The sequence below is a fragment of the Roseovarius sp. MBR-51 genome (assembly GCF_053628575.1).
The window spans coordinates 1-111,890 of the sequence record NZ_JBRJGQ010000013.1 but is presented as its reverse complement, the minus strand read 5'-3'; the positions used below and the strand labels follow the sequence as shown (position 1 = coordinate 111,890).

112 protein-coding genes and 1 other RNA gene are annotated in these 111,890 nt (G+C 61.2%); 75 read left to right on the top strand and 38 right to left on the bottom strand.

The genetic code is table 11. The annotated features are described in order from the left end of the window. Positions 1-319 precede the first annotated feature (319 nt). From ACSSVY_RS17580 to ACSSVY_RS17570, 3 genes are all read right to left on the bottom strand, one after another. On the bottom strand, positions 320-1,930 hold the full coding sequence (locus ACSSVY_RS17580; protein ID WP_454270926.1) for a DUF6538 domain-containing protein: 1,611 nt from the start codon (positions 1,928-1,930) through the stop codon (positions 320-322). Positions 1,931-1,983: 53 nt separating this feature from the next. Next, positions 1,984-2,080: signal recognition particle sRNA small type (ffs, locus tag ACSSVY_RS17575), an RNA gene on the bottom strand. Next, positions 2,079-4,025 carry a bifunctional 2',3'-cyclic-nucleotide 2'-phosphodiesterase/3'-nucleotidase gene (locus ACSSVY_RS17570; protein ID WP_454270924.1) on the bottom strand — a complete coding sequence of 649 codons (1,947 nt, stop codon included), beginning with the start codon at positions 4,023-4,025 and terminating at the stop codon, positions 2,079-2,081. Before ACSSVY_RS17570 ends, ffs begins: the two co-directional genes overlap by 2 nt. 230 nt (positions 4,026-4,255) lie before the next feature. Here ACSSVY_RS17570 and nudC point away from each other — a divergent pair, with 230 nt between their 5' ends. Continuing rightward, complete coding sequence (nudC, locus tag ACSSVY_RS17565) at positions 4,256-5,227, top strand: NAD(+) diphosphatase (RefSeq protein WP_454270922.1); 972 nt, start codon at positions 4,256-4,258, stop codon at positions 5,225-5,227. A 55-nt stretch (positions 5,228-5,282) separates the two neighbouring features. Next, positions 5,283-5,750, top strand: a complete 468-nt coding sequence (locus ACSSVY_RS17560; RefSeq protein WP_454270921.1) for an SRPBCC family protein — start codon at positions 5,283-5,285, stop codon at positions 5,748-5,750. A gap of 6 nt (positions 5,751-5,756) precedes the next feature. Here the strand turns inward: ACSSVY_RS17560 and ACSSVY_RS17555 are convergent, their stop codons facing one another. After that, positions 5,757-6,599: a prephenate dehydratase gene (locus tag ACSSVY_RS17555; protein ID WP_009817276.1), complete on the bottom strand. Its 843-nt coding sequence runs from the start codon at positions 6,597-6,599 to the stop codon at positions 5,757-5,759. A 137-nt stretch (positions 6,600-6,736) separates the two neighbouring features. Between ACSSVY_RS17555 and ACSSVY_RS17550 the strand changes: the two genes are divergently transcribed. The 5 genes from ACSSVY_RS17550 (at position 6,737) to ACSSVY_RS17530 (ending at position 13,721) form a co-directional block, all read left to right on the top strand. Next, positions 6,737-7,810 carry a c-type cytochrome gene (locus ACSSVY_RS17550; protein WP_454270919.1) on the top strand — a complete coding sequence of 358 codons (1,074 nt, stop codon included), beginning with the start codon at positions 6,737-6,739 and terminating at the stop codon, positions 7,808-7,810. A gap of 157 nt (positions 7,811-7,967) precedes the next feature. Continuing rightward, positions 7,968-9,902 (top strand): extracellular solute-binding protein, encoded by a 1,935-nt coding sequence (locus tag ACSSVY_RS17545; protein WP_454270918.1) that lies wholly within the window; start codon positions 7,968-7,970, stop codon positions 9,900-9,902. Between the two features lie 18 nt (positions 9,903-9,920). Next, positions 9,921-11,015 carry a microcin C ABC transporter permease YejB gene (locus tag ACSSVY_RS17540; protein ID WP_454270916.1) on the top strand — a complete coding sequence of 365 codons (1,095 nt, stop codon included), beginning with the start codon at positions 9,921-9,923 and terminating at the stop codon, positions 11,013-11,015. Positions 11,016-11,022: 7 nt separating this feature from the next. Continuing rightward, a complete protein-coding gene (locus ACSSVY_RS17535; RefSeq protein WP_454270938.1) occupies positions 11,023-12,129 on the top strand; it encodes an ABC transporter permease in 1,107 nt (368 codons plus the stop codon). Further along, positions 12,126-13,721: an ABC transporter ATP-binding protein gene (locus ACSSVY_RS17530; protein ID WP_454270915.1), complete on the top strand. Its 1,596-nt coding sequence runs from the start codon at positions 12,126-12,128 to the stop codon at positions 13,719-13,721. The genes ACSSVY_RS17535 and ACSSVY_RS17530 overlap by 4 nt, the downstream gene beginning before the upstream one ends. Positions 13,722-13,725: 4 nt before the next feature. On the opposite strand, the gene hemN is transcribed toward ACSSVY_RS17530, so the two are convergent. Continuing rightward, positions 13,726-15,081, bottom strand: coding sequence for an oxygen-independent coproporphyrinogen III oxidase (gene hemN, locus ACSSVY_RS17525; RefSeq protein ID WP_454270914.1), 1,356 nt, complete (start codon positions 15,079-15,081; stop codon positions 13,726-13,728). An 84-nt stretch (positions 15,082-15,165) separates the two neighbouring features. Here hemN and fnrL point away from each other — a divergent pair, with 84 nt between their 5' ends. After that, a complete protein-coding gene (gene fnrL / locus ACSSVY_RS17520) occupies positions 15,166-15,912 on the top strand; it encodes a transcriptional regulator FnrL (protein ID WP_454270912.1) in 747 nt (248 codons plus the stop codon). 91 nt (positions 15,913-16,003) lie between these two features. On the opposite strand, the gene ACSSVY_RS17515 is transcribed toward fnrL, so the two are convergent. Next, entirely contained in the window at positions 16,004-16,843 is an 840-nt protein-coding gene (locus tag ACSSVY_RS17515) for a universal stress protein (RefSeq protein ID WP_454270910.1), read from the bottom strand. 202 nt (positions 16,844-17,045) lie between these two features. Here ACSSVY_RS17515 and ccoN point away from each other — a divergent pair, with 202 nt between their 5' ends. The 10 genes from ccoN (at position 17,046) to ccoS (ending at position 26,128) form a co-directional block, all read left to right on the top strand. Beyond that, on the top strand, positions 17,046-18,650 hold the full coding sequence (gene ccoN / locus ACSSVY_RS17510; protein WP_454270909.1) for a cytochrome-c oxidase, cbb3-type subunit I: 1,605 nt from the start codon (positions 17,046-17,048) through the stop codon (positions 18,648-18,650). 14 nt (positions 18,651-18,664) lie between these two features. Further along, positions 18,665-19,390 carry a cytochrome-c oxidase, cbb3-type subunit II gene (gene ccoO, locus ACSSVY_RS17505; RefSeq protein WP_009817282.1) on the top strand — a complete coding sequence of 242 codons (726 nt, stop codon included), beginning with the start codon at positions 18,665-18,667 and terminating at the stop codon, positions 19,388-19,390. A gap of 12 nt (positions 19,391-19,402) precedes the next feature. Next, positions 19,403-19,597 carry a cbb3-type cytochrome c oxidase subunit 3 gene (locus ACSSVY_RS17500; RefSeq protein WP_454270907.1) on the top strand — a complete coding sequence of 65 codons (195 nt, stop codon included), beginning with the start codon at positions 19,403-19,405 and terminating at the stop codon, positions 19,595-19,597. Between the two features lie 3 nt (positions 19,598-19,600). Next, on the top strand, positions 19,601-20,467 hold the full coding sequence (ccoP, locus tag ACSSVY_RS17495; RefSeq protein WP_454270906.1) for a cytochrome-c oxidase, cbb3-type subunit III: 867 nt from the start codon (positions 19,601-19,603) through the stop codon (positions 20,465-20,467). Positions 20,468-20,724: 257 nt separating this feature from the next. Beyond that, positions 20,725-20,889 (top strand): hypothetical protein, encoded by a 165-nt coding sequence (locus tag ACSSVY_RS17490; protein ID WP_454270904.1) that lies wholly within the window; start codon positions 20,725-20,727, stop codon positions 20,887-20,889. A 14-nt stretch (positions 20,890-20,903) separates the two neighbouring features. Then, positions 20,904-21,791, top strand: coding sequence for a LysR family transcriptional regulator (locus ACSSVY_RS17485; protein ID WP_454270903.1), 888 nt, complete (start codon positions 20,904-20,906; stop codon positions 21,789-21,791). 90 nt (positions 21,792-21,881) lie between these two features. Next, a complete protein-coding gene (ccoG, locus tag ACSSVY_RS17480; protein ID WP_454270901.1) occupies positions 21,882-23,324 on the top strand; it encodes a cytochrome c oxidase accessory protein CcoG in 1,443 nt (480 codons plus the stop codon). After that, positions 23,324-23,779: a FixH family protein gene (locus tag ACSSVY_RS17475; RefSeq protein ID WP_454270900.1), complete on the top strand. Its 456-nt coding sequence runs from the start codon at positions 23,324-23,326 to the stop codon at positions 23,777-23,779. The genes ccoG and ACSSVY_RS17475 overlap by 1 nt, the downstream gene beginning before the upstream one ends. Before the next feature lie 3 nt (positions 23,780-23,782). After that, positions 23,783-25,966 carry a heavy metal translocating P-type ATPase gene (locus ACSSVY_RS17470; RefSeq protein ID WP_454270898.1) on the top strand — a complete coding sequence of 728 codons (2,184 nt, stop codon included), beginning with the start codon at positions 23,783-23,785 and terminating at the stop codon, positions 25,964-25,966. Positions 25,967-25,969: 3 nt separating this feature from the next. Continuing rightward, the gene (ccoS, locus tag ACSSVY_RS17465) at positions 25,970-26,128 is read left to right on the top strand and encodes a cbb3-type cytochrome oxidase assembly protein CcoS (protein ID WP_454270896.1); all 159 of its coding nucleotides are present in this window, start codon (positions 25,970-25,972) and stop codon (positions 26,126-26,128) included. A gap of 81 nt (positions 26,129-26,209) precedes the next feature. On the opposite strand, the gene ACSSVY_RS17460 is transcribed toward ccoS, so the two are convergent. From ACSSVY_RS17460 to ACSSVY_RS17430, 7 genes are all read right to left on the bottom strand, one after another. After that, positions 26,210-27,652: a serine hydrolase gene (locus ACSSVY_RS17460; RefSeq protein WP_454270893.1), complete on the bottom strand. Its 1,443-nt coding sequence runs from the start codon at positions 27,650-27,652 to the stop codon at positions 26,210-26,212. Positions 27,653-27,906: 254 nt separating this feature from the next. Then, positions 27,907-28,899, bottom strand: coding sequence for an ABC transporter substrate-binding protein (locus tag ACSSVY_RS17455; protein ID WP_454270891.1), 993 nt, complete (start codon positions 28,897-28,899; stop codon positions 27,907-27,909). A 32-nt stretch (positions 28,900-28,931) separates the two neighbouring features. Then, complete coding sequence (locus tag ACSSVY_RS17450) at positions 28,932-29,777, bottom strand: ABC transporter permease (RefSeq protein ID WP_454270889.1); 846 nt, start codon at positions 29,775-29,777, stop codon at positions 28,932-28,934. Continuing rightward, the gene (locus tag ACSSVY_RS17445; protein WP_454270887.1) at positions 29,777-30,652 is read right to left on the bottom strand and encodes an ABC transporter permease; all 876 of its coding nucleotides are present in this window, start codon (positions 30,650-30,652) and stop codon (positions 29,777-29,779) included. Before ACSSVY_RS17445 ends, ACSSVY_RS17450 begins: the two co-directional genes overlap by 1 nt. A gap of 198 nt (positions 30,653-30,850) precedes the next feature. Further along, positions 30,851-31,636, bottom strand: coding sequence for an ABC transporter ATP-binding protein (locus ACSSVY_RS17440; protein ID WP_454270886.1), 786 nt, complete (start codon positions 31,634-31,636; stop codon positions 30,851-30,853). 96 nt (positions 31,637-31,732) lie between these two features. Beyond that, positions 31,733-33,196: a dihydropyrimidinase gene (gene hydA, locus ACSSVY_RS17435; RefSeq protein WP_454270884.1), complete on the bottom strand. Its 1,464-nt coding sequence runs from the start codon at positions 33,194-33,196 to the stop codon at positions 31,733-31,735. Between the two features lie 79 nt (positions 33,197-33,275). Beyond that, a complete protein-coding gene (locus ACSSVY_RS17430) occupies positions 33,276-34,526 on the bottom strand; it encodes a Zn-dependent hydrolase (protein WP_454270882.1) in 1,251 nt (416 codons plus the stop codon). Between the two features lie 146 nt (positions 34,527-34,672). On the opposite strand from ACSSVY_RS17430, the gene ACSSVY_RS17425 reads away from it, so the two are divergent. From ACSSVY_RS17425 to ACSSVY_RS17380, 10 genes are all read left to right on the top strand, one after another. Then, complete coding sequence (locus ACSSVY_RS17425) at positions 34,673-35,314, top strand: TetR family transcriptional regulator C-terminal domain-containing protein (RefSeq protein WP_454270880.1); 642 nt, start codon at positions 34,673-34,675, stop codon at positions 35,312-35,314. Between the two features lie 133 nt (positions 35,315-35,447). Continuing rightward, positions 35,448-36,017, top strand: a complete 570-nt coding sequence (gene rfbC / locus ACSSVY_RS17420) for a dTDP-4-dehydrorhamnose 3,5-epimerase (protein WP_454270878.1) — start codon at positions 35,448-35,450, stop codon at positions 36,015-36,017. Further along, positions 36,014-37,063, top strand: a complete 1,050-nt coding sequence (gene rfbB, locus ACSSVY_RS17415; protein WP_454270876.1) for a dTDP-glucose 4,6-dehydratase — start codon at positions 36,014-36,016, stop codon at positions 37,061-37,063. Before rfbC ends, rfbB begins: the two co-directional genes overlap by 4 nt. Positions 37,064-37,108: 45 nt before the next feature. Next, entirely contained in the window at positions 37,109-37,954 is an 846-nt protein-coding gene (gene rfbD, locus ACSSVY_RS17410) for a dTDP-4-dehydrorhamnose reductase (protein WP_454270875.1), read from the top strand. Continuing rightward, positions 37,951-38,844, top strand: coding sequence for a glucose-1-phosphate thymidylyltransferase RfbA (gene rfbA, locus ACSSVY_RS17405; protein ID WP_454270873.1), 894 nt, complete (start codon positions 37,951-37,953; stop codon positions 38,842-38,844). Before rfbD ends, rfbA begins: the two co-directional genes overlap by 4 nt. A 3-nt stretch (positions 38,845-38,847) precedes the next feature. After that, the gene (locus tag ACSSVY_RS17400; protein ID WP_454270871.1) at positions 38,848-39,786 is read left to right on the top strand and encodes a glycosyltransferase; all 939 of its coding nucleotides are present in this window, start codon (positions 38,848-38,850) and stop codon (positions 39,784-39,786) included. Positions 39,787-39,863: 77 nt separating this feature from the next. Next, positions 39,864-40,472: a cob(I)yrinic acid a,c-diamide adenosyltransferase gene (gene cobO / locus ACSSVY_RS17395; protein ID WP_009817305.1), complete on the top strand. Its 609-nt coding sequence runs from the start codon at positions 39,864-39,866 to the stop codon at positions 40,470-40,472. A 3-nt stretch (positions 40,473-40,475) separates the two neighbouring features. Further along, a complete protein-coding gene (locus tag ACSSVY_RS17390) occupies positions 40,476-40,823 on the top strand; it encodes a Lin0512 family protein (protein ID WP_454270869.1) in 348 nt (115 codons plus the stop codon). After that, positions 40,820-41,188, top strand: a complete 369-nt coding sequence (locus ACSSVY_RS17385; protein ID WP_454270867.1) for a Lin0512 family protein — start codon at positions 40,820-40,822, stop codon at positions 41,186-41,188. The genes ACSSVY_RS17390 and ACSSVY_RS17385 overlap by 4 nt, the downstream gene beginning before the upstream one ends. 200 nt (positions 41,189-41,388) lie before the next feature. Further along, positions 41,389-42,156, top strand: coding sequence for an FCD domain-containing protein (locus tag ACSSVY_RS17380; RefSeq protein ID WP_454270865.1), 768 nt, complete (start codon positions 41,389-41,391; stop codon positions 42,154-42,156). Between the two features lie 64 nt (positions 42,157-42,220). Here ACSSVY_RS17380 and ACSSVY_RS17375 read toward each other — a convergent pair whose 3' ends face one another. Further along, positions 42,221-42,715, bottom strand: coding sequence for a hypothetical protein (locus tag ACSSVY_RS17375; protein WP_454270863.1), 495 nt, complete (start codon positions 42,713-42,715; stop codon positions 42,221-42,223). Positions 42,716-42,964: 249 nt separating this feature from the next. Between ACSSVY_RS17375 and ACSSVY_RS17370 the strand changes: the two genes are divergently transcribed. The 5 genes from ACSSVY_RS17370 (at position 42,965) to ACSSVY_RS17350 (ending at position 47,992) form a co-directional block, all read left to right on the top strand. Then, a complete protein-coding gene (locus ACSSVY_RS17370; RefSeq protein WP_454270861.1) occupies positions 42,965-44,077 on the top strand; it encodes an S-(hydroxymethyl)glutathione dehydrogenase/class III alcohol dehydrogenase in 1,113 nt (370 codons plus the stop codon). 136 nt (positions 44,078-44,213) lie between these two features. After that, complete coding sequence (xoxF5, locus tag ACSSVY_RS17365; protein WP_454270859.1) at positions 44,214-46,016, top strand: lanthanide-dependent methanol dehydrogenase XoxF5; 1,803 nt, start codon at positions 44,214-44,216, stop codon at positions 46,014-46,016. Between the two features lie 83 nt (positions 46,017-46,099). Beyond that, positions 46,100-46,636, top strand: a complete 537-nt coding sequence (locus ACSSVY_RS17360; protein ID WP_454270858.1) for a c-type cytochrome, methanol metabolism-related — start codon at positions 46,100-46,102, stop codon at positions 46,634-46,636. Then, the gene (locus ACSSVY_RS17355) at positions 46,620-47,447 is read left to right on the top strand and encodes a substrate-binding domain-containing protein (protein WP_040651247.1); all 828 of its coding nucleotides are present in this window, start codon (positions 46,620-46,622) and stop codon (positions 47,445-47,447) included. The genes ACSSVY_RS17360 and ACSSVY_RS17355 overlap by 17 nt, the downstream gene beginning before the upstream one ends. Next, positions 47,444-47,992: a PQQ-dependent catabolism-associated CXXCW motif protein gene (locus ACSSVY_RS17350; RefSeq protein ID WP_454270856.1), complete on the top strand. Its 549-nt coding sequence runs from the start codon at positions 47,444-47,446 to the stop codon at positions 47,990-47,992. The genes ACSSVY_RS17355 and ACSSVY_RS17350 overlap by 4 nt, the downstream gene beginning before the upstream one ends. 239 nt (positions 47,993-48,231) lie before the next feature. Here the strand turns inward: ACSSVY_RS17350 and ACSSVY_RS17345 are convergent, their stop codons facing one another. The 7 genes from ACSSVY_RS17345 to ACSSVY_RS17315 all read right to left on the bottom strand — a co-directional run bounded on the left by ACSSVY_RS17345 (position 48,232) and on the right by ACSSVY_RS17315 (position 53,207). Then, on the bottom strand, positions 48,232-49,047 hold the full coding sequence (locus ACSSVY_RS17345) for a quinoprotein dehydrogenase-associated SoxYZ-like carrier (protein WP_454270854.1): 816 nt from the start codon (positions 49,045-49,047) through the stop codon (positions 48,232-48,234). Position 49,048: 1 nt separating this feature from the next. Continuing rightward, a complete protein-coding gene (locus ACSSVY_RS17340; RefSeq protein WP_454270853.1) occupies positions 49,049-49,567 on the bottom strand; it encodes a DUF3280 domain-containing protein in 519 nt (172 codons plus the stop codon). 64 nt (positions 49,568-49,631) lie between these two features. Further along, positions 49,632-50,816: an amino acid aminotransferase gene (locus ACSSVY_RS17335; protein WP_454270851.1), complete on the bottom strand. Its 1,185-nt coding sequence runs from the start codon at positions 50,814-50,816 to the stop codon at positions 49,632-49,634. Then, complete coding sequence (gene sseA, locus ACSSVY_RS17330; RefSeq protein ID WP_454270849.1) at positions 50,816-51,667, bottom strand: 3-mercaptopyruvate sulfurtransferase; 852 nt, start codon at positions 51,665-51,667, stop codon at positions 50,816-50,818. The genes ACSSVY_RS17335 and sseA overlap by 1 nt, the downstream gene beginning before the upstream one ends. Positions 51,668-51,747: 80 nt before the next feature. After that, complete coding sequence (locus ACSSVY_RS17325) at positions 51,748-52,008, bottom strand: SsrA-binding protein (protein ID WP_454270847.1); 261 nt, start codon at positions 52,006-52,008, stop codon at positions 51,748-51,750. Positions 52,009-52,026: 18 nt separating this feature from the next. Further along, positions 52,027-52,503 (bottom strand): SsrA-binding protein SmpB, encoded by a 477-nt coding sequence (gene smpB, locus ACSSVY_RS17320; protein ID WP_454270845.1) that lies wholly within the window; start codon positions 52,501-52,503, stop codon positions 52,027-52,029. A gap of 47 nt (positions 52,504-52,550) precedes the next feature. Beyond that, on the bottom strand, positions 52,551-53,207 hold the full coding sequence (locus ACSSVY_RS17315) for a GntR family transcriptional regulator (protein WP_454270843.1): 657 nt from the start codon (positions 53,205-53,207) through the stop codon (positions 52,551-52,553). 138 nt (positions 53,208-53,345) lie between these two features. Between ACSSVY_RS17315 and dctP the strand changes: the two genes are divergently transcribed. The 13 genes from dctP (at position 53,346) to ACSSVY_RS17250 (ending at position 67,683) form a co-directional block, all read left to right on the top strand. Continuing rightward, positions 53,346-54,332, top strand: a complete 987-nt coding sequence (dctP, locus tag ACSSVY_RS17310) for a TRAP transporter substrate-binding protein DctP (RefSeq protein ID WP_045684505.1) — start codon at positions 53,346-53,348, stop codon at positions 54,330-54,332. Between the two features lie 73 nt (positions 54,333-54,405). Continuing rightward, entirely contained in the window at positions 54,406-54,954 is a 549-nt protein-coding gene (locus ACSSVY_RS17305; protein WP_045684503.1) for a TRAP transporter small permease, read from the top strand. Next, positions 54,954-56,270, top strand: coding sequence for a TRAP transporter large permease (locus tag ACSSVY_RS17300; RefSeq protein ID WP_454270841.1), 1,317 nt, complete (start codon positions 54,954-54,956; stop codon positions 56,268-56,270). Before ACSSVY_RS17305 ends, ACSSVY_RS17300 begins: the two co-directional genes overlap by 1 nt. Next, positions 56,267-57,511, top strand: a complete 1,245-nt coding sequence (locus tag ACSSVY_RS17295) for a malonyl-CoA decarboxylase (protein WP_454270839.1) — start codon at positions 56,267-56,269, stop codon at positions 57,509-57,511. The genes ACSSVY_RS17300 and ACSSVY_RS17295 overlap by 4 nt, the downstream gene beginning before the upstream one ends. A gap of 12 nt (positions 57,512-57,523) precedes the next feature. After that, positions 57,524-59,041 (top strand): malonate--CoA ligase, encoded by a 1,518-nt coding sequence (locus tag ACSSVY_RS17290; RefSeq protein ID WP_454270837.1) that lies wholly within the window; start codon positions 57,524-57,526, stop codon positions 59,039-59,041. A 252-nt stretch (positions 59,042-59,293) separates the two neighbouring features. After that, the gene (locus ACSSVY_RS17285; RefSeq protein WP_454270836.1) at positions 59,294-60,475 is read left to right on the top strand and encodes an ABC transporter substrate-binding protein; all 1,182 of its coding nucleotides are present in this window, start codon (positions 59,294-59,296) and stop codon (positions 60,473-60,475) included. Between the two features lie 11 nt (positions 60,476-60,486). Then, positions 60,487-61,452 (top strand): YVTN family beta-propeller repeat protein, encoded by a 966-nt coding sequence (locus ACSSVY_RS17280; protein ID WP_454270834.1) that lies wholly within the window; start codon positions 60,487-60,489, stop codon positions 61,450-61,452. A 26-nt stretch (positions 61,453-61,478) separates the two neighbouring features. Continuing rightward, positions 61,479-61,919, top strand: coding sequence for a cupredoxin domain-containing protein (locus ACSSVY_RS17275; RefSeq protein WP_296663245.1), 441 nt, complete (start codon positions 61,479-61,481; stop codon positions 61,917-61,919). 48 nt (positions 61,920-61,967) lie between these two features. Next, the gene (locus tag ACSSVY_RS17270; protein ID WP_454270832.1) at positions 61,968-62,687 is read left to right on the top strand and encodes an ABC transporter ATP-binding protein; all 720 of its coding nucleotides are present in this window, start codon (positions 61,968-61,970) and stop codon (positions 62,685-62,687) included. After that, complete coding sequence (locus ACSSVY_RS17265) at positions 62,684-63,475, top strand: ABC transporter permease (RefSeq protein ID WP_454270831.1); 792 nt, start codon at positions 62,684-62,686, stop codon at positions 63,473-63,475. Before ACSSVY_RS17270 ends, ACSSVY_RS17265 begins: the two co-directional genes overlap by 4 nt. A 57-nt stretch (positions 63,476-63,532) precedes the next feature. Next, positions 63,533-64,255: a response regulator gene (locus tag ACSSVY_RS17260; RefSeq protein WP_454270830.1), complete on the top strand. Its 723-nt coding sequence runs from the start codon at positions 63,533-63,535 to the stop codon at positions 64,253-64,255. 44 nt (positions 64,256-64,299) lie between these two features. After that, entirely contained in the window at positions 64,300-65,472 is a 1,173-nt protein-coding gene (locus ACSSVY_RS17255) for an FIST N-terminal domain-containing protein (protein WP_454270828.1), read from the top strand. A gap of 3 nt (positions 65,473-65,475) precedes the next feature. Continuing rightward, complete coding sequence (locus ACSSVY_RS17250) at positions 65,476-67,683, top strand: PAS-domain containing protein (protein WP_454270826.1); 2,208 nt, start codon at positions 65,476-65,478, stop codon at positions 67,681-67,683. Positions 67,684-67,750: 67 nt separating this feature from the next. Here ACSSVY_RS17250 and ACSSVY_RS17245 read toward each other — a convergent pair whose 3' ends face one another. After that, on the bottom strand, positions 67,751-68,671 hold the full coding sequence (locus ACSSVY_RS17245; RefSeq protein ID WP_454270824.1) for a manganese-dependent inorganic pyrophosphatase: 921 nt from the start codon (positions 68,669-68,671) through the stop codon (positions 67,751-67,753). A gap of 257 nt (positions 68,672-68,928) precedes the next feature. Between ACSSVY_RS17245 and ACSSVY_RS17240 the strand changes: the two genes are divergently transcribed. The 3 genes from ACSSVY_RS17240 to ACSSVY_RS17230 all read left to right on the top strand — a co-directional run bounded on the left by ACSSVY_RS17240 (position 68,929) and on the right by ACSSVY_RS17230 (position 71,963). Beyond that, entirely contained in the window at positions 68,929-69,216 is a 288-nt protein-coding gene (locus ACSSVY_RS17240) for a co-chaperone GroES (RefSeq protein ID WP_009817336.1), read from the top strand. A gap of 55 nt (positions 69,217-69,271) precedes the next feature. Continuing rightward, positions 69,272-70,912 (top strand): chaperonin GroEL, encoded by a 1,641-nt coding sequence (gene groL, locus ACSSVY_RS17235; protein ID WP_454270823.1) that lies wholly within the window; start codon positions 69,272-69,274, stop codon positions 70,910-70,912. A gap of 172 nt (positions 70,913-71,084) precedes the next feature. Then, complete coding sequence (locus tag ACSSVY_RS17230) at positions 71,085-71,963, top strand: DMT family transporter (RefSeq protein WP_454270821.1); 879 nt, start codon at positions 71,085-71,087, stop codon at positions 71,961-71,963. Here the strand turns inward: ACSSVY_RS17230 and ACSSVY_RS17225 are convergent. Next, the gene (locus ACSSVY_RS17225) at positions 71,930-72,373 is read right to left on the bottom strand and encodes an NUDIX domain-containing protein (protein WP_454270819.1); all 444 of its coding nucleotides are present in this window, start codon (positions 72,371-72,373) and stop codon (positions 71,930-71,932) included. The genes ACSSVY_RS17230 and ACSSVY_RS17225 overlap by 34 nt on opposite strands. A gap of 123 nt (positions 72,374-72,496) precedes the next feature. Here ACSSVY_RS17225 and ACSSVY_RS17220 point away from each other — a divergent pair, with 123 nt between their 5' ends. The 4 genes from ACSSVY_RS17220 (at position 72,497) to ACSSVY_RS17205 (ending at position 78,289) form a co-directional block, all read left to right on the top strand. Then, positions 72,497-74,182: a thiamine pyrophosphate-dependent enzyme gene (locus ACSSVY_RS17220; protein ID WP_454270817.1), complete on the top strand. Its 1,686-nt coding sequence runs from the start codon at positions 72,497-72,499 to the stop codon at positions 74,180-74,182. A gap of 39 nt (positions 74,183-74,221) precedes the next feature. Then, a complete protein-coding gene (locus tag ACSSVY_RS17215; RefSeq protein WP_454270815.1) occupies positions 74,222-74,956 on the top strand; it encodes an esterase/lipase family protein in 735 nt (244 codons plus the stop codon). Then, complete coding sequence (locus tag ACSSVY_RS17210; protein WP_454270813.1) at positions 74,953-76,101, top strand: alpha-D-ribose 1-methylphosphonate 5-triphosphate diphosphatase; 1,149 nt, start codon at positions 74,953-74,955, stop codon at positions 76,099-76,101. The genes ACSSVY_RS17215 and ACSSVY_RS17210 overlap by 4 nt, the downstream gene beginning before the upstream one ends. 160 nt (positions 76,102-76,261) lie before the next feature. Further along, a complete protein-coding gene (locus tag ACSSVY_RS17205) occupies positions 76,262-78,289 on the top strand; it encodes an oxidoreductase (RefSeq protein ID WP_454270811.1) in 2,028 nt (675 codons plus the stop codon). 6 nt (positions 78,290-78,295) lie between these two features. Here ACSSVY_RS17205 and ACSSVY_RS17200 read toward each other — a convergent pair whose 3' ends face one another. Continuing rightward, entirely contained in the window at positions 78,296-78,739 is a 444-nt protein-coding gene (locus ACSSVY_RS17200; protein WP_454270810.1) for a DUF4399 domain-containing protein, read from the bottom strand. Positions 78,740-78,932: 193 nt separating this feature from the next. Here ACSSVY_RS17200 and ACSSVY_RS17195 point away from each other — a divergent pair, with 193 nt between their 5' ends. After that, positions 78,933-79,838 (top strand): LysR family transcriptional regulator, encoded by a 906-nt coding sequence (locus ACSSVY_RS17195; RefSeq protein WP_454270808.1) that lies wholly within the window; start codon positions 78,933-78,935, stop codon positions 79,836-79,838. 180 nt (positions 79,839-80,018) lie between these two features. Continuing rightward, positions 80,019-80,558, top strand: a complete 540-nt coding sequence (locus ACSSVY_RS17190; protein WP_454270807.1) for an NADPH-dependent FMN reductase — start codon at positions 80,019-80,021, stop codon at positions 80,556-80,558. Between the two features lie 50 nt (positions 80,559-80,608). Here ACSSVY_RS17190 and ACSSVY_RS17185 read toward each other — a convergent pair whose 3' ends face one another. Then, positions 80,609-82,252 (bottom strand): ABC transporter substrate-binding protein, encoded by a 1,644-nt coding sequence (locus ACSSVY_RS17185; RefSeq protein WP_454270805.1) that lies wholly within the window; start codon positions 82,250-82,252, stop codon positions 80,609-80,611. Positions 82,253-82,515: 263 nt separating this feature from the next. Between ACSSVY_RS17185 and aroC the strand changes: the two genes are divergently transcribed. Next, positions 82,516-83,619, top strand: a complete 1,104-nt coding sequence (gene aroC / locus ACSSVY_RS17180; protein WP_454270803.1) for a chorismate synthase — start codon at positions 82,516-82,518, stop codon at positions 83,617-83,619. A gap of 188 nt (positions 83,620-83,807) precedes the next feature. Continuing rightward, positions 83,808-84,443, top strand: a complete 636-nt coding sequence (locus ACSSVY_RS17175; RefSeq protein WP_454270801.1) for a LysE family translocator — start codon at positions 83,808-83,810, stop codon at positions 84,441-84,443. 20 nt (positions 84,444-84,463) lie between these two features. On the opposite strand, the gene ACSSVY_RS17170 is transcribed toward ACSSVY_RS17175, so the two are convergent. Both ACSSVY_RS17170 and ACSSVY_RS17165 read right to left on the bottom strand, forming a co-directional pair. Next, complete coding sequence (locus ACSSVY_RS17170) at positions 84,464-85,333, bottom strand: DMT family transporter (protein WP_454270799.1); 870 nt, start codon at positions 85,331-85,333, stop codon at positions 84,464-84,466. 84 nt (positions 85,334-85,417) lie between these two features. Next, positions 85,418-86,059: a ribonuclease T2 family protein gene (locus tag ACSSVY_RS17165; protein WP_454270797.1), complete on the bottom strand. Its 642-nt coding sequence runs from the start codon at positions 86,057-86,059 to the stop codon at positions 85,418-85,420. 131 nt (positions 86,060-86,190) lie between these two features. Between ACSSVY_RS17165 and ACSSVY_RS17160 the strand changes: the two genes are divergently transcribed. Then, positions 86,191-86,964 carry a DUF1013 domain-containing protein gene (locus tag ACSSVY_RS17160; RefSeq protein ID WP_454270795.1) on the top strand — a complete coding sequence of 258 codons (774 nt, stop codon included), beginning with the start codon at positions 86,191-86,193 and terminating at the stop codon, positions 86,962-86,964. Positions 86,965-87,079: 115 nt separating this feature from the next. Here the strand turns inward: ACSSVY_RS17160 and ACSSVY_RS17155 are convergent, their stop codons facing one another. The 4 genes from ACSSVY_RS17155 to ACSSVY_RS17140 form a co-directional block, all read right to left on the bottom strand. Further along, positions 87,080-87,436, bottom strand: a complete 357-nt coding sequence (locus tag ACSSVY_RS17155; protein ID WP_454270793.1) for a DUF1294 domain-containing protein — start codon at positions 87,434-87,436, stop codon at positions 87,080-87,082. 51 nt (positions 87,437-87,487) lie between these two features. Beyond that, complete coding sequence (recR, locus tag ACSSVY_RS17150) at positions 87,488-88,081, bottom strand: recombination mediator RecR (RefSeq protein WP_454270791.1); 594 nt, start codon at positions 88,079-88,081, stop codon at positions 87,488-87,490. A 73-nt stretch (positions 88,082-88,154) separates the two neighbouring features. Beyond that, on the bottom strand, positions 88,155-88,499 hold the full coding sequence (locus ACSSVY_RS17145) for a YbaB/EbfC family nucleoid-associated protein (protein WP_454270789.1): 345 nt from the start codon (positions 88,497-88,499) through the stop codon (positions 88,155-88,157). Between the two features lie 106 nt (positions 88,500-88,605). After that, positions 88,606-90,375, bottom strand: coding sequence for a DNA polymerase III subunit gamma/tau (locus tag ACSSVY_RS17140; RefSeq protein WP_454270788.1), 1,770 nt, complete (start codon positions 90,373-90,375; stop codon positions 88,606-88,608). Positions 90,376-90,568: 193 nt separating this feature from the next. Here ACSSVY_RS17140 and ACSSVY_RS17135 point away from each other — a divergent pair, with 193 nt between their 5' ends. Continuing rightward, on the top strand, positions 90,569-91,057 hold the full coding sequence (locus tag ACSSVY_RS17135) for a protein-tyrosine phosphatase family protein (protein WP_454270786.1): 489 nt from the start codon (positions 90,569-90,571) through the stop codon (positions 91,055-91,057). A gap of 313 nt (positions 91,058-91,370) precedes the next feature. Here ACSSVY_RS17135 and ACSSVY_RS17130 read toward each other — a convergent pair whose 3' ends face one another. Further along, the gene (locus ACSSVY_RS17130) at positions 91,371-91,637 is read right to left on the bottom strand and encodes a hypothetical protein (RefSeq protein WP_454270785.1); all 267 of its coding nucleotides are present in this window, start codon (positions 91,635-91,637) and stop codon (positions 91,371-91,373) included. Positions 91,638-91,749: 112 nt separating this feature from the next. Next, the gene (locus tag ACSSVY_RS17125) at positions 91,750-92,292 is read right to left on the bottom strand and encodes a VPLPA-CTERM sorting domain-containing protein (protein ID WP_454270784.1); all 543 of its coding nucleotides are present in this window, start codon (positions 92,290-92,292) and stop codon (positions 91,750-91,752) included. A 585-nt stretch (positions 92,293-92,877) separates the two neighbouring features. Here ACSSVY_RS17125 and ACSSVY_RS17120 point away from each other — a divergent pair. The 12 genes from ACSSVY_RS17120 to ACSSVY_RS17065 all read left to right on the top strand — a co-directional run bounded on the left by ACSSVY_RS17120 (position 92,878) and on the right by ACSSVY_RS17065 (position 103,364). After that, entirely contained in the window at positions 92,878-93,243 is a 366-nt protein-coding gene (locus tag ACSSVY_RS17120; RefSeq protein WP_454270783.1) for a winged helix-turn-helix domain-containing protein, read from the top strand. 73 nt (positions 93,244-93,316) lie between these two features. After that, positions 93,317-94,105, top strand: coding sequence for a molybdate ABC transporter substrate-binding protein (gene modA, locus ACSSVY_RS17115; protein WP_454270782.1), 789 nt, complete (start codon positions 93,317-93,319; stop codon positions 94,103-94,105). Continuing rightward, on the top strand, positions 94,092-94,775 hold the full coding sequence (gene modB, locus ACSSVY_RS17110; protein ID WP_454270781.1) for a molybdate ABC transporter permease subunit: 684 nt from the start codon (positions 94,092-94,094) through the stop codon (positions 94,773-94,775). The genes modA and modB overlap by 14 nt, the downstream gene beginning before the upstream one ends. Beyond that, positions 94,772-95,869 carry a molybdenum ABC transporter ATP-binding protein gene (gene modC, locus ACSSVY_RS17105; protein WP_454270780.1) on the top strand — a complete coding sequence of 366 codons (1,098 nt, stop codon included), beginning with the start codon at positions 94,772-94,774 and terminating at the stop codon, positions 95,867-95,869. Before modB ends, modC begins: the two co-directional genes overlap by 4 nt. A 47-nt stretch (positions 95,870-95,916) precedes the next feature. After that, the gene (gene crcB / locus ACSSVY_RS17100) at positions 95,917-96,294 is read left to right on the top strand and encodes a fluoride efflux transporter CrcB (RefSeq protein ID WP_454270779.1); all 378 of its coding nucleotides are present in this window, start codon (positions 95,917-95,919) and stop codon (positions 96,292-96,294) included. After that, complete coding sequence (locus ACSSVY_RS17095) at positions 96,291-97,334, top strand: RluA family pseudouridine synthase (protein ID WP_454270778.1); 1,044 nt, start codon at positions 96,291-96,293, stop codon at positions 97,332-97,334. Before crcB ends, ACSSVY_RS17095 begins: the two co-directional genes overlap by 4 nt. Next, positions 97,331-98,005 carry an HAD-IA family hydrolase gene (locus tag ACSSVY_RS17090; protein ID WP_454270777.1) on the top strand — a complete coding sequence of 225 codons (675 nt, stop codon included), beginning with the start codon at positions 97,331-97,333 and terminating at the stop codon, positions 98,003-98,005. Before ACSSVY_RS17095 ends, ACSSVY_RS17090 begins: the two co-directional genes overlap by 4 nt. A gap of 4 nt (positions 98,006-98,009) precedes the next feature. Then, on the top strand, positions 98,010-98,732 hold the full coding sequence (locus ACSSVY_RS17085) for an ATP12 family chaperone protein (protein ID WP_454270776.1): 723 nt from the start codon (positions 98,010-98,012) through the stop codon (positions 98,730-98,732). Positions 98,733-98,935: 203 nt separating this feature from the next. Next, a complete protein-coding gene (locus ACSSVY_RS17080) occupies positions 98,936-99,955 on the top strand; it encodes an amino acid ABC transporter substrate-binding protein (RefSeq protein ID WP_454270775.1) in 1,020 nt (339 codons plus the stop codon). A gap of 120 nt (positions 99,956-100,075) precedes the next feature. After that, positions 100,076-101,290: an amino acid ABC transporter permease gene (locus ACSSVY_RS17075; RefSeq protein WP_454270774.1), complete on the top strand. Its 1,215-nt coding sequence runs from the start codon at positions 100,076-100,078 to the stop codon at positions 101,288-101,290. Positions 101,291-101,292: 2 nt separating this feature from the next. After that, on the top strand, positions 101,293-102,582 hold the full coding sequence (locus ACSSVY_RS17070) for an amino acid ABC transporter permease (RefSeq protein WP_454270773.1): 1,290 nt from the start codon (positions 101,293-101,295) through the stop codon (positions 102,580-102,582). 14 nt (positions 102,583-102,596) lie between these two features. After that, positions 102,597-103,364, top strand: a complete 768-nt coding sequence (locus ACSSVY_RS17065) for an amino acid ABC transporter ATP-binding protein (protein ID WP_009817373.1) — start codon at positions 102,597-102,599, stop codon at positions 103,362-103,364. A gap of 102 nt (positions 103,365-103,466) precedes the next feature. Here the strand turns inward: ACSSVY_RS17065 and ACSSVY_RS17060 are convergent, their stop codons facing one another. From ACSSVY_RS17060 to argB, 4 genes are read right to left on the bottom strand one after another with little or no spacing between them, the layout of a single operon-like run. Next, positions 103,467-104,582 carry an acetoin utilization protein AcuC gene (locus tag ACSSVY_RS17060; protein ID WP_454270772.1) on the bottom strand — a complete coding sequence of 372 codons (1,116 nt, stop codon included), beginning with the start codon at positions 104,580-104,582 and terminating at the stop codon, positions 103,467-103,469. 7 nt (positions 104,583-104,589) lie between these two features. Then, positions 104,590-105,078 (bottom strand): SixA phosphatase family protein, encoded by a 489-nt coding sequence (locus tag ACSSVY_RS17055; protein ID WP_454270771.1) that lies wholly within the window; start codon positions 105,076-105,078, stop codon positions 104,590-104,592. Continuing rightward, positions 105,075-105,719: a ferredoxin gene (locus tag ACSSVY_RS17050; protein WP_454270770.1), complete on the bottom strand. Its 645-nt coding sequence runs from the start codon at positions 105,717-105,719 to the stop codon at positions 105,075-105,077. The genes ACSSVY_RS17055 and ACSSVY_RS17050 overlap by 4 nt, the downstream gene beginning before the upstream one ends. Positions 105,720-105,728: 9 nt before the next feature. Further along, the gene (argB, locus tag ACSSVY_RS17045) at positions 105,729-106,625 is read right to left on the bottom strand and encodes an acetylglutamate kinase (protein ID WP_454270769.1); all 897 of its coding nucleotides are present in this window, start codon (positions 106,623-106,625) and stop codon (positions 105,729-105,731) included. Positions 106,626-106,753: 128 nt separating this feature from the next. Here argB and ACSSVY_RS17040 point away from each other — a divergent pair, with 128 nt between their 5' ends. Then, a complete protein-coding gene (locus ACSSVY_RS17040) occupies positions 106,754-107,485 on the top strand; it encodes an SDR family NAD(P)-dependent oxidoreductase (RefSeq protein ID WP_454270768.1) in 732 nt (243 codons plus the stop codon). A 184-nt stretch (positions 107,486-107,669) separates the two neighbouring features. Here the strand turns inward: ACSSVY_RS17040 and ACSSVY_RS17035 are convergent, their stop codons facing one another. Further along, positions 107,670-108,149, bottom strand: a complete 480-nt coding sequence (locus ACSSVY_RS17035; protein WP_454270767.1) for a fasciclin domain-containing protein — start codon at positions 108,147-108,149, stop codon at positions 107,670-107,672. Positions 108,150-108,531: 382 nt separating this feature from the next. On the opposite strand from ACSSVY_RS17035, the gene ACSSVY_RS17030 reads away from it, so the two are divergent. From ACSSVY_RS17030 to msrQ, 3 genes are all read left to right on the top strand, one after another. Continuing rightward, complete coding sequence (locus ACSSVY_RS17030) at positions 108,532-110,025, top strand: FMN-binding glutamate synthase family protein (RefSeq protein ID WP_454270766.1); 1,494 nt, start codon at positions 108,532-108,534, stop codon at positions 110,023-110,025. Between the two features lie 75 nt (positions 110,026-110,100). Beyond that, positions 110,101-111,003, top strand: a complete 903-nt coding sequence (msrP, locus tag ACSSVY_RS17025; protein ID WP_454270765.1) for a protein-methionine-sulfoxide reductase catalytic subunit MsrP — start codon at positions 110,101-110,103, stop codon at positions 111,001-111,003. Further along, entirely contained in the window at positions 111,003-111,605 is a 603-nt protein-coding gene (gene msrQ / locus ACSSVY_RS17020; protein WP_454270936.1) for a protein-methionine-sulfoxide reductase heme-binding subunit MsrQ, read from the top strand. Before msrP ends, msrQ begins: the two co-directional genes overlap by 1 nt. Positions 111,606-111,890 lie beyond the last annotated feature (285 nt).

Here is a 111,890-nt window from a genome sequence, read left to right as displayed (position 1 = left end):
AATTTCAATTGGTATCATTTGCGCAGGAATGCTGGGACTACCTGCGCTTATACTCGCCGCTCTTTGACGCGGCTGACGGCGGAAAGAGTGGCATCATCATTGTCGCCGTGACAACAGCTCCTGATTGCGACAGCTCAGTTCGGATGTGCCGTTACGATGGTGTGTATTCTATCGTTTTCAAAGCCCACTGTGAAGTTTTTGGTCGGGCAGATCGGACAGGTCGGACAAGAAGATTACGGCATACTGCTGGATTAGGGTTGTCCGACTTGCCCGACATAAGAGCGGTCCCTGACGTGGTTCCGACGCGAATGAACTCAACTCACGGAAGTTCATATGGGGGCAGCCGATTGATTGCATTGATCTTGGTAGCCAGTGTCACATCGCCGTAATCATCTCCAGCCGTTTTGGCGGCGTGGCCTTGAATCGCATCCAGAACTCGATCTTGGATCCCGATCTCGCGACCGACTGTTTTGAACCTGTGACGCCAGCCGTGAGAGGGCTGGACGCCTTCTGGCACAAGATTTTCCTCCCTGAGCCAGTCGCCAAGACGATTTGCGAGCTTCTTGGCATAGGCTTGATATTTCATTGGGTCTTTAGCGGTGTGGAAGATAGGACCGCTTTTGATCGTGTGCAAATAGTCAAGAAAGCCGAGGTCTATGACCTGAGGATGCATCGGAACGTCGCGCCACTGACCTGTTTTCGTGCCCCCAGCTTCAGGCGTAATTCTGATCGTCACACCGTCATCGGTCTCGCGAATATCTTCGCGACGCAGCTGGGTGATCTCAGCAACGCGCGCGCCTGTGAATGCGCACAGCCAAGGCACCCACCTTTTAGCCGCCGTGACTTTTTCTCCTTCCATAACCTGCCCAAAGTGGGAAACTTTGGGTTGATAGCGGCAAACGGCGCTAAGCAGCTTATTTGCTTCCAACGACGTAAACCCACGTTCTCGATTGTGAATTGATTTTCGTGATGCCAGTCGAACACCCACCGCTGGGCTGTCTTTAATCCTGTCTTGCTCGGTGGCCCATCTGAACAAGCTACGGATCGTCGGCAGATAGACTTTGCTGATCGTAGAAGGGTGCTTTTCCTTTAGGATATTTTCGAGCCAATCCAACACGTTCCGCTTTGTAATCCTAGCCGCATCGTCATGGTGCAGAAACTTGATAAGGCTTTTGATGGCCAGTTCTTGCCTGCGTCCGCCATCTTTCATGTATCCGAGTCTTTGGCGAGCTTGCACATAGTCTGCCCAAAGGCCCTTGATGCTGACAGCCGCAGGCGTGCTTTGTGGAGGCTGTGCGTTCACGATGATCGGCGCGGTAGGGGTGCCAGTGAAATCCCCTTCGTCGCGCTCTGCGACTCTTGCCAGCGCCTCAAGCTCTGCGGTGCAAAGGGAACGGGCGATCACGCGCCACTCATCACTACCGGGCGCTGCATCAAGATTTCCAGCGGCACGGAAACGCTCGATCTGCCACCCCACTAGATCGGCCAGCTCTGCATTATCAACGTCACCGGCTATCGCCGCGCGCAGCCGCTGCACCAAAAGATCATCAATGCCCACCGCTGGCCATCGCCGATCATTGCGCAGCACGTCATCAAAGGCCAGCCGCTGCATGTAATGACTGTGGGCGATCTGGTCGGGTGCAAGGGGATAGCGCGCCGGGCCGGTCTGCGGTCGCCCTGCCCCGACCTTCTGTTCGGCAAGGCCAATCTGGTGTTGAAGCTGCGCCACCGCGCCGGGCAGTAACTTGAGTGCTTGGCGGTAGTCACCACCCAAGGGCGTGCGCAGCTCGGTCTTGCCAATGATTCCGCGTAGGTCTTTCGGCACTACCAGCCGGGCATGATAGCGCCCGTCGCGGTTCACCAAATTTCTCACCCTGCCAGCCATGACGATTGCCCGTTGTAACCAAATTTGTAACGACAAAACGGGCAAATCGCTTTGCCTGCAAGGGTTTTGTTTGTTTTCAGTGGACTAGGGGGAGTTAGGGTGAGAGGCTGGACAACGACCCAAGCGGGGCTCGTTACGGCTGCTTCCTTCCGGACCTGACCGGGTTGGCGAGGTGCCTGCCCGCGCCAACCTCTCAGGGGTGCATATAGGCCGATGGTTCGAGATGTGCAAGAGTTGGCTGCTCTGTGGATAGAGGCAGGCTGAGACGCAGAAAGCCCGCGTGGGTGAGGCCAAGATCTGTGGCACCCATAGCGGTGATGTCCTCTGGATGGCCGCGCAAACCGGGGCCGGTTTCCACCGTCACGGTGGTTCCGGGTAGCGGAGCAAAGCGCCATGTGGGACGGGCATCGGGCGTGATATGCCGCCGCATCGCGATATGATCCGCCAGGAGATCACGCACCGGGCGGTTGTCCGAGTAGATCAATCCCTGCGCCGCGAGAGGTGCGAATGGTCCACCTCCGTGGGCGCGGTAGCTGTTTGTGGCGATGATAAAGAACGCGTCGTCCCGGAGGGGGTGGCCCGCATAACGCAGATCCTGGATGCGCGTGGCGTCGGGATGACTCTGCGCGCCGCTCATGGTGTAGCGGGCGGGTTGGCTGAGGTCGATGGAATAGCTGAGTCCGTCTATCACATCGAAATCATGCCCCGGAACCGCAGGATCGAGAAGCGGCTGGTTTGACAGGCCGGGGATGATCTGGTGATAGCAGATCGCAGCGCGTTCCAGCCAGTCGCGCAGATCGGCCCCGGTCACGAGCAGACCGCAGAGCGTATTGGGGAAGCCGTAAAGATCGGCGACGTTGCGCAGGCGCAGCGGGCCTGCGGGGATATCGGTGAAATGTGCGGGGCCACCCCGGCCACCGGTCTTGAACGGGGCCGTGGCGGACAAGAGTGGCAGGTCGGCATAGGGGCCACCCGCAAGGGCAGACGCAAGCGCGTGGCGTTGTGCGTCATTCACCAGTTGCAGGGAGGGATCGTTGCGCAGCAGAGCAAGATAGCTATGGAGCGGCGCGTCAGTCTGGCCGATGGCGCGCGCGGTGAGGGTGAGGGTCCGGGCATGCGCCGTTTCAAGCAGCGTGCAGAGCGCGGGGCAGGGGGCGGCGGCGGCGCTGGGCAGGAGTAGTGTTTGATGCGAGGTCACGCGCCAAGAACCGGCGGTGTCGCGGGTCAGTGTCAGATCAAGCTGGCCCAGATGGTCGCCGCGAAATCCAGCCATGAGGCAGGGTGTATCGTGCAGGGTGCCGCGAACGGAATCCACCCGGTCAATATCGTGATGCTCCGGACCTGGAAAGCTCTTGTGGCTGTGGCCCGCAAGCAGAGCGTCAATGCCGGGCAGGCGCGCGAGCGCCCGCGCGGCGTTCTCCATCATCGGGTGGTCGGGGCCTGGGTCGATGCCGGTATGGGCCAGCACGACCACAATGTCGGCTCCGGCGGATCGCAGCGCAGGCAGCCAAGCGCGGGCGCTCTCGACCATGTCGCGCGCCTCGATCCGGGACGACAGGCGGGCGTAATCCCAGGTCATAATTTGTGGCGGCACGAGGCCAAGAATGCCGACGCGCAGAGTGTGCGCATGCCCGGTCTCGTCGCGCATCTGTCGGGAGAGCAGGAGATAGGGCGGCAAAAGTGTGGTGTCCTCGGTCGGGATGTTGCCGCGCCGGGTGAGCACATTGCAGCAGGTCAGCGGAAAGCGGGCCTCTTCCAGGGTTTCCATGAGCCAATCGAGGCCAAAGTTGAATTCGTGATTGCCGAGCGTGCCCGCGTCATAGCCGATCTGGTTCATCGCGGCGATCACCGGGTGAGGGCTCTGCGCGCCGTGGTCCTGATGTACGGTGAGATCCGTGAGCGGTGTGCCCTGGAGGAAGTCGCCATTATCGAACAGCAGACAGTTGTCCGCGCCGAGTTCGGACCGGGCGTGGCGGATCAGCGTGGCAAGGCGCGCCAGACCCCAAGGGCGGTCGGATCGGTTGGTGTAGTAGTCGAAGGGAAGGATATGGCCGTGGACATCCGTTGTCTGCAAGAGCCGCAAGCGCAGCGGTGCGTCGCGGGACGGATGGGGGGGAACTTGAGTGGTACACTCGGTCAAATTGTGAACGCTCTGCTGCCGGGTTCGTCGCCCAGCGTTTCTTGATTTTGAACTCTATCTACAGGTTACACCTACATAATATGCCATGGGCTTGGGGAGCGTTGCATGTCGGATCATAGCGATCAATACACTATTAGTTGTAAAATGTGATTTACCCGCGTTTTCTGCCGCTTGGGGCTTGTTTTGCGGTTGAGGGCATTGTGTACAAGCGGCAGACAGGGGAGATGGGCATGCGGAACGCGGAGAGCGTGACATTCGGCGGATCGGGGCTTGATCGCGCGGATGAGATGCGCGGAGACGAGGCGGCGATTGCCACGGCACTGGCCGAGGGTCGCGCACGGTCGATCGTGCTCTGGCGGGGGAAGCCGCTGTTGCGGGCAGACACGCTGGATGCGGTCATCGACCTTGCGCCGGATCATCCGGTTCTGGCGCGCTACAAGGTGCCGCCGATCCTTTTGGGGCGTGACGAGAGCGGCGACCTGATCCTTGCCCATGATATTTCCGCCTGGGTGCCGCCGGGGCTGGAACCTGATCAACTCGATACGTTTCTTGATGCCAGCGAACAGGTGCATCCCGATCTGCCGGACGGCACCGCCTTTGCCGAGTTGCGGCGGGTGATGACCCGGCTCAGCCCGCGCGATGCCGAAGTGGCGGCCACCGCCAAGGCGGTGTTCGGCTGGCATGTGACGCACCGGTTCTGCGCGCGGTGCGGCAAGGAAAGCCGGATGATCCGGGCCGGGTGGCAGCGGGCGTGCGATCATTGTGGCGGGCAGCATTTTCCGCGCACTGATCCGGTGGTGATCATGTTGATAACGCGGGGCAATTCGGTCCTTATGGGGCGGTCTCCGGGTTGGCCCGAGGGGATGTATTCGCTCTTGGCCGGGTTCATCGAGCCGGGCGAGACCATCGAAGCGGCGGTGCGTCGTGAGGTCTGGGAAGAGGCCGGGATCGAGGTGGGGCGGGTCAGTTATCTGGCAAGTCAACCTTGGCCTTTCCCAGCCTCGTTGATGTTTGGCTGTCGGGGTGAGGCCCTGAGCGACAAGATCACCATTGATCCCAAAGAGATCGAGGACGCGCTCTGGATGAGCCGTGAGGATATTCTGGCGGCCTTTGCCGGGGAACATCCGTTCCTGTTGCCCGCGCGCAAGGGGGCGATTGCGCATTTCCTGCTCGAGAACTGGCTTGCCGACTGTCTGGATTGACGCGACAATGGCGCCGGGCACAAAGCGATAACAAAGGTCAAGGGGCAGTCTGGGGATGCAGTTTAGCGGTAAGGAAGATATCGAGGCTCCGATCGAGCGGGTGTTTGAGGAAATCACCGACTTTCAGACATTCGAGCGGTCCGCATTGCGGCGGGGCGCGGATGTCAAGCGGACGGACAGTCTGCGCGCGCCGGGCGTTGGTATGAGCTGGCATGCAGCGTTCAAGCTGCGCGGCAAGCAGCGCAAGGTTGATGTGAGCGTGGCCGACTACGATCCGCCGAACGGGATCACTCTTGGGTTGATGTCGGCGTCGATCGAGGGGCAGATGATTGCGGAACTGGTGGCGCTGTCGCGCGGCCGAACGCGGATGACCGTGACGCTGGTTCTCCAGCCGCGCAGTCTGGCGGCGCGGTTGATGATGCAATCGCTCCGGTTGGCGCGGGGCAACCTGACCAAGCGGTTCAAGGTTCGTCTGGCGGAATACGCGATGGACGTCGAAGAGCGTTACAAGCGGACGGCCTGACGGCGATCACTCGGTGTCGTGCCTGCGCGGATCTGCTGGGTACACACCGAGAATTGTGATGTCCGATGTAAAGTAATCCAGTTCATCCAGAGCACGCGCAACGGATGGGTCATCGGGATGGCCTTCGATGTCGGCGTAGAATTGTGTCGCGGTGAACGACCCGCTGACCATGTAGCTCTCAAGTTTGGTCATATTGACGCCGTTTGTGGCAAAGCCGCCCATCGCCTTGTAGAGCGCGGCGGGGATGTTACGCACTTGAAAGACGAAGGTCGTCATCATCCCATCATCGCCGCGCCGTGAGAAATCGGGTTCGCGCGCCATCACAAGAAAGCGGGTGGTGTTGTTGCCCTGATCTTCGATGTGCTGAGCAATCACGTCGAGACCGTAGATTTCGCCGGCCAGTTCGCTGGCCAGCGCCGCCAATTCCGGCTGCCCGGCCTCAGCGACATGACGAGCGGAGCCTGCGGTATCGGCGCCGGTGATGCGGTGGATGCCGTGTCGTTCCAGAAAGGCGCGGCATTGGCCCAAGAGCATGGTATGGCTCATCGCGCTCTCGATTTCATCGAGTCGGACACCGGGCAGAGCCAAAAGGTTGATATGCACCCTCACAAAGGCCTCGGCCACGATATGCAGTCCCGATTCGGGCAAGAGGTGGTGAATGTCGGCGACCCGGCCAAAGGTAGAGTTTTCGACCGGCAGCATGGCCAGATCGGCCTGACCCTCGCGCACTGCTGCAATTGCGTCCTCGAAGGTGCGGCAGGGCAGCGCCTCCATGTTGGGATAGGTCTCGGCGCAGGCCTGATGCGAGTAGGCGCCGGGTTCTCCCTGAAAGGCGATGCGGTTGGTCATCTGCGTTTTTCCGTGTTTTTGGCCCGGTCGGGCGTTTGGTCGCGGAAACTACACCTTGCGCGCCGGTAGGGGAAGCGGATAGATACGCGGCCAACGACGGATTAAATGGAAACGGGCCTATGTTCGACACAATGACAATGACAAAGACCGCTGGCGCACTGTGTGGCGCGCTGTTGGTGTTCCTTTTGGGCAATTGGGCGGCAGAGTCGATCTATTCGATGGGCGGCGGTCATGGCGAAGATCACGCACAGGGTTATGTGATTGACACAGGTGAAGACGAGGCCACCGCCGAGGCTGCGGATGAAGGTCCTAGCATCGGCGAGTTGATGGCTGCGGCTGATCCGGCGAATGGCGAGGGACTGTTTCGCAACTGTGCCGCCTGTCACGCGGTTGCGGATGGCGAGAACAAGGTTGGTCCGCATCTTTACGGTGTGGTTGGTCGGGATGTTGGATCGGTTGCAAGCTACGGGTCTTATTCGGGCAGCTTGACCGAAGTGGCGCAGGTCTGGACACCGGTCGAGTTGAACGCGTTTCTTGAGAACCCCAAAAGCTATGCGCCCGGCACCACGATGGGCTATGCGGGGATGCGCAAGGCCGAGGATCGTGCTGACCTGATCGCCTATCTCGATCAGACAGATGGCACGACATTCGAGATGCCGGCGGAAGAAGCAGCGGCTGAGCCTGCGGCGGAAGAAGCAGCGGCTGAGCCTGCGGCGGAAGAAGCAGCGGCAGAGGAAGCAGCGGCTGAGCCTGCGGCAGAGGAAGCGGCGGCAGAGCCTGCGGCGGAAGAAGCGGCGGCAGAGCCTGCGGCGGAAGAAGCAGCGGCAGAGCCTGCGGCGGAGGAAGCAGCGGCTGAGCCTGCGGCGGAAGCGGGCGCATCGGATTTTGCCGCGCTGGTTGCTGCGGCGGATGTCGCCGAGGGTGAAAAACTGTTCCGCCGCTGTGGCGCCTGCCACAAGCTGGAGGATGGCAAGAACGGAGCCGGTCCGCATCTCTTTGGGATTGTTGGACGTGACATCGCCAGTGTTGATGGGTTCAGCTATTCGGACGCGCTCAAGGGGCTGGATGGAGCTTGGACAGTAGACCAGCTGAGCGCGTGGATCGAGAACCCGCGTGAGTTTGCGCCGGGCAACCGGATGGGCTTTCCGGGTCTCAAGGATGAGCAGGATCGCGCCAATCTGATCGGCTATCTGCAAAGCTCTGGAAACTGAGCCGGACCGCATTTTCAAAAGGCCGCTGCCCTGCATGGGCGGCGGCCTTTTTCGTGGGCGCAAGACAGGATCGGCGCTTGAACAACGCGCGCCCCCTCCTTAGCTTGCCACAGACGGATCAAGCACCAGATAATGGGTGCGGCAGGAGGATGATGTGATGACCAGACAGCAAACGTCGGCCAAGGCCCGGACATATTCAGGATTTTCACGGACGCGCGCGCTGCTGGCCTTTGCTGGGCTGTCTATTGCGACCTTGATGGCGCAGGCGGTGTGGGCGCAGGATGAGATCATCACATCGCATGGTTATTCGTTTTACGGTGATCTGAAGTATCCGGCGGATTATCCGCATTTTGACTATGTGAACCCTGATGCCCCGAAGGGCGGTGAAATATCGCTCTATGCGCCGGGGACATTTGATTCGATGAACCCCTATTCGCGCAAGGGACGTGCCGGGCAATTGTCCTGGATGGTCTATGAGAGCCTGTTGGGCGCATCCGAGGCGAGCGGCGAGCCGCTGCCGGGGGATAGATATAACGAGGGCTACGGTCTCTTGGCGGAGCGGCTGGAGTATGACGCGGGCAAGACTTGGGTGATTTTCCACTTGCGGCCCGAGGCGCGGTTTTCCGATGGCACGCAGGTCACGGCGCATGACGTGGTGTTTTCGCACAATCTCTTTCTGGAGCAGGGGCTGAAATCCTATGCGGATGCAGTCAAGCGCCGGGTGCTGAGCGCCGAGGCGCTGGATGACACCCGCGTCAAGTTCACCTTTGCGGAGGGTATCTCGCGCCGGTCGCTGATTGATCAGGTGGGCGGCACGCCGGTGTTCCCGCGCAAGTGGTATGAGGAAACCGGCGCGCGGCTGGATGAGCCACGGCTGGAGGCGGCGCCGGGATCGGGCCCCTATCAGGTCAAGAGCTATGACGTGAACCGCAACATCGTCTATGAACGCAACCCGGAGTATTGGGGCCGCGATCTTCCGATCAATGTGGGGCGGCATAATTTCGACCGTATCCGGATTGAGTATTTCGCCGATGACAACGCCGCCTTTGAAGCGTTCAAGGCGGGAATTTATACGTTCCGCCCGGAGGGGAATTCCAAGACATGGGCCACGGGATACGATTTCCCGGCGGCGAACGCGGGCTATGTGGTCAAGGCGGAGCTGCCCGATGGCTTGCCGCCGACGCCGTCGGGATTCGTGTTCAATCTTGGCCGCGAGACATTGCAGGACAAGCGTGTGCGGCAGGCGATAGCGCTGGGGTTCAATTTTGAATGGACCAATGCATCGCTGCAATATGATCTCTTCAAACAGCGGCATTCCTTTGTGCAGGATACGCCACTGGAGGCCAAGGGCGCGCCGGAAGGGGCGGAGCTAGAGCTATTGAAATCCTTGGGTGATCTGGTGCCTGAAGAGATGCTGACCGCACCTGCGGTGATGGCGCATAGCTCGGATGGTGAGCGTCTGAATGACCGGCGCAATCTCCGCACGGCGATGAAGCTCTTGGATGAGGCCGGTTGGGCCGTGGGCGATGATGGCAAGCGGAGAAATGCGGCGGGCAAGGTGTTGAGCATCGAGATCCCGATTTCTGCCTCTGGCTCTGCCACGATGTCGGCGGTGGTCGAGAGTTTCGTGAGCAATCTGCAACTGATGGGCATTGACGCCAAGTTCGACAAGATCGACGCCGCGCAGTATACGGCGCGCGAGCGGGATCGCGATTATGACCTGATCTTTGACAGCTACATCGCCTTTCTCGAGGCGGGCACGGGCCTGCATCAGCGCTATGGCAGCAAGGAAGCGGCGTTCAGCCTGTTCAATCCCGCCGGGCTGGCAAGCCCGATGGTCGACACAATCATCGACAAGGCTCTCGAGTCGGGCAGCAAGGAAGAGCAGGACGTGGCGTTGACCGCGCTGGACCGGGCGTTGCGCTATGAGTTCTTCATGATCCCGACATGGTATCTGGACAAGAGTTGGGTGGCCTATTGGGATATGTATGACTACCCCGAGCCGCTGCCGCCCTATGCAACGGGCGTGCTGGATTTCTGGTGGTATGACGCCGACAAGGCGCAAGCGCTCAAAGACGCGGGCGCGCTGTGATCCTGAGGACCTGCTGAGATGGGCGCCTATATCCTGCGACGGCTGTTGCTGATCGTGCCCACGCTCTTTGGCATCATGGTCATCAACTTTGCGCTGGTGCAATTCGTGCCGGGCGGTCCGGTCGAGCAGATGATTGCCAATATGCAGGGGCAGGGCAATGTGTTCGAGAGCTTTTCCGGCTCTGGGTCGGATACCGGACAAGAGATGGTGGGGGCCGCTGGTGGCAATGATCAATACCTTGGCGCACGTGGTCTGCCGCCCGAGTTGATCAAGGAATTGGAAGAGCAATTCGGTCTTGATAAGCCGCCCTTGGAGCGGTTCGTCAACATGATGTGGAATTACATGCGGTTCGATTTCGGCGAGAGTTACTTCCGCAAGATCGAGGTGCTTGATCTGGTTCTGGAGAAGATGCCGGTTTCGATCACGCTGGGCCTGTGGTCGACGGTCATTGCCTATATCGTGTCGATCCCCCTTGGTGTGGCCAAGGCGGTGCGTGATGGCACCAAGTTTGACACATGGACCAGTGGTGTCATCATCGTGGCCTATGCAATTCCGGCGTTTCTCTTTGCGATCATGCTCTTGGTGCTGTTCGCCGGGGGCAGCTATTTCCAGATATTCCCGCTGCGCGGCCTCACCTCGGATAATTTCGAGCAACTGAGCATTTTGGGCAAGATCGGCGATTACCTCTGGCATATCGCATTGCCGGTCATTGCCTCGACGATTTCGGCCTTTGCCACGCTGACGTTGCTGACCAAGAACAGTTTTCTGGACGAGATCAAGAAACACTATGTGATGACCGCGCGCGCCAAGGGGTTGTCGGAGCGCAAGGTTCTATATGGGCATGTGTTCCGCAATGCGATGCTGATCGTGATCGCGGGATTTCCGGCGGTGTTCATCGGGGTGTTCTTTGGCGGCTCTGTTCTGATCGAGACGATCTTCAGCCTCGACGGATTGGGCCGGCTGGGGTTTGAGGCCGCCGTGGGGCGCGATTATCCGGTGATGTTCGGCACGCTCTTTCTGTTTGGTCTCATTGGTCTGGTGGTCGGCATTCTGAGTGATCTGATGTATGTGCTGGTTGATCCGCGGATTGATTTCGAAAAGCGGGAGGGGTGAGACAGTGATCCGCCTCTCGCCGCTCAATCAACGCCGCTGGCGCAATTTCCGCCGCAATAACCGGGCGTATTGGTCGCTCATCCTCTTTTCAGTGATCTTTACCGTGACGCTCTTTGCCGAGTTTGTGGCCAATGACAAACCGATCCTCCTGCAATATCGCGGCGGGTACTACATGCCGATTTTCAGGTTCTATCCTGAAACGGAGTTTGGCGGCGATTTCGAGACCGAGGCGATTTACCGTGATCCTGAGGTGCGGTGTCTGATTGCGTCGGGCGGATTGGACATCTGTTTTGACGATCCCGAGGCGATCATCGCGGATGCGCAAGATGGCGTGGTCGAGGGTGAAGAAATTGCCAAGGGTTGGGCGATCTGGCCGCCCATTCCCTATAGCTACAATACCACGGTGGACCGGCCCGGTGCGGCACCGCTGCCGCCCAATGGGCAAAACCTGCTGGGCACCGATGACACCAAGCGCGATGTGCTGGCGCGGGTGATCTACGGGTTCCGGTTGTCGGTACTGTTCACGCTGATCGTGACCGCGCTGTCGTCGGTGCTTGGCATCGCAGCGGGGGCGGTGCAGGGCTATTTCGGAGGGCGCACTGATCTGATTTTCCAGCGGGTGATCGAGATATGGTCATCCACACCGCAGCTTTACGTGATCATCATCCTCTTTGCGATCCTCCCACGAAGTTTTTGGCTGTTGGTGGTGATCACGGTCCTCTTTGGCTGGATGGCTCTGGTCGGTGTGGTGCGGGCCGAATTCCTGCGCGCACGTAATCTGGAATATGTGCGCGCGGCCAAGGCGCTCGGCGTGTCGAACCTCACCATCATGTTCCGGCATATGCTGCCCAATGCGATGGTGGCGACGCTGACGATGCTGCCGTTTGTGATTACGGGCACAATTTCTCTGCTCGCGGGTCTTGATTTTCTGGGTTTTGGTCTGCCGTCTTCGGCGCCCAGCCTTGGCGAGTTGACGCTTCAGGCCAAGCAGAACCTGCAAGCGCCATGGCTCGCGTTTACCGCGTTCTTTGCCTTTGCCATCATGCTGTCGCTGCTCGTCTTCATCTTTGAGGGTGTGCGTGATGCATTTGATCCCAGAAAGACCTTTGAATGAGTGTGTTAGAGGTTAAGAACCTGCGGATCAGCTTTCGGCAAGACGGGCAGGTGATTCCGGCGGTTAAGGGCGTGTCGTTCAGCCTTGATCGTGGGGAAACCGTGGCGATTGTGGGCGAGAGTGGCTCTGGCAAATCGGTTACGGCGCTCTCGACCGTGTCGCTATTGGGGTCGTCGGCAGAGGTCACGGGATCGGTGATCTACGATGGCCAAGAAATGATTGGCGCGGATGATCGGCGGTTGCGCAAGGTGCGCGGCAACGACATCAGCTTTATCTTTCAGGAACCTATGACATCGCTCAACCCCCTGCATACGCTGGAAAAGCAGCTGCGAGAGAGCCTGGAGCTGCATCAGGGACTGACCGGTGTGGCGGCCCAGACGCGGATCGTGGAATTGCTGGAGCGGGTGGGGATTCGCGAGGCGGCAAGCCGTTTGGGCGCCTATCCGCATCAATTGTCCGGTGGACAGCGGCAGCGGGTGATGATTGCCATGGCGCTGGCCAACAAACCCGACATCCTGATTGCCGATGAGCCGACAACGGCGCTCGATGTGACCATTCAGGCGCAGATTCTGGAGCTTTTGGCGGAGTTGAAGCGCGAAGAGGGCATGGGCCTTTTGTTCATCACGCATGATTTGGGGATCGTGCAGCGCATCGCTGACCGGGTCTGTGTGATGAAGGATGGTGAGATTGTCGAGAGCGGGCCGGTGGCGGACGTCTTTGCCGCGCCGAAGCATGAGTATACCCGGAAACTGCTGAGCGCGCGGGCAGTGGGCCTTCCTGCTCCGGTGCCCGAGGGTGCGGATGTGGTGGCTGAAACGCAGGGTTTGCGGGTCTGGTTCCCGATCCAGAAGGGATTTTTGAAACGCACGGTGGGGCATGTGAAGGCAGTCAATGCCGCAACATTGAGCGTTCGCGCTGGCGAAACCTTGGGCATCGTCGGCGAGTCCGGCTCTGGCAAGACGACGCTGGCGCTGGCGATCATGCGACTGATTGCCTCTGAAGGTGAGATCCGCTTTGTCGGGCAGGATGTGAACGGCTGGTCCACGCGAGAACTGCGCAAGCACCGTGCCAAGATGCAGATCGTGTTTCAAGATCCGTTCGGCAGCCTCAGTCCGCGCATGACTGCCGCGCAGATCATCGCCGAAGGTTTGGGCGTGCATGGCAATCCGGGGGGGCGGCCGGCGCGCGATTTGGTGGCCGAGGTGATGGAAGAAGTCGGGTTGAATCCCGCCACGATGGACCGCTACCCGCATGAATTCTCTGGCGGTCAGCGTCAGCGCATCGCGATTGCCCGCGCAATGATCCTGCGGCCCAAGCTGGTCGTGCTGGACGAGCCGACGAGTGCGCTCGACATGACCGTGCAGGTGCAGATCGTCGATCTCTTACGCGATCTGCAGGTGAAATATGGGCTGGCCTATCTGTTTATCAGCCACGATCTGCATGTGGTGCGTGCCATGAGCCACCGGGTGTTGGTGATGAAGGATGGCGACGTGGTCGAGGCGGGCGAGGCCGAGGCGCTCTTTACCGCGCCACAGACTGATTATGCACGCAAGTTGCTGGCGGCAGCCCTTGAAGGGCGTGCCGAAGTCTGACGACTCAGATTGCCGAGCTGTGTCCCTTCTCGTCCATCTCATAGGCGTCGAACTGGCGCGCGATTATCCGTGTCAGGGGACGTGATTCGAGCGGGATCGAGAGGCCGGTGGCGTTGAGGGTCAGATGCCCCTCGAAGCGGTGATCCACGGCGGACAGCATCGCCTGCAACTCAGCGGCCGGGATCTCGAACTCGCGGAAAATCTCGGCGCTATCAATGCGGAAATCGCACATCAGCATTTCGATCATGCGCGAGCGCAGTTTGTCCTCGGCGGAAAAGACATGGCCGCGCGATGTGGAAAACCGTCCCTCGCGGATGGCGCCGGTATGGGCGCCGGTGGCGGGGGCGTTCTGGGCGTAGCCTTGTGGAAAGCGCGAAATCGAGGAAGCCCCCACGCCGATCAGCACTTCGGCGGTGTCATCGGTGTAGCCTTGGAAATTGCGGCGCAACTGCCCTGATTTTTGCGCCACGCTCAGCCCGTCTGACTTGGTGGCGAAATGGTCGATGCCGATTTCGTCGTAATTGTCCCAGAGAAACAGGCGGCGCGCGGTTTCAAACAGGTCCAGCCGTTCCTGCGGTGTTGGCAGGGCATCCGAGGGGATCATTTGCTGCCGCTTGGCCATCCAAGGCACATGCGCATAGCCGTAAAGCGCGACACGGTCCGGGCTGAGGGACAAGAGTTTTTGCACGCTTTCGGTGATGCGTGCGCGATTTTGATGCGGCAGCCCGTAGAGGATATCGGCATTGAGGCTCTTGACGCCGCGCGCTCGAATCTCGTCCACCGCCCAGCGGGTAATGTCATAGCCCTGCATCCGACCGATGCTCTTTTGGATCTGTTCGTCGAAATCCTGCACCCCGATCGAAGCGCGGTTCATGCCAGCGCGAGCGAGCGCATCAAGGCGCGCGCCGTCGATTTCATTCGGGTCGATCTCGACCGAAAACTCTGTTGCGTCGGTAAACGGGGCAATGTCGCGGATGGCGGCCGCCAATTCGGTCATCAGATCAGGAGAGAGCAGGGTCGGCGTGCCGCCCCCCCAATGCAGGCGCGACAGGCGCACGCCACGCGGCAGGCTGCGGCCCAGCATCGCGATCTCGGTCTTGAGTGTCTGTAGATAGGCAATAACGGGCGCGTCGGTCTGTGTGCCTTGGGTGCGGCACGCACAAAACCAGCAGAGCCGCCGACAGAACGGCACATGCACATAGAGGGAAACCTCTGCGCCCTCCGGAATCGCACTGATCCAGTTGGTGAAGTGATCCTGTCCCACGTCGCGGGTGAAGTGGGGCGCGGTCGGGTAACTGGTGTAGCGCGGCACTTTGGAGTCGAAGAGTCCAAGTTTGCCTAGTTGAGTTTTTGTGTCCATACGCATACGATGAAAATAAACGTACTGGCTTGCATTGATTTAGATCAACCGGCACCCGAAGCCTCCCGAAAAAGTGAACGCCCAATGCTGAAAGAGAAAGCCTCGATCATACCCCACGAGTGCGGAGAATGTCCGATCCGCCATCGGGCGGTCTGCGCGCGCTGCGAATCGGATGAGTTGGAGCTGCTGGATCAGATCAAGTATTATCGCAGTTACGAGTCCGGTCAGACCCTGATCTGGTCGGGCGATACGATGGATTTCGTGGGATCGGTCGTTTCGGGCATCGCGACCTTGACCCAGACCATGGAAGACGGGCGCACGCAGATGGTCGGGTTGCTACTGCCCAGCGATTTCGTGGGCCGACCAGGACGCGCCAGCGCGGCCTATGATGTGGTGGCCGTGACCGATATCGTCATGTGCTGCTTTCGCAAGAAACCGTTTGAAGAAATGATGGCGCGCACGCCCCATATCGCACAGCGTCTGCTGGAAATGACGCTGGACGAGCTGGATGCGGCGCGTGAATGGATGCTGGTTCTCGGCCGCAAGACGGCACGCGAGAAAATCGCCTCGCTGATGGTGATCATCGCGCGGCGCGATGCCACGCTTAACAAGAATGGCACGCGCGGGCCGCTGGTGTTCGATCTGCCGCTGACGCGTGAGGCGATGGCGGATTATCTGGGCCTGACGCTGGAGACGGTAAGCCGTCAGGTGTCGGCGTTGAAAAAGGACGGCGTGATCGAGCTTGAGGGCAAGCGCCGCGTCACCGTGCCGGATTTCAACCGCCTGCTGGAAGAGGCGGGCGATGACAGCGACGGCGGGATGCTGATCTGAGGGCGGATGTTCTTTCCCGCGTCTTTATCTCACGATAATTACCTTGGGGGATTGGGGGATGGCCCCCAATCCCCCAGCTATACATCGTCTTTCAATGTGCCATGAACACCGGCACGGTCGCCTGTTCCAGCATATAGCGGGTGGCACCGCCGAAGATGGCTTCGCGGAAGCGTGAGTGACCATAGGCGCCCATCACCACCATATCGGCATCCATGTCACGCACATGCCGCTGGAGCACGTCCGAGACGCGCGGCAAGGTCTTGGACAGCACGTCGATCTCGACCTTGACGCCATGACGCGAGAGATAGTGTGACAAGAGCCCGCCGGGGTCTGACCGGTTCGGCCCGTGGGTAGGGGGGTCGATCACCACCACATGCACCACGTCTGCCTGTTTGAGCAGGGGCAGGGCGGCGCGGACGGCACTGAGCGCCTCGTTGCTTTCATTCCAGCCGATCATGATTCGGTTCGGTGCGGGCGACGTTTCGCCCTCGGATGGCAGGATCAGCACCGGGGTATGTCCTTCAAAGAGCGCCGATTCGGTCACAGGCTCGAGTTCGGCCCCGCGTCCTTTGCCATAGGGCTGCGGCAGAATGACCAGATCAGAGAAGCGCGCGCGCGCGGCGACATGGCGCCCCAGATCGGCCAGTTGGCTGACGCCACTCTCGATTCCCCACCGCAGCGCTGAATTTTTGAGGACAGCGCGCGCCTTGGCCTCGATGGCGGCGGCCTCTTGCTGGGCGCGGGCAATCGTTTCTTGCAGCACGATCGCGCTCGCGCCTGAATAATAGTATCCAGATTGGCTACGGTCCACGCCCAGGCAGAGCACGTCGAGATGGGCATCATGCCGGGTGGCTATGCTGGTGGCGTGGGCCAAGGTTTCCTCAACAAGGGACTCATCGGTCAAAACGGAAAACAGGCTGTTGTAGGTCATGTCGCATTCCTTTGACTGTGTCGCACGTTATGTCAGCGTAGGATGGTATTGCCGGGGCTGCCTTGACGCGGATCAAACGATCAACGTCAGTGTTTTGACACAGATCAAGGATAGTTGAGTCCGACCCTAGCATTACGGTCACAGTCTAACGCGCCTGCGCGGGTCACGGCGACTCGGGTAGAAAAAGACGAAGGGACGCAACATGACGAATTATATCAAGCTGATCGTGCTTGGTCTGGTCACGCTTCTGGCGTTGATCGCGGCCAATTATGCGCGCGATCTGGCCTATCTGGTCAACGCACTGACAGTGGCGTTGGTAGCGGGTGGGCTTTTCCTGTGGACCTTGCGCCACACGGATGAACCGAGAAGCCAGGTGGATCTCTCGGGAGAATACATGGACGGCGTCGTGCGCGCCGGTGTGATCGCAACGTGCCTTTGGGGCGTTGTCGGTTTCCTCGCGGGCACGTTCATCGCCTTTCAACTTGCCTTTCCGGGGCTCAATTTCGATTGGGCACAGGGTTATGCGAATTTTGGTCGGTTGCGTCCGCTGCACACCTCGGCGGTTATTTTCGCCTTTGGGGGCAACGCGCTGATCGCCACGTCCTTTTACGTGGTGCAACGCACCAGTGCGGCGCGTCTCTGGGGCGGCAATCTCGCGTGGTTCGTGTTCTGGGGCTATCAGCTTGTGATCGTGCTGGCCGCCACCGGCTATTTGCTGGGGGCCACGCAGTCCAAGGAATATGCAGAGCCCGAGTGGTATGTGGACCTGTGGCTGACGGTGGTCTGGCTGGCCTATCTGGCCGTGTTCCTGGGGACCATCGTCAAGCGTAAAGAGCCGCATATCTACGTGGCGAACTGGTTTTACCTGTCGTTCATCATCACGGTGGCGATGCTGCATGTGGTGAACAACCTGAGCATTCCGGTCTCGGTCTTTGGGTCCAAGTCGGTGCAGGTCTTCTCGGGCGTGCAGGACGCGATGACACAGTGGTGGTATGGCCATAACGCTGTGGGCTTCTTCCTGACCGCAGGTTTCCTGGGCATGATGTATTACTTTGTGCCGAAACAGGCCGAACGCCCGGTTTACTCTTATAAACTGTCGATCATCCACTTTTGGGCGCTGATCTTTATCTACATCTGGGCGGGTCCGCACCACCTGCATTACACGGCGCTGCCTGACTGGGCCTCGACGTTGGGCATGGTGTTCTCGATCGTGCTGTGGATGCCGTCCTGGGGTGGCATGATCAATGGTCTGATGACGCTCTCGGGCGCATGGGACAAGCTGCGCACCGATCCGGTGATCCGGATGATGGTGATTTCCATCGGGTTCTACGGCATGTCGACCTTTGAAGGGCCGATGATGTCGATCCGCGCGGTCAACTCTCTGTCGCATTACACCGACTGGACCATTGGGCACGTGCATTCTGGTGCGCTTGGCTGGAACGGCATGATCACCTTTGGCGCGCTCTACTTCCTTGTGCCGAAGCTGTGGAACCGTGAGCGGCTCTATAGTCTGAGCCTTGTGAGCTGGCACTTCTGGTTGGCGACCATCGGCATCATCCTCTACGCCGCCGCCATGTGGGTGACGGGGATCATGGAGGGCCTGATGTGGCGCGAAGTCGATGCCAACGGTTTCCTCGTGAACTCGTTCGCCGACACCGTGGCCGCGAAGTTCCCGATGTATGTGGTGCGCGGTCTGGGCGGGGTTATGTTCCTCTCTGGTGCGTTGATCATGTGCTACAACCTCTGGATGACTGTGACACGTTCGCCGGCCGTTGCGCCTGTGAACAGCGCAGTCCCGGCTGAATAAGGAGGGCCGGAGAGATGGCAATTCTGGACAAACACGCAATCCTGGAAAAGAACGTCACGCTTTTGGCGATCTTTGCCTTCCTTGTCGTCACGGTCGGGGGGATCGTGCAGATCGCCCCGCTGTTCTGGCTTGAGAACACCATCGAGGATGTAGAGGGCATGCGCCCCTACTCACCGCTGGAGTTGACGGGCCGGGATATCTACATCCGCGAGGGCTGTTACGTCTGCCATAGTCAGATGATTCGTCCGATGCGCGATGAGGTCGAGCGCTATGGCCACTATTCGCTGGCCGCGGAGTCGAAGTATGACCACCCGTTCCAGTGGGGGTCAAAGCGCACGGGGCCGGATCTGGCCCGTGTCGGGGGGCGCTATTCGGATGACTGGCACGTGGACCACCTGCGCAATCCGCAGTCTGTGGTGCCGGAATCGGTGATGCCGAAATATGGCTTCCTCGAGAACCGGATGATCGAGCCGGCGCATATCGAGGATCTTCTCAAGACGCATCGTCTGGTGGGGGTGCCCTATAACGATGAGATGATCGAGAATGCCAAGGCCGATTTCGCGGGTCAGATTGATCCCGATGGTGATACCGACGGTCTTCTGTCGCGCTACCCCAATGCACAGGTGCGCAATTTCGACGGGCAGCCGGGAGTATCCGAAGCGGATGCGCTGATTGCCTATCTGCAAATGCTGGGGACGCTGGTTGATTTCTCGACCTTCACCCCTGACGCAAGCCGGTAGGGGAGCAGAGCGATGGAAACCTATTCCCTGTTGCGTGAATTTGCCGATAGCTGGATGTTGCTGGTGCTCTTTACGTTCTTTGTCGGCGTCGTGGTCTGGGTGTTCCGACCCGGCGCGACCAAGAGCTATGAAAACCCGTCAAACATCCCGTTCCGGCACGAAGACAAACCGGCCCGCGCCAACGGCGCCCGGCACGAGGAGGCATGAGACATGGCCAAACAACCCAATAAGAAGAACCAAGAGGTCGAAACCACCGGCCATCAATGGGACGGGATCGAGGAATACAACAATCCCCTACCGCGCTGGTGGCTGTGGACGTTCTATGCCTGTATCGTCTGGGCCCTGTGGTATGTGGTCGCCTATCCGGCATGGCCGCTGGTTCAGGGCGCCACCGCCGGTTACAAGGGCTGGTCGACGCGCGCCAATGTCGCGGTCGAGTTGGCCGAGGCCGAGGCCGCCAATGCCGCGATCAACGCCAAGCTGGAAACGGTCGAATTGACCGAGATTGCGGGCGATCCCGAATTGCAGGGCTACGCCACTTCGGCGGGCAATGCCGTGTTCAAGACGTGGTGCGCGCAGTGCCATGGTTCGGGCGCGGCAGGGGCCAAGGGCTATCCCAACCTCTTGGACAATGACTGGCTCTGGGGCGGCACGATCGAGGATATTCACACCACGATCGCCCATGGTATCCGCAACCAAGAGGACCCTGATGCGCGCTATTCGCAGATGCCCGCCTTTGGCGAGATTCTGGAACCGGCGCAGATTGATCAGGTCGCCAACTATGTGATGTCGATGTCGGGCGAACCGCAGGATGCGTCTCTGGTTGCCGAAGGTCAGACCGTGTTTGCGGAGAATTGCGCCGCCTGTCACGGCGAGACTGGAGCGGGCGATATCTATCAGGGGGCGCCCAACCTCGCCGATGCGATCTGGCTCTATGGTGGATCGTTCGACACGATCAAGGAAACCGTCACCTATTCGCGCTTTGGCGTGATGCCGCCGATGGGCGGGGCCGATCTGAGCGAGGCCGAGATTCGCGCCGTTGCGATCTATGTCCATCAGCTTGGTGGGGGCGAGTGAGCCGCCTCTGATACGGCTCTGAAGAACACCTCGGACCCTGCCGCATGACGGGGTCCGAGGCTAGGCACCGGTCTTTCCGTCCTGTTCGCGCGTTTCTGTGAAGGACCGGTGCCGATTACCTCTGAGACTGCAGATGATGTCAACCACTGGCCCTTGACGGGGCCATGTGTGCGTTGACCTCAGTCTCGTCTCCGGGCCACGAGATGCGCCTCAAGCTCTGCTCCAGAGCGTGAGTCAAATCGTTCGGCGGGGGGCCAATGAGCGCGAGCTTCATGCCGGTGCCGGATGTCACGGCGCGTTGCGGTTCGAAACGTATCTGCAAGAATATTGAACATGGTGCCATCCTCTTTTGGTTCGGTTTCTTTAATCAATATGGCGAATATGACGCATGTGCGCGACTCTGGAAAATTTCCAAATTGTAAGCTAAATTAACATTATGGAATGGCAGTCACTCCCTCCCTTGACGGCACTTCGGGCCTTTGCTGCGCTAGCGGAAACCGGCGGCACAGCGGCGGCAGGCATCAAACTCAATGTGAGCCACGCGGCGATTAGCCAACAAATCAAACACCTGGAGGCGCATCTGGGCGTTGCGCTCGTGGATCGCACGGGGCGGCAGCTTCGGTTGACGGCGGAGGGACGGGAGCTTGCCGATGCTCTGGAACTGGGGTTCGGAGCGATTGCCCGCACCGTGGAGTCATTGACCGGGGCGGATGCAAACAGGCCGCTACAGATTTCGACCACGCCAAGTTTTGCCGCGCATTGGCTTATGCCGTGTCTCAGTGATTTTCGTCAGTCGCACCCGCAGATCGACCTGATGATTGATCCGAGTCCCCATCTTATTCGCCTTGAGCCGGGCGGTATCGACGTCGCCATTCGCTACGGTGCCGGATCTTGGCCGGGGCTGAATGCGGAGTTGCTGTTTCACTCGCCCATCGTTGCTGTGGCTGCTCCGCAATTGGTCGCTGGGGTGCGGATCACGTGTCCTGAGGATCTGGCTGATCTGCCATGGCTCCAGGAGTTCGGCACCAATGAGGCAAGCGATTGGCTGCGCCGCCAGGGCGTCCTCAAGGAGCGCGCCGCGGGTCTTGTGCAGGTGCCCGGCAACCTGTTGCTCGACGGGCTGCGCAACGGACAGGGCGTTGCCGTTACCGTGCGCGATTGGGTGCGTCAGGATATCGCGGCGGGTCGGTTACGGCTTTTGTTCGAGGAAGACACGCAAAGCGGATATCATATCGTCACCCGTCCCGGCGTTTTGCGGCCACCCGCCAAGTTCTTTGTCGCATGGCTTCGGAGAATGGCTCGACAGAGGGTGCAAGTGCAATAGATCGATTCAGGAGTCAGAATTTGATGCAGGTCAAAGCTGCTGCGTCCGCATCCTGACAGAACACGATCAACAGAATGATCACATCGGAGTATGTCCGTGGCCGATTCCCACCCAACCGAACCACAATCTCTCTACGCCGCGCGCGAACCGGTGTTTCCAAAGAAGGTTTACGGCAAGTTCCGCAACCTGAAATGGGTGATCATGGTCGTCACCTTGGGCATTTACTATGTCACGCCCTGGATTCGCTGGGACCGGGGTGCTGCGCTGCCGGATCAGGCGGTTTTGCTTGATCTGGCGAACCGGCGGTTCTTTTTCTTCTGGATCGAGATTTGGCCGCATGAATTCTATTTCGTGGCGGGTCTCTTGGTCATGGCGGGTTTGGGGCTATTCCTCTTTACCTCGGCCTTGGGTCGGGTCTGGTGTGGCTATGCCTGTCCGCAGACGGTGTGGACCGATCTTTTCATTCTGGTCGAGCGCTGGATCGAAGGGGATCGCAATGCGCGGCTGCGCCTGCACCGGCAAAAGAATTTGGATCTGCGCAAGGTGCGGCTGCGGCTGACCAAGTGGATCACTTGGGCTTTGATCGCGGTGGCCACCGGGGGCGCTTGGGTGTTCTATTTCACCGATGCGCCGACGCTGCTCGTCGACCTCTTGACCCTCAACGCCCATCCCATCGCCTATACGACGATTGCTGTGCTGACCGGCACGACGTTTTTCTTTGGTGGCTTTGCCCGCGAGCAGATTTGCATCTATGCCTGCCCATGGCCGCGCATTCAGGCGGCGATGATGGATGAGGATACGCTGACCGTCGGCTACCGCGAATGGCGGGGTGAGCCGCGCAAGAACTCCGACGCGGTCAAGGCAGGTGAGCCGCAGGGTGATTGCATCGACTGCATGGCCTGCGTCAACGTCTGCCCGGTGGGGATCGACATCCGCGACGGCCAACAGCTTGAGTGCATCACCTGCGCACTTTGCATCGACGCCTGCGATGACATCATGGCCAAGATCGGCAAGCCGCGCGGGTTGATCGACTATATGGCGTTTACCGATGAAGAGTCAGAGCGTGCGGGCGGCAAACCGAAGCCAATCATCAAACATGTGCTGCGCCCACGCACAATCCTCTATACCGTGCTTTGGTCGCTGGTGGGGGTCGGGCTTGTTTTTGCGCTGTTCATCCGGTCGGATATCGACCTGACCGTGGCGCCGGTGCGCAATCCGACCTTTGTGACGCTCTCCGATGGCTCGATCCGCAATACCTATGAGGTGCGCATCCGCAACATGCAGCACGAGACGCGGGAATTCGAGGTCACAGTCAAGGGCGATCCGGCAATCAAGGTCGAATTGGAAGGTGCCACAGACGGCAAGATCAGTGTGAACGCCGATGAAGTGCATTTGCAACGCGTCTACCTGGTGGCCCCGGCAGGATCAGAGCCCGCCACAGAAGAGCGTAGCGATGTCCGCATCTGGATCGAGGATCTCACAAGCGGTGAGCGGGCCCACAAAGATACGGTCTTTAACGGAGAGGATGACTGATGGCCGAGCGCAGGATCACCGGCAAACATGTGTTGATCGGTTTCGTCACAGCCTTTTCTGTGATCATTGGTGTCAATCTGGTGCTCGCCTATGCGGCGGTCAGCACCTTTCCGGGATTGGAGGTCAAGAATTCCTATGTTGCCAGTCAGGAATTCAACGACCGCAAGGCCGCGCAAGAGGGACTGGGCTGGACCGTGGTGGCGGATCACGCGGGCGGTCTTTTGGTGCTGCACATCACCGATGAGGCGGGCAACCCTGTCGAGGTGGCAAAGTTGGAGGCGACCGTTGGTCGCGCGACCCATGTGCAAGACGACCAGACGCCTGATTTCCAGTATGATGGGCAGGCCTATGTCGCCCCGGTGGCCCTTGGCAATGGCAACTGGAATATCCGCATGAAAGCCTGGGACCGGGATGGCACCCTCTTTCAACAGCGCGTCGTTCTGCACAAGGAATAGACTATGACCGTCCCCATGCGCCCTTCCCCTTCGGCCTGTCCGGCCTGCGCCGCAGCCCCGGCGGCCGAGGCCTTGGCGGCCCGTGCCCTGCCGGGCGCGCAAATCGCCCTATCCCTTCCGACGATCCATTGTTCCGCCTGCATTTCCAAGATCGAGCGGGCGTTGAATGCGGATAGCCGGGTGAAGTCCGCACGCGTCAACCTGACCCTCAAGCGGGCCAGTATCGACGCGGCCTCCGAGGTGACCGCTGAAGACATGCGCGTGCTGGTCGAGGGACTGGGTTACGAGGCCTATGAGCTGGATCAGGGCACGCTGAATGCCACAGCCAATGACCGCGCCGGGCGGGATCTTTTGATGCGGCTGGCTGTTGCCGGATTTGCCAGCATGAATGTCATGCTTCTGTCGGTGTCGGTCTGGTCCGGGGCTGAGGATGCGACGCGCGACATGTTCCACTGGATTTCCGCCGCGATCACCCTGCCGGCAATCGCCTTTTCCGGCGTGCCGTTCTTTCGCAATGCCTGGGCCGCGTTGCGCAATGGGCGGCTCAATATGGATGTGCCGATCGTTCTGGCCATTGTGCTGGCGATCCTCACCTCGCTCTGGGAAACGATGCTGTCGGGGGAGCATGCCTATTTTGATGCGGCGCTTACGCTCACGTTCTTTTTGCTGGCGGGGCGCTATCTCGATCACCGCACGCGGGCCATTGCCCGCTCTGCCGCCGAGGAATTGACGGCGCTCGAAGTGCCGCGCGCGATCCGCTTGCGCGCCGGAGTGGAGGAGCAGGTTAATGTGGCCCTCTTGGCAGCGGGGGATCTCATTCTCGTGCGGCCCGGTGGGCGCATGCCGGTGGATGGTGTAATTGTAGAGGGCACGTCAGAGATCGACCGGTCGCTGCTCACAGGGGAGACGCTGCCGGTGTTTGCGGGTGAGGGGCAGGTGGTCAGCGCAGGCGAAGTGAACCTGACCGGGCCGCTTACCATCCGCGCGACGGCGGTGGGGGCGGAAACCTCGCTTCACCGTATGGCGGATCTGGTGGCCATCGCGGAATCTGGGCGCTCGCGCTATACCTCGCTGGCCGATAGTGCGGCCAAGCTCTATGCGCCGGGGGTGCATATTCTGGCGGGCCTCAGTTTTCTGGGGTGGTATCTCTATACATGGGACGTGCGCACGGCGGTCAATATCGCCGCTGCGGTTCTGATCATCACCTGCCCTTGCGCGCTGGGGCTGGCGGTGCCTGCGGTGACAACGGCGGCCTCGGGGCGCCTATTCCGACGGGGGATGCTGATCAAGCATGAAACCGCGCTCGAACGGCTGGCGCAGGTGGATACGGTCGTGTTCGACAAGACCGGCACGCTGACCACGGGGATGCCGCAACTCACCAATCTGGACGGTTTGCCGCGCGCGGTGGTTGAAGTGGCGTTAGCTCTTGCGCAGGGGTCTTCGCATCCGCTGGCGCAGTCGATCACCCGCGCTGCGCGTGGTGCAGGAGTTGCGGCGGCGGCGGTTACAGACATTACAGAAGTGCCGGGATATGGCACAAAGGGCCGCTGTAACGGCCAAGAGGTGCGTCTGGGACGTGCAAGCTGGACCGGGGCGCAGGCCCTCTCCGAGACTGCAACCTTTCTCAAGATCGGGGATCAGGTGCCCGTCGCCTTTACCTTTGCGGATGCGTTGCGGCCCGGTGCGGCGGAGGTGGTGCAGGGGCTGATGGATCAGGGCAAGCGGGTGATCCTGATTTCCGGCGATACCACTCCTGCGGTCGAGGCCTTGGCCGCGCGCCTTGGTATTCCGCAGTGGATGGCCGAGGCGCTGCCCGCAGACAAGGCGGCGCGCGTGGCGGCTATGACCGCCGAGGGCGCGCATGTGCTGATGGTGGGGGATGGGCTCAACGATACGGCGGCTCTTGCGGGGGCGCATGTGTCGATTTCGCCCGCGACGGCGCTTGATGCTGCTCGGGTGGCGTCAGACATCGTTCTATTGGGCAATGACCTCTCACCAATCGCGGCGGCCTGCGTGACGGCGAAATCCGCCACACGCCGCATCCGCGAGAATTTCCAGATTGCCACTGTCTATAACGTGATTGCCGTGCCGCTGGCGGTGGCGGGGCTTTGTTCGCCGCTGATTGCCGCCTTGGCCATGTCGCTGAGTTCGATCACTGTATCTCTCAACGCGCTGAGACTGAGGTAGCCAATGAATATCCTCACCTACCTGATTCCGATTTCCCTGATCCTTGGTGGTGTCGGCCTTGTGGCGTTTATCTACACCGTGCGCTCGAACCAATATGATGATCCTGAGGGCGACTCTCGGCGTATCCTGTCGGACGATTGGGACGACCACCCCAAGCCCTGAGTGGCATTCATCTGTCTGAAAATACCTCGGGCGTTTGGGGGGCTGACCCCCACTCTGCGCTTTGGACCACAGTGACAGCCTTCAGCTTGGCCCGATCATGAAACAGGTGACTTTCTTGGCCTGAAGGCGGCGGCAGGCGAGGTCCGCGCTCTCACGTGTCATACCCATGAAATTCGCGTCGAAGCCGGCGGGCCGCTGCACCACTTTGCGCAGACTGCCATCAAGTGTGGCCATTTCATTGAGGGCGGTTTGCAAGAGCACCTGCCGCGCCTTGTATTCGCTGCCATAGCGGCCGACGTTGATCCCCCAATGACGCCCGCCAGAAGTCGAGACACGTGTCACAACCTCTGGTTCGGGCTCTGGCGCGGGCGCGCTTGCGAGGACGATATCGGTCGGGCGTTGTTCGGGGCGGGTTTCAGGCGTGACCGCTACGCTGCCTTGGGCAGGGGTCGCCGTTGCAACCTGCTGAGCGGCCAGAAGTGCGCGCTCGATATCATCCCGCGCGGCGATGACCGGCATCGGGGCGGCTTGCGAAGGCCGCGATTGTGGGCGCAGGCTCTTGATCACGGCGGCGGCGGTTGTGAGGCGCACGGTCTTGGCGGCAACGCTCGGGCGATCTTCGCCTGCGGCGATCCTCACGGGCACTGTGCCGATCTTGCCCAGATATGGAGGGCGCGCCGGGCGAAGCACGGCAACCTGCGTCGGTGCCTTTTTAAAGCCGAGGTCGAGCAGTTCAGCCACCTTGGCATTGCGAGAGGCGGTGGATTGACCGCCAAAAACAGTCGCGATGATGCGCTCACCGCCCCGTTCTGCGCTCGCCACAAGGTTAAAGCCTGCGGCGCGTGTATAGCCTGTCTTGATCCCGTCAGCGCCACGATAAGCCTCTAGCAGGCGGCGGTTGGTGTGGCTGACCGAGGTCACGCCAGCATCGGTGGTGATGCGCGAGAAGAGATTGTAATACTGAGGGAAGTCATAAAAGAGGTGCCGCCCCAAGATTGACATGTCGCGCGCGGTGGACAGATGCCCGTTCTCGGTCAGGCCATGGGCATTCTTGAACGTGGTCCGGCTCATGCCGAGACCCTCTGCCGTGCGGTTCATCCGGCGCGCAAACTGCGCCTCTGATCCTTCGATCGCCTCGCCAAGTGCGGTGGCTGCATCATTGGCGGATTTGACTGCTGCGGCGCGAATGAGATAGCGCAGCGCAATGCTGCTACCGGCACGCACGCCGAGTTTGCTGGGCGGCTCAGAGGCGGCATGTTTCGAAATCAGCACCTTGTCATCAAGACCGATCTCGCCGTTCTCGATTGCCTCGAAAACCACATAGAGTGTCATCATCTTGGTCAAAGAGGCCGGATGTAGCCGCGTGTCGGCATTGTTGGAATAGAGCACTTCGCCGCTGCGCGCGTCCATCACCAATGCTGCATAAGGTGCCGCCGCCGCGCTCAATGGCACGATGATCAGCATCCAGACTGTTGCCATCGCCACCAGCCCCCAACGGACTGGCTGCTTGCCCCGTGTTTTCATAGAACTGCTCTTTTACTGCCTCGCGCCGCCGGTTTTCCGACTGGCATTGATTTATAGGAAATACCGTAGCACAGGCGTGTTCTTGTTTAAAGTGTTCATTTTTAAAGAGTTTCACGGGAGTTGGGCCAATATGTAGTGGCTTGATCTCATCCACCCCCCATATGCACGTCACGACTGATAGATGAGCCGATCGGCGGTCAAAAAAAGTGACCCGGGCGGTGCAGCCCGGGCCATGTCTTGGAAATGACTCGTGATCAGTTCAGCGCGGCATCGCTGATTACGTGGGTCCATGCGCCGTCGCCGGGATGCGCGCTGATCACCGGGTCCGATCCGCCCGAGAGCAGCGATTGCACCGTGCGCTCGTAATCCTCGGGGTCGAGTGCGCCGTTGGAGCCTGCGGTCAGCTTGGCCACTTCGGTCATCATACGGATCTGATGCTCTTCGGTCTGTGCGCCGGTGGCGTCATTGTCGAGCACGATCATGGCGGCGTCCTCGGGGTTTTCCTCGGCCCATTTCCAGCCCTTCATCGAGGCGCGCACAAAGCGGGTGAGCTTGTCGACCTCTGCGGGATCGCTCAGTTTTTCCTCCAGAACATAAAGCCCGTCTTCGAGCGTGGCGACGCCCTGATCCTCGTATTTGAAGGTGATGAGTTGATCCTCGGTGATGCCGGCGTCGATCACCTGCCAGTATTCGTTATAGGTCATGGTCGAGATGCAATCGGCCTGTTTCTGCAACAGCGGATCGACGTTAAAGCCCTGTTTGAGCACGGTCACCCCATCGGCCCCGCCCTCGGTGGAAATGCCAAGCTGGCTCATCCATGAGAGAAACGGAAACTCATTGCCAAAGAACCAGACACCCAGCGTGCGACCGGGGAAATCATCCGGCCCGGTGACGCCGGTTTCCTTGAGGCAGGTCAGCATCATGCCCGAGGATTTGAACGGCTGCGCGATATTGACGAGCGGCAGGCCCTTTTCCCGCGCCGAAAGGGCGGCGGGCATCCATTCCACTGTCACATCCGCGCCGCCGCCCGCGATCACCTGGGTGGGCGCGATATCCGGCCCGCCTGGCTTGATCGTGACGTTGAGGTCTTCTTCCTCGTAAAAACCCTTGTCGAGGGCTACGTAATAGCCTGCGAATTGCGCCTGCGTCACCCATTTGAGTTGCAGCGTCAGATCATCCGCCGCCTGCGCCATGCCCGCAAAGCCGGTCAGCGTCGCGAGGCTGAATAGTCCTGTCAGTTTTTTCATCTGTCATCTCCCTTGTTGGTGGTTTCTTTGTCTTATGCCCGGCCTCTTTGCGACGGGTGCCAGAAGGTCACTGCCTTTTCCAAGAGCGCCACGGCGCCGTAAAATCCAGAGCCCGCAATGGCCGCGACCACAATCTCGGCCCAGACGAGATCGAGCGCCAGTTGCCCGACCGAGGTCGAAATGCGGAATCCCATGCCCTTGATGGGCGAGCCAAAGAACTCTGCCACAATCGCCCCGATCAACGCCAGTGTCGTCGCGATCTTGAGGCCATTGAAGATAAAGGGCATCGCGGCGGGCAGGCGCAGCTTGAACAGGGTTTGCCAATAGCCCGCCGCATAGGTGCGCATCAGGTCGCGCTGCATGGCGTCAGTATCGGTGAGCCCCTGCACGGTGTTCACGAGCATGGGAAAGAACACCATGACCACGACCACCGCCGCCTTGGACTGCCAGTCAAAGCCGAACCACATCACCAGAATGGGGGCCATGCCGATGATCGGCAAGGCGGCGACGAAATTGCCCACCGGCAAGAGACCCCGTTGCAGGAAGGGAAAGCGGTCGATGGCAATAGCGGTGAGAAAGGCCGTGCCGCAGCCCATGATATAGCCGGTCAGCGCGCCCTTGAGCGCGGTCTGCACGAAATCGGCCCAAAGGATATGGGTGGATTTGGCGAAAGTTGCGGCAATGGCGGTGGGGGCGGGTAATAGGACGGGGGAGATCGAGAGACCCCGCACCAGACATTCCCAGATCACCACCACGGTCAGGCCAAAGATCACCGGCACCAAGAGCCGGGTGGCCCGTGTTCTAGGCTGGTGCGACAGGCGGGAATTGATCCACCAGCCAAGCGCCCATGCCACCAATCCAAGCGCCAGCCAGCCCATCACGCCATCCCCATCCGCTTGAGCGTGATCCGCTGGATAAGGCCAATCAGCCCCACCAGAACCGCCGCCAAGGTTGCCGCCATGATGAGCGCCGACCAGATCTGGATGGTCTGGCCATAATAACTGCCTGCCAGCAGGCGCGCGCCAAGCCCTGCGACGGCACCCGTGGGCAATTCGCCCACGATGGCACCGACAAGGCTGGCGGCCATGCCGACCTTGAGCGAGGTGAAGAGATAGGGCATCGACGAGGGCAGGCGCAGCCGCCAGAAGGTCTGGTTGGCGCTCGCGTTCCATGTGCGCATCTGATCAAGCTGCATGGGCGTGGGGCTGCGCAGCCCCTTGACCATGCCGACAACGACCGGAAAGAACGACAGATACATCGAGATCATCGCCTTGGGCAGCAGCCCGGAAATGCCCACGGCATTGAGGACCACGATGATCATCGGGGCAATCGCCAGGATGGGAATGGTCTGGCTCGCGATGACCCATGGCATCACGGACATGTCCATGGTGCGGTTGTAGACGATGCCGATCGCCAGCGCGATGCCAAGGGCGGTGCCAAGGACAAAGCCGAGTGCTGTGGCGCTGAAGGTGATCCAGCTATGATAAAAGAGTGAGCGTTTGGAAAATCCGCGCCCTTCCAGCACCATGGCACCGGTGGTCTGCCATATTTCGACCGCCACCTGATGCGGGGCGGGCAGCTTGGGCTTGTCCTGAGACCATGTGTCGGCGATGAGGGCGGGGAGCGTGAGCGTCACCTCCGCCCGCGCCGCCTGATCCCGCGCCCATTGCGCGTTGAGCGCCACAGCCGCAGCGTACCAAAGCGCAAGGAGGGTGGCGACGATGGTGAGAACGGGCAGGAGGTTGCGCATCATGCCCTCGCTGCCTTCACTATTCCAAAAATACTCAAATCCCGGCGCTGAAATCGAGCGCAGATTTTGAGTATTTTAAGAACGCTGAAAGGAATTCGTGGTTTTCTACCCCCACGGTACAGGCTGGAGAGCCGATGACCGTGAACGGTGAAGGTCCCTCTCCCCGTCAAACGGGAGGGGGCGCTTTTCAGGAGGATTGGGCTATGCTGCATCGCCGTGCCCCGCGCGTAGCCCTTCGCGGACGCGATGGGCGATGTCGAGGAATTCCGGCGTCTCGCGGATGTCGAGGGGGCGCTGCTTTGGCAGCGTGCTCTCGATCACATCGGTGATGCGGCCGGGGCGGGGCGACATGACCACGATCTTTGTGCTCAGATACACCGCTTCGGGGATGGAATGGGTGACGAAACAGATGGTCTTGTTGGTGCGGTCCCAGAGTTGCAGGAGTTGTTCGTTGAGATGGTCGCGCACGATTTCATCCAATGCGCCAAAGGGTTCGTCCATCAGAAGGATGTCGGCGTCAAAGGCCAAGGCACGGGCGATGCTGGCGCGCTGCTGCATGCCGCCCGAAAGCTGCCATGGGTATTTCCGCTCGAATCCCGCCAGATCGACCAATTCCAGCACGCGCTTGACGCGAGCGTCCTGATCGTCGCGCCCGTAGCCCATGATTTCGAGCGGCAGGCGGATATTGCCGCCGATGGTGCGCCATGGATAGAGCCCCGCCGCCTGAAACACATAGCCATAGGCGCGCGATTTGCGCGCCTCTTCGGCGCTGGTGCCATTCACCGTCAGGCTACCGCCGGTGGGATGCTCCAGATCCGCCATGCAGCGCAGAAGCGTGGTCTTGCCACAGCCCGAGGGGCCGATGAAGCTGACGAAATCGCCCTTTTCCACCTCAAGGCCCACATCCTTGAGCGCATGGACCGGGCCATCGCCGGTCTGAAACGTCAGCGACAGGTTGCGCGCGCTGATGACTGTGTTGCTGCTCAAACCCTATCCCCTGCTGGCTCGGCCGCTACTGCGCCCGGCTGGCTATTGGTTGTCAAGAGGCGCGCCCGGCCATGAGGACCCTGCGCGCCTGATTTTTCAAATCCCCGCCGGGATATTCAACGGATCGCGTTGGATCATCTTGGGGGCGGTCAGCGCCTTCCATTTCGAGAGCGCCTGATGGGCCGAGGGAAAGGCCGGGCGGGGGACAAAGCGGCCACGCCCCGGCTGGGGCTGTGAATTCTGGCCCCAGGCCCAGATCACCTCGCCCCGGCTGAGGGTATAGCGCGGCTGCGCCTTGACCTCGAACCCCTCGAAGACGTTGTAATCAAGGATGGAATGGTGATTTGAGGCGCTGATCGTCTTGGTGATCTTGGGGTCCCAGACAACGAGGTCGGCATCCGCGCCTTCGACAATCGCGCCCTTTTTCGGGTAGATGTTGAGGATCTTGGCCACGTTGGACGAGGTGACGGCAACAAATTCGTTGAGCGTGAGGCGGCCTGTCTCTACGCCATGCGTCCAGAGCACGGCAAGCCGTTCCTCGAGCCCGTTGGAGCCATTGGGGATGATGCGGAAATCATTACGTCCGGCGCGTTTCTGCGCGGTGGAAAAGGCGGCGTGATCGGTGGCGACCACCTGCAACGACCCGGCCTGAAGCCCGGCCCAAAGGCTGTCCTGATGATCCTTGGAGCGGAACGGGGGCGACATGACGCGGCGCGCGGCATGGTCCCAGTCCTTGTTGAAATACTCGCTCTCGTCGAGGGTGAGGAACTGGATCAGCGGCTCGCCATAGACGCGCATGCCCTTTTGCCGCGCGCGCCGGATCGCCTCGTGCGCCTGCTCACAGCTGACATGCACGGTATAGAGCGGCACGCCCGCCGCGTCGGCAATACAAATCGCGCGGTTGGCGGCCTCGCCTTCAAACTCCGGGGGGCGGGAATAGGCGTGCCCCTCTGGCCCGGTGATCCCCTGGTCAAAGTATTTCTGCTGCATCTCGGCCACCAGATCACCGTTCTCGGCATGGACCATCGGCAGCGCGCCCAGTTCGGCGCAGCGTTTGAAAGAGGCGAACATCTCGTCGTCCTCGATCATCAAGGCACCTTTGTAGGCCATGAAATGCTTGAAGGAATTGACGCCCATATCGACGGCGTCCTTCATTTCGTTGAACACGGTCTCATTCCAGCCGGTGATGGCCATGTGATAGCCGATGTCGCTGCAAATCTGGGGGGCGGATTTGCGGTGCCACTCGTTGATGGCGTTCTTGATGCTGCCATCGGCACCGGGCAGGCAGAAATCCACGATCATCGTGGTGCCGCCGCAGGCCGCCGCCCATGTGCCCGTCTCGAAGGTTTCGGCGGCGGTGGTGCCCATGAAGGGCATCTCAAGGTGGGTGTGCGGGTCGATGCCGCCGGGGATGACATAGGCGTCCGTGGCGTCAATCGTGGTGTCGCCCTTGAGGTCCGCACCGATCTGTTTGATGGTCTCACCCTCGATCAGCACATCGGCCTTCCATGTGCGGTCGGCGGTGACGACGGTGCCGTTCTTGATGACTTTGGTGGTCATTGGGGATCTCCCTGTCTTTTTGGCGGGTGGTCTTTCATCTGGCCGGAAATACCTCGGGGGTTTGGGGGCTGGCCCCCAATCACTCCACCACCTCCGCCGTTTCCAGCACGGCGTGCAAGAGCACATCGGTGCCGGCGCGCGCCCAGTCGGGGGTGATTTCCTCGGCTTCGTTATGGCTGAGACCGTCCTTGCAGGGGCACATGACCATGGTGGTGGGATAGACCTTGTTGATCCAGCAGGCATCGTGACCCGCGCCTGAAACGATGTCCATATGGCTATACCCCAGCCGGTGGGCGGCGTCGCGCACGCGGGCGACGAGGGCCTCGTCAAAGGCGGGGGGATCAAAGGCGCCGACCACTTCGGCGCTGAATTTCACGCCCACATCGGCGCAGAGGCCGGGGGCGGAGGCCATGAGGTCTTCGACCATCGCCTCGAGTGTCTCGAGGATATGAGAGCGGAAATCGACGGTGAAGATCACCTTTTCGGGGATGACGTTGCGGCTGTTGGGGTAGACGTCGATATGACCGATCGCGCCCACGGCATTGGGCTGATACTGCAGGGCAATGTCATGCACCAGTTCCGTGACCCGCGCCAACCCGCGCCCGGCGTTGCGGCGCATATACATGGGGGTCGAGCCGGTGTGCTGGCCCTTGCCCGTAACGGTGCATTCGATCCAGCGCAAACCTTGGCCGTGGGTCACAACGCCGATTTGCTTGCCTTCGGCCTCTAGGATCGGGCCTTGCTCGATGTGTAGTTCAAAGAAGGCGTGCATCTTGCGGGCGCCGACCTTTTCGGGGCCTTTCCAGCCAATCCGCTCCAATTCATCGCCAAGGCGTTTGCCCTTGGCATCGACCCGGTCATAGGCCCAATCGCGGTCCAGCACGCCCGCGAAGACGCCCGAGGCAAGCATGGCGGGGGCAAAGCGGGTGCCTTCTTCATTCGTCCAGTTGGTGACGACGATGGGATGGCGCGTCTTGATGTCCAGATCGTTGAGGGTGCGGATGATTTCGAGCCCCGCCAGCACGCCCAGCACTCCGTCGTATTTGCCGCCCGTGGGTTGTGTGTCGAGATGGCTGCCGACATAGACCGGCAGCGCCTCGGGGTCGGTGCCTTCGCGGCGGGCGAACATATTGCCCATTTCATCCACGCCCATGCTGAGCCCCGCCGCCTCGCACCAGGATTGAAAGAGGGCGCGCCCTTCGGCGTCTTCATCGGTCAAGGTCTGGCGGTTGTTGCCGCCTGCGATGCCGGGGCCGATCTTGGCCATCTCCATCAGGCTATCCCAGAGCCGGGTGCTGTTGATCTTGAGGTTTTCGCCGGGTGCCGCCATGGGATTGCTCGCTTTTTTACCATTTGGTAAACTTACGATTGCTTGGGGCATGGGCGCTGTCAAGATTCGTCTTGGGGCTGAGCCGTGATCTGGCTAAGCTGGGAGGCGGGGTGATGAAAAATGCGCCCCGCAAAGAAAGGAAGAGGATGCCGCAAGCCCCCGCCGCGCAGGCCGGTCGCAAGCCAAGCCGGATTCAATTGCGCAACCGCAAGCGGATTCTCGAGGCGGCGCTCGAGGTGTTCTCGACCCATGGCTATCGTGGCGCGACACTGGATCAGATCGCGGCGGAGGCGGGGCTGAGCAAGCCGAACATTCTTTATTATTTCGAGGGCAAGGAAGAGATCCACGTCACCTTGCTCAATCAGCTCCTGGATGCCTGGCTTGCCCCCCTGCATGCGATTGATCCCGCAGGAGATCCGCTTGACGAAATCCTGACCTATGTGCGCCGCAAGCTGGCAATGTCGCGCGACCTGCCGCGCGAGAGCCGGTTGTTTGCCAATGAAATATTGCAGGGTGCGCCCCGTATGGGGCCGCATCTGGAGAGTGTTTTGAAGCCGCTGGTGGATCAGACGTCGATGATTATCCAGGGCTGGATCGCGGCGGGCAGGTTGTCGCCGGTCGATCCGCGGCATCTGCTCTTTTCGATCTGGGCCACGACCCAGCATTACGCCGATTTCGAGGCGCAGGTGGGAGTTCTTATGGGTGACGTTGACGTGCATGCCGGGGCCTCGGCGCATTTGGAGGCGATGTTTGGGCGACTTCTGAGGCCCAACGCGGCGATGGGATAGGTGCGGCACGGTGAAGGTGCGGCAATAAAATCGGAGTTTGTCTCTGGAAAAAAATGCGGAGATTTGACACAAGTCAACGGATACCGACGACGTGGGATCCTGAGCCCGCGCAAAACAAGGCAATGCGAGCACTATGCAGATTGAACGAACTTCTCTTCCCGGCGTGGTGATCGTGACACCCGCACGCCACGGCGATACGCGTGGTTTTTTCAGCGAGAGCTGGAATCGTCAGCGACTGGCTGGGGCGGGCATCACGATAGATTTCGTGCAGGATAATCATTCGCTCTCGGAACAGGTAGGCACGGTGCGGGGGCTGCATTTTCAATCGCCGCCGCATGCGCAGGCCAAGCTGGTTCGGTGCGGGCGCGGTGCGCTCTATGACGTGGCGGTTGATATCCGGCGCGGCAGCCCGACCTATGGGCACTGGGTAGGGGTTGATCTGAGTTTCGAGAATGGGCGTCAACTTCTTGTTCCGGAAGGGTTTTTACATGGTTTTGTGACCCGAGAGCCGATGACGGAAATCATCTATAAATGTTCGGATTACTATGCGCCGGAGTGTGATGGCGCGGTGCGTTTCGATGATCCCGAGATTGGGATCGCCTGGGGGGTTGAGGGTGAGTCTGTGGTGCTGAGTGACAAGGATGCCAAGGCGCCGCTGTTGCGCGATTTCGTCAGCCCCTTTGAGTTTGTGGGGGCGACATGAGGCTCTTGGTGACGGGTGGGGCCGGGTTTATTGGGTCGGCCGTGGTGCGTCATGCCGTGGCGCGCGGATATGAGGTGGTCAATCTGGATGCGCTGACCTATGCCGCCTGTCTGGATAATGTGGCCAGTGTGGCACAGAGCCCACGATATAGTTTCGTTCATGCCGATATCCGGGATCGTGCGGCGCTTGATCGGGTGTTCGCGGACCATGCGCCCGAGGCGGTGCTGCATCTGGCCGCAGAGAGCCATGTGGACCGCTCGATTGATGGCCCCGGCACCTTTGTCGAGACCAATATCACTGGCACCTACAATCTGTTGGAGGCGGCGCGTGGGTATTGGCAAGCCCTTGGAAAGCCTGAAAGTTTCCGGTTTCAGCATATCTCGACCGATGAGGTTTACGGCTCACTGCCCGCCGACCCGTCGGTCAAATTCACCGAAAATACGCCCTATGATCCGCGTAGCCCCTATTCGGCCTCAAAGGCGGCGTCGGACCATCTGGTTCGAGCCTGGCACGAGACCTATGGCCTGCCGGTGCTGATCACCAATTGTTCCAACAATTACGGGCCTTTCCACTTTCCCGAGAAGCTCATTCCGGTGATTATTCTCAAGGCATTGGCGGGAAAGCCGCTGCCGATTTATGGCGATGGATCGAACGTGCGTGACTGGCTCTATGTCGAGGATCACGCTGAGGCGCTGTTGAAGGTTCTGGAGCAGGGTGTGCCGGGGCGATCCTATAATATCGGTGGCGAAAATGAGCGCAGCAATCTGGACTTGGTGCGTACCTTATGTACAATTTTGGACGAGTTATGTACGCGCAGCGATGGCGCGTCCTATGCCGAGCAAATCACCTTTGTGACGGATCGTCCGGGCCATGATGCGCGCTACGCGATCGACCCGTCCCGCATCCGGGACGAGTTGGGATGGCGTCCCTCTGTCACGGTCGAAGAGGGGCTGCGGCGCACTGTGGCGTGGTATCTCGAGAACGAAAGCTGGTGGCGGGCGCTTGAGGCGCGTGAAGGGGTCGGAAAGCGGCTTGGGACGGGCTAAGAAAGGTCGTCCATTTTGCAGGACGATAGGAACATGGGGTTCGGTATGAAGATACTGGTTTTTGGCAAAACCGGTCAGGTGGCGACTGAGGTACAACGACTGGCGGAGGTCGTGGCCTTGGGGCGGGATGAAGCGGATTTGACGCAACCGGACAGGTGCGCCGCCGCGATTCGGGACCATACCCCCGATCTGGTGATCAACGCTGCCGCCTATACCGCCGTCGACCGTGCCGAAGAGGAAGAGACACTGGCGACGGTGATCAATGGCGCGGCACCCGGCGCTATGGCGCGGGCCTGTACCGATTTGGGTATTCCGTTTTGTCATGTTTCGACGGATTACGTTTTTGATGGCAGCGGCACGGCGCCGCGCCAACCGTCGGACCCGGTCGCGCCGTGCAATGCCTATGGTCGATCCAAACTGGCGGGTGAAGAGGCGGTGCGCGCTGCGGCAGGGCAGAGCGCGATCCTGCGCACATCCTGGGTGTTTTCGGCGCATGGCAACAATTTTGTGAGAACCATGCTGCGCCTGTCGGAAACGCGCGACGCGCTCAACGTGGTCGAGGATCAGATTGGTGGGCCGACGCCGGCTGCGGATATCGCGGCGGCGCTCTTGACCATGGGGCGGGCGATGGTCGCGGGCCATGCCGGGGGTCTTTATCATTTCAGCGGCGCACCCGATGCAAGCTGGGCGGAGTTCGCACGGGAGATTTTCGCCCGCGCCGGACGCGCGACGACGGTCACGGGTATCCCGACCAGCGCCTATCCCACACCCGCCGCCCGACCGCTCAACTCACGCCTTGATTGCGGAACCCTGACGGCGGAGTTTGGCATCGCGCGGCCCGATTGGCGGGACGGTGTGTCCCGCGTCCTTGAGCACCTGGAGCAAAAATGACCACAACACGCAAGGGCATCGTTTTGGCGGGAGGGTCGGGCACGCGGCTCTATCCGATCACCATGGGGCTGAGCAAACAGCTCTTGCCGGTCTATGACAAGCCGATGATCTACTATCCGCTGACGGTGCTGATGCTGGCGGGCATCCGCGAGATTGCTCTCATCACCACGCCACAGGATCAGGCACAATTTCAGCGGCTCTTGGGCGATGGCAGCCAATGGGGGCTGTCGTTCAGCTATATCGTGCAGCCCTCGCCGGATGGGCTGGCGCAGGCCTATCTGCTGGCGGAAGAGTTTCTGGACGGGCAGGCGTCGGCGCTGGTTCTGGGGGATAATATTTTCTACGGCCACGGGTTGTCCGAGCAATTGGAAAGCGCGGCGCGGCAGGAAAAGGGCGGCACCGTCTTTGGTTACCGCGTGGCGGACCCGGAGCGCTATGGCGTGGTCGAGTTCGACAAAGCGGGCCGGGCCGTGTCGATCGTGGAAAAGCCCAAGGTGCCGAAATCCGACTTTGCGGTGACGGGGCTCTATTTTCTGGATGGCGAGGCGTCGACACGTGCCCGCAGTGTGCAGCCCTCGGCGCGAGGCGAGTTGGAGATCACATCGCTGTTGGAGATGTACCTTGCCGATGGGCTGCTGTCGGTCGAGATGATGGGGCGCGGCTATGCCTGGCTGGATACCGGGACGCATGCCAGCCTGCTTGATGCCGGGAACTTTGTGCGCACTCTGGAGCGGCGGCAGGGGCAGCAGGTGGGCTGCCCCGAAGAGATCGCCTATGACAAAGGTTGGATTGATGCGGCGGCGCTGGAGGAGCGGATCAGCCTGTTCACGAAAACCGACTATGGACTCTATCTGAAACGCCTGTTGCACAGCCCGCGAACTGCCGACTGAGGGATGGGGGATCGTCGAGGGCCGCATGTCGTCATCCTCTTGGCCGTCTACAACGGCGGCGATTACCTGTCCGAACAATTGCAGAGCATCGCCGCGCAGGATCATCCCGATTGGCAGGTGCTGGCCAGTGATGACGGCTCTGACGATGGCAGTCAGGAGATCTTGGGCAAGTTTGCCGAGCGGAGCCCGGCGCAGTGCGTGACGGGGCCAAAGCGGGGGGCTGCGGCAAATTTCCTGTCACTCTTGCGCCATGCCCCCGACCGGACACCGGAGGGGCATTGGCTGGCGTTCAGCGATCAGGACGATGTCTGGTTGCCGGACAAGCTGTCGCGCGGGATTGCCGCGCTGGAGGCGTTGGAGGATGCGTGCCCGGCGCTCTATTGCAGCCGAACCTGGATCACGGATACGGATTTGCACACCCGGCGTCTGTCGGCGGCGCGGCCGCGGCCGCCGTCCTTTCGCAATGCGTTGGTGCAGAATGTCGCCTCGGGCAATACGATCCTGCTCAATGCCGCAGCGGCGCGGCTGGTCGAGGCGGCGGTGCAGAAGGTCGAGCGTGTCGTGGTGCATGACTGGTGGGTCTATCAGTTGATCACCGGGGCCGGGGGGCGCGTTGTCCATGACGATGCGCCGACGCTTTTGTATCGGCAGCATGATGTGAACCAAATCGGGTCGAACGACACGCGCCTGGCGCGCGTGCGGCGTATCCGGCAATTGTTGCAGGGGCATTTCCGGGACTGGAATGAGGTGAATATCGCGGCGTTGGCGCGGCTTGACGGGTATCTCACGCCGGAAAACCGAGAGGTTCTGGCCGAGTTCGCGGCCATGCGGCGTGGCCCGCTGCCGGCGCGACTGGCGCGGCTGTGGCGTCTCGGGCTCTATCGTCAGAGTCGGATCAGCACCTTTGCACTCTGGCTGTCGCTGGTGCTGAACCGACTCTGAGCGATGCAGAAAGGGCTTGCGCGTCCGGGGTGGTCTGCGACACTCTGCCGGTCCCGAGACCCCGGCAGGAGCCAGACATGACCGACGATCCCGACCGCCACGCGATGAAGATGGCCAAGAAAAAGGCCGCGCGCGACAAGATCATGGCCACCAAGACCGATGAGAAAGGGCTGATCATCGTTCATACCGGCAAGGGTAAGGGCAAATCCTCGGCGGCGTTCGGCATGATCTTTCGCTGCATCGCGCATGGCATGCCCTGCGCCGTGGTGCAGTTCATCAAGGGCGGCATGAGCACCGGCGAGCGTGATCTGATCCTATCGAAGTTCTCGGACGCCTGTGCCTTTCACACCATGGGCGAGGGGTTTACCTGGGAGACGCAGGATCGCACTCGTGACACGGAAATGGCGCAGGCGGCCTGGGCCAAGGCCAAGGAGTTGATCCGCGACGAGACCAACAAGATGGTCCTGCTGGATGAAATTAACATCGCGCTGCGGTATGATTATCTGGATATCAACGAGGTGGTGCAGTTTCTCGCTGAGGAAAAGCCGCATATGACCCATGTCGTGCTGACCGGGCGCAATGCCAAGGACGAGTTGATCGAGATCGCCGATCTGGTCACGGAAATGGAGCTGATCAAGCATCCGTTCCGCTCTGGCATCAAGGCGCAGATCGGGGTGGAGTTCTGAGCCATGGCGCGGACAAGAGTGTTGACCGAATTCGGCATGGGCACATCGCTGCGACGACAGGATTACACCGAAGCGGCGGCGCGGGCGGTGCGTGATGCGCTGTGGCACAATTCGATCAATCTGGCCGAGTTGTTCGGGTTCGACAAAGGCGACATGCTGATTGATCTCGATATTGCCGTGCAAGCGCCGGATGAGGTGGATGCCGAGGTGCTGCGCGCGATTTTCCCCTATGGGCAGGTGCGCGTGCAGGTGGCGCCGGGCGGATTGGACATTCCGCGCGCCGTGGGCAAGCCCACGGTGATCGCCAATGCCTGTATTTCGGTGTCGTTCGACATGGAGGCCAAGGCATGAGTGCGGAGCGGTTCATCATCGAGATGGGGATGGGCAATGACCTGCACGGGATGGATTACCAAAAGGCTGCCGTGCGGGCGATCGAGGATGCAATCCGCCATTCCACGATCCCGATGTTTCTGAATACCTCGCTCGATCACCGGGATATGGAGGTCAAGGTGACGGTGGGCGTGCAAGAGCCTGAGCGCGTTGATCCCGAGGCGTTGAAGGCCGGGTTGCCGCGTGGGCGGGCGACGGTGCAGGTGGTGTTTGGCGGGCAAAACGTGACCGATCCGGGGAGTGGCGAGACGCTGGTCATCGCCACGGCGGCGGTCGAGGCATTCTTTCCGTCGCAGGTCGGGAAATGGGTGCTGAGCGAGAGGTGAAGGGCGATCTGCCCCGAGAGGTCGTTCATTGCCATCCAAGGCGGCGCGTAGCGCGCCTTTGTTCCGCGCGCGTGGCAGGCTTGACGTAATCTTTTTGTCAAACCCACCCCCTCCGACCTCAATCCCCCAAGACCAAAGCACAGGCTTGCCGTGTGTCTGTCGTGGTCATATGATCTGACCAATTCAGCAAGGGCGCGCGCATGCCATTTCAGAAAGTCACACCCGAAAAGCTTTCGACTGCCGTCACGCGGCAAATTGAAAAACTCATTCTCCAAGGCATCCTGCGTCCCGGCGAGCGCTTGCCTGCCGAGCGCGATCTGGCCGAGAAACTGGGGGTCTCGCGCCCGTCGCTGCGTGAGGCGGTGGCGGAGTTGCAGGACAAGGGCCTCTTGAGCGCGCGCGCGGGCGCTGGGATTTACGTGGCTGACGTTTTGGGCAGCGCGTTCTCGGACGCGCTGATCAGGCTCTTTGCCGACCATGAGGAGGCGGTGTTCGATTACATCGGATTTCGCCGTGATCTGGAGGGGCTGGCGGCCTGTCGTGCGGCGCGCCTCGCCTCTGACACAGATTTGCAGGTGATCCAGACGGTGATGGACAAGATGGAGGCGGCGCATAAGAAAACCAATCCGGCGGATGAAGCGCGGCTTGATGCCGAGTTTCACATGGCGATCATCGAAGCGAGCCATAATGTCATCATGCTGCACATGATGCGCTCGATGTTCCAACTGCTGCGCGAGGGTGTGTTTTACAACCGTCAGGTGATGTTCAAGCAGCGCACGACGCGCGGTGCGCTCTTGGATCAGCACCGCGCCATCAACGCCGCCATTCAGGCGCGTAATCCCGAGGCGGCACGGACGGCGGTGAACGATCACCTCAACTATGTTGAAAAGGCGCTGGCCGATCAGCACAAGGCAGACCGCAACGAAGTCATTGCGCGCCAGAGATTTGAGCACGAGCAATCGCGTTAGAATGTCGCCTTGAGTGGGCGGTGCCAAGCGCGGGTCAGATCCGGTTCCGGACCCATGTTTTAGACTATTTTGGGACCTTTGCTGCCAGAATTTGCGCAAGGGAATAGAGCCGTTTTTCAAGCAGAACCGGCGCTTCGCAGGCATAGGTAAGTGAGCGACGGCGGTCGTCGAACACGCGTGCGCGCCAGTCGAGATCCTCTTCCAACTGGTCGATGCGGTCGAAATCGGGGGTCTCGGCCTTAGTGAGCGCCGCGATTTCGCTGCGCAGCGCGTCGATTTCCTGGGCCATGCGCGCCTGATTGCGGGCGTAGCGGGTGATGCCGCCCATGACCTCGACCCGGCGCTGGTTGAGGCGGTCAAACACGTCAGAAAAGATTGCGGTGTAGTCCTCCTTGGTCAGATCAGCTGTGGCATCCACCGCTGATTCGGCCTCTTCCAAGCTGAGTCGGCGCAGGGCCAGCAATTCTGCCAGTCGGGCGGCCTCGGGGGAGAGGGCGCCGGTCTCGGCCTGATTCTCAGGCGGATGGGGCCACATGACCGCCGCAGAAAGTGTATCCACACGGCGCTGAATGCAGGGCCAGTCGGGCTCATTCAATCCTGCGGCGTAAATTGGAGATATTCCAGTAAAAACAATGGATAAGGCGGTGAAAACTGCTCTCATTTCATCCTCTACGACTAAGGTCTTACTGAGTTATGGCGCGATCTTGGCACATATTGTCACAGGATGAAACAGGCCGGTTTGAAACGTATTTTTACGCCAAATCACCTAAAGGTTGTATCCTCTGGGATGCAAGGGAGGACAGACTGAATGAGAACGCGTGCGGCGGTGGCTGTTGAGGCTGGCAAGCCGATGGAGATCATGGAGGTGAACCTCGAGGGGCCGAAGGCTGGCGAGGTTCTGGTGGAGATCAAGGCGACGGGGCTGTGTCACACGGATGATTTCACCCTGTCCGGGGCCGATCCCGAGGGGGCGTTTCCGGCGATTCTGGGCCATGAGGGCGCGGGCGTCGTGCTCGAGGTGGGCCCCGGTGTCACCAGCCTGCAACCGGGCGATCACGTTATTCCGCTCTACACGCCCGAGTGCCGCGAGTGCGACTATTGCCTCAACCCGAAAACCAACCTCTGCCAGAAAATCCGCTCGACCCAAGGCCAGGGTCTCATGCCCGATGGCACCAGCCGGTTTTCGATGCTGAACGGCACGCCGATCCTGCATTACATGGGCTGCTCGACCTTTGCCAATCATACGGTCCTGCCCGAAATTGCACTGGCCAAGGTGCGCAAGGACGCGCCGTTTGACAAGATTTGCTACATCGGCTGCGGTGTCACCACCGGCGTCGGCGCGGTCATCAACACCGCCAAGGTGGAGATTGGCAGCCGGGCGATTGTGTTCGGTCTGGGCGGCATCGGCCTCAACGTGTTGCAGGGGCTGCGGCTGGCGGGGGCGGATCAAATCGTCGGCGTCGACATCAATCCGGGCCGGATCGAGATGGCGACGCGGTTCGGCATGACCGATTTCGTCAACCCCAAGGAGGTCAAGGGCGATCTGGTGGCACATCTGGTCGAGCTGACCGGCGGCGGGGCCGATTACACGTTTGACGCCACCGGTAATGTCGGCGTGATGCGCACGGCGCTGGAGGCGGCGCACAAGGGCTGGGGCGAGAGCATCATCATCGGCGTGGCGCCGGCGGGGGCCGAGATCAGCACGCGGCCGTTCCAATTGGTGACGGGGCGGTCGTGGCGCGGGACGGCATTCGGCGGCGCGCGCGGGCGCACGGATGTGCCCAAGATTGTCGATTGGTACATGCAGGGCAAGATCGAGATCGACCCGATGATCACCCACACCATGCCGCTCGACGATATCAACAAAGGGTTTGAATTGATGCACGCGGGCGAGAGTATTCGAAGCGTGGTGGTGTATTGAGCGCGGCTCTGTAACGGGGCCGTGCCGGACGGAATGCGCTCCGGTTCCATCGCAGAGGAGGGCGGTGCGGGGCGACACGGCGGGCAGAGGAGCCCGGCAAGCGAAACGAAGAACAGTTTTATCCAGGGAGGACAAAATGAAGAAATCACTCTTGATGTCGGCGGCGTTCTTTGTCGGCGCATCCGGCATGGCCGCGGCCAACAGCGATCTACAGGCGCTGATAGATGACCCAACGCAATGGGCGATTCAAACGGGCGATTATGCGAATACCCGCTATTCCGAGTTGGACCAGATCAACAAGGACAATGTCGGCAAATTGCAGGTCGCGTGGACATTCTCGACCGGCGTTTTGCGCGGGCATGAGGGCTCGCCACTGGTGATCGGGGACATCATGTATGTCCACACGCCCTTTCCGAACATCGTTTATGCGCTCGATCTGAGCGACAACGGCAAGATCATTTGGAAATATGAGCCCAAGCAAGATCCCAACGTGATCCCGGTGATGTGCTGTGACACGGTCAACCGGGGCGTGGCCTATGCGGATGGCAAGATTTTCCTGCATCAGGCCGATACCACGATTGTCGCGCTGGATGCCAAGTCCGGCGAGGTCGTTTGGACTGCTGTGAATGGCGATCCGGCGATTGGTGAGACCAACACCGCGACGGTGCTGCCGGTCAAAGACAAGATCATCGTCGGCATTTCGGGCGGTGAGTTCGGCGTGCGTGGCCATACGACGGCCTATGACATCAAGACTGGCGAAATGGTCTGGCGGGCCTATTCGATGGGACCGGACAGCGACACGCTGATGGACCCGGAGAACACGACCCATCTGGGCAAGCCGGTAGGACCGGATTCGGGCACGAATACCTGGGAAGGCGATCAGTGGAAGATCGGTGGCGGCTCGACCTGGGGCTGGTATTCCTATGATGCAGAGCTGGACCTGTTCTATTATGGCACCGGCAACCCCTCGACCTGGAACCCGGCGCAGCGGCCCGGCGACAACCGCTGGTCGATGACCATCATGGCGCGGGACCCCGATGACGGGATGGCCAAGTGGCTCTATCAGATGACCCCGCATGACGAGTGGGACTATGACGGCGTCAACGAGATGATCCTGACGGATCAAGAGGTTGACGGGCAGATGCGCAAGCTCTTGACCCACCCGGATCGCAACGGTCTGGCCTATACGCTCGACCGGGAAACTGGCGAGTTGCTGGTGGCCGAGAAATACGACCCGGTTGTGAACTGGACCACGGGTGTGGATATGGACCCCGCCTCCGAGACCTATGGCCGTCCGGCTGTGGTGGCGGAATATTCGACCGAGCAGAATGGCGAGGATGTCAACTCGACCGGCATCTGTCCGGCGGCCTTGGGCACCAAGGACCAGCAGCCGTCGGCGTATAGCCCCAAGACGGGCCTGTTCTATATCCCCACCAACCACGTCTGCATGGATTACGAGCCGTTCCGCGTGAGCTATACCGCCGGTCAGCCCTATGTGGGTGCGACGCTGGCGATGTATCCCGCGCCCGGCAGCCATGGCGGCATGGGCAATTTCATCGCCTGGGACAATATCGAGGGTAAGATCAAGTGGTCGATCCCCGAGCAGTTCTCGGTCTGGTCGGGCGCTCTGGCGACCGCTGGCGATGTGGTGTTCTACGGCACGCTTGAGGGGTATCTGAAGGCGATTGATGCCTCGACGGGGGACGAGCTTTACAGCTTCAAGACGCCCTCGGGGATCATCGGCAACGTGATGACCTATGAGCATGGTGGCAAGCAGTATGTCGGCATCCTGTCGGGGATTGGCGGCTGGGCCGGGATTGGTCTTGCGGCGGGTCTCACCGATCCGAATGCCGGTCTGGGCGCTGTGGGCGGCTATGCAGCCCTGAGCGACTATACCGCGCTGGGTGGTCAGCTGACCGTCTTCAAACTGCCGGATTGATCGCTCTGATCTGATCCCATCACAGGCGGCGCGGCACCCTGAAGTGTCGCGCCGCCGCACCTGAATACCAAAAGGAGTTCCGAATGTTGACGATCCGACGCCTCTTGCCCGCTGGTCTGACCGCATGTCTCGCGCTCATCGCGCTACCGGTCCTCGGCGAAGAGGCCCCGTCGCCCGATGATCCCAAGTTCGCTGCCGCCTCTGAGGAGGGTGGCCGCTATTTCACCGCCGATGATATTCCCACATTCAACGTGGCCGAAGATGGCACGGTGGATTGGCGGACATTCTCCGGGTTCCGGCGCTATCATGCGGAATGTCATGTCTGTCATGGGCCGGATGGTGAGGGATCGACCTATGCGCCGGCGCTCAAGAAGTCGGCTGTGACGATGGATTACTATGATTTCTATGGCGTCGTTGCCGAAGGGCGCCAAAAGGTGAATGCCTCTGAAAATTCGGTGATGCCATCCTTTGGCACCAACCCGAATGTGATGTGCTATCTGGATGACATCTATGTCTATCTCAAGGCGCGCGGTCTGGGCGTGATCGAGCGGGGACGTCCGGCCAAGAAGGAGGCGAAATCCGATGCGATTCAAGCCGATGAAGATGCCTGCATGGGCTAAGGCGCTTGGCCTCGCTGTCGCGCTCTTGCCCGGAGTGGCTGGGGCGCAGATGGCGGAGCTGGTCTCGCAGACGGCGTTTCGGGTCTGTGCCGATCCGGCGAATGACCCGATGTCGACCGAGGCCGGGACCGGGTTTGAGAACAAGATCGCCGAGTTGCTGGCCGCAGAGTTGGACAAGCCGGTGGACTACAGCTGGTTTCCGATGGCGACCGGATTTGTTCGGCGGACATTAGGCGAAAAGCGCTGTGACGTGATCATCGGGTTCGCGCAGGGGCATGAATTGGTGCAGAATACCAATCATTACATGGTCTCGGCCTATACGATCATCCTGCCGCGCGAGAGTGAGTTGGCTGATGTCGTGACGCTGGCCGATCCGCGCCTGAAGGGCAAGGTGGTGGGGATCATAGCGGGCAGCCCGCCGGGCACGCACATGGCGCGAAACGGGCTGATGGCCAAGGCGCGGGCCTATCCGCTCTTTGTGGATCGGCGGGTGCAGTCGCCTGCGAGTGACATGCTGCGCGATCTGGAGGCCGGAGAGATTGACGCCGCCGTGCTCTGGGGGCCGATCGGTGGGCCGCTGGTCAAGCGCGAGCATCCCGGATTGAAAGTCGTGCCGCTGATGCAGGAGGCGGGCGCGCCCAAGATGTTCTACCGGATCACCATGGGTGTGCGTCTGGGCGAGGATCAGTGGAAGCGGCAATTGAATTCGCTGATCCGGCGCAATCAGGCGGGGATTGACGCGATTTTGGTCGAGGCTGGTGTGCCGCTGCTCAATGACATGGGTACAGAGGCCAAGGTGCTCTCGCAATGATCCGGGCTGGTCTGGCCGCGCTGATGCTGCTGGCCGGACCGGTGGCGGCGCAGGGGGTGGCAGAGCCGGAGGGCTATCGTGGAGAGCCCTACCGCGCGCCGGTGCCCGAGACATTGGCGGGCGCGGTTGTGGTCGATGCCATGGCTGCGCATGTGCTCTGGCAGGGGGGCGAGGTGGCTTTTGTCGATGTGCTGCCGCGCGCACCCAAACCTGCGAACCTGCCTGCGGGCACGATCTGGCGCGACAAGCCGCGGCTGTCCATTCCGGGCGCTGTGTGGTTGCCCAACACCGGATATGAGCGGATTGCGCCGGAAACTGAGGCTTATTTGAGGGACGGGTTGGCGGAGGTGACGGGCGGCGATCCGGGCCATCCGGTGCTGTTGTTCTGTCTGGAGGACTGCTGGATGTCGTGGAATGCGGCCAAGCGGGCACTGGAGATGGGTTATACAGAGGTTTATTGGTTTCCCGAGGGCACCGATGGCTGGGGTGTCGAAGGCTATCCGCTGGAGCGAGTCGAGGCGCGAGCGGGGGAGCCGGGGACGTAGGGGGTCTTCTGGTCGAGAGGGGGGCGAGAGCGGGTTGCGTCTGACCGGGTTCACATCGCCCCGGCTCCCGAGACGGGGCCTCCACGCTGCCTCGGCGAGGTCCCGGGTCAAGCCCGGGACGTGTGTGGGTTCGATGGGGCGCAACACGCCCTAACCCCAAAGCACAAGCCGCGCTGTGCCCGCCCGGTGGGGCGCTGCGCGGGGCGTTCCGCGCGGGGCACAGTCAAGACCTGCCCCCCTCAATACGCCGCAAGGCTGGTGCGGGCGCTGGTCCTTGTGCCGTCGGTGTCGCGCAGGCTGACCTCTGCTGTCGTGGTGCCCATCGGGATCGAGACGCGCAGACGGGGGTTTTCCGACAGGGAAATGCTGCCGGTCATGGTGAGGTAGGGCGCATTGTCGAGCGTGATTGCCACTTCCTCGACCACGCGCAGCGGTGTGTAGAGCAGGGTGATCTGATCCATCGCCAGACCCGAATGGCTGGGATGGCTGATGTCGACATCGAGGGCGTGAACCTTGCCTGCGAGGGTCGCAAGGCGGGTGTTCACGCTCTTGCTGGGGGCTGTGATGTCAGGCAGGAACGCCAATTCCATCTCGCCCAGACTGGCCAGAGCCGCGATGGGATCGGTGCCCGGCGGGGCGGCACAGGCCCCCTGGCCGGAGGTTTTGAGGAATGCCTCGGCCATGTGCCGCTCGCCGGTGTCGGTGAGGGCCACGAGATGCAGAGGGGTTTGACCGTTGAGGCGGGTGGTGAGGCTGAACGCGAATTCGGCCTGTGGCGCGGCAAGATGGAATTCAGCGGCAACCGGGGCGGGGTTTTCGTCGATCACCAGCGTCACGGTGGTGATCTTTTGACCCGCCGGGGCGATGACATGTCCGCCCAACACGGTGCGCGCGTCGTCGGTGGCGCGGTAGGGGGCGTCAAAGGTGACATGCGCGCTCTGGCTGATGAGGGGCGCGTCGCCATAAAGCGCGGATTGAATCTCGGGCCAGGCTGATTGCGCCAGTGCCGGACCGCAGAGCATCAAGGCCGTGAGGGCCGGGGCCAGATGTTTCATGTCATCCCTCCGCAAAAATATGGGTCTTGAAGATATAGCGCATGCCGCGCAGCCATGAGTCATCGGTGTTGGAGCGGATATCGACCGCTCGGGCGCGCACCACCTCGCCGCTGGGCACGGCGCGCAGCACGAGGTTCATTGACAGGATCAGGTTCGAGACCTTTTGCACCTCTCCGACCAGCACGTAATCGGCATCGAGCCGCGCCGCGAGGCGGGTTTCGCAGCCGTAGCAATCTGCGGGGTTGGAAATGCGGTCGAGATCCTTCGCGATGGGGCCGAGGTCGAGAAGGGCAAAGCCACTCTCGACAAAGCGGGACTGGACATAGTCCTGCACCAGCGCCAGCCGGGCGGTTTCATCGGCCCGCACCGGATTGTAGGCACCTTCGGTCGAGGTGTCGATGAAGGTGATCCCGAGAAAGGCGATGTCCGCGCCAGCCCGCAACGGAACAAGCCCCTGCGCCGTGGCGGCGGAAGCCGACAGGAACCCGGCCAGAAGCCAGAGGAAAAGCGCCCGTATCATGCGCGGATGTTATGCCGGGTCGGGGTGGCGCGCTATGCGACTTTGGATGGAGAGCGTGGGGGTCTCAGACACCCACGTCGATCATCGCCTTTGCCAGTATCGGCACGGTCTTTGCGTTGAGCCCGGCGATGTTGATGCGGCTGTCGCCGATCATGTAGATCGCATGCTCTGCGCGCAGGCGTTCGACCTGTTCGGGGGTGGCACCCAAGCGCGAGAACATGCCGCGATGCTGGGCGATAAAGCCGAAGCGGTCGGAGCCGGAAATCCGCTGCAATTCTGCGGCCAGAGACTCGCGCAGTTTGAGCATGCCAAGGCGCACCTCCTCAAGCTCTGACTGCCAGTCGGCGCGCAGGTCGGGATCGGACAGCACCATGGTCACCAGTCGCGCACCGTGATCGGGCGGGAAGGAGTAGTTTTGCCGGTTGAGATAGGCAAGATTGCCCTGGGTGACCTTTTGCAGGCTTTTGTCCTGCGCCACGGCCATCAGGATGCCGGTGCGTTCGCGGTAGATCCCGAAGTTCTTGGAGCAGCTGGCCGCGATCAGCGTCTCGGGGCAGTTTTCCGCCACGAACCGCACGGCGGCGGCATCCGCCTCGAGCCCGTCGCCAAAGCCCTGATAGGCAATGTCGATCATCGGCAGCGCGCCGCGTGCATTGAGCAGGTCCACCACCGCGCGCCATTCGGTCATGTTGAGATTGGCACCGGTGGGGTTGTGGCAGCAGCCGTGCAAGAGCACTACATCGCCCGCGCGCAATCCGTCCAGATCGGCCATCATGCCGGTGAAATCGACGCCCACGGTTTCGGGGTCGAAATAGCGATACATCACCACCTCGATGCCCATATGCGCGAGAATGCTCAGGTGGTTGGGCCATGTCGGATCAGAGACAAAGACGCGTGCGCCGGGGGTGGCCATCTTGAGCAGATCAAACGCCTGACGCACCGCACCGGTGCCGCCCGGGGTGGCAATCGCCGAGACCTGATCGCGGGTCACGGCATCACCCAAGATGAGCGAAATCATCACATCGGCAAAGGCCGGATCGCCCGCAAGGCCGGTATAGGCCTTGGTGGTTTCCATCTCCCACAACTGCTTTTCGGCGGCTTTGACCGCGCGCATGATGGGCGTGACGCCTTCGGGGGTTTTGTAGACGCCGACGCCGAGATCAATCTTGGTCTCGCTTGGGTCCTCGCGGAACGCCTGACCGAGGGCCAGAATCTTGTCAGCGGGTTTTTCTTTCAGGGCGTCAAACATCAGGCTTCTCCAGTGGCGACGGGCAGGGTGGGGAACGCGCCCCATTCGGTCCAGGACCCGTCATAAAGCGCATGGTCGGTCTTGCCGATCCGCTCCAGCGCCAGATTGATGATGGCGGCGGTCACACCAGAGCCGCAGGAGGTGATGACCGGCTTGGTCATATCCACCCCGGCGGCGGCGAAGACCGCGCGCAGGGCGTCGGGGTCTTTCATGGTCATGTCGGCGTTCAAGAGGTCCGTGTAGGGCACGTTCTTGGAGCCGGGGATGTGGCCTGCGCGCAGACCGGCGCGGGGCTCGGGGGCCTCTCCGCGAAACCGCGCGGCGGCGCGGGCATCAAGGATTTCGTAATCGCCCAGTTTGGCGGCGGCGGCGACCTGGGTCACGTCCTTGACCATTTGGTTCTGGCGGCGCACGGTCATGTGACGGTCGCGGATGATGGGCGGCATATCCTCGATGGCGCGGCCTTCGGCCTGCCATTTCGGGAAACCGCCGTCGAGCACGGCGATGTTGTCCTGACCCATAAGGCGAAACAGCCACCAGACGCGGGCCGCCGAAAACAGCCCCTTGGCGTCATAGACCACCACCTGATGCCCGTCGCCGACGCCCATGGCGCGGAGTTTCGACATAAATTTCTCGACCGGCGGGGCCATGTGTGGGAGTTCCGAGCGCGCATCGCTGATGTCGTCGATGTCAAAGAAGCGCGCGCCCGGGATATGCGCGGCGTCGTATTCCGCGCGTCCGCTGCGCCCCTCAGAGGCCATGAACATGGTGCCATCGAGAATGCGCAGGTCGGGGTCCTTGAAATGGGCCGCGAGCCAGTCGGTGGAAACAAGCGTTTTCGGATCGTCCATGGCCATTTGCCCCCCGGTTCAAACGCTTTCTGCCTACAGTCTGAGGGGCAAAAGGGCAAGACCGTGCGGCGTGCCTGCGGTTATCGCCGCAAGAGGCGGGTGGCAGCGCCAAGCGCCCAGAGGGCTGCGGCACCGCAGAGGCCCGTCGCGGTGATGAGGCGGAGGATATAGGCGGCGTCGCCGCCCGTGGCCGGGGTGAGACTGAGGAGGTGTCCGGCAACCGCCCCTCCGACCGCGCCCACGCCTGCATGCAGGAGCCAGCCCAGACGCGGCGAAAGCCAGAGGCCAGCGGCGATCATCGCCGCCGTGGCACCGGTCAGAAGAGCGATGATCAATTCCATCCGTCGCTCTCCCGTGGCCTAGCCATGATCCTTGAGCAGGCGCTGCTTTTGCCGGGCCCAATCGCGCTTGGCCTCGGTTTCGCGCTTGTCATGGTTCTTTTTGCCCTTGGCGATGCCGATCTTGAGCTTGGCGATGCCGCGATGGTTGAAATAGAGCACCAAGGGCACCAGCGTCATGCCCTTGCGTTGGGTATCGCTCCAGAGGCGGGACATTTCCTTTTTCGAGACGAGCAGCTTGCGCCGCCGCTTTTCATCGTGACCAAAGGTCTTGGCCTGCTCGTAGGGGGCGATGTAGGAGTTGACCAGCCAGAGTTCGCCATTTTCAACCATGGCGTAGCTCTCGGCGATATTGGCGCTGTTGACCCGCAGGGATTTCACCTCGGAGCCTTCAAGGATGATGCCGCATTCGAGGTCGTCCTCTATGGCAAAATCATAGCGCGCACGCCGATTTTCGGCGATCACCTTGTAGTTCGGATTTTCCTTGTCCTTGACCATTCCGCCTACCTAATGGCGTGCGCGGGCGCTGTCCAGCGGGGGCGATGTCATTCCGCAGCGCGGCGGAGGCTGGCCATCAAGAGGTGGAATTTCTCGCCTTGGATGGCGACATGGCCGCGCAGCACCTCGGCGGCACGCTCTGCCTCTCCGGCGCGCAGGGCGGCGACGACGGCCTCGTGTTCGGCCATGGATTGCGCCATGCGCCCGCGCAGGCGCAATTGCATCCGGCGAAAGGGTTTGAGTCTGCGGTGCAGACGGAGCGCCTCTTGTTCAAGAAAGGAATTGCCCGCGTGGCGATAGATCATGTGGTGGAACTGTTCATTCTCGCGGTAATAGCCGTCGGCATCATCCGCTGCGATGGCCTGTGTGCAGCGGGCATTGGCGGCGTCGAGATCGGCGAGCGCGGTCTCTGAAATCCGATGGGCTGCGAGGCGACCGCAGACGCCCTCGATCTCGGCCATGGTTTCGAACATTTCCATCAGTTCGACCAGTCCGGGTTGGCGGATGAATACGCCACGCCGGGGGATCTGTTCGGCGAGGCCAGAGGCGACAAGGCGACCGAGCGCCTCGCGGATGGGTGTGCGCGAGACGTTGAATTGCCGCGCGAGGCGGATTTCGTCCAGCCTGTCACCATCGCTGAAGTCGCCGGTGAAGACCAGTTCTTCGAGTGCATCTGCAATGATATCGGCGCGGCGTATTTCCATAAAAAAATCCTAGCGAGGGCGAGGTTTGTGCGCAAGTGGGAAACTCTTGTATACAAAAATCTTGACTCTGAATTCAAAACACCAAACACTGAGCAACACGGTCCGGGCTACCCTGCGCGGGCACAATGGGAGGAAGATATGAAGAAAATGACTTTCACGGCGGCTGCGGCGGCCGGGATCATGCTGCTGAGCGGCGTTGCCAATGCTGCCGAACTGCGTCTGTCGCATCAGTGGTCCAACAACGACGTGCGTCACAAGGTGGCGCAGATTGTGGCTGATGAGGTGGCGGCCGCCGGTGTAGATCTCGACATCAAGATCTTTGGGTCCGAGTCGCTGTTCAAGGCGCGCGAGCAGTATACGCCGCTGAGCCGGGGCCAGCTTGACATGACCGTGCTGCCGCTGAGCTATGCAGGCGGCCAGCAGCCGTCTTATAACCTCACGCTGATGCCGGGTCTGGTCAAGAACCATGACCACGCCGCGCGCATGTCCGACAGCCCCTTTATGGAGGCGATCGAGGCCAAGATGGCCGAAGATGACGTGATGGTTCTGGTGCATGGCTATCTGGCTGGTGGTTTCGCCAGCACCGACAAGTGCATCACCAAGCCTGAGGATGTCGCGGGCATGCAGACCCGTGCCGCAGGAAAGGCATTCGAGCAGATGCTGGCGGGTGCGGGCGCGTCGATTGCGTCGATGGCGTCTTCCGAGATCTACAATGCGATGCAGACCGGCGTTCTGGATGCGGTCAACACCTCGTCCTCGTCCTTCGTGTCTTACCGCATCTATGAGCAGGTGAAATGCTACACGCCCGCAGGCGACGTGGCACTGTGGTTCATGTATCAGCCGCTCTTGATGAACAAATCCACCTTTGAGGGTCTGAGCGCAGAGCAGCAGGCGGCGTTGACTGCGGCGGCGGAGAAGGCCGAAGCCTTCTATCTCGAAGAAGCCAAGAAAGAGGATGCCGCATCGGTCGAGGTGTTCCGCGATGCGGGCGTCGAGATTGCTGCGATGACCGAAGAGGATTTCCAGGCCTGGCGTACGTTGGCGACGGAGACCTCCTATAAAGAGTTCGTTGCAAGCGTGCCGGACGGGCAGGCGCTGCTTGATATGGCGTTCGCCGTCGAGTGATCCGCTTTGGCTGTCGCGCCGGTTTGTGGCGCGGCAGCCGATTTCTCGCCCCCACTCTGACATGAGGTAGACCATGGCTGGCCATGCATCGGGTGCCATTGCGCGCACCGGACAAAATCCTTTTCTGCGCGCGGTTGCGGCGCTCTCTACACTGGCGGGGTGGATCTCGGCCACAATGATCGTCGCCTCCGTGTTCATCACCTGTCAGATGATCTGGGTCCGGTTCGTGATGAACGGCACCACCATCTGGCAGACCGAAGCGGTGATTTATCTGATGATCGCGGCCACACTGCTGGGCCTGTCCTATGTGCAGCGGTTGCGCGGGCATGTGAATGTGGATCTGATCCCGCTTGCGGTGCCACGGCGCGCGCGCAAGGGGTTGGCGGTGGTGACGCTCACGCTCTCGATCGTGATTGTCGCGGTCATGCTGTGGTATGGCTATGAATTCTGGCACGTCGCCTGGGCGCGCGGATGGACCTCGGACACGGTCTGGGCGATTGATCTGTGGATTCCCTATCTCGCGCTGCCCGTCGGGCTTGGCCTGTTTCTGCTGCAGTTGATCGCCGATCTGGTCGCGCTGCTGCTTAATATCGACTCGCCCTTTGGGCTGGAGGACGTCTGATGGATCCGCTCGTACTTGGCCTGATCGTCGCGATTGCGACCATCGTGGTATTGTTTTCCGGTGTGTCGGTGGCGCTGGGGCTGCTGATCGTCTCGGGCGGGTTCCTGATCGTGTTCGACGGGATGCGGTCGCTGGAATTGCTGCCCGAAATTTTCTTTGGCAAGCTCAACAATTTCGCGCTTTTGTCGATCCCGATGTTCATCATCATGGGCGCCTCTATCGCGTCGACGCGGGCGGGCGCCGATTTATACGAGGCGCTGGAGCGGTGGCTGACGCGGGTTCCCGGCGGTCTCGTGATCTCGAATCTTGGAGCTTGTGCGCTCTTTTCGGCGATGTCGGGATCAAGCCCCGCCACCTGTGCCGCCATCGGCAAGATGGGTATCCCGGAGATGCGCAAGCGGGGTTATCCCGATGCGGTGGCCGCCGGGTCAATTGCGGCGGGCGGCACCTTGGGCATTCTCATCCCGCCCTCGGTCACGATGATCGTTTACGGCATCGCGACGGAAACCTCGATTGGGCGGCTGTTTCTGGCCGGGGTCATTCCGGGCCTGATGCTGGTCACGCTCTTCATGATCTGGTCGCTCTATTCGACGTGGCGGTCGGGGGATATGAATCTACTGACCGGACGCAGCTATACTTGGCGTGAGCGGTTCGAGATTCTGCCGCGGGTGTTGCCGTTTCTCTTTATCATCCTTGGCGTGCTCTATGCCATGTATGGCGGCATTGCCACGCCGTCCGAGACGGCGGCGGTGGGGGCGCTTTTGTGTCTCTTGATTGCGATGATCATCTATAGTCTCTGGTCGCCGCGCGCGCTCTGGGTGGTGCTGCGCGACAGCACGCGGGAGAGTGTGATGATCCTCTTCATCATCGCGGCGGCCGGGGTGTTTTCGTATATGCTCTCATCGCTCTTTATCACCCAGTCCATTGCCGAATGGATCGGCACGTTGGAGGTCAACCGCTGGGTGTTGATGGGCGCGGTCAATGTGTTCCTGCTGATTGCGGGGTTCTTTTTGCCGCCGGTGGCTGTGATCCTGATGGCGGCACCCATTCTGTTGCCGATCATCACGACGGCGGGATTCGATCCGATCTGGTTTGCGGTTATTCTGACAATCAACATGGAAATCGGTCTGATTTCGCCGCCTGTGGGTCTGAACCTCTATGTGATCAATTCCATCGCCCCGGATATCAAGCTCAAGACCATCCTCTACGGCTCTTTGCCCTATGTGGGCTGCATGGTGCTGGCGATCGTGCTTTTGTGTCTCTTTCCTGGGCTGGCGACTTGGTTGCCTGATGCGGTGATGGGAGCGGCGCGATGAGCGTGCTCGCGGATTTGCTGGCGACAGTCTTTGAGCGGCGCTATCGCGGCGCTTCGGAGCCGGACCACAAGAACCGGAGCATCGAGGATCTGTGTCGGGATCTCATGGGCAGTTCCAGTGAGGTGTCGGGGATGGCGCTGGCGCGGCTGATCCTCGACCGCTACGCCGGGATGGCGGAGGCCGAAAAACTGGGGTTCTTTCGGTTTCTCACCGAGGGGATGGGCGTTGATCCCGAGAGTGTGCGCACGGCGCTGGACGCGTTCGAGGCTGAGCCGGATCGGGACAGCTATCGTGTTTTCATGGACACGGCAGAGCCGCCACGGCAGGAGCTGGCGCGGCGGCTGAATCAGGTGCCGGGGGCGACGGCGCAACTGGTGGCGATGCGCGCCGACCTCTTGCGTCTGGCGCGGGACAACCCGGCGCTGGCTGTGCTTGATCTCGATCTCAAGCATCTTTTCGCGTCTTGGTTCAATCGCGGGTTTCTGGTGTTGCGTCCGATCAACTGGTCCTCGCCCGCCGATGTGCTGGAAAAGATCATCGCCTATGAGGCGGTGCATGCGATTGACAGTTGGGACGACCTGCGTCTGCGGCTGGCCCCCAAGGATCGGCGTTGTTTCGGGTTCTTTCACCCGGCGATGCCGGACGAGCCGCTGATTTTCGTCGAAGTGGCGCTGAGCCGGGGGATTCCGGGGGCGATCCATGACGTTCTGTCCGAAGAACGTGAGGTGATTGGCGCGCATGAGGCGGATACGGCGGTGTTCTATTCGATTTCCAATTGTCAGGCGGGGCTGGCGGGGATTTCCTTTGGCAATTCGCTGATCAAGCAAGTGGTGGCGGACCTGTCGCAGGAATTGCCGGGGCTCAAGACCTTTGTCACGCTCTCGCCGATTCCGGGGCTGACGCGCTGGCTCACGGAGAGTGGCGCGGCGTTGCCCAAGGAGGCAGAGGCGCTTCGGGCGGTCACGGCGCACTATTTGCTCAAGGCCAAACGGGGCGATGGTGGTCCTTATGATCCGGTGGCGCGGTTCCACTTGGGCAACGGGGCCTCGGTGCATGCCATTCATGCCGGTGCGGACTTGTCGCCCAACGGGCAGAAGCAATCCGGTGGGGTGATGGTGAACTACCTTTACGACCGGGCGCAGATTTCGCAGAACCACGAACGATTTGCCGGGGCGGGCGTGATTGCCGCCTCTGCCGAGGTGACAGCGCTGGCCGCCGCCGCCGCGAAAAAGACAGAGTGAAGGACAAGAGCCATGGCCAATCCCCTCTACGATAATCTGTTCGGTCGTCATGCCGGGCAAACCGCGCCGTTCCTGCATTTGGCGGAAGGTGCGGTGGTCAGCTACGATGCGTTCCTGCGTCTGACGGCGCGTTATGCGCATGCGTTGCGCGGTGCCGGACTGGCCCCCGGCGACCGTCTGGCGGCGCAGGTCGAGAAATCACCGGAGGCGCTCGCGGTTTATGCGGCCTGTGTGCAGGCGGGCATTGTGTTTTTGCCGCTCAACACCGGCTATACCGGCGACGAGTTGGGGTATTTCGTGGGCGATAGCGGGGCCAAGGTTCTGCTGTGCGACGGGGCCAAGGCCGGGGCGCTGCAAGCGGTGGCGGATCGTGCCGGGGCCAGTTTGATGACACTGAATGCCGATGGCACGGGCACTCTGCCGGAGGCGGCCAAGGGGCAGCCCGAGAGGTTCGAGACCGCTGCGCGCGGGGCGGATGATCTGGCGGCGTTTCTCTATACGTCAGGCACCACGGGGCGCTCCAAAGGGGCGATGTTGACGCAGCGCAATCTGCTGTCCAACGCCGAGGTGTTGGTGGAGTATTGGCGGTTCACGCGGGACGATGTTCTGCTGCACGCGCTGCCGATCTTTCACACGCATGGCCTGTTTGTGGCGACCAACATCGTTCTCTTGGCGGGCGGGTCGATGATATTCCTGCCGAAGTTCGAACAGGATCGCGTCATCGAGTTGCTGCCACAGGCAACCTCTATGATGGGGGTGCCGACGTTCTACACCCGTCTTTTGGACGATCCCCGGTTTACCCGCGATTTGGTGGCGCATATGCGGCTCTTTACCTCGGGTTCTGCGCCGCTTCTTGCTGAAACCCATGTGGCGTTTGAAGAGCGTACGGGCCATCGCATCCTTGAGCGCTATGGCATGACCGAGACCAATATGAACACCTCGAACCCTTATGAGGGCGCGCGGCGGGCGGGCACGGTGGGCTTTCCCTTGCCGGGGGTGGAGCTGAAGATCACCGATCCGCAGACAGGGGCCGAGGTGCCGCAAGGCGAGATTGGCATCATCGAGGTGCGGGGGCCGAATGTCTTTGCGGGCTATTGGAACATGCCCGAGAAGACCGCCGAGGAATTGCGCGAGACCGGGTTTTTCATCACCGGCGATCTGGGGCTGATTGACGATCAGGGCTATGTGCAAATCGTCGGACGCAACAAGGACCTGATCATTTCGGGGGGCTATAACATCTACCCCAAGGAGATCGAACTGTTGCTGGATGAACAGCCCGGCGTGCTCGAAAGTGCTGTGGTAGGCGTGCCGCATCCTGATTTCGGCGAGACGGTGGTGGGGTTCCTTGTGCCGCATAAGGGGGCTGCGCTTGATCTTGACGCGATTGCCGGGGCGGCAGCCAAGAGCCTTGCGCGGTTCAAGCATCCCCGCAAGCTGATCGTGCTGGACGAGTTGCCGCGCAACACGATGGGCAAGGTGCAGAAAAACATCCTGCGGGCAGAGTATGCGGGACTGTTTGTCTCGGCGTAAGGGGGCGGAATCGGAGGGATCAAGGCCCGGCTGCCGATGGTGCCGGGCTTTTTCATATTAGTTGTCGGCCTGTGCGACCAAAGTATGATATGATCTATCTATCTGATTTTAAGATGAAAAGTCTATTTTTTACCGTGGCTTTCAGCAGGTCTCAGTGAGTTTGGGAGAAAATCTCTACCTATCCCGTTCGTTTTGCTAGGATACCCGCATGGGGCGATCCTGCCACCGCCATGACCTTGACGGAGACCGCGCATGTTCCGCTCAGCCTTGCTCGTTCTTGCGGGCCTCATGACCCTCGCATCGCCCACCCAAGCGCAAGAGGTCAAGGCCGTCGTGCTGCGGGTGGACTACCCTGCGCTTTTGCCTGTGTCGCGGCTTGATCTGCGGCCTGATGATCTGGGATTTGCCGGCGCGCAACTGGCGACCGAGGATAACCAGACCACGGGGCAGTTCATGGGGCAGACCTATGTCACAGAGGTGGTGGCCGCCGCGCCCGAGACTGCCTTGACCGAGTTCGAGCGGTTGCAAGGCGAAGGGCTGCGGTTCTTTGCGGTGCAGGCGCGGGCCGAAGAGTTGCTGGCGATGTCAGAGGCGGCGGCACCGGATACGCTGATCTTCAACACTTTGGCACCGGATACCGCGCTGCGCAGCGCCGAATGCAGGGGCAATATCCTGCATATTGCGCCCTCGCGGCAGATGCAGAGCGATGCAGTGGCGCAATTCCTGATCTGGAAGAAATGGCCGCGCTGGGCGCTCATTCACGGCTCCCACCCCGAAGATATTGCACTGGCCGAGGCCTACCGCGCCTCTGCCGCCAAGTTTGGCGCGCAGATCGTGGATGAGAAGGAATTCACCGACACAGGCGGCGCGCGGCGCACGGATAGTGGGCATGTGCAGGTGCAACGGCAATTGCCGGTCTTTACCCAAGACTTGAAAGACCATGACGTGATCATCGCCGCCGATGAAACCGATGTTTTCGCGACCTATCTGCCGTTTCACACTTGGCGGCCCTCGCCCATCGTCGGATCGGCGGGGCTGCGGCCCTTGGCCTGGCATCCGGCGCTCGAGGCTTGGGGCGGCACGCAGTTTCAGCATCGGTTCGAGGAATTGACCGGCCGCTATATGCGCCCCGAGGATTATACCGCCTGGCTCGCGCTGCGAGTGTTGGGCGAGGCGGTGACGCGCACCAAGAGCGCCGATCCCGCGGAAATCCGCGCCTATGCCTTGAGTGAGAATTTTGAGCTGGCGGCGTTCAAGGGGCAAAAGCTGACATTTCGGGCGTGGAACGGCCAGATGCGGCAGCCGATCCTGCTGGCCGATGGACGGATCACGCTGAGCGTGTCGCCGCAAGAAGGGTTCCTGCACCAACGCTCGCTCTTGGATACGCTGGGGCTTGATCAGCCCGAGAGCGCCTGCACCGCCTTTGACCAATAGGAGATTACCCGATGACCCGCTTAGCCCTTGCGACCGCCATTGTGGCCTTGATGACCAGCCCGGCGCTGGCCGGAAAGGTGTTTGTCAGCAATGAACGTGGCAATACGATCACCGTTGTGGATAGCGAGACATGGGAGGTGATCACAGAATTCCCCGCCGGAAACCGCCCGCGCGGCATCACCGCGAGCCCGGATGGCAAGCATCTCTATGTCTGTGCGTCGGATGACAATGTGGTCCGGGTGTTCGATACCGCGACCTATCAGGAATTGCACACGCTGCCCTCGGGGCCGGACCCGGAATTGTTCGTGCTGCATCCCTCGGGCAATCCGCTCTTTATCGCCAATGAGGATGACAATCTGGTCACGGTGACGGATGTGAACACGCACACAATTCTCGCCGAAGTGCCCGTGGGCGTAGAGCCGGAGGGCATGGGGATTTCGCCGGATGGCAAATATGTGGTCAACACGTCCGAGACCACCAACATGGCGCATTTCATCGACACCACGAGTTATGAAATCGTGCAGAATACGCTGGTCGATCAGCGCCCGCGCTTTGCGCAGTATACGGCGGATGGCAAATATCTGTTTGTCAGTGCCGAGATTGGCGGCACGGTCAGCGTGATCAACCCCGATGGCGGCGAGATTGTCCACAAGGTGACATTCGAGGTGCCCGGCATCGCGCCGGAACTCTTGCAGCCGGTGGGCGTGCGCGTCACCTCGGATGGCAAGAAGATGTTTGTGGCGCTAGGGCCGTCGAACCGGGTGGCGCTGGTGAATGGCGAGAGTTTTGAGGTTGAGAAATACCTGCTGGTGGGGCAGCGCGTCTGGCAACTGGCCTTCGATGCAGAGGAGAAATACCTCTACACCACCAACGGCAATTCCAACGATATTTCGATCATTGATGTCGAGGCCGAAGAGGTCGTCAAATCGGTGCAGGTGGGGCAACAGCCTTGGGGCGTCGTGGTCGTATCTGATTGATCCAACAGGGAAGAGGGAAAAAACTTATGAAACATATACTGACCGCCGCTGCCTTTGCGATGCTGGCTGCCCCCGCTCATGCCGCACCGCTCTGCGACGATCTGGGCTTTGCCGGTCTCTTGGCGAAATGCAACCGGGGAGATGAGATTGCGGTCACGCTGGCCTCGGGCAAGCCATTGGGCGAGGGGCCGATCACGCTGCAATCGGGGGCCTATTACGAGATGGAGATCACCGCCGATGGCAGCGCCGAACTGGCGCTGACGGGGCCGGAATTCTTTCGCGCGATCTGGATGGATGAGATCGTGATCAACGACATCGAAATCAGGCCAATGGCGATCGACAGTCTGGAATTTGACGATGCGGGCACGGCGGAGTTTTCCTTTATCGCGATCAAGCCGGGTCGGTATAACCTCTTGATCCCCGGTACGACGGGCGACAGCCAGCGGCTCGAGTTCATCATTCAATAAGGTCGCGCCCCGGTCTATGGTAGGCCCCGGAGCAGGTAGGAACGCGGCATGACGGGGCTGAGGATCGAAGGGCTTGGATTTTCCTACGGGGCCAAGCGGGCCTTGGACGATGTAAGCTTTGAGGTGGGGCAGGGCGCGTTCTGTGCCCTGCTTGGCCCTAATGGCGCGGGGAAATCGACGCTTTTCGCGCTGTTGACGAGGCTTTTTACGACGCGTGAGGGGCGGATCAGGGTTGCGGGCCATGATATTGCAACCAATCCCCGGCAGGCGCTGGCGCGGATCGGGGTGGTGTTCCAACAACAGACGCTGGATCTCGACCTGAGCGTGCGGCGCAACCTGCGCTATTTCGCGGCGCTGCATGGGCTTGCGGGCCGCGCGGCGGAGATGCGGATCGAGGCGGCGCTGGAACGGATGGCGATGATTGAGCGCGCGGATGAGTTGGCGCGTGATCTGAACGGTGGGCACCGCAGGCGCACCGAGATTGCCCGCGCGCTGGTGCATCAACCGGCGGTTCTGCTCTTGGATGAGCCGACCGTGGGGCTGGATGCCGAGGCGCGGCGCGCGATTACCGCCCATGTGCATGATCTATGTGCCAGTGACGGGCTAACCGCGCTCTGGGCCACGCATCTGACCGATGAGGTCTGGCCCGAGGATCGGTTGGTGATCCTACACCGGGGTCGCGTGCTGGCCGATGGCACTGCGCGCGAGATTGCCGGGCATGAGGGGCTGACCGAGCGGTTCCTGAGCCTGACAGGGGCGCCCGCATGAGGGCGCTCTTGATTGCGCTGGCGGCGATTGTGACGCGTGAGGCGTTGCGATTTGCGCGGCAACGCTCGCGCTTTGTCTCGGCTCTTGTGCGGCCCTTGGTGTGGCTGGTGGTCTTTGCCGCCGGGTTTCGGGCGGCGCTTGGCCTGTCGATCATCCCGCCCTATCAGACCTATATCACCTATGAGACCTATATCGTGCCGGGGCTTTGCGGCATGATCCTGTTGTTCAACGGCATGCAATCGTCGCTCAGTCTGGTCTATGACCGGGAAATGGGGTCGATGCGGCTCTTGCTGACCAGCCCTTTGCCGCGTTGGTGGCTCTTGTTCGCCAAGATCCTCGCGGGGACAGCCGTGTCGGTGCTGCAATGCTATGCGTTTCTGGGCATTGCGGCGGCGATGGGGATCAAGATGCCGGGGATGGGCTATCTCTATGTGCTGCCCGCGCTGATCCTTGGGGGCGTGATGCTGGGGGCATTGGGCGTGGCGCTCTCGTCCTTCATCAGCCAGATGGAGAATTTCGCGGGCGTGATGAATTTCGTGATCTTTCCCACGTTTTTCATGTCTACCGCGCTCTATCCGCTGTGGCGGATGGCGGAGAGTTCGATGCTCTTGCGCGATATTTGCGCGGTTAACCCGTTCAGTCATGCGGTCGAGTTGATCCGCTTTGCGCTCTATGGGCAATTCAACGGCATGGCGCTGTTGTGGACGGCGCTGGCAAGTCTGGTCTTTCTTGGTCTGGCGCTCTGGGGCTATGATCCGGGGCGTGGGGTGATGCGGCGGCGGGGCTGAGGGTCTCAGACCTTGGTGTGAGTAGGCCGATACGCGGGCCTTTGGTAGGATGATGGAATGACATCTAAGGTGGCGCATATTCCCGGCACTCGTTCCGCGCCTGCGGGGCCGGGACGTTTCAGCACGGCGCTGATTGTGGATGATCATCCGCTGTTTTGCGACGCGCTGTCGATGACGCTCAAGTCCGTCGCGGGAATCGCGCGGATCGACACCGCCGAGAGCCTTGATCAGGCACTGGCGATGGTGGCCGAGAATGGCCCGCCAGATATCATCGTGCTCGACCTCAACCTGCCGGATGTGACCGGGCTTGACGGTTTGGCGCGGCTCAAGTCAGTGGTGGGTGAGACGCCGATCGTGGTCGTGTCCTCGATGTCCGAGAGCCGGATGGTCTGTTCCGTGATCCATGCCGGGGCGGCGGGGTTCGTCCCAAAGCACAGCCAGCGTCCGGTGTTTCGTGCCGCGTTCGAGGCGATAGCGGCGGGGGAGATATTCCTGCCTGAAGGTGTGGTTTTGACCAAGACGCCCGAACATCCGGTCAATGACCGTGACGAGGCGGTGGAGCGGTTGGCTCATCTGACCCGGCAGCAGGCGCGTATCCTGCAACTGATCTGCGAGGGTCGGTTGAACAAGCAGATCGCCTATGAATTGTCGATCGCCGAGACCACGGTCAAGACTCATGTCACCGCCATAATGCGCAAGCTGGGGGTTCAGACCCGCACGCAGGCGGTGCTGATCGCACAGATGGCCAGCTTCTCTAACGTCTTGCGCGAGACGGAGTAAGCGGACTAACCTTTCCATGGGTTCGGAGGAGCCCTACGGGAGGAATGATGGACAGCAGCCTGATTGAGCCGGGCACGCTGTGCGACGGGTCCATTGTCGCACGCGCCGAGGTTCCGCATGACGCAGAGGATGCCATAGGCACGCTGCGCCGCGCCATGGGCGATGTGCGTCTGGCGCTGGTGCTCTTCTTTGTCAGCCCGCAGGCGGATTTCGAGGGCCTGATGGCGGAGGCCGCGCGTGTGTTTGGCGATAGCCGCTGCGTGGGCTGTACGACAGCAGGCGAGATCGGGATGGCGGGCTATGCCGAGGGCAGCATCGTGGCCGTGGGGTTTGCCGCGGATCATTTTCACGCAGTGTTGCAGGTCGTCACGCCGCTGTCGGACCTGGATAGCACCGCCTGTGTGTCACAGACGGTGCGGGCGCGAACGTGGTTGAGCACGCAGGCGGGTGATGCGCTCCCGAACGAATTTGCGTTTCTTGCCGTTGACGGATTGTCGCTCAAGGAGGACGAACTGGTTGCCGCCTTGGCGGCGGGGTTGGGTCCGATGCCGCTCTTTGGTGGATCGGCAGCAGATGGCGAGCGGTTCGCGCAGACGCTGATTTCCTGCGATGGCGTGACGCTGCAGAATGCCGCCGTGGTTTGCCTGATGCGCACAGACTGTCCGGTACGGGTGTTTCGGCTCGACCATTTCCAGCCTACGGATCGCCGCATGGTGGTGACGGATGCGGACCCGGCGCGCCGAATCGTGCATCAGATCAACGCAGAAGTGGCCGCCGAGGAATATGCCCGCATCCTCGGCTGCCGGATTGATGAGCTGACACCCTCTACCTTTGCGGAAAACCCGGTGGTGGTGCGGATCGGCGGTCAGCATCACGTGCGCGCTATTCAGCGGGCTGAGGCCAATGGCGATTTGCAGTTCTTTTCCGCGATTGACGAGGGGCTGGTTCTGACCCTTGCGCAATCGCAGGATATGGTGGCGCATCTGGACCGGGAGTTGGCCGCGCTCGGGCAGGAGACACAGCCGCTAACGGTGCTGGCCTGCGATTGCATCCTGCGTCGGACCGAGGTGCAGCAGCGCCAGATCGGCCCCGAGATTTCGCGCATTTTGGCGGCGCATCGCGTGGTGGGATTTTCCACCTATGGCGAGCAGATCAACGGGTTGCATGTCAATCAGACCATGACCGGGGTGGCGATTTATCCCCCCATCGGGCACTAGACCATGTCCGAAGCACTGATTGACAGGTCTGATCCTCTGGAGCGGCAGAACGGCAAGCTGCTCAAGATCATTGAAGTTCTGATGCGCCGGGTCGAGCAGGTGACGGATGACGGGGGCGTCGCCTATGCGCATTTCGAGCGGGCGGTGATTCTGGAAGATCAGATCAGCGAACGCACCCGCGATCTGGAACATGCGCTGGACCTGCTCAACGAATCGAATGCCCAACTGGCGCAGGCGATCCGGCAGGCCGAGCGGGCGCGCTCGGATCTCGCCAATGCCATCGAGACGATTCAGGAGGGATTCGCGCTTTTTGACAGTGACGGGCGGTTGGTGCTGCATAACAGCCGCTTTGGCATGTATATGCCCGATCTGGTGGTCGAGTTGCGCCCCGGTCTGGAGTTTGCCGATTACGTGCGCCACGCGAGCCAGAGCCGGTTTCTGGAACTGCCCGACATGCAGAGTCGCGGCGATTGGGCGGCGCGGCGGATGCAGTTGCATCAGGAAAAGCATGTGATGTTCAATCTCAACCTGACCGGCGATTGCTGGGTTCAGGTCAGCGAACATCGCACCCGCGACGGGCAGACGGTGATCCTGCAAACCGATATCACCGACATCATCCGGCTGGAGCGGCGCGAGCGTGGCAAGCTCCTAGACGATCAGGCGCAGTTGATCCGGGCGACGTTGGAGCACATTGATCAGGGCGTTTGCATCTTTGACCGCGGAGGGCAGTTGCGTGGCTGGAATCAGAACGCGGGCAGCATGTTGTCGATCCCGCTGTCCCGGTTTCGGGTGGGGATCGAATTCGATGTAATTCTGCGGCGGATCGGCAGCGATTTCGAGATCGAAGGCGGTTTGACGGCGCGTGACATTGCGGCGTGGGTGGCGGCACAGGATCGGCGCGCGCCGCTGCGGTTCTACATGCGCAGCGGCGCGCACAAGACGCTGGATGTCTTTGCCCGACAGATGCCCGACCGGGGCTTTGTGATCAGCTTTTCGGATGTGACGGCGGAACGGGCAGCGGCGCGGGCGCTTGCGCATGCCAATGAGCGGCTGGAACAGCGGGTACGCGACCGCACGCTGGAGCTGGAGGATGCGTTGGCCAAGGCCGAGCGGGCCAATGCCTCGAAATCGCGGTTCGTCGCGGCGGCGAGCCATGATTTGCGCCAGCCGCTGTCAGCGGCGCGGCTCTACCTGGCGTCGCTGCATGAGGAATTGGCCAGTGACGATCACCGCGTGTTGATGGACAAGGCGCAGCGGGCGCTGACCAGTGTCGAGGATATCATAGACGCGCTGCTTGATATTTCTCGACTCGAATCCGGGCATGTCGAGGTGGATGTGACCCATGTTCCGCTGCGCAGAATCATGGACCAACTCAACGACGAGTTCGCTCCGATTGCTGCGCTCAAGGGGTTGGACCTGCGCTATGTGCCGTGTGACGCCCTGGTCGAGAGCGACGCAAGCTATCTGCGCCGCATTCTGCAGAACCTGATCGCCAATGCGATCCGCTATACCCCGTCGGGAAAGGTTCTGGTCGGCGCGCGGCGTCAGGGGCGCAATCTGCGCCTTGAGGTGCGCGATACAGGACCGGGGATTGCGCTGGCGGATCAGGACCGGATTTTCCAGGAGTTTCACAGGCTGGATGCGCATGTGAGCGCTGCCGAGGGGATGGGTCTTGGTCTGGCTATCGTGGACCGGGCCTGTGCGCTTTTGGGACATCCGCTGGAGTTGCGGTCTGATCTGGGCTGTGGCGCCTGTTTCAGTGTGACCGTGCCTTTGGTTTATTCCTTTTGGTCAGGTCAGGACGCGCGCAGTCTCAATCCGCATGGTGGAGCGCGGGCATCGCTGGAAGGGCGCATTGTTCTGCTGATTGAGAACGACCCCGATTTGCGGCAGGCGATGACCTTGCTCTTGCGCAGTTGGGGGGCGGATGTGGTGGACGCGGCCAATCTGCCCGAAGCCTTGGCGGAACTGGCCGATCTTGGGCTGAGCCCGGATGCGATGCTGGTGGATTACGAGTTGGATGGTGGCGTGCGGGGGCCGGATGTCGTGGCGCAGATCATTGCGCGGCACGGTCCGATTCCGGCACGGATCATCACCGGGCATCTGAGCGCCGATGTGCGTGTGCATTGCCAAGCGAGCGGAGTAACCGTGCTGTCCAAGCCGATTGATCCAACGCAGCTCGAGGCGTTTCTGATGGCGTTTGAGCCGTAGAGGGAGTGCAGTCGGACAAAGAAAAGGCCGCCCGGAGGCGGCCTTTTGAGATGCGTCGGAAAGGCGATCAGAGCGTGAGGCTGGGGATGATCTGTTTTTTGCGGCTCATGATGCCGGGCAGGACCACCGCGTCACCTGTGACGGTCGCACCAAAGCTCTTTTCCGCCAGGGTTTTCACCAGATCGTTGGGGACGAGCAAGGTGGCTTCTTCGTTGAGGATGTCGACCACAAACAAGAGCACCTGATCAACGCCGTCCTCGGTGGCGACGGTTTTCATGCTGTCCATCAGGCTTGCCTTGCGGTCGAGCACGATGGCGGGCGACGTGGTTTCCAGAACCGAGACGCGGAATTTGGTGCCTGCGACCTCGTATTCCTTGGAATCCATGCGCAGCAACTCTGCGTCGGAAAAGGCCGAGACATCTGATTTGGCGGCGAACATTTCGGCCGCGTAGTCGGGAATGGAAATCCCGAGATCGGCTGCCAGTTTTTCGGCTACGGCGCGGTCATGTGGGGTGGTTGTCGGCGAGCGGAATTCAAGCGTATCGCTGAGGATGCAGGTCAGTGCCGTGGCCTTGGCCCAATCGGGCATTTTGGCTGCGTCTTCGCCCATCAGGTCGAGCATGATCGTTGCGGTGCAGGCCAGCGGCCGCACGGTGATGTCGATCGGGCCCTTTGTTTCCAGCCCGCCAACCAGCTTGTGATGGTCGATGATCGCCTGAATATCGGCATTGTTCACATTGGCGGGCAGTTCCGCCGGGTTGTTGGTATCGACAATCACGCAGGGCTGACCGGCGTCGACGTCGGAAATGATGCGCGGCTTGGGCAAGTCCCATTTGCGCAAGAGAAAGGCAGCCTCGGTATTGGGTTCTCCCAAGAGCACGGCTTCGGCCGCGGTGCCCTGTACCTCGTTGAGATACCAAGCCCAGAGGATGGGCGAACCGGTGGAGTCGGTGTCGGGGGATTTATGGCCGAAAACGAGGGTGGTCATGCGGGGTTTCCTGTGGTTGAGACGGGTTTGCGCGCCTTATAGGGGGCCGCGCAGACTTTGTCACCCGGTCGATGCTGCGCTGCGGCATAAAATCCCAAGGATGCTGGTGGCCAAAGGCATGATTTTATCAATCAAAGCTGTTGACTCCCTCGGGCGCACTCCCTAGCTATGCGACGTTAGCACTCGAACCCCATGAGTGCTAATGATCTCTGTAGAGGGATCATTAGGGAGTAACTTTGAGCCAAGGAGCCTCAGAGATGGCATTTAAACCGCTGCATGACCGCGTGCTTGTCCGCCGCGTTGAAAGCGAAGCTAAAACCGCGGGCGGGTTGATCATTCCCGACAGCGCCAAAGAAAAACCGAGCCAAGGCGAAGTTGTTTCCTGCGGCGATGGCGCCCGCAAGGACAATGGCGAGCTTATCGCAATGGCCGTCAAGGCCGGCGACACCATTTTGTTCGGCAAATGGTCGGGCACAGAAGTGACGGTTGATGGCGAAGAGCTGTTGATCATGAAGGAAAGCGACATTCTGGGCGTGATCGCGTAAGGGTATTCCCCCTCACGCTGATCTGACCGGAACTCAAACACGGGAGCACCTTATAATGGCTGCAAAAGACGTACGCTTTAATACAGACGCCCGCAATCGCATGCTCAAGGGCGTGAACATCTTGGCCGACGCGGTCAAGGTGACACTGGGTCCGAAGGGCCGCAATGTGGTTATTGATAAATCCTTTGGCGCCCCGCGCATCACCAAGGACGGTGTAACGGTTGCCAAGGAAATCGAGCTGGAAGACAAGTTCGAAAACATGGGCGCGCAGATGGTCAAAGAAGTGGCCAGCCGCACCAATGACGAGGCCGGCGACGGCACCACCACCGCCACTGTTCTGGCTCAGGCCATCGTCAGAGAAGGCATGAAATCGGTTGCCGCCGGCATGAACCCGATGGATCTCAAGCGCGGTATTGATCTCGCCACCAGCAAGGTTGTTGCGGCCATCAAAGCTGCATCGCGCCCCGTGAACGACAGCGCCGAAGTGGCGCAGGTCGGCACGATCTCTGCCAATGGTGAGGCCGAAATCGGTCGTCAGATCGCAGAAGCGATGCAGAAGGTCGGCAACGAGGGTGTCATCACCGTCGAAGAGAACAAAGGCCTCGAGACCGAGACCGATGTGGTCGAGGGCATGCAGTTCGACCGTGGCTATCTCAGCCCCTATTTCGTGACCAACGCTGACAAGATGATCGCGGATCTGGATGATTGTCTCATCCTGCTGCACGAGAAGAAACTGTCGAGCCTTCAGCCGATGGTTCCGCTGCTCGAGCAGGTGATCCAGTCGCAAAAACCGCTCTTGATCATTGCCGAGGACGTCGAAGGCGAAGCCCTCGCAACCCTCGTCGTGAACAAGCTGCGTGGCGGTCTCAAGATTGCTGCTGTCAAGGCCCCAGGCTTTGGCGATCGTCGCAAGGCGATGCTGCAGGATATCGCCATTCTGACCGGCGGTCAGGTGATCAGCGAAGATCTGGGCATGAAGCTCGAGAATGTCGGCATGGACATGCTTGGCTCTGCCAAGAAAATCTCGATCACCAAGGATGCGACCACCATCGTTGACGGTGCAGGCGAGAAGGCCGAGATCGAAGCACGGGTCAGCCAGATCCGTCAGCAGATCGAGGATACTACGTCTGATTACGACCGCGAAAAGCTGCAAGAGCGCGTGGCCAAACTGGCCGGTGGTGTTGCCGTGATCCGCGTCGGCGGCATGACCGAGATCGAAGTGAAAGAGCGCAAGGACCGAGTCGATGACGCGCTCAATGCAACCCGCGCAGCCGTGCAAGAGGGTATCGTTGTCGGCGGTGGCGTCGCTCTCGTGCAGGCTGCCAAGAAGCTTGAAGGTCTGACTGGTGCAAATAGCGACCAGAACGCCGGTATCATGATCATTCGCAAAGCGCTCGAAGCGCCGCTGCGTCAGATCGCTGAAAACGCTGGTGTTGACGGTGCCGTTGTTGCGGGCAGAATCCGCGAGAGCGACGACCTGAAGTTTGGTTACAACGCGCAGACCGATGAATATGGCGACATGTTCAAATTCGGCGTTATCGATCCGGCCAAGGTTGTCCGCACCGCTCTGGAAGACGCAGCCTCGATCGCTGGTCTGTTGATCACCACCGAAGCGATGGTGGCCGACAAGCCGCAAAAAGAGAACGCCGGTGGCGGCGGTATGCCCGACATGGGCGGCATGGGCGGCATGATGTAAGCCAAGCTTGGCAATATGCTAACGGATCGGGGCTGCCTTCGGGTGGCCCCTTTTCTTTGGACGGTGGCACGCTGGTGAGGTATCGACTTTGAGTATTTGAAGAACAGTGAAAGCAATGCGCCTCACGATACTCTGACTATACGCGGCGCGCCCCAGCAGGTAGCAAGGGGGCATGCGCCTCTTTCTCTTGACCACCCTCACCATGATCGCCTTTGCCGCCAATTCGGTCCTGAACCGGATGGCCATCGCCGGTGGGACGATAGATGCGGTCAGTTTCGGGGTGATCCGGCTGATCTCTGGGGCGGTGGTGCTGGGGCTATTGTGCCTCATGCTGCGCGGCGGGCTGCGGCTCTTGGGACCGGGGCGCGCCATAGGGGTGCTGGCGCTCTTGGTCTATCTCTACGGGTTCTCCTTGGCCTACCGGGCGCTTGATGCCGGTCTGGGCGCGCTGATCCTGTTTGGCGTGGTGCAGATCACCATGTTCGCAGGCGGTCTGCTGGCGCGCGAGGCGATGCCGGTCCGTCGCTGGATCGGGGCCGGGATGGCCTTTGGCGGGCTTGCGTGGCTGCTCTGGCCCGGTGCGGGACCGCAGGTGAGCGTCCTCCATGGTCTCTTGATGGCGGCTGCGGGCGTGGGTTGGGGTGTCTATTCGTTGAATGGGCGACGGTCGGGCGACGCGTTGATGGCCACAGCGGCGAATTTCCTCTGGGCTGCCCCCGTGGGCCTATTGGTTGGCTGGTTGGTGCCCAAAGGCGCGGAGGGGATCGTGATCGGGGCACAGGGCGTTGTGCTCGCGGTGCTGTCGGGGGCGGTGACATCCGGGCTGGGCTATGCGCTCTGGTATAGTCTTTTGCCCCGGCTGGCCGCCTCGGTCGCGGCGGTGGCGCAGCTGACCGTGCCGGTCATTGCCATGGCAGGCGGCATGGTCTTTCTGGGTGAGGCGTTGAGCGCGGAATTCGTGCTGGCAAGCGCGCTGGTGCTGGGCGGCGTGGCGGTGTCGGTGATCCCAAGGCGCGCTCAGGGGCCGACGATTTCCTCGAGCGGATCGTAACCCATCCCGCGTTGAAAGGCGACGCGCGCTAAGCTGTCGGGCTTGACCCGCAAGTCCCCAATGTCAGTCTCCGTCACCCAACGCCTGCGGCTGACGATCTGTTCGGGATCGCGCCAGTCGTCCGAGAGCTTGCCTGCAACCACCGTGCAGCGAAAGAACACCTCGACCTGATGAAAGCCGGTGCTGGGCGCATGAAACTCGTTGATCAGGCAGGGGGTGCCCACGCGGATTTTGAGGCCGGTTTCTTCGTGAACCTCGCGCATCAGGTTGTCGGGCAGCGAGGTGCCCACCTCGACACCGCCACCCGGCGCACACCAGAGCGTGCTGGCGGCATCGGCATAGGCATTGACCAGCAAGAGCCGACCTTGATCCACGATCACGGCGCGGGCGGCAAGACGGGGCGAGGGCATGGGCGGACCTGACATATGGGGCGTTGCCGTCTGAGGGTATGCGGCACGAGGCCGGCTGAAAAGGGGTTGTGTTCGCACCCGGCCTTGGTCCAGCTTGCACGCAACACAGGGAAAGGATCCGGCATGGCAAAGAACACGCGCAACGGGGGGCAATTGCTGGTGGAGTGTCTGCTGGCATTGGGCGCGCGGCATTCGTTCGGCGTGCCGGGCGAGAGCTATCTTGCGGTGCTCGATGCGCTGCATGACACCGCCGGGCGGCTCGATTTCACGCTCTGCCGACAGGAGGGCGGAGCCGCCTTCATGGCCGCTGCCTATGGCAAGTTGACGGGCCGTCCCGGCATCTGTTGGGTCACGCGCGGGCCGGGGGCGACCAATGCCTCAATCGGGGTGCATACCGCGATGCAGGACAGCGCGCCGATGATCCTCTTTGTCGGTCAGGTGGGCACCGACATGAAGGGTCGCGAGGCGTTTCAGGAGCTGGATTACCGCGCCGTGTTTGGCACGATGGTGAAATGGGCGGTCGAGATTGATCAGGTGGATCGCATCCCCGAAATTGTGGCGCGGGCGTGGAAAACCGCCGTGACGGGCCGCCCCGGCCCGGTGGTGGTGGCGCTGCCTGAGGACATGCTGACCGATGTGACCGAGGTCGCGGCACTCTCCGGGCCGGGGAACTATCCAGAACCGGAGCCGGGCGCAGAGGCCGTGGCCCGCGCGCGCGCGATGCTGGCCGGGGCCAAGCGGCCTCTGATCCTCTACGGCGGGTGCAATTGGACAGAGGCGGGGCGCGCGGCCTTGCAAGAGTTTGCATGCGGGTCTGACATCCCGGTCGTCTCGGTCTTTCGCTATCAGGATCAGTTCGACAATCACGCCCCGGTCTTTTGTGGCGAGGCGGGTGTGGGCATGGTGCCCAATGTGCGCCGCCTCTTGGCTGAGGCGGATGTGATTCTGGCGATCAACAATCGGTTTGGTGAAAACTCCACGGATGGTTACACGGTCTTTGACCTGCCAGAACCCAAGCAGCGCCTCATCCATGTGCATGGCTCGGATCTGGAACTGGGCAAGGTCTATCAACCGGAACTGGGCATTCAGGCGGGGCCGAATGGCTTTGTGCGTGCGCTGCGCGCGGGCGGGCCGGTGACGGGTGATTGGGCCGCTTGGCGGGCAGAGGCGCGCGCAGGCTATGAGGCGGGGTTTGATTTGCCGGACCTGCCTTCGCCGGTCGATATGGGCAAGGTGACAGCCTATCTGCGCGAGGTGCTGCCCGAGGATGCGATCATTACCAACGGCGCTGGAAATTTCGCGATCTGGTCGGGGCGGTTCCTGAAATACGGACCCGCGATGCGCCTCTTGGCACCGCAATCGGGGGCCATGGGCTATGGCATCCCGGCGGCGATTGCCGCCAAAGTCATGTATCCTGAGCGGCGCGTGGTCTGTTTCGCGGGCGATGGTGATTTCCAGATGACCTGTCAGGAATTGGCCACAGCCGCGCAGGCGGGCGCACAGCCGGTGATTTTGATCCTCAACAATGGCATCTATGGCACCATCCGCGCCCATCAGGAGCGCAACTATCCCGAGCGCGTCTCGGGCACCGACATGGTCAACCCGGATTTTTCCGCCCTTGCGCGCGCCTATGGCTTTCACGGCGAACGGGTAGAGCGAACCGAGGATTTCGCAGACGCCTTTGCGCGCGCCTGCGCCTCGCCCACCGGTGCTGTGCTTGATCTCGTGATCTCGCCCGACGCGCTGACCCCGCGCGTGACGCTGAGCCAGATGCGCGCGGCGGGGTTGCGCAAACGGGACGGCGCGTAACCCCTGTTCAGCGCGCGCATTTGCGCCTATGGGGGCGGCATGAGCAGAGTGACCATCCTTGCGGGCCTATTCTTGGCCGTCTGGACCACGGCGGCGCGGGCCGATTGCGTGGTGCTCTTGCATGGGCTGGCGCGCTCTGATGCGTCCTTTGTGATCCTGCAAGAGGTGCTTGAGGCGCGCGGCTATGATGTTTTCAGCCCAGATTACCCGTCGACTGAAGAAGAAATCGAGCGGCTTGCGCGTGAGACTCTGCCCTTTGCCGTGCGGGTCTGTGGCGCGACGCGGGTGCATTTCGTCACGCATTCCATGGGCGGCATCCTGTTGCGGCTCTGGCTGAAGGACAACCGCCCCGACCAGATGGGCCGGGTCGTGATGCTGGCCCCGCCCAATCACGGCAGCGAATTGGTGGATGAACTGGGCGGGCTCGAGCTTTTCCGCTGGCTCAACGGGCCTGCGGGGCTGCAACTGGAAACCGGGCCGGGTGGCGTGCCGGAAAACCTGCCGCCCGTGGATTTCGAGCTGGGGGTGATCGCCGGCACCCGCTCGCTCAACCCCTATTTTTCCAGCCTGATCGACGGGCCGGACGATGGCAAGGTCTCGGTTGTCTCGACAAGGGTCGAAGGCATGGCGGATCACATCACCCTGCCGGTGACGCATACATTCCTGATGAACAACCCCCTCGTGATCGCGCAGATCGAGGAATTTTTGGAGCATGGGCAATTCGACCATGGCCTGAGTTTGGGCGATGTTCTGTTTGGGCGGCGTGGAGGATGAGCGTGCTGACTGTGACATTGCGCGGGGCGCAGGTGCTGCGGCCTGACGGGCTCGAGGATGGCGACTTGTCCCTCAGCGACGGGCTTGTCACCGATGCGCCTGAGGGCCGAGAGATTGATCTAAGCGGATACATGGTTCTGCCAGGCCTCGTCGATGTGCATGGTGACGGGTTCGAGCGGCATCTGGCCCCCCGGCGCGGTGCGATGAAGGATCTTGCTCAAGGCATGATCGCGACTGAGGCGGAATTGGCCGCCAATGGCATCACCACCGCCGTTCTGGCGCAGTTCTATAGCTGGGAAGGTGGGATGCGCGGTGCGGAGTTTGCGGACCGTGTGTTCGACGCGCTCGGAGATGTGCGGGGCAGGGTTGACACGGATCTGCTTGCGCAACTGCGGTTCGAGATGTCCTTGCTTGAGGAGTATGACGCTGTGCTCGAGATGGTGGCGCGGCATGGCATCGGCTATGTTGTGTTCAACGATCACTTGCCGCATGCGGCATTGGCGGCGGGCAAGCGACCTCAGGGTTTGACCGGGCAGGCGCTTCGGATCGGGCGCAATCCCGAAAAGCATCTGGAGTTCATTCAGGGATTGCATGACAGAATAACCGAGGTCGGGCCTGCGTTGGACCGGTTGAGTGTTGCGTTGCGCGCGCAGAGTGTGCGGTTGGGGAGCCATGACGACGGGACCGCCGAGGCGCGGCGCGTGGCGCGCGGGCGCGGCATGACGATTGCCGAATTCCCCGAGACACTGGAAGCCGCCGAAGAGGCGCGCGCGGGTGGCGATAGCGTTATCATGGGCGCCCCAAATCTGGTGCGTGGTGGGTCACACAAGGGCAATGTCAGCGCGGTCGATCTGGTGGCCATGGGCCTCGTGGATGCGCTGGCGTCGGATTATCACTATCCCTCGCTCAAGCGCGCGGCGTTTTTTCTCGCGGATGGTGGGGTGTGTGATCTGGCGACGGCATGGCGGCTTGTCTCTCGCGGTCCGGCAGAGGTGCTTGGGCTGGAGGATCGCGGTGTATTGCAGGCGGGATTGCGGGCTGATCTGGTGGTCATCGAGCCCGCGACACGGCGCGTGATGGCCACGCTTGCAGGCGGGCGCGTGAGCTATATGGCGGGCGAGGTGGCACGGCGCTTTGTCGGGTAAGGGTCCAGGGGTGTTATGGCCGTGGTCAACGCGCGCGCTGGATCGTTTCTACGGGGCCGTTGCCCAGGCGCTCTTACCTGCCCACTGCGTAACGCAGCGTTTCGGGGTGACAAGATCGTAGGCCCAAGCCATGGTGCGAGGCAGCCAAGGGAGGTCAGCCATGTCCGAATATCCGCATCTTCTGAGCCCGCTCGATCTGGGGCATGTGACGCTTAAGAACCGCGTACTGATGGGGTCGATGCACACGGGGCTGGAGGAAACCCGCGACTGGAACCGGGTGGCGGAGTTTTATGCAGCGCGCGCGCGGGGCGGTGTCGGTCTGATGGTCACGGGCGGCATGGCCCCCAATCGCGAGGGGGGCGTGTTTCCCGGTGCGGCGGGGCTCTTTACGCCCGAGGATATCGCCAATCACCGCATTGTCACGGACCGAGTGCATGACGCAGGTGGTCTCATCGCGATGCAGATCCTGCATGCCGGGCGCTATGCCTATGGCAAGGAATGTGTGAGCGCCTCGGCCATCAAGTCACCGATTTCGCCCTTTACGCCACGCGAGTTGGACGAAGAAGGGATCGAGAAACAGATCGCCGATATCGTCACCGCTGCCGCGCGTGCGCGCGAAGCAGGCTATGACGGGGTCGAGATCATGGGGTCCGAGGGATATTTCCTCAACCAGTTTCTTGTGACCCATACCAACAAGCGCGAGGATCGCTGGGGCGGCTCCTATGAAAATCGCATGCGCCTGCCGATCGAGGTGGTGCGGCGGGCGCGGGCGGCGGTGGGGTCTGACTTCATCATCATCTACCGGCTCAGCATGATTGATCTGGTGCCGGGTGGCAGCACGCATGACGAGGTGGTGCAACTGGCGCAAGAGATCGAGGGTGCGGGTGCTTCGATCCTCAACACCGGCATCGGTTGGCATGAGGCACGGATTCCCACGATTGCGACGAGCGTGCCGCGTGCGGGTTTTGCCTGGGTCACGAAAAAGCTCATGGGCAAGGTGGGGATTCCCATCATCACCTCGAACCGGATCAACACGCCCGAAGTGGGCGAGGCGGTGCTTGCAAGCGGGGCCGCCGATATGGTCAGCATGGCGCGGCCGTTTCTGGCGGATGCGGAATTCGTCAACAAGGCGGCGGCGGGGCGCAGCGCCACGATTGCGCCTTGCATCGCGTGCAATCAGGCGTGCCTCGATCACACATTCTCGGGCAAGCTGACATCCTGTCTGGTCAATCCGCGCGCCTGCCATGAGACGGAATTGGTGATTGCGCCTGCGGCGGTGCCCAAGCGGATTGCGGTGGTCGGTGCCGGGCCTGCGGGCCTATCTGCGGCGATTACGGCGGCGGGGCGGGGGCATCAGGTGACGCTCTTTGATCGTGCGGCTGAACTGGGCGGGCAATTGAATATGGCCAAGGTCATCCCCGGCAAGGAAGAGTTTCGCGGGTTGGTGGACTGGTTCGGCACCATGGTTGCCGAATCGGGCGTTGATCTGCGGCTGGGGCAGGAGGTGCGCCCCGAGCATCTGGACGGGTTCGACGCGGTGATCATTGCCACCGGCGTTGTCCCGCGCGATCCGGGTATTCCGGGGCAGGACGGGCCAAACGTGGTCAATTACATCGACGTGTTGCGGGGGGGCGCAGAGGTGGGCCGCCGTGTGGCGGTCGTGGGCGCGGGCGGCATCGGGTTCGATGTGTCCGAATTCCTTGTCCATGAGGGGGTCAGCCCGACCGAAGATATCGCGCTCTGGCGTGCCGAATGGGGTGTGGGCGATCCGGCAGAGGTGCGTGGAGGGCTGGCAGAGCAGGGACCGCAGCCAGAGCCGCCCGCGCGCAAGGTGACGCTCTTGCAGCGCAAGGCAGAAGCCCCCGGCAAGCGTTTGGGCAAAACAACGGGGTGGATTCACCGTGCCGCGCTCAAGATGAAGGGCGTCGAGATGATCGGCGGCGTCAATTACGAGCGCATTGACGCGGCGGGGCTGCATGTGAGTTTTGGCGAGGCGCGCGAACGCCCGACGCTGATCGAGGCGGATACAATCGTGCTCTGCTCCGGGCAGTTGAGCGAGCGCAGTCTGGCAGACGCGCTCGCGGCGCGGGGAATCACGGCGCATGTGATCGGCGGCGCGGATCTGGCCGCCGAACTTGATGCGAAACGCGCGATTGATCAGGGCACGCGGCTGGCTGCCGGGCTCTGACGTGGCTTATTCGACGGTGATCGTGATCACCTCGGACACCACGGGCGGATTGTGCGGCACATGGTTCAGGTCGCCCATGACCAGTTGCAGCGTATGCGTGCCCGGTTCCAGATCCAGAGTCACCTGTGTCTGACCGCCGCCGAAATGGCGGTGGTTGTCATCGGCGGGCAGCCCCACGTTCAGCTCTTCGGCACCGTCCGGCCCTTCGCTCAAGGGCGGGCGGTTGACCAGCACGTGATGATGCCCGGTCGCCTCTTTTTCGGTGCCGGCAGGGGCCACGCCCATGCCTTTGAGGCCAAAGATGACGGTGACGGGTGCCGTGACGGTGGCGCCATCCTCGAGATTGACGAAATAGACCTCGGCCCCTTCGGGTGCGGGAGTATCCCCAGCGAAGAGGGGATTCGAGAGGCTCAGAAAGGCGGCGGCAGTGAGTGCAATGATGCGCGTCATAGTAGCTCCTCTGGTGGATATGGTAACATAAGTGGTGCGCTGACGTAGCTCGTCAACAATCATAGCTTGGTGTTTCCATGTTTCCACCTGGCGAACGATGCCGACGAAATCCAGATATTGTCTGGCAAGCGCCCCAGTTGTGCCCGATTTTCCCGGCACAAAGGTCTTCAAGACGCAACTCAGAGGTACGAGTATGGATCGCCTGACCGAGATGGAAGCCTTTGCCACCGTGGTGGATCAGGGTGGATTTACTGACGCAGCCCGCAAGATGGGCATTTCCAAATCCGCCGTGTCCAAGCACGTGTCGTCGCTGGAGGCCCGTTTGGGGGCAAGGTTGCTCAACCGCACCACGCGGCGGGTGAGTCCGACCGAGATTGGGCTTGCCTATTATGATCGGGCATTGCGGGTTCTGAATGACGCGGGCGAAGCGGATGCGCTGGTGAGTTCGATGCAGTCGGACCCGTCGGGCCTGTTGCGGATTTCCGTAGCCACAGATTTCGGGGTCAATCATCTGAGTCCGGTGTTGGGAACATTCCTGGATGAATTCCCAGACATCACCGTCAACATGGTGCTGAACAATCGCTATGTCGAGCTGATCTCCGAAGGGTTTGACATGGCGGTGCGCATTGGCGAGTTGGAGGACAGCACGCTGCGCGCCCGCAAGTTGACAGAGACCACTAAGCGGATGATCGCCAGCCCGAGTTACTTTGAAAAATACGGGCGGCCGCAGAAGATTGACGATCTCAACGAACACAAGCTCTTGCATTATTCGAGTCAGGCAGGTGGTGCGGTGTGGAAACTGACCGCGCCCTCGGGGGAGAAGCGGCAAGTGCGCACGGCGGGGGGACTCAGCGTCAACGATGGTCAATCCCTTCTGAATGCTGCGATTTCGGGGCTTGGTATCGCTTATCTGCCCTCGTTCCTCTATTCGCGTGCCATGGCCGAGGGGCTGGTCGAGGATGCCATGCCTGAATTGCCGCTGGAATTGCAGGGCATTTATGCGGTCTATCCGCCGGGTCGGTTCACCCAACCCAAGGTGCGGGCCTTTATAGATTTTCTGGTCCATCAGTTCGCGGACAAGGGTCCGGTGGACTGGTAACGGCGTCCTCCTCGCACTCTCTGGCGGGTACTTCCCCGGCTGCGGTCTGATCCCCGTGCCGGGGTTTTTCTTGTGCTCTGAAAGCTTGCACAGCAGCTGTGCGGGCAGTCACGGTTGCCAAATGCCGTGTCGCGCACCAGTTTGTGCGCGGAACGTTTATAACCCTTGAGAGGATTTCAGATGGCAAACCCAAAGCTCTTGTTGATTTCAGGATCGCTGCGCAAAGGATCGTATAACCGCATGCTTTTGGCCGAGGCGGCAGAGGCCTTTGGCCCGGCGGATGTGAGCGAGGGCGATCTGGCGTTGCCGCTTTATGATGGCGATTTGGAAGAAGCGGAGGGCGTGCCGGACGCGGTGAAGCACCTCGTCCAGCAAATCAAGGACGCAGATGCGGTGGTCATCGGTGCGCCGGAGTACAATAAGGGAATAACTGGCGTGCTCAAGAATGGTCTTGACTGGATCAGTCGTGTGCCGGGGTCTGCACTCAAGGATAAACCGGTTGTGGTGGTGTCAGCCTCTGCAGGGCGCACGGGCGGCGAAACCGCGCAGTTCATGACGCTGTCGTGTCTTACCCAGTTGCAGGCGCGACTGCTTCCCGGCACCGCTGTTCTGATCGCGGCCGCGATGAACGCGTTTGACGAGGACGGCAAGCTCAAGGATGAAATGTCGCGCAAGCTCTTGGCAGAGCGGATGGCGGCGCTTCGCGCCGAAGTCGTGTAAAGGAAACGGGCCGCCCTTCAAGGGCGGCCCGATCAGTCAGGCGGACGTGATCATGCGTCCAGCCAAACCTTTTCATAGTGCATTTCGCGGAACTGGTGGGCCTGGACACCCTTGACCTTGTCAGTGTGGTGCAAAGCCTGATTACGCCAGAACGGCTGGATCACCGCACCGCTGTCTTGCAACATCGCTTGCAGCTTGGCGGAATATTCGCGGCGCTTGTCGGCGTCAAAAATGCCGAGCGCCTCGTCCAGCAGAGCGTCGAACTCTGGGTTTGAATGCCCGGATTCGTTCCATGCCTCGCCCGATTTATAGGCCAGTGCCAGCACCTGCACACCCAAGGGGCGCGGACCCCAGTTGGTGGTCGAGAACGGATACTTGGTCCAGTCGTTCCAGAAGCTCGAGCCGGGGATCACTGTCCGCTTGACGTTAAAGCCGGCCTGACGCAGTTGCGCGCCGATGGCATCGGTGGTCGTGGTGCGCCAATCGCCATCAATCGAGATGATGTCGATCTCTGTATCGCCATGGCCCGCAGCGCGCGCCATTTCGATGGCCTTGGCCGGGTCTGCCGCGATAGCGGGCAGTTCGGCATATTCCGGGTGGAACGGGGCGACGTGGTGGTTTTCCGCAGGCACACCCTCGCCATTGATAGAGATCGCCAGGAGCACGGCATTGTCGCAGGCCAATTGAATGGCGTTACGCAATTCCTTGCTGTCATAGGGTGCGGTATCGGCGCGCATGCGGGCGACGATGGTGTTGGCCGTGGGTTTGGACTGTTTGGTCAGGCCGAGTGCGTCGTAGGATTCGATGAAATCGGCCGTGGATTCGTCGTTGATGTCGATTTCGTCGCCATCGAATGCCGCAACGATCGAGGCGTTGTCCTCGCCAAAGTCGATAAAGCGGATGCCGTCGAGAAGGGCTTCGCCGCCCCACCATTTGCCATTCTCACGGCGCTTGTATTCCGCTGCAACGCCGATCTCGATCGATACAAGCTCAAACGGGCCGGTGCCGATGGGGGCTTTGGCCAGATCGCCATCTTCTCCAAAGCTCGAATGCACACAGAGCGCGGGATAGTCCGACATGCCCGCGATGATGGTGATATCAGGGCGTGGCAGATTGAGGCGAACGGTGAAGTCATCGACGCGCTCGATAGCGCCATCAATTGCCTTGTTGGTCTCGGGGTCGATCAGAGTGCCCATGCGCGAGGCCATGGAATTGCCCTCGACCGCCTTGTCGCACCAGCGGTTGAGATTGTAGATGATGTCGTCGGCGTTGAAGGCGTCACCGTTGTTCCAGACCGCATTCTGGCGCACTTTGAGCGTGTAGGTCTTGGCGTCGTCGCTGACCTCCCACGCTTCGAGCAGCATTGGCTGAAAGGTGAAATCCGAGGCCCAGCGGACCATCGGCTCGCAGAATTGACGGGCAAGGTTGCCCGGCTCGCTCCACGCATATTTGCGCGGATCGGTGATATCCATCACCCGGCTGGCGACGCGCAACACGCCGCCTGTCTTGCCCTCTTGAGCATAGGCAGGGGCGGGTGCCGCAAGGCCCAAGAGGCCGTACGCCGCCGTAGCAGAGGCGCCAAAGGTCGAGGCGAGCGCCACGAATTCGCGGCGGCTCATCTTGCCGGCGCGGGTGTCCTCGGCCATCTTGCGGACGACCGGGCGCACGTTGTCGTGCGAGGTGTCATTGGTCATTATCTTCTCCCTGTTGAATTTGTTGCCGGTGGTGCTGTCGTTTTTGGACAGTCTTGCCGGTAGTGTTAGCAGGGCCCATGCCCTGCGCCAGTGTTTTTTGAACGTGCCGCTGTCATTCGGTTTATAACGCTCCGCCGGCCCATCCCGAGCAAGAGACTATCGCGATTCGATCCCATGGATCGCCTGTTTGCGACAAATGCCCGCCAAAATGGCTTGAGGCGCGGACAAGCCGAGGCTAGATGAACGACAAAGGAGCCCCGCGCATGAGCCTCAACACATTTGGTCATCTGTTTCGTTTCACCACTTGGGGCGAAAGTCACGGTCCTGCGTTGGGGGCGACGGTGGATGGGTGCCCGCCGGGCGTGGCGCTGGATGAGGCGATGTTGCAGCACTGGCTGGACAAGCGCCGTCCGGGCCAGAACAAGAACATGACCCAGCGCAACGAGCCGGATGCCGTGCGTATCCTGTCGGGCGTCTATGAGGGGCAGAGTACGGGCACGCCGATCCAGTTGATGATCGAGAACACTGATCAACGCTCGCGCGATTATGGCGAGATTGCCAAGACATTCCGCCCCGGTCATGCCGATATCACCTATCACCTCAAGTATGGTCTGCGTGATCCGCGGGGCGGTGGACGGTCGTCGGCGCGCGAAACGGCGGCGCGGGTGGCGGCGGGCGGCGTGGCGCGTGCGGCGTTGGCAGCCCTCGTGCCGGGAATCGAGATCAAGGGTTATATGGTCGCCATGGGCGAGATGGAATTGGACCGCGCGCGGTTCGATTGGGACGCGATTGACGGCAATGATTTCTGGCTGCCCGATGCGGCGGCGGCGCCTGCATGGGAAGACTATCTGCAAGCGCTGCGCAAAAAGCACGATTCGGTCGGTGCTGTGATCGAAGTTGTTGCGCGCGGTGTGCCCGCTGGCCTCGGCGCGCCGATCTACGGCAAGCTCGATACCGATCTGGCCGCCGCGATGATGTCGATCAACGCCGTCAAAGGCGTCGAGATTGGCGAGGGCATGGCGGCGGCGCGCCTCACCGGCAGCGCCAATGCAGATGAGATTTTCATGGGTGAAAATGGCCCGGAATTCGCCTCGAACCATGCGGGCGGTATCCTTGGCGGGATTTCGACCGGGCAGGAGATTGTCGTGAGATTTGCGGTCAAGCCCACGTCCTCGATCCTGACCCCGCGCCAGTCGATCACCGTGGATGGCAATCCCATTGAGGTCGTTACCAAGGGGCGGCATGATCCTTGCGTCGGGATTCGCGCGGTGCCGGTGGGCGAGGCGATGATGGCCTGCGTGATCCTTGATCACCTGCTTTTGCACCGCGGGCAGGTTGGCGACGGGCCGCGGGGGCGCATCGGCTGACATCGCTTTTCTGGTAGGGACGGGCCGCTATCTACGCCAGAGGTCATGCTGGCAAATAGCGGATCGTGACATCGCAATGCTCGCTCGTTGATTTCGCGTATACTTCGATGCATAGCGAAGTATTGGCGCTGGACAGATGATTGGTTTTCGGCAGAAATGAGCGCACCGGAAATCAAATGGAAATCACCATGACCGACCTTGCGTTATACTTGCCCGGCATCTTGGCTGCCTATGCCATTCTTTTGGTCGCAGCGTCTTCGCCGGGGCCATCCGTGGCCATGTTGATTGGGATTGCCACCGAACATGGGCGTCGGCCAGCGCTGATGGCGACGCTGGGGGTTGCCGTCGGAAGCACGACAATCAACATTCTAACCATGTTGGGGGTCGGCCTTGTCCTGTCACAGGCGGCCTGGGCGATGAGCGCCCTGCGCGTCATTGGTGCCGCCTATCTTCTCTATCTTGCATGGGGTGCGTTTCAAAAGGCTTTGAACCCGCCTACTCTGCGCCCTTTGAACGCCGAACGTCGGTCACCGCTGCGGCATTTCATGGCTGGTTATCTGTTGCAGATTACCAATCCCAAGGCGATTGCATTCTGGATCGCGATTGCCTCTATCGGAGCAGTTGAAGGTGCCGGGGCCGGAGTGGTGACGCTCTTCTTTGCCGGGGCATTTGCTATTTCCTTCGGATGCCACGGGGTTTGGGCCGTGGCATTGTCGGCAGCGCCTGTTCGCACAGCCTATGCCGCCGGCCGGCGCTGGATAGAAGCAACCCTGGGCGTGTTCTTTTGCTTTGCGGCTTTCAAACTTGCGATGTCCGAGACCTAATGGCGTTGCCGGTGAATGGATTAAATCCGTCCTTGCCGTGACAGTTGCACCGCCAGAATCCCGCCCATGATCACCAGCACGCCGATCAGATCACCCAGGCGCAGCGCCTCATTGAGCAGCATCGCGGCGATGGCCACGCCAAAGAATGGGTTGAGGAAATGGAAGGTGGCGGCGCGGGTGGCGCCGATACGCTCGACCAAGAGAAACCAGACCAGCGTGGCGGCGAGGCCAGGGATCAGCGTGGTGTAGAGGAAGGCCACCACAAGCTGCGTGCTCCACTCGATCACGAGGGGTTCGGTGGCAAGGCCGATCGAACCGGTCAGAACCGCCCCCACCATCATCTGCAAGCCCACAACCATCAGGAAATTGCCCCCTGATGCCGCGCCGCGCACCGCCAGCGTGGCAAAGGCCAAGGCAAATACTCCGATCACGCAGAGCGCCACACCATAGAGGTCCATCCCCCCCTGAAGCCGCGCCCCCATGATGATAACCACGCCGCCAAGCCCGGCAAAGAGCCCCATGATTCCAACTTTTCCAAGCCGCTCCTTCAAAAAGATCCAGCTGAAAAAGCCCACGATGAGCGGCATGGTGGAGGCGATGATCGCGGCCAAGGAGGCCTCGATCGTCTGCATGGCTACAAAATTCAGCCCGAGATAGAGCGCGTTCTGACAGATTCCGAAAATGATCGTGGCGCGCCATTGCGCTCGCGTCAGACGCCACGTTTGTCCCAGTAACAAGGCGATGGCTATGCCGATCAGGCCCGAAATCAGGAACCGAAGGCCAAGCGCTGTGAGCGGCGGAGCGGCAGAGACGATGATCCGTGCCGAAGTGAAGGCCGAAGACCACATGAGCGCAAAGCCCAGCCCCATGAGGATTGCCCGGATATCCATGTCTATGCCTGTCCCGTCTGATGCGCGTGTTTGGCGCGACCATTGAGGAATTACCGGTGGGGTTCAAGGGGCCAAGCGGACAGATCAGCGGATCGGATCAAAGAGGGCGTTGTCCAACGTGCAATCCCGCACCACATCCGCGCCGCAGGGAACCGGAGTCAGGTCGTGTGAGAGGCAGAGACGCGCCTCCTGAATGCGTCCTGCGCGACAGGTGATCGTGAGCATGTCAGGCTCAAGCCCCGGATTGGCCTTGAGAAACGCTTCTTCGACCACCTTGGCAGGCAGCGTCACGGGTTTGGCGAGCTTGCGAAAAACTTCGGGGCGCGTGAGTCTGTCAAATGCCGCGCGCGACAGAGCGAAATAGTCGGCGGCACTCAGCCCCGAACAAGAGCCGTGTTTCTTCCACTGATACCAGGCAAGGCCCGCACTCCCCATGACATCCTCCATCGCGCGGGTCATGGCGCGGGAGGGGGGCGTATGCGGGCTCTGGCAATGCTCTGGCCAGCCGCGATGATATTGCGGCCAGAGCCCATGCAGAACCCAGCCGGTATTGGCCGCATCGGCGCATTGCGCAGCCCCGCGAGCGTCGCCTTCGAGCGCGCACCACGTCGGTGACCAACTCAGGCTGAGCACGTAATAGTCGAAGACCCCTGCCTTGCCTGATTGCGCGGTGACGAAGGCAGGGAACAGACACAGGCAGACAAACAGGGGCCCCAGAGCACGCATTCTTTGGTCTTTCATTTTATTCACAGGCCCAGTATAAGGCCGCCAAGTTCCCCTACAATGGAAACCCGTTCCGGCCCGCCGGAACCGCCTTTCAGGCGACGGGGAAGTTTTGGGTAAAGGAGACCTGAGAGATGTCTATGCCGATCATGGCCAAGGCCACAGCCGTCTGGCTGGTGGACAATACGACGATCAGTTTCAAGCAGATTGCCGATTTTTGTGGCATGCACGAATTGGAAGTCCAGGGGATTGCCGATGGCGATGTGGCCACTGGCGTCAAGGGCTTTGATCCAATTGCCAATAATCAGTTGACGCAGGAAGAGATTGACCGCGCGCAGTCCAATCCGTTGCACAAGCTCAAGCTGAAGTTCAACGCCGCCGCTCAGGGGGAAGAGACCCGGCGTGGTCCGCGTTACACGCCGCTCAGCAAGCGTCAGGATCGCCCGGCCTCGATCCTTTGGCTGGTCAAGTTCCATCCAGAATTGGCCGATAGTCAGATTTCGCGCCTTGTGGGCACAACGAAACCGACCATTCAGGCGATTCGCGAGCGTACCCATTGGAATATCGGCAATATCCAACCCATCGACCCGGTGGCGCTTGGCCTGTGCAAGCAATCCGAACTGGATGCTGCCGTGCAAAAAGCGGCCGCCAAAAAGGCCAAGGAAGGAGCCGCGCTGACCGATGATGAACGTCGCAAGTTGCTGAGCACCGAGCAGAGCCTTGGTGGCGATGCCGAGCCGCGTATCCCCACAGCCCTCGAAGGGTTGGAGAGCTTTACTCTGGGGCAGGACTACCACCCGGAAGAACGTGAAAAGAAATACGACGCTGAGAGCTTCTTTAATCTTCCAGCCTCGGATGACGATGATGATGACGACGAGGATGAAAATACCGGTTCACGCCGCCGGTAATCGTCTCAAACGCGCCCTGTTCGAAAAGGCCCAGGAGTTACTCTTGGGCCTTTTTCATTTGGTGTGAAGGGTTGTGATGCGCCTACACTGCCGTCGAGACCTGCTTGACAATGTTTCAGGCCGAAACGACCCAAGTGTAGGCGAGGCTGAGCACATATCCGGCGGTTTGCGTCAACAGCTCCATGACAGAGGCGCGAAATTCCGGCAACACGAGGGCCGCGAGAAAGCCGATATGTAGGACCGCAATGGCGTTGAGCGAGGTGCGAAATGGTTCTTTTCGCGTCTTGTGGCGGAATATGCCCTGACCTGTCTTTGCCCCGAGTGAGCCTCCAATCAGACTGAGCGTCAAGAGCGTGCTTTCAGGCACGCGCCAACGCCGCTCAATGGCGCAGCGTTTGTCCCACCAGAACAGCCCCAAGGTCAGCAAATTCAGCGCCGCGAGGTAGATAAGAGCGAGGGTAAGCGGGGCCATGAGACGAACAGTGTATCCATTGCACGAAGAGCTGGTAAAAAAGGAGGCGTGTCACAGACGCTTGCGTGCCGCGAGGGCTGCACTGATTGTGCCGTCGTCCAGATAGTCCAACTCGCCGCCAATGGGAACACCCTGCGCTAGCGAAGTGAGCGTAACTTTGCCATCCAGTTGATCCGCGATGTAATGCGCGGTGGTTTGACCATCGACTGTGGCATTGAGTGCAAGAATAACCTCGGTGATCGCCTCGGACTCGACACGCGCAACCAGGTCAGGAATGCGCAATACCTCGGGTCCGACCTGATCCAGCGCCGAAAGTGTGCCGCCCAGCACATGATATCGCCCCTTGAATGCCTGGCCGCGTTCCATCGCCCAGAGATCGGCCACATCTTCGACCACGCAGATTTGGCCATTGGCACGTTTTGCACTGGCGCAAATGTCGCAGATCTCGGTGGTGCCGATATTTCCGCAGGTGACACATTCGCGGGCCGTGTCGGCTACAATCTGCATCAGGCGCGCGAGAGGAGAGAGCAGCAGCGCGCGTTTGCGGATCATGTGCAGCACTGCCCGCCGGGCCGAGCGCGGACCGAGTCCCGGCAGGCGGGCCATCATGTCAATAAGAGCGTCGATTTCGCGGGTGCTGCTCAATCTCGGGGTCCGATCAGGGGACATGCGTTGGTGCTGATTTCGTGGGTATTTTCAGCAAGATGGAAGGTGTGGTCTAGAAGGGCAGCTTCATGTCCTTGGGCAGGCCCATGCCTTCGGTGATCTTGCCCATTTCCTCTTGGGCGCGGGCCGATGCCTTGGCTTGCGCATCCTTGATCGCGGCAAGGATCAGATCCTCGACAACCTCTTTGTCATCGGAGTTGAAGATCGACGGGTCGATGTCGAGCGCCTTGAGCTCGCCCTTGGCAGTGCAGGTCGCCTTGACCAAACCCGCGCCGGATTCGCCCGTGACCATGATCGTGTGCATTTCTTCTTGCAACGCGGCCATCTTCTTTTGCATTTCCTGCGCGGCCTTCATCATCTTGGCCATGTCGCCCATTTGGCCCAAACCTTTGAACATGCTGTGATCTCCTTTGGTTCTGACCCGTTAATTTAGAGCCATCGAATGGTTTTTCCGTCTTTAAGCATATCTGTTGTAAAAAGGCGACTGGCAAGAGGCGGTGCTTTCAGTCCTCTTCAAACGGATCCCATTCATCCTCAACCTCAGGGAGCGCCTCGGCTTCGGCATGGTTTGCGATGTCCTGCACGGTCTTGACGCGGGCGATTTTGGCCTTGGGGAAGGCGGCAAAGACGGCTTGGACAAGTGGGTGCTGTTGGGCCTCAGCCTCAAGTGCATCCTCAGCGGCATTGCGCGCCTCGAGGATTGTGGGGGCGGTGGCGGAATTGACAAGGGTTACTGCCCAGCGATTACCGGTCCAGCGTTGCAGGGCGCTGCCTAGACGCTGCGCCAGATCACCGGGGGCATCCGGTGTGGGGGTGAATTCGATTCGACCGGGGCGGTAATTGGCGAGGCGCACGCAGCCCTCGACCTCGAGCAGGAGTTTCACGTCGCGATTGGCGCGAATGAGCTCCAGCACATGCTCGAAGGTGGGATAGCGGGCGAGGGCTTCTTCGGGGACTTGCGCCAGCAGGGGCGATGCGGCGCCCTGAGACACAGGGCCAGTCGGCCCGGAATGCGTCGGCGCATAGCTTTGGCCTTGGGCATGGGTGGTTTGGTTCGGAGCGCTTTGGGGGCGTGCACCCCCGCCGCCGCCACCCGGACCGGTTGGTGGCGCGTCTTGCAGACGCCGCACCAGATCCTCGGGCGTGGGCAGGTCGGCCACATGTGTGAGGCGGATCACCGCCATTTCGGCGGCCATCATCGCATTGGGTGATTGCGCCACTTCATCCAGCGCCTTGAGCAGCATTTGCCACATGCGGGTGAGCACGCGCATCGGCAAGGCCGTGGCCATTTCCAGCCCACGCGCGCGCTCGTCTGGGCCGATGGTGGGATCATCGGCCGCGTCAGGCGTGATTTTTACAACGGAAATCCAATGGGTTATCTCGGCCAGATCGCGCAGCACGGCGAGGGGATCAGCGCCTTCGGCATATTGCGCGCTGAGTTCCGAGAGCGCGCCTGCTGCATCGCCCCGCAGGATCATGTCAAAAAGATCGAGCACCCGGCCACGGTCCGCCAGCCCCAACATTGCCCGGACCTGATCCGCTGTTGTCTCGCCCGCGCCATGTGAAATCGCCTGATCCAGCAGCGAAGTTGCATCCCGCGCTGAGCCTTCCGCCGCGCGGGTGATGAGCGCGAGCGCGTCGTCTGAAATCTGTGCGCTCTCTTTGTCTGCGATGCGGCGCAGGAGGGAGATCATCACCTCAGGCTCGATGCGGCGCAGGTCAAAGCGTTGGCAGCGCGACAGCACCGTCACCGGCACCTTGCGGATTTCGGTTGTGGCGAAGATGAATTTCACATGCGCGGGCGGCTCTTCCAGCGTCTTGAGCAATGCGTTGAACGCATTGACCGAGAGCATATGCACCTCGTCGATGATATAGATCTTGTAACGTGCTGATGCTGCGCGATAATTCACACTTTCGATGATTTCGCGGATATCGCCTACGCCGGTGCGGGAGGCGGCGTCCATTTCCATCACATCGACGTGGCGACCCTCCATAATGGCGCGGCAATGTTCGCAGACGCCACAGGGCTCGGTCGTGGGAGTGCCCATTCCGTCGGGCCCGATGCAGTTCATGCCCTTGGCAATAATGCGTGCGGTTGTGGTTTTTCCGGTGCCGCGAATGCCGGTCATGATAAAGGCTTGCGCGATGCGGTCGGCCTGAAAGGCGTTCTTGAGGGTGCGGACCATGGCGTCCTGTCCCACCAAATCGGCAAAGGTCTCGGGCCGATATTTGCGGGCGAGAACCTGATAGCCGGGGGTGGGCGTGTCGGACATGAAAGAGCCTTTGCGGGATTCGGATGATTACACAACGTAAGGCGGGGGAGGGAGGGCGTCCACCTTGCTTTTTTGATAGGATATGCCAAAGCTGAGGGAAGGATGAGGGAGGACATGACGTGGATTGTCGAAGTGAGAGCGTCGAGCGCCCGATGCTCTTGCCGGTTTGAATGGCGTTCAAGGCATTGAAATAATGAGTGATTTTATCATATACGCCCTGCGTGTCGGGGGGGGGACATTGGCCCTTTCGCCCCTTCCGGGGGCGAGTGGAGACTATCCGGGCGATCTGGCGCATATCTGCGACTGGAAGCCTGCGCTGGTGATTTCCTTGACCACCGAGGCCGAGATGGTGGCGGCTGGGGCCGGGGGGCTAGGCGCAGATGTTCAGGAGTCTGGGACGCGCTGGATCTCTTATCCAATTCCCGATTTCGGGACCCCAAGCTATGACCAAATTGAAGCATGGAATAAGGCCAGCGAGGCGGTCAGGGGGGCGCTTTCGGGGGGGGGGAGGGTGTTGGTTCATTGCCGGGGCGGCTGTGGTCGGTCGGGTATGGTGGCGCTGCGCTTGATGATCGAGAGCGGGGAAGGGGCTGATAAGGCTCTGGAGCGGTTGAGAAATATTCGACCCTGCGCGATCGAGACCGATGCGCAGCTCAATTGGGCGCGGCGGGGGCGGGCGTGATCCGGGTCTGTAAGATCCGTAAGGTTTGTAAGGTGATTTTGTAAGGTCCAAAACCTACACGCCGGAGCTTGTGCCCGCGAATTGAAACCACAGCGAATGCGATGGCGATCACGGCAAGCCGAGAAGTATGGTTGATGTCGAACGTCAGATACCTTTGACCGTCACGTCATCACCTGACCTAAATTGGTAGATCCGACCTTCGCGCAGGTTGCGGCGAAAGCCGGGAACGAGCCCATAGTTCCCAAAAATGATCTGGCGGCATCCATCACCAAGGGCGACTCGCCGCCCTCCCTGCAATCTGTTTGCAGGTCTGCTATGCTGAAGAAGCCACGACCTCGTCATTGGCTGCATCAGACCCGCGCGAGCACAATTGAGAGCGGAAGACCAATTGTGTCAAAATGCGCTCCAAGACTTCGGGCGAGCGACCACCCGACGCAATGAAAGCGAAGGCTATTGGCGCAAGTGTATTTGGAAACGCACGCCACTTGAAAATTTCCATAACCCGAAGCGAGTTGAGGCGGCGGTCCACATCCTCGATGCCGTGATGGTGGGTCAGATGATCGCAGTCCATATCAGGCATGTGCTGAGGCATAGCCAGTAGGTTTGACCAATCGGGCTGCAGGATCTGTGCCGAACACAAAAAAAGGCCGCCCCAAAGGACGGCCCGAAAGAGATCGTAAGTCTAAAGAAACCTATGTCGTGCGCTGCCGACGAACTGCGAACAGACCGCCAAGTCCTACCAGCATCAGCCAGCCCGCCGCTGGTAGCGGCACGGCAGAGACATAGGACCCCTTTAAGTCGTCGACCCGCGCATTGCCTTCGCTCGTCAAGAACGACATGAATGTGATGTCTTGGAAAAAGGCGTTGCCGCTCACATCTAAAACGTCGCCACTAAGGTTATGATCGTAGACGCTTTCAAGCAGCGTGGTCACGCCCTTGTTGGTAGTAACGATTAAATCATCGTTATTGCCCAGAAGCTTGAACCAAAACGACGAAATGGAAAACGTAAGAGGTGACTCGATCGATATCGAAGCCGCGCCATTTTTGTTTACCCCGAGACATTTCGGACCAGAAGCTGACCCGTCGCAGTTACCCGGAATAACCCCAGGCGAATCTTCCATTAGGATCAGAGGCGTCGAAACCGGACTATCAAAATCGATATCAATTGTTGCTCCTGCTGCGACGCCCGCTGACAGGCTAAGCGCGGCAACTGCGCTCAGAAAAATCGCCTTCATGTTCAATACTCCCCAGAACACATGACCCTTACACAATACGACATTTTTGTGACCTTTGTTAGCAGATAACTTGACATCCGAGGCGGGCTTGGGGTTGCAAACATTCCTTCATTATTTCAGTTGCTTGCGGCGGCACCTCCTTCACTTCTGGTGCTTGACCTGGCGGATCGCGGGCGGGATCGGTGCCCTGTTCTGTCCGTTTGGAAACCTATGCTGGAAACACTGATTCGCCCGGCCACCAAAAAAACCACCGTCAACTGGAAGGAATCACCAGTAGTGTGATCTGTCACCGGCGGGCTCTCGCCGCCGTGCGACACCTACACATGCTGGAGAAACGGTGATTTTGTGATCTGTTGGGCGGTCGTGAATCCTGCTCTGAAATGGCGGTCGTTGGCGAGATTCCTGCCAACGACCCCTTTGTCCGCCCCGCGGTCGTTTATGGACTGTGCGGCGAAGGTCCGGCGATGCGGTGTGCATGGTTTTGCCTCTCATGGCCGCATTGTGATTCACAAAGGGGGGAAAGGCCGCTAGGCTCTTGGTGCGTTTGATACATATGGCCGGACTTGAACAGGCGACACTCACCGCATGACCCATCCCGACGATCCCCCTCAATTGCGTCTGCGTGTCGTCTTTGGCGACGGGCGGATGGTGGGTCCCGGCAAGGCGGAGCTGTTGGAGCGGATCGGGCGTTGTGGTTCTATCGCGGCGGCGGGGCGCGAGATGGGGATGAGCTACAAGCGCGCCTGGATGCTGATCGAGACGATGAACGCGATGTTCGCGGCCCCCGTGGTCGAGAGCACGCGCGGCGGGCCGGGGGGCGGTGGCGCTGTGCTGACCGAAATGGGCCTCGAAATCCTGCGGCTTTACCGTGCGCTGGAGGCGGTTGCCGACGAGGCAGGGGCGGCGGAGGTCGCGGGGTTGGCGGCGCTGCTGAGGGATGTTTCCGAGTGAATATAACGCTTGTCAGAACGCACCGTGCCTGCGATATGTTTCAGTGAACATATCGTCAGTGAAAGGGGCCGCCATGTTCGGACGATTGTCAGGCCGTGCGCTGGGCTGTGCGTTTTTTGCCGCCGCTCTGGCCCTCGCGCCGCTGCGCGTCTCTGCGGATGAGGCGTTGGCCGCGATTGCCGCGAATTTTGCCGGGGCGGCGGAGAGCTTGGCGGCGCAGTTCAAACTGGAAACCGGGCATGAGGTGGTGCTGACCACGGGATCGACCGGCAAGCTCTATGCGCAGATTGCTGCGGGTGCGCCGTTTGACATAATGTTGTCAGCGGATGCGGCCACTCCGGCGCGGTTGATCGACGAGGGGTTCGGGGTCGAGGGCAGCCGTTTTGCCTATGCGTCGGGGCGGCTGGCGTTGTGGAGTGCCGATCCGGGGCGGATCGGGGACGACGGGCAAGAGGCGCTGCGTGCGTCCGGGCTGCGGCATCTGGCGATCGCCAATCCCGAGCTTGCCCCCTACGGCAAGGCCGCGCGTGAAGCGCTCGACGGGATGGGGCTTTGGGAGGTGGTGCAGCCCAAGATCGTCATGGGGCAAAATATCGGGCAGACTCATGCGATGGTGGCGAGTGGCGCGGCAGAGCTTGGTCTTATCGCCTTTTCGGCGGTGCAACAGCCGGGAGTGCCGCCGGAGGGCAGCTATTGGGAAGTGCCGCAGCATTTCTATGCCCCGATCCGGCAGGATGCTGTGCTGCTGGCCGCAGGGCGTGACAATGTCGCAGCGCGGGCCTTTCTCGACTATTTGCGCAGCGATGCGGCGGCGCAGATCATCGCCGCCTATGGATATGGGGTAGGCGATGGTGGCGCCTGATCTGGGGCCGCTCTGGCTTACGGCGCAACTGGCGGGGATGACGACGCTGCTGCTCCTTCTGCTGGGCACGCCGCTGGCGTGGTGGCTGGCGCAGACGCGGGCGCGGATCAAGCCGGTGGTCGAGGCGGTGACGGCCTTGCCTCTGGTGCTGCCGCCGACGGTTCTGGGGTTTTACATGCTGGTCCTGTTCAGCCCGACTACGGCGTTGGGCGGTCTGTGGCTGAAGGTGACGGGAACGACACTGACGTTTTCCTTTGTCGGATTGGTGGTCGCTTCGGTGCTCTATTCGCTGCCGTTCATGGTGCAGCCCTTGCAATCGGCCTTTGAGGCGGTGGGGCGCGGCCCGTTGGAGGCGGCGGCGAGCCTGCGGGCGGGGCCGCTCGATGCGTTCTTCAGCGTGGCGTCGCCGCTGGCGTTGCGCGGATATCTGACGGCGGTGGTGCTGACCTTTGCCCATACGGTGGGCGAGTTCGGCGTGGTGCTGATGGTGGGGGGCAATATTCCGGGGCAGACGCGGGTGGTCTCGATCCAGATCTATGAGCATGTCGAGACGATTGATTATGCCGCCGCGCATACGCTGGCGGCGATCTTGCTGGTGTTTTCCTTTGTGGTGCTGCTGGCGGTTTATGTGCTCAATCGACGCTTTCCCATACATGCGGGCGTGCGATGACCGCGCTCAGTGTCGATATCCGGGTCGATTTCCCCGGCTTTGCGCTGGAGGTGGTGCATGGGTTCGAGGGGCAGGGGCTAACTGCGCTGTTCGGTCCGTCGGGGTGTGGCAAGTCCACGTTGTTGCGGGCGATTGCCGGGTTCGAGACCAGCGCGCGGGGGCGGCTGGCCTATGGCGATGAGGTCTGGCTGAACGGGCGGCGGGGGCTGGCCCCGCATCGGCGTGGCGTGGGCTATGTGTTTCAGGATACGCGGCTCTTTCCGCATCTCTCGGTGCGGGGCAATCTGGACTATGCCGACAAGCGGGCGGCGGATTTGCCGGCGCGTTATGGGTTTGACGATGTGGTGAACGCGCTCGACCTCGGGCCGTTGTTGCCGCGTGGCGCGACGACCCTGTCGGGGGGCGAGCGGCAGAGGGTGGCGATCGGGCGGGCGCTCTTGTCTCGGCCGCGCCTCATGTTGATGGATGAACCGCTGGCGGCGCTGGATACGCGGCGCAAGGGGGAAATCCTGCCTTATATCGCGCGGTTGCCGGGGGTGTTCGGCGTGCCGGTGATCTATGTGACGCATGCGATTGAGGAGGTCACGCAACTGGCGGACCGCATTGTCGCGCTGGAGGCGGGGCGTGTGGTGGCGGCGGGCGGTGTGGCCGAGACGCTGGAGCGGCTGGATCTGGCTGGGGTACAGGGCCGGTTCGAGGCGGGAGCCGTTCTGGCCGGACATGTCGTGGCGCAGGATAGCGACATGCGTCTGACGCGGGTTGATCTGGGTGGTGGTCTTGCGCTTGAGGTGCCCGAAATCCGCTTGCCTGTTGGAGAGGCAGTGCGGTTGCGGGTGCGGGCGCGCGATGTGGCGCTGGCGCTGGCGCGGCCCGCCGGGGTCAGCATTCGCAATATGCTAGAGGCCGAGGTGTTGCGGGTCGAGGTGGAGGCCGAAACCGCCTATGCCGAGGTTCTGCTCGCGCTTGGGGGTCAACATTTGCGCGCAAGGGTGACGCGGGCGGCGCTGCGCGATCTGGAGGTCGTGCCGGGGCAAAAGCTGGTGGCGATGATCAAGGCGGCAGCGTTCGACCGGCAGGCCTTGCCGCGCGGTTAACTGCGCTACGCTTGACAATTGCATGGGCGCACGCGACAGACGCGGGCATGATGACAGGTTTCATTCAGGTGGCCGTAGGGGGCGCGATCGGCTCTTGTCTGCGCTATGGCGTGGGTCTGGCGGCGCTGCGCTTTGTCGGTCCCGGATTTCCGGTGGCGGTGCTGGGGGTCAATATCCTTGGCTCGTTCCTGATGGGAGTGGCTGTTGTGGTCCTGACGCAGCGTGGGCTAGGACATCTGAGCCCCTTGGTGATGAGCGGCCTTTTGGGCGGGTTCACCACGTTTTCGGCGTTCTCGCTCGAGGCCTTTTCGCTCTGGGAGCGGGGGCAGGCGATGGCGGCGCTGGGCTATGTCGGGCTGTCGGTGGTATTGTCCATCGGGGCATTGATTTTGGGCGTCTGGCTGGCGCGGGGGTTTTTCGCATGAGCGGTGTTCAGACGCGGGTTGTTGGGCCGGATGACGGGGATCAGCGGCTGGATCGGTGGATCCGGCGGCTGTTTCCGCATGTCGGCCAAGTGCAGATCGAGAAGATGTGCCGCAAGGGTGAAGTGCGCGTCGATGGCGGACGGGTGAAGCCTGCGACGCGGCTTGAGGTCGGGCAGAGCGTGCGGATACCGCCGTTGCCGGACACCGATGAGCGGCCAACGGGGGCGCTGGCGCGGATCAGCCCGGCGGATGCCAAGATGATCCAGTCTTGCGTGATCTACCGCGACGATCATGTGATCGCGCTGAACAAGCCGCCGGGCCTGCCGGTTCAGGGCGGCAGCAAGCAGACGCGGCATGTGGACGGGCTGGCGGAGGCGCTGCGCTTTGGCGCGGAGGAAAAGCCACGGTTGGTGCATCGGTTGGACAAGGACACCTCTGGGGTGTTGTTGCTGGCGCGGACGCGTGAGGCGGCCAAGGGGCTGACGGCGGCGTTCCGGCATCGCAACACGCGCAAGATCTATTGGGCGGCTGTCGCCGGTGTGCCGACGCCGCGCATGGGCACGGTGCGCTATGGTCTGGTCAAGGCACCCGGACATGGGGCCAAGGGCGAGGGCGAAAAGATGATCTGCGTGCATCCGCGCGAGGTCGAGGCGACACCGGGGGCCAAGCCCGCGACCACCGATTATGCGGTGATCGAGGCGGCGGGGGCGCGCACGTCCTGGATGGCGCTGATCCCGGTGACCGGGCGGACGCATCAGCTCAGGGCGCATATGGCCGAGATCGGGCATCCGGTTGTCGGCGATGGCAAATATGGCGGTTCGGGGCAGGAGAACCTTGGCGATGGCTGGGGGGCGCAACTGGGCGGTGATGTGAGCCGCAAGCTGCATCTGCACGCGCGCTCGCTCAAGATCGAGCATCCGGTGTCGCGGGCCATTTTGCACATTACCGCGCCGTTGCCCGAGCATATGCAGCGGACCTGGGATCTGTTTCAGTGGATTCCGTCCGAGGCGCCGGAGGACCCGCTCGAGGACATGGCATGAGCCTGCCCTTGCGTCTGGTGATTTTTGACGTCGATGGCACGCTGGTCGATAGCCAAGGCGATATTCTGGCGGCGATGCGGGCGGCGTTTGATCGCGCGGGAGAGCCTGCGCCGGAGCGGGAACTGATTCTGGGTATTGTCGGTCTCTCGCTCGATGTGGCGATTCCGCGTCTGGCGCCGACCTTGCCGGGCGACGTTCAGGGGCGCATCGTGGGCTGGTACAAGGAAGCCTATATGGGGCTGCGGGCCGAGTTCGGTGTCGAGCAGTCCTCGCCGCTCTATCCATATGCGCTGGAGACCCTGAAGGCGCTGCATGCGGTGCCGGAGACCCTGTTGGGGGTGGCGACGGGCAAATCGGCGCGAGGATTGGACAAGCTCTTGGAGGGGCATGATCTGCGGTCCTATTTCGTGACGCGGCAGGTGGCGGATCATCATCCGTCCAAGCCGCATCCCTCAATGCTGCGCGCGGCGCTGGCGGAAACCGGGGTTGCGCCGGAAAACGCGGTGATGATTGGCGATACGAGCTTTGACATGGATATGGCGCAGGCGGCAGGCATTGCCGGTATCGGGGTGGCCTGGGGCTATCATCGGCCCGAGGCGCTGAGTGCCGCGCGCGAGGTCGTGCCGGATTTCCGGGCGCTTCCCGCTGCGTTGGATCGACTCTGGGGGTAAGACGATGAGCGAATGGAAAGCCAAGCGGTTCTGGAAAGACGCGGGCGTTGTCGAGGAAGACGAGGGGTTTGGCGTGCGGTTGGATGGGCGCGTGGTGCGCACCCCGGCCAAGGCCACGCTGATCGTGCCGACGCGCGCACTGGCAGAGGCGATTGCCGCGGAATGGGATGCGCAGGAGGGCAAGATCAACCCCAATACGATGCCCTGTACCCGGTCCGCCAATGCCGCGCTCGACAAGGTCGCGCCGCAACGGGACGAGGTGGTCGAGATGCTGGCAGCCTATGGCGACAGCGATCTGATCTGTTACCGCGCTGCGAGTCCCGAGGAACTGATCAAAAAACAGGCAGAGGCCTGGGATCCGTTGTTGGATTGGACCGAATCGGTCCTGTCTGTAAAACTGCTTCCGGTTGTGGGCGTGGTGCATGTGCCGCAGGACGCGCAGGCGATTTCACTCCTGAAAGCGCATGTGGAGGCTCTTGATACATGGGCCCTGACGGCATTTCACGATCTTGTGAGTATTAGCGGGTCTCTTGTGATAGGATTTGCCGCGCTGGACAATTTTTATCCGGCCGATGTGCTCTGGGCGCTGTCTCGGGTCGATGAAACCTGGCAGGCGGAGCAATGGGGTAAGGACGAAGAGGCCGAAGAGATGGCGGCGCGGAAACAATCTGACTTTCTGCATGCCAAAAGGTTCTATGATCTTTCGCGCAAGGATCGGGCAGTCTGATCCCTGCGTGACTGACGCAAGGGCAACTGCTGGTATGGCACCGGTTTGCAATTGGGTTTCGTGAACAAAGACTTGACGTTTCGTGATGAATCCACACAAACTTGGCCTCACTGAGAGGGGTGAAAACCCTGCCAACAGTGTCAAATGGGTCGTAAGATCCGACAAACCGCTCTTGAAGGGCGGATAATCAGGAAGAGGTAAACATGAAAAAAACCGTATTTTTGGGCGCGCTGACGGTGGCCGGCCTTGCGGCTGGCGCTTCTGCGGCTGCCACGTTGGATGACGTGAAGGCACGCGGCAAGCTGAACTGTGGTGTGACCACCGGCCTCGTGGGCTTTGCTGCCCCCGATGCGAACGGTGTTTGGGAAGGTTTTGACGTGGCTGTGTGCCGTGCAGTCGCCGCCGCTGTGCTGAGCGATGCGAATGCTGTTGAATTCGTGCCGACCACCGGCAAGACCCGCTTTACTGCGCTTGCCTCGGGCGAGATTGACATGCTGGCGCGCAACACCACCTGGACGTTTTCGCGCGATACCGATCTCAAGTTCGATTTCGTCGGCGTGAACTACTACGACGGTCAGGGTTTCCTTGTGCCCAAGTCGCTGGGTGTCAGCTCTGCCAAAGAGCTGGACGGCGCGACGGTCTGCATTCAGACCGGCACCACCACTGAGCTGAACCTCGCGGATTTCTTCCGTGCCAATAACATCAGCTATGAGCCGGTGCCGATCGAGACGAATGCCGAAGGTCAGCAGCAGTATCTGGCTGGTGCGTGCGACACCTACACCACCGATGCGTCGGGTCTGGCGTCGACTCGCGCAGCGTTCGAGAGCCCCACGGATCACGTGATCCTGCCGGAAATCATCTCGAAAGAGCCGCTCGGGCCGCTGGTTCGCCATGGCGACAACGACTGGGCTGACATTGTGCGTTGGACGTTCTACGCGCTGGTTGCTGCCGAAGAAATGGGCATCACCTCGGCCAATATCGGAGAGCTGTCTGCTGCGGCGGGCGACAACCCGGAGATCAACCGTATCCTCGGCACCGAGGGTGATCTGGGTGCGATGGTCGGTCTCGACAACGAGTGGGCCAAGCGGGCGATTGCCGCTGGCGGCAACTATGGCGAGATCTTTGAGAAGAACATTGGCGAAAAGACCCCGATCGGTCTGGCCCGTGGTCTGAACGCTCAGTGGACGCAGGGCGGCATCATGTACGCTCCGCCGTTCCGGTAAAATCTTCTGACGAAGGGCGCGGGTCTCTCCCGCGCCCTTTTCACCTCTAGACCACTTAAAAATCGGCCCACGGCAGAAATGCCGATAAAAATCCGGGTCGAAACACAGGGAAACTCCCAGATGACAACGATGACCGACCCTCCCAAGGCGTCGTTTCAGCTTTCTATGCTGATTTATGACACACGGTATCGCTCTTATACGTTTCAATTCATTGCGCTCATGCTCTTGCTGTTGCTGCTTGGCTATCTCGGGGCCAATTTGGTGAGCAACCTTGCCGCACAGGGGCAGAACATCTCGTTCGGCTTTCTGAGTGATCCGGCTGGGTATGACATCAACCAACGGCCCATCGAGTATGACAGCCAATCGAGCCATATGCGCGCCTCTATCGTGGGCGTGCTCAACACGCTGATCGTGGCGGTTCTGGGCTGTGCTACGGCGACACTTTTTGGCGTGACAGCGGGTATTCTGCGGCTCTCGCCCAATTGGCTGGTGCGCAAGCTGATGGCCGTTTACGTCGAGGCGTTCCGCAATGTGCCGGTGCTGATCTGGATCCTGATCATTGCGACGATCATGACGGCGTCGATGCCGTCTCCCAATCAATTCCGCGGGGATAATGCCGACGCGTCGATGTTGCTGGACGCGTTCGCCTTTACCAACCGGGGGGTCTATGTGCCCGCGCCGGTTTGGGGGGCGGGTTCGCTGGTGGTGGTCCTGACGTTTCTCGCGTCGATTGCGGGGGTGTTTTATTACCGCCGCTATGCGACCAAGCTCCTGTATGAAACCGGGCGGCTCTTGCCGATGGGATGGCCATCGCTGGTGATCCTGTTCGTGCCGACCATTCTGATCTTCTTTGTCTTGGGTCAGCCGATCACTCTCGATTACCCGGCGTTGAAAGGGTTCAACTTTGACGGGGGGCTGCATATTCGGGGCTCGCTGATTGCGCTGTGGTTTGCGCTGGCGATCTATACCGGCGCCTTTATCGCCGAAAACGTGCGGGCGGGTATTCAGGCGGTCAGCAAGGGGCAGACGGAAGCGGCGGCGTCGCTGGGGCTGCGGCCCAAGCGGATCATGAATCTGGTGATCCTGCCGCAGGCGCTGCGGGTGATCATCCCGCCGCTGATCTCGCAATATCTCAACCTCACCAAGAATTCGTCACTGGCGATTGCCGTGGGGTACATGGATGTGACCGGCACGTTGGGGGGAATCACGCTCAATCAGACGGGGCGCGCGATCGAATGCGTGCTGATGCTGATGTTGTTCTATCTGACGATCAGTCTCGCCATTTCGGCGGTCATGAACGTCTATAACAACTCTATCAAGCTGAAGGAGCGCTGAGCATGGCCCGTGATCAACTCGCCTTTGTGCGCACGCGCATGCTGCCCGAAGCGCCGCCTCCAACGGCGCAGACGGGGGCGGTGAAATGGCTGCGCGAGAACTTGTTCTCGTCGCCCGGCAACACGCTTCTGACGCTGGTGTCGGCTTATGTGGTGTTTCAGATCGTTATCTCCACCGCGCCGTGGTTTATCAACGGTGTTTGGGAAAGCCCAAGCCTGACCGCCTGTCGTGAAATCCTAGATGGCAAGATGGGGGGCTGTTTCGCGGTGCTGACGGAGCGCTGGAATCAGCTGTTGTTCGGGTTCAAATACCCATCCGAGCTCTACTGGCGGCCCGGTCTGGCCTTTGTGCTGCTGTTCATTGCCGCCGCACCGGTGCTGTTTGGCAAGGTGTTCCCGCGCAAGATGCTGATCTTTACCGGGCTATACCCGTTCATCGCCTATTGGTTGATCTGGGGCGGGTCTGTGTTGGTGCCGGTCTTTGCCCTCTTGGGGGTGCTGTTGGGCGCGTTTACCTATAGCCGTGTGGTGACGATCAGCGCGGGTGTCGCGGTGATTGCCGCCTTCGTGGCGGCGCTCATCTTTTGGATCCTCTCGGGCTATGTGACGGGACCGATGGAGAATGTGATGGCCATTCAGGCCGTGGCCTCGCGCGATATGGGCGGGTTCATGATCAACCTGATGCTGGGTGTGGTCTGTGTGTCGCTGTCCTTGCCCTTGGGCATCCTGCTGGCACTGGGGCGGCAATCGAGCATGCCGATCATCAAGTGGATCTGCGTGGTTTTCATCGAGTTCATTCGCGGTGTGCCGCTGATCACGCTCTTGTTCGTGGCCAACGTCGTGCTGGCCTATTTCCTGCCGCCGGGGACGAATTTCGACCTGATCCTGCGGGTGATCATCATGATCACGATGTTCTCGTCGGCCTATATCGCCGAGGTGATCCGGGGGGGGCTCGCGGCGCTGCCGCGCGGACAATATGAGGCGGGGGACAGTCTGGGTCTTGATTACGCGCAATCCATGCAGCTGATCATCCTGCCGCAAGCGCTCAAGATCTCGATTCCGGGCATTGTCAACGTGGCCGTCGGTCTCTTCAAGGATACGACGCTGGTCTCGGTCATTTCGATGTTCGACATCGTCGGCATGATCCGTGGTCCGATCCTTGCCTCGTCCGAATGGAACGGGGTTTATTGGGAGCTGTTTGGCTTTGCCTGCGTCCTGTTCTTCATCACCTGCTACGGTATCTCGCAATATTCCCAGTGGCTGGAGCGTCAGCTTCGCACGGATCATCGGTAAGGAGGGTCATCATCATGGCCGCTGAAAAACAATTGAACGTCTCGGATCAGGTTGCCGTCGATATCACGAAGATGAACAAGTGGTATGGCGCGTTTCACGTGCTGCGCGACATTGATCTGACGGTTTATCAGGGCGAGCGGATCGTGATCGCCGGGCCGTCGGGATCGGGCAAATCAACGCTGATCCGCTGTATCAACGCGCTCGAGGAGCATCAGAAGGGCAAGATCACGGTCGATGGCACGCTGTTGTCGAATGACCTCAAGAATATCGACAAGATCCGGTCGGAGGTTGGCATGGTGTTTCAGCACTTCAACCTGTTTCCGCATCTGACGATTCTGGAGAATTGCACGCTTGCCCCGATCTGGGTGCGCAAGACGCCCAAGCGCGAGGCCGAGGAAGTGGCGATGCATTTCCTTGAAAAGGTCAAGATCCCGGAGCAGGCCAATAAATATCCTGGTCAGCTCTCGGGGGGGCAGCAGCAGCGGGTGGCGATTGCGCGGTCCTTGTGCATGCGACCGCGGATCATGCTGTTTGACGAGCCGACATCGGCGCTCGATCCCGAAATGATCTCGGAGGTTTTGGATACGATGATCCAACTGGCTGAAGAAGGCATGACCATGCTCTGCGTGACCCATGAGATGGGATTTGCGCGCAAGGTGGCGAATCGGGTGATCTTTATGGATCAGGGTCAGATCGTCGAGCAGAACGAGCCGGAAGAGTTCTTTAACAATCCCAAGAGTGACCGGACCAAGCTGTTCCTGAGCCAGATACTGGGGCACTGAGGCAAGGAAGGGGGCGCTGCCCCCATCCCGGAGCAAGTCCGGGACTCCCCCGGAGTATTTTGAGAACGATGAAAGGGGTGGCGCTGCGCCGCCCCTTTGCTGTCAGACCCAAGTGGTGCGGCGGTCGCGCAGGTGTTGGATCGCGGCGCGCAGGTCATCGGCGATGGGGCCGGGGCGCGGGGTGTCGCGCAGGGTGTCGATGAGCGCATCGTCAGGCAGGGTCGGGCGCCGCGTCCATGAGAGCGCGGCCAAGATGGCGCGGGCGGGTTCGGGCAGGCGGTCGGGGATTTCGTTGTTGTTGAGGGTGGCCCAGACCCCGGACCAGAGGCGGCCCACGGTCCAGGGATTATAACCGCCGCCGCCCAGAACGAGGAGGCGCGGGGCGAGCGGGCGCAAGAGTGCCACCGCTTCCCAATGGGCGTTGTTGGAGAGGCAGAGGCGCGACAACGGGTCTTCGGCCACGGCATCGGCCCCGCATTGCAGGATGAGCGCCTGAGGGGTGAAGGCTTGCACCGCCGGAAGAATGACCTCGTGCAGGGCCATGGCAAAACCGCTGTCGTTGGTGGCGCGGGGCAGGGGCAGGTTGATCGCATGGCTGCCCGCGCGGTCATGGAGCGTGCCGGTGAAGGGCCAGCGCCCGGCCTCATGGGTGGAGATCATCAGGACGCGGGGGTCGCTGTGGAAGGCGGCGGCGACCCCGTCGCAATGATGCGCGTCGATATCGACATAGGCGATGCGGCTGAGGCCTTGGGCCAGAAACGCCTTGATCGCCAGCACCGGGTCGTTGAGGTAGCAAAACCCGCCCGCGTGATCGGCCATGCCGTGATGTGTGCCGCCGCCGGGGTTATAGGCTGCGCCGCCCGTCGCCAAGAGGTCTGTGGCCAGAAGCGAGCCACCGGCGGCGGTGGCGGGGCGGCGGAACATCTCTGGATAGATCGGATTGGAAAGCGTGCCGATCTGGTGGCGGGCGCGGATTTCGGGGGAGACTTGGCCGGATGTCTCGGCCTCTTGCAGAGCGGCGATATAGTCCGGGGTGTGCCACGCGGTCAGCGCCTGCGGCTTGGCGCGGGGGCTGGTGCGGTATTGCGCCGGCGGCAGCCAGCCCAGAGCGCGGCAGAGGTCGATCACGGTGGGCACGCGGGGGATCGAGAGTGGGTGGCGCGCCCCGTAGGAAGAGCCGCGATAGATCTCTGATCCGATAAAGAGCGGCGGTTGCATGCGCCGGTTATGGCAGGTCGTGCGGGGTGAGGAACTGCACCACCGTGCCGGTGCCGGGGTGCAACGCGGACCAATCGTCAATGTCGAACCGGGCGATGAGCGTGGCGCCGGTGGGATAGTCGTCGAACCGCTCGTGATCCGGGGGGGCGGCGACCAACAGGGCCGCGAATTCCGCGATGCCGGGGTTGTGGCCCAGCATCAGCACCTGATGGCCTGTGGCGTGGCGCAGAACCGCCAGCATTTCGTCAGCCTCGGCCAGATAGAGCGCGTCATTGAGGTCTGGCGGTGTCGCGAGTTTGAGGCGGGCGCAGGTTTCCTGAGTGCGTTCCGCGGGGGAGCAGAGGATCTGATCGGGCAGAAGGTCTTGGGCGTGGAGCCAGCGGCCGAGGGCGGTGGAGGCCTTGCGCCCGCGTGCGTTGAGGGGGCGGGCGCTATCGGGGAGGCGGGGATCGCCCCAGTCAGATTTGGCGTGGCGCATGAGAATGAGCGTCTTCATCCAAAGTATCCCATGTGAAAGGCGGATTGTTCTTCGCGTCGCCCATAGGATTGGCTGAGCGGGCAGGCGCGGCGCACGGCACAGCCGCGCGCGCGGCAGTCATTTCCGGGACGGTCGAGATCGGATTTGCAGGCGGGGACGTTATAGGCCTCGGGGATCAACGCATCCACCGGGCAGGCGCTGCGGCAGGGTTGATCCGTACAGCTATCGCAGGGGCGTTGACCGGGAAGCGGAAGCGCGAAGCGGTCCGGGAAGGCGAGCGCGCCGCGATAGGAGATCATCAGCCCTGCCTCGTCATGCACCAAGAGGCCGACGGGCGACGGCCAAGCGCGGGCGCTGCGGCGCGCCCAATCGGTGAAGGGTTGCCAGGGTGGGCCGGAGAAGGGGAAGACGGGCATTGCCCCAAGTGCTGCGGCCATGGCCGTGATGACGCGGGTGGACCAGCGGTTCATCGGGTCGCGCGCGCCGTCCAGGTATTCGGGCGTTGCGGTGAAATGCGCCCAAAAGCCCGGCTCGGCGGGGCTGAGGAGCACGAGGGTCTGATGGCCGGGCACTTCACCGGGCGTGAGATGCAGCGCGCCCGACAGGGTCAGATGATGCGCGCGCGCGAGGTTTGCGAGCGCCGGGGGAAGGCCGGGCACGCGCGGCGCTCAGCGGGCGCGGGGGTGTTGCACCCGCGGGCCAGCCTCGCCCCGGATGAGCGAGCCAGCGCCATGTTCGGTGAACAGCTCGAGGAGCGTCGCGTTGGGCGCGCGCCCGTCGAGAATGACCACGGCGCGCACGCCGCCGTCGATGGCGGCAAGGGCCGTTTCTGTCTTGGGGATCATGCCGCCTGCGATCACGCCGTCGCGGGTCATCTGGCGGATTTGCTCGGCGCTGAGTTCGGTGACAACGCGCCCCTCGGCATCGCGGACCCCGTCGATATCGGTGAGAAGGAGCAGGCGGTCGGCCTTGAGGGCGGCGGCGATGGCGCCGGCGGCGGTGTCGCCGTTGATGTTGTAGGTCTCGCCCTCGCGGCCCGCGCCCAAGGGGGCGATCACGGGGATCATGTCGGCGGCAAAGAGCGTGTGCAGGATGGTGGGGTCGATCTCGGAGGGCTCGCCCACGAGACCCAGATCAGGATGCGAGGGGGTGCAGGTGATGAGGCGGGCGTCTTTGCCCGACAGGCCCACGGCGCGTCCGCCCTGACCGTTGATCGCCGCCACGATGCGTTTGTTGACCTGACCCGAGAGGACCATTTCCACCACATCCATGGTGGCGGCATCAGTCACGCGCTTGCCGTTGACGAAGTCTGATTTGATCTCGAGTTTTTCGAGCATCTGATTGATCATCGGCCCGCCGCCGTGGACAATCACCGGGTTGACGCCCACTTGCTGCATCAGAACCACGTCGCGGGCGAAGGTTTCCATCGCCTCGTCGCTGCCCATTGCGTGACCACCCAGTTTGATGACCACGATGGCCCCGGTATAGCGTTGCAGATAGGGCAGGGCCTCGGAAAGGGTGCGGGCAGTGGCGATCCAGTCGCGATTCATGTCTCTGGCCTTCATGCTGGTCTCCAACGCGGGGTTGCAGACCTCAATACAATCTGCGCGGGGTGGTGCCAAGGGCCGTTGCGGCGGTGCTGGAACGGGCTAGGCTCGCACGCAACGAAATTCATGGCTGAGAGAGGTGCACCATGTCCGAGATCAAGACATTGCTGTTGACGGGGGCGAGCCGCGGGATCGGTCATGCCACGGTGCGGCGCTTCAATGCGGCGGGGTGGCGGGTGATCACCTGTTCACGCCAGCCCTTTCCAGAGGAATGCCCTTGGGGCGGCGGGGCGGAGAACCACATTCAGATGGATTTGGCAGACCCGCATGATGTGATCGCCAAGGTCGACGTGATCCGCGAGCGGTTGGGCGGGCGTTTGGATGCCTTGGTCAATAATGCGGGGATTTCGCCCAAAGGGCCGGAGGGGGAGCGGCTGGATACGTTCACCACGGATTTGCGGACCTGGGGTCAGGTGTTTCACGTCAATTTCTTTGCCTCGGTGGTTCTGGCGCGCAGCCTGCGCGACGAGTTGGCGGCGGCCAAAGGGGCGGTGGTGAATGTCACCTCGATTGCCGGGAGCCGCGTGCATCCCTTTGCGGGCGCGGCCTATGCCACATCCAAGGCGGCGCTGGTGGCGCTGACCCGCGAGATGGCGCATGATTTCGGCCCCTTGGGTGTCCGGGTCAATTCGATCGCACCCGGAGAGATTCGCACGGCAATCCTGTCGCCGGGCACGGACAAGCTGGTCGAGAGCATCCCGATGCGACGGTTGGGCGAACCTGATGAGGTGGCCAACACGATCTTTTTCCTCTGCTCCGAAGGGTCGTCCTATATTTCCGGCACCGAGATCGAGATCAACGGCGCGCAGCACGTGTAACGAAAAACGGGGCGTCTGATCGGGTTCACATCGCCCCTGCTCCCAATCCGGGGCCTCCACGCGGCCTCGGCGAGGTCCCGGGTCAAGCCCCGGACGTGTGTGTTTTCGATGGGGCGCAACACGCCCTAACGAAAATGGGGCGGCCAGAGGGCCGCCCCATCACACTGTTCCGTGAGCGTTTCGATTACTTGGGCATGATCACGGTGTCGATCACATGGATCACGCCGTTGGTGGCCTCGATATCCGCCTGCACCACTTTGGCGCCATCGACGGTCACGCCGTCAGTTGTGCCGATGGTGACCTCGCTGCCCTGAACGGTCGCGGCTGTCATGCCGTCCGAGAGGTCGGTCGACATCACCTTGCCCGGCACCACGTGATAGGTGAGGATCGCGGTCAGCTTGTCCTTGTTCTCGGGCTTGAGCAGGTCTTCGACCGTGCCTGCGGGCAGAGCCGCGAAGGCGTCATTGGTGGGGGCAAAGACGGTGAAAGGGCCTTCGCCCTTGAGCGTATCGACAAGGTCAGCGGCCTGCACGGCGGCGACAAGCGTCGAGAAGCTCTCGTTGCCGGCGGCGATGTCGACGATGTCCTTGCCGTGATTGTCGGCAAAGGCGGGGCCGGCCATCAGGGCGGCGGCGGTCAGGGCGAGATAGGTTCTGCGAAACATGTTTGCGTCTCCGTTTAAGTGTCCGTTTCCATGACCCCGGTGTCGGGATCATGCGGGGCTTACGGCGGGGGGCGGGGATTGGTTCACAGGGGTTTTCCGCCGACGCGGTTTGACGCGCGGCTCAGGCCCGCTAAGCCGGGGCGCTTTGAAACATCCAATCACGTTTTTGTGAAGGCGCGGAAAATTTCCTGCGGTTTGGGGGTGATCCAGCCGGGTGTCCTGCCGCCTCGGCGGGGGGCGGGCAATTGGCCCGATCCTCGCCGAGACGTGCTGAAATGTGGGCTGCGAGCGTGTTTTGCCAGCTTGTTTGGCGGGTCCGAATGGCGCAGGTTGCGCGCGACGCCCTGAAACGGGCGAGGGTAGGGATCATTGGAGATTTCAGATGGGGTATGTGACGCAGATCCTCGAGGTTCTGGCGCTGTTGTTCGTCTTTGCCTTGGGCGCGGTCGTGTTCATGGTTGCGGTGTTCTACATCCTGGACAAGACGCAGCCCGGCGATGCGATCCGGCGCAATTATCCGGTGATTGGCCGGTTCCGGGGGTTGTTCACCAAGCTGGGCGAGTTTTTCCGGCAGTATTTCTTTGCCATGGACCGCGAGGAGATGCCGTTCAACCGCGCGCAGCGCGATTGGGTCAGCCACGCGACCAAGGGTGGAGGCAATACGATTGCCTTTGGCTCGACCCGTAATCTCGGGGTGCCGGGCACGCCCATCTTTGTGCCTGCGGTGTTTCCGCCGCTGGATGATCAGTTTGCTATGACGGCCCCAATGCAGATCGGGCCGACGGCGGCCATTCCCTATATGGCCAAGTCGATTTTCAACATCTCGGGCATGAGCTATGGCGCGATTTCGCGCCCGGCGGTCGAGGCGCTGAGCCGGGGCGCGGCCAAGGCGGGCATCTGGCTGAATACAGGCGAAGGGGGGCTGAGCCCGTTTCACCTGATCGGGAATTGCGATCTGGTCTATCAGATCGGCACCGCCAAATATGGCGTGCGCGATGCGCTGGGCAATCTGAGTGATGCGCGGCTGCGCGAAGTATCTGACAACCCCAGTATCAAGATGTTCGAGTTGAAGCTGGCGCAGGGCGCCAAGCCGGGCAAGGGCGGCATTCTGCCGGGTGAAAAGGTCAATGCCGAGATCGCTGCCATTCGCGGGATCGAGATCGGCAAGGACAGTATTTCGCCCAACCGTCACGCCGATATCAATGATTATGGCGAGTTGCTGGATGTGATCGGTCACATCCGAGCGGTGACGGGTCGCCCGGTCGGGTTCAAGACGGTGATCGGATCGTCCGAGGCGTGGGAGCCACTGTTTGAGATGATCATGGCGCGGGGGCCAGACAGCGCCCCGGATTTCATTGCGATTGACGGGGGCGAAGGCGGCACCGGGGCCGCCCCCATGCCGCTGATGGATCTGGTGGGGATGCCCATTCGGGACGCGCTGCCGCGTATGGTCGATCTGCGGGATCGTTATGGGCTGAAGGATCGGATCAGGATGATCGCGGCCGGCAAGCTGATCAATCCCGGTGATGTCGCCTGGGCGATTTGTGCAGGCGCGGATTTTGTCACCTCGGCGCGCGGTTTCATGTTCAGCCTTGGCTGTATTCAGGCGCTGAAGTGTAATCGCAACACCTGTCCCACCGGCATCACCACCCATGACCCCTATTTGCAGCGCGGTTTGGTGGTCGAGGATAAATACCTCAAGGTTGCCAATTTCGCCAAGTCGGTGATCAAGGAGGTCGAGACCATCGCCCATTCGGTGGGGGTCGCCGAACCGCGCCTGATGCGGCGGCGGCATGTGCGGCTGGTGCAGGCGGATGGCACGTCAGTGGCGTTCAATAAAATCCGGCCAAGTTACAATGCGGACGCGGGATTGTGACCACGCGTTGAAACCCTGCGGTGGCGAGGGCCGTGTCTGTCTCTATATAATGGATGAACCAATAGGAGAGATGACATGGCCCATCGCTGGATTAACACGCTGAGTGACACGGATGTGACGCCTGAGGCGGCGTTTTTCAATCGCCGCCAGATGATCGCTGGGGCGGCGGCTGGCGTAGGCCTGAGCCTGATGGCGCAGCGCGCGCGCGCCGAGACCCTGGAGCCCAACGACTGGGACGATATCACCACCTATAACAACTATTATGAGTTTGGCACCGACAAGGGCGATCCCGCGCGCAATGCCCGGACGCTGACCGTCAGCCCCTGGAGTGTGACCATCGACGGGCTGGTGGACCGACCGGGTGACTATGCCTTTGACGAGATCATGGCCAAGATGACGATCGAAGAGCGGCTCTATCGGTTCCGCTGTGTCGAGGCGTGGTCGATGGTGGTGCCGTGGAACGGGTTTGAACTGGCTGATCTCTTGGAGCTGGCCGGGGTACAGAGCGGCGCGAAATATGTGGCGTTTGAGACGGTACTGCGGCCCGATGAGATGCCGGGGGTGCGGTATCCGGTGCTCGATTGGCCTTATGTCGAGGGGCTGCGTCTGGATGAGGCGCTGCATCCGCTGACAATCATGGCCACTGGTATCTATGGCCGCGATATTCCCAATCAGAATGGCGCGCCGCTGCGTCTGGTGGTGCCGTGGAAATACGGGTTCAAGTCGATCAAGTCGGTGGTGCGGATCACGCTCACGGATAAGGAACCGCCGACAAGCTGGAACAAGGCCAATGCCGGCGAATACGGGTTCTATAGTAATGTGAACCCGGAGGTGGATCACCCGCGCTGGTCTCAGGCCTCGGAGCGGCAGATCGGTGGCGGGCTGTTTTCCTCGCGTGTGCCCACGCTGATGTTCAATGGCTATGGCGATGAGGTGGCGGGGCTCTATGCGGGCATGGATCTGAAAAAGAACTTTTGATGGTGCAGGACCGGATCAACGCGCTGGCCCGGCGGGTGCCGGTCTGGGCGGTGTGGCTTCTGGCGCTCGCGCCGGCGGTCTGGACCTTCTATCTCGGCCTCACTGGCGGGTTGGGGGCCGAACCGATCAAGGCGCTGGAGCGTGAACTGGGCGAGATCGCGTTGCAGCTGGTGATCCTCGGGTTGTGCATCACACCGCTGCGGCGGCATCTGGGCGTGAACCTGATCCGGTTTCGCCGGGCGGTGGGATTGCTGGCGTTCTCTTATGTGTGTCTGCATCTGCTGGTCTGGCTGGTTCTGGATGTGCAGATCCTTGCACAGATCTGGGCGGATATTATCAAGCGTCCCTATGTGACGGTGGGGTTCAGCGCGTTCCTTTTGATGATTCCGTTGGCCATGACGTCGAATGACTTTTCTCTGCGCCGGCTTGGGCCGCGATGGCGGCAGTTGCACAAGCTGACCTATGGGGTGGCGGTGCTGGGGGCGGTGCATTTCGTCTGGCTGAGCAAAGGATTTCAAATCGAGCCGCTGATCTATCTGGCCGTGATTCTGGGGCTTCTGGTCTTGCGGTGGCGTCCCAAGGCACGGATTAGCAGGGCATGAGCCGTCCTCAGGCGGGTGGATTCACCGGGTCTTGGGGGTAAGTCTGTGGATAACCCTAGATGTGGGAGTGGGGCGGGAATTGCCTTGGTAAGATTGTTGCGCCAGAGCGCCGAAATCTTGGCAAAGCATCCCTTAACCCATTAATATTTAGTGAAAATCCGGGTTTTTGAAAAAAAAATGACAAAAGCCGAAAAAAGGGGTTGCGACTCTTCTGGGGTAACCGTAAATACCCCTTCACCGGCGCTGCTGAGGCGGTTGTTGGGACGCGGGACGGACTTGGGGCGG

Bases quoted from the DNA above. Each gene is read 5' to 3' on its own strand.
- nudC (WP_454270922.1), top strand. From the start codon at position 4,256: ATGCGGAACGCGGAGAGCGTGACATTCGGCGGATCGGGGCTTGATCGC.
- ACSSVY_RS17560 (WP_454270921.1), top strand. From the start codon at position 5,283: ATGCAGTTTAGCGGTAAGGAAGATATCGAGGCTCCGATCGAGCGGGTG.
- ACSSVY_RS17555 (WP_009817276.1), bottom strand. From the start codon at position 6,599: ATGACCAACCGCATCGCCTTTCAGGGAGAACCCGGCGCCTACTCGCAT.
- ACSSVY_RS17550 (WP_454270919.1), top strand. From the start codon at position 6,737: ATGACAAAGACCGCTGGCGCACTGTGTGGCGCGCTGTTGGTGTTCCTT.
- ACSSVY_RS17545 (WP_454270918.1), top strand. From the start codon at position 7,968: ATGACCAGACAGCAAACGTCGGCCAAGGCCCGGACATATTCAGGATTT.
- ACSSVY_RS17540 (WP_454270916.1), top strand. From the start codon at position 9,921: ATGGGCGCCTATATCCTGCGACGGCTGTTGCTGATCGTGCCCACGCTC.
- ACSSVY_RS17530 (WP_454270915.1), top strand. From the start codon at position 12,126: ATGAGTGTGTTAGAGGTTAAGAACCTGCGGATCAGCTTTCGGCAAGAC.
- hemN (WP_454270914.1), bottom strand. From the start codon at position 15,081: ATGGACACAAAAACTCAACTAGGCAAACTTGGACTCTTCGACTCCAAA.
- fnrL (WP_454270912.1), top strand. From the start codon at position 15,166: ATGCTGAAAGAGAAAGCCTCGATCATACCCCACGAGTGCGGAGAATGT.
- ACSSVY_RS17515 (WP_454270910.1), bottom strand. From the start codon at position 16,843: ATGACCTACAACAGCCTGTTTTCCGTTTTGACCGATGAGTCCCTTGTT.
- ccoN (WP_454270909.1), top strand. From the start codon at position 17,046: ATGACGAATTATATCAAGCTGATCGTGCTTGGTCTGGTCACGCTTCTG.
- ccoO (WP_009817282.1), top strand. From the start codon at position 18,665: ATGGCAATTCTGGACAAACACGCAATCCTGGAAAAGAACGTCACGCTT.
- ACSSVY_RS17500 (WP_454270907.1), top strand. From the start codon at position 19,403: ATGGAAACCTATTCCCTGTTGCGTGAATTTGCCGATAGCTGGATGTTG.
- ccoP (WP_454270906.1), top strand. From the start codon at position 19,601: ATGGCCAAACAACCCAATAAGAAGAACCAAGAGGTCGAAACCACCGGC.
- ACSSVY_RS17490 (WP_454270904.1), top strand. From the start codon at position 20,725: ATGAGCGCGAGCTTCATGCCGGTGCCGGATGTCACGGCGCGTTGCGGT.
- ACSSVY_RS17485 (WP_454270903.1), top strand. From the start codon at position 20,904: ATGGAATGGCAGTCACTCCCTCCCTTGACGGCACTTCGGGCCTTTGCT.
- ccoG (WP_454270901.1), top strand. From the start codon at position 21,882: ATGTCCGTGGCCGATTCCCACCCAACCGAACCACAATCTCTCTACGCC.
- ACSSVY_RS17475 (WP_454270900.1), top strand. From the start codon at position 23,324: ATGGCCGAGCGCAGGATCACCGGCAAACATGTGTTGATCGGTTTCGTC.
- ACSSVY_RS17470 (WP_454270898.1), top strand. From the start codon at position 23,783: ATGACCGTCCCCATGCGCCCTTCCCCTTCGGCCTGTCCGGCCTGCGCC.
- ccoS (WP_454270896.1), top strand. From the start codon at position 25,970: ATGAATATCCTCACCTACCTGATTCCGATTTCCCTGATCCTTGGTGGT.
- ACSSVY_RS17460 (WP_454270893.1), bottom strand. From the start codon at position 27,652: ATGAAAACACGGGGCAAGCAGCCAGTCCGTTGGGGGCTGGTGGCGATG.
- ACSSVY_RS17455 (WP_454270891.1), bottom strand. From the start codon at position 28,899: ATGAAAAAACTGACAGGACTATTCAGCCTCGCGACGCTGACCGGCTTT.
- ACSSVY_RS17450 (WP_454270889.1), bottom strand. From the start codon at position 29,777: ATGGGCTGGCTGGCGCTTGGATTGGTGGCATGGGCGCTTGGCTGGTGG.
- ACSSVY_RS17445 (WP_454270887.1), bottom strand. From the start codon at position 30,652: ATGATGCGCAACCTCCTGCCCGTTCTCACCATCGTCGCCACCCTCCTT.
- hydA (WP_454270884.1), bottom strand. From the start codon at position 33,196: ATGACCACCAAAGTCATCAAGAACGGCACCGTCGTCACCGCCGACCGC.
- ACSSVY_RS17430 (WP_454270882.1), bottom strand. From the start codon at position 34,526: ATGGCGGCACCCGGCGAAAACCTCAAGATCAACAGCACCCGGCTCTGG.
- ACSSVY_RS17425 (WP_454270880.1), top strand. From the start codon at position 34,673: ATGCCGCAAGCCCCCGCCGCGCAGGCCGGTCGCAAGCCAAGCCGGATT.
- rfbC (WP_454270878.1), top strand. From the start codon at position 35,448: ATGCAGATTGAACGAACTTCTCTTCCCGGCGTGGTGATCGTGACACCC.
- rfbB (WP_454270876.1), top strand. From the start codon at position 36,014: ATGAGGCTCTTGGTGACGGGTGGGGCCGGGTTTATTGGGTCGGCCGTG.
- rfbD (WP_454270875.1), top strand. From the start codon at position 37,109: ATGAAGATACTGGTTTTTGGCAAAACCGGTCAGGTGGCGACTGAGGTA.
- rfbA (WP_454270873.1), top strand. From the start codon at position 37,951: ATGACCACAACACGCAAGGGCATCGTTTTGGCGGGAGGGTCGGGCACG.
- ACSSVY_RS17400 (WP_454270871.1), top strand. From the start codon at position 38,848: ATGGGGGATCGTCGAGGGCCGCATGTCGTCATCCTCTTGGCCGTCTAC.
- cobO (WP_009817305.1), top strand. From the start codon at position 39,864: ATGACCGACGATCCCGACCGCCACGCGATGAAGATGGCCAAGAAAAAG.
- ACSSVY_RS17390 (WP_454270869.1), top strand. From the start codon at position 40,476: ATGGCGCGGACAAGAGTGTTGACCGAATTCGGCATGGGCACATCGCTG.
- ACSSVY_RS17385 (WP_454270867.1), top strand. From the start codon at position 40,820: ATGAGTGCGGAGCGGTTCATCATCGAGATGGGGATGGGCAATGACCTG.
- ACSSVY_RS17380 (WP_454270865.1), top strand. From the start codon at position 41,389: ATGCCATTTCAGAAAGTCACACCCGAAAAGCTTTCGACTGCCGTCACG.
- ACSSVY_RS17370 (WP_454270861.1), top strand. From the start codon at position 42,965: ATGAGAACGCGTGCGGCGGTGGCTGTTGAGGCTGGCAAGCCGATGGAG.
- xoxF5 (WP_454270859.1), top strand. From the start codon at position 44,214: ATGAAGAAATCACTCTTGATGTCGGCGGCGTTCTTTGTCGGCGCATCC.
- ACSSVY_RS17360 (WP_454270858.1), top strand. From the start codon at position 46,100: ATGTTGACGATCCGACGCCTCTTGCCCGCTGGTCTGACCGCATGTCTC.
- ACSSVY_RS17355 (WP_040651247.1), top strand. From the start codon at position 46,620: ATGCCTGCATGGGCTAAGGCGCTTGGCCTCGCTGTCGCGCTCTTGCCC.
- ACSSVY_RS17350 (WP_454270856.1), top strand. From the start codon at position 47,444: ATGATCCGGGCTGGTCTGGCCGCGCTGATGCTGCTGGCCGGACCGGTG.
- ACSSVY_RS17345 (WP_454270854.1), bottom strand. From the start codon at position 49,047: ATGAAACATCTGGCCCCGGCCCTCACGGCCTTGATGCTCTGCGGTCCG.
- ACSSVY_RS17340 (WP_454270853.1), bottom strand. From the start codon at position 49,567: ATGATACGGGCGCTTTTCCTCTGGCTTCTGGCCGGGTTCCTGTCGGCT.
- ACSSVY_RS17335 (WP_454270851.1), bottom strand. From the start codon at position 50,816: ATGTTTGACGCCCTGAAAGAAAAACCCGCTGACAAGATTCTGGCCCTC.
- sseA (WP_454270849.1), bottom strand. From the start codon at position 51,667: ATGGACGATCCGAAAACGCTTGTTTCCACCGACTGGCTCGCGGCCCAT.
- ACSSVY_RS17325 (WP_454270847.1), bottom strand. From the start codon at position 52,008: ATGGAATTGATCATCGCTCTTCTGACCGGTGCCACGGCGGCGATGATC.
- smpB (WP_454270845.1), bottom strand. From the start codon at position 52,503: ATGGTCAAGGACAAGGAAAATCCGAACTACAAGGTGATCGCCGAAAAT.
- ACSSVY_RS17315 (WP_454270843.1), bottom strand. From the start codon at position 53,207: ATGGAAATACGCCGCGCCGATATCATTGCAGATGCACTCGAAGAACTG.
- dctP (WP_045684505.1), top strand. From the start codon at position 53,346: ATGAAGAAAATGACTTTCACGGCGGCTGCGGCGGCCGGGATCATGCTG.
- ACSSVY_RS17305 (WP_045684503.1), top strand. From the start codon at position 54,406: ATGGCTGGCCATGCATCGGGTGCCATTGCGCGCACCGGACAAAATCCT.
- ACSSVY_RS17300 (WP_454270841.1), top strand. From the start codon at position 54,954: ATGGATCCGCTCGTACTTGGCCTGATCGTCGCGATTGCGACCATCGTG.
- ACSSVY_RS17295 (WP_454270839.1), top strand. From the start codon at position 56,267: ATGAGCGTGCTCGCGGATTTGCTGGCGACAGTCTTTGAGCGGCGCTAT.
- ACSSVY_RS17290 (WP_454270837.1), top strand. From the start codon at position 57,524: ATGGCCAATCCCCTCTACGATAATCTGTTCGGTCGTCATGCCGGGCAA.
- ACSSVY_RS17285 (WP_454270836.1), top strand. From the start codon at position 59,294: ATGTTCCGCTCAGCCTTGCTCGTTCTTGCGGGCCTCATGACCCTCGCA.
- ACSSVY_RS17280 (WP_454270834.1), top strand. From the start codon at position 60,487: ATGACCCGCTTAGCCCTTGCGACCGCCATTGTGGCCTTGATGACCAGC.
- ACSSVY_RS17275 (WP_296663245.1), top strand. From the start codon at position 61,479: ATGAAACATATACTGACCGCCGCTGCCTTTGCGATGCTGGCTGCCCCC.
- ACSSVY_RS17270 (WP_454270832.1), top strand. From the start codon at position 61,968: ATGACGGGGCTGAGGATCGAAGGGCTTGGATTTTCCTACGGGGCCAAG.
- ACSSVY_RS17265 (WP_454270831.1), top strand. From the start codon at position 62,684: ATGAGGGCGCTCTTGATTGCGCTGGCGGCGATTGTGACGCGTGAGGCG.
- ACSSVY_RS17260 (WP_454270830.1), top strand. From the start codon at position 63,533: ATGACATCTAAGGTGGCGCATATTCCCGGCACTCGTTCCGCGCCTGCG.
- ACSSVY_RS17255 (WP_454270828.1), top strand. From the start codon at position 64,300: ATGATGGACAGCAGCCTGATTGAGCCGGGCACGCTGTGCGACGGGTCC.
- ACSSVY_RS17250 (WP_454270826.1), top strand. From the start codon at position 65,476: ATGTCCGAAGCACTGATTGACAGGTCTGATCCTCTGGAGCGGCAGAAC.
- ACSSVY_RS17245 (WP_454270824.1), bottom strand. From the start codon at position 68,671: ATGACCACCCTCGTTTTCGGCCATAAATCCCCCGACACCGACTCCACC.
- ACSSVY_RS17240 (WP_009817336.1), top strand. From the start codon at position 68,929: ATGGCATTTAAACCGCTGCATGACCGCGTGCTTGTCCGCCGCGTTGAA.
- groL (WP_454270823.1), top strand. From the start codon at position 69,272: ATGGCTGCAAAAGACGTACGCTTTAATACAGACGCCCGCAATCGCATG.
- ACSSVY_RS17230 (WP_454270821.1), top strand. From the start codon at position 71,085: ATGCGCCTCTTTCTCTTGACCACCCTCACCATGATCGCCTTTGCCGCC.
- ACSSVY_RS17225 (WP_454270819.1), bottom strand. From the start codon at position 72,373: ATGCCCTCGCCCCGTCTTGCCGCCCGCGCCGTGATCGTGGATCAAGGT.
- ACSSVY_RS17220 (WP_454270817.1), top strand. From the start codon at position 72,497: ATGGCAAAGAACACGCGCAACGGGGGGCAATTGCTGGTGGAGTGTCTG.
- ACSSVY_RS17215 (WP_454270815.1), top strand. From the start codon at position 74,222: ATGAGCAGAGTGACCATCCTTGCGGGCCTATTCTTGGCCGTCTGGACC.
- ACSSVY_RS17210 (WP_454270813.1), top strand. From the start codon at position 74,953: ATGAGCGTGCTGACTGTGACATTGCGCGGGGCGCAGGTGCTGCGGCCT.
- ACSSVY_RS17205 (WP_454270811.1), top strand. From the start codon at position 76,262: ATGTCCGAATATCCGCATCTTCTGAGCCCGCTCGATCTGGGGCATGTG.
- ACSSVY_RS17200 (WP_454270810.1), bottom strand. From the start codon at position 78,739: ATGACGCGCATCATTGCACTCACTGCCGCCGCCTTTCTGAGCCTCTCG.
- ACSSVY_RS17195 (WP_454270808.1), top strand. From the start codon at position 78,933: ATGGATCGCCTGACCGAGATGGAAGCCTTTGCCACCGTGGTGGATCAG.
- ACSSVY_RS17190 (WP_454270807.1), top strand. From the start codon at position 80,019: ATGGCAAACCCAAAGCTCTTGTTGATTTCAGGATCGCTGCGCAAAGGA.
- ACSSVY_RS17185 (WP_454270805.1), bottom strand. From the start codon at position 82,252: ATGACCAATGACACCTCGCACGACAACGTGCGCCCGGTCGTCCGCAAG.
- aroC (WP_454270803.1), top strand. From the start codon at position 82,516: ATGAGCCTCAACACATTTGGTCATCTGTTTCGTTTCACCACTTGGGGC.
- ACSSVY_RS17175 (WP_454270801.1), top strand. From the start codon at position 83,808: ATGACCGACCTTGCGTTATACTTGCCCGGCATCTTGGCTGCCTATGCC.
- ACSSVY_RS17170 (WP_454270799.1), bottom strand. From the start codon at position 85,333: ATGGATATCCGGGCAATCCTCATGGGGCTGGGCTTTGCGCTCATGTGG.
- ACSSVY_RS17165 (WP_454270797.1), bottom strand. From the start codon at position 86,059: ATGCGTGCTCTGGGGCCCCTGTTTGTCTGCCTGTGTCTGTTCCCTGCC.
- ACSSVY_RS17160 (WP_454270795.1), top strand. From the start codon at position 86,191: ATGTCTATGCCGATCATGGCCAAGGCCACAGCCGTCTGGCTGGTGGAC.
- ACSSVY_RS17155 (WP_454270793.1), bottom strand. From the start codon at position 87,436: ATGGCCCCGCTTACCCTCGCTCTTATCTACCTCGCGGCGCTGAATTTG.
- ACSSVY_RS17145 (WP_454270789.1), bottom strand. From the start codon at position 88,499: ATGTTCAAAGGTTTGGGCCAAATGGGCGACATGGCCAAGATGATGAAG.
- ACSSVY_RS17140 (WP_454270788.1), bottom strand. From the start codon at position 90,375: ATGTCCGACACGCCCACCCCCGGCTATCAGGTTCTCGCCCGCAAATAT.
- ACSSVY_RS17135 (WP_454270786.1), top strand. From the start codon at position 90,569: ATGAGTGATTTTATCATATACGCCCTGCGTGTCGGGGGGGGGACATTG.
- ACSSVY_RS17130 (WP_454270785.1), bottom strand. From the start codon at position 91,637: ATGCCTGATATGGACTGCGATCATCTGACCCACCATCACGGCATCGAG.
- ACSSVY_RS17125 (WP_454270784.1), bottom strand. From the start codon at position 92,292: ATGAAGGCGATTTTTCTGAGCGCAGTTGCCGCGCTTAGCCTGTCAGCG.
- ACSSVY_RS17120 (WP_454270783.1), top strand. From the start codon at position 92,878: ATGACCCATCCCGACGATCCCCCTCAATTGCGTCTGCGTGTCGTCTTT.
- modA (WP_454270782.1), top strand. From the start codon at position 93,317: ATGTTCGGACGATTGTCAGGCCGTGCGCTGGGCTGTGCGTTTTTTGCC.
- modB (WP_454270781.1), top strand. From the start codon at position 94,092: ATGGTGGCGCCTGATCTGGGGCCGCTCTGGCTTACGGCGCAACTGGCG.
- modC (WP_454270780.1), top strand. From the start codon at position 94,772: ATGACCGCGCTCAGTGTCGATATCCGGGTCGATTTCCCCGGCTTTGCG.
- crcB (WP_454270779.1), top strand. From the start codon at position 95,917: ATGATGACAGGTTTCATTCAGGTGGCCGTAGGGGGCGCGATCGGCTCT.
- ACSSVY_RS17095 (WP_454270778.1), top strand. From the start codon at position 96,291: ATGAGCGGTGTTCAGACGCGGGTTGTTGGGCCGGATGACGGGGATCAG.
- ACSSVY_RS17090 (WP_454270777.1), top strand. From the start codon at position 97,331: ATGAGCCTGCCCTTGCGTCTGGTGATTTTTGACGTCGATGGCACGCTG.
- ACSSVY_RS17085 (WP_454270776.1), top strand. From the start codon at position 98,010: ATGAGCGAATGGAAAGCCAAGCGGTTCTGGAAAGACGCGGGCGTTGTC.
- ACSSVY_RS17080 (WP_454270775.1), top strand. From the start codon at position 98,936: ATGAAAAAAACCGTATTTTTGGGCGCGCTGACGGTGGCCGGCCTTGCG.
- ACSSVY_RS17075 (WP_454270774.1), top strand. From the start codon at position 100,076: ATGACAACGATGACCGACCCTCCCAAGGCGTCGTTTCAGCTTTCTATG.
- ACSSVY_RS17070 (WP_454270773.1), top strand. From the start codon at position 101,293: ATGGCCCGTGATCAACTCGCCTTTGTGCGCACGCGCATGCTGCCCGAA.
- ACSSVY_RS17065 (WP_009817373.1), top strand. From the start codon at position 102,597: ATGGCCGCTGAAAAACAATTGAACGTCTCGGATCAGGTTGCCGTCGAT.
- ACSSVY_RS17060 (WP_454270772.1), bottom strand. From the start codon at position 104,582: ATGCAACCGCCGCTCTTTATCGGATCAGAGATCTATCGCGGCTCTTCC.
- ACSSVY_RS17055 (WP_454270771.1), bottom strand. From the start codon at position 105,078: ATGAAGACGCTCATTCTCATGCGCCACGCCAAATCTGACTGGGGCGAT.
- argB (WP_454270769.1), bottom strand. From the start codon at position 106,625: ATGAAGGCCAGAGACATGAATCGCGACTGGATCGCCACTGCCCGCACC.
- ACSSVY_RS17040 (WP_454270768.1), top strand. From the start codon at position 106,754: ATGTCCGAGATCAAGACATTGCTGTTGACGGGGGCGAGCCGCGGGATC.
- ACSSVY_RS17035 (WP_454270767.1), bottom strand. From the start codon at position 108,149: ATGTTTCGCAGAACCTATCTCGCCCTGACCGCCGCCGCCCTGATGGCC.
- ACSSVY_RS17030 (WP_454270766.1), top strand. From the start codon at position 108,532: ATGGGGTATGTGACGCAGATCCTCGAGGTTCTGGCGCTGTTGTTCGTC.
- msrP (WP_454270765.1), top strand. From the start codon at position 110,101: ATGGCCCATCGCTGGATTAACACGCTGAGTGACACGGATGTGACGCCT.
- msrQ (WP_454270936.1), top strand. From the start codon at position 111,003: ATGGTGCAGGACCGGATCAACGCGCTGGCCCGGCGGGTGCCGGTCTGG.